This is a genomic window from Streptomyces fumanus (genome assembly GCF_014655295.1).
GTDB classification, from domain to species: domain Bacteria; phylum Actinomycetota; class Actinomycetes; order Streptomycetales; family Streptomycetaceae; genus Streptomyces; species Streptomyces fumanus.
On record NZ_BNBI01000002.1, the window covers coordinates 55875 to 171217 of the forward strand.

Below are 115343 nucleotides of genomic sequence, written 5' to 3' on the forward strand. Positions count from 1 at the left end.
CGACCTGGACCCCGGCGCCCAGCTCCCCGGCCACGGCCCGGTCGCCGACCTGCTGGACACGGTGACCCGGGACGGCGTCGCCCCCCGCGCCGACCTGGAACTCCGGCTGCCCGAGTAGTCGTTAAGGTCGAACACGACCACCCGCGTCGCCCGGCCACGTGCGGGGAACCGAAGGGACACCGTGAAAGAGCTGCGCATCAGGACGCTGGCCGGCGTGTTCGCCGTCGCCGCGGTCCTGTCCTGGGCGGGCGCCCGCCTGTGGAACTCGGTCGGGACGCTGCCCAGCGTCCCCCTCGCCGCCCCCCTGGTCCTGGCGGCGATCGCCGCGATCCTGCTGGCCATCGCCCTGTCCCTGCGCGCCCGGCTGCGCGCCCAGCGCGACCGGGTGCCCGGCGCCAAGGGCGTCGACCCGCTGATGGCCGCCCGCGCCGTCGTCTTCGGACAGGCCAGCGCCCTGGTCGCCGCCCTGGTCGCCGGGATGTACGGCGGCACGGCCGTCTTCCTGCTGGAGTCCCTGGAGATCCCCGCCCGCCGCGACCAGGCGATCTACGCCGGCAGCTCGGTCGTGGCCGGCATCGCCGTCATAGCGGCGGCCATGTTCCTGGAGCGGGTCTGCCGGCTCCCCGAGGACGACGACGACACCCCGGGCGCGGCCCCGGCGGCGTAGCGCCGCGCGGGTGCCCGCCCCGTCGGGTGTCAGCGGGCCATGATGAGGCTCATCGCCTCCGCGCGCGTCGCCGCGTCCCGCAACTGGCCGCGCACCGCCGAGGTGAGGGTCTTCGCACCGGGCTTGCGGATGCCGCGCATCGACATGCACATGTGCTCGCACTCCACCACGACGATCACGCCGCGCGGCTCCAGGATCTCCATCAGGGAGTCCGCTATCTGCGTGGTGAGCCGCTCCTGCACCTGCGGACGCCGGGCGTAGACATCCACGAGACGGGCCAGCTTGGACAGCCCGGTGATCTTGCCGCTGGTGGACGGGATGTAGCCGACGTGCGCGACCCCGCGGAACGGCACCAGGTGGTGCTCGCACGTCGAGTACACCTCGATGTCCTTGACCAGCACCATCTCGTCATGGCCGAGGTCGAACGTCGTGGTCAGCACGTCCTCGGGCTCCTGCCACAGCCCGGCGAAGATCTCCTTGTACGCCCGTGCCACCCGGGCCGGCGTCTCCCGCAGACCCTCGCGGTCCGGGTCCTCGCCGACCGCGATCAGCAGTTCGCGGATCGCGCTCTCCGCGCGCTTCTCGTCGAACTCGCCGATCCGGCCCTGGCCGTCCAGCGTCACGGGGTCGGTCATCTCTGCCTCGTTCCTGTCTGTCGTGCACGGCCCGGAAATGGCCGAATGCCGCGTCCCCCAGGCTAGAACCTGGGGGACGCGGCCATCATTCCGGGCCGGTACGGGCCCGCCGGCGAGCCGTGCTCAGCTCTCCGGACGGTCCTCCGGAGCCCGCTCGGGAGCCGGGGCGGGCTCCACCGTGGTGCTCTTGGCGGTGATCGACGCCGTGCTGCCGTTCGCCCCGTTCGTCAGGGCCAGCTCCTTGGGGGAGAGCACCGGCGGACGGGTGGACGGCGTACGCCGGGACGAGCCGGTCCACGCCGGGCGCGGCGGACGCTTGACGATCGGCGCGAAGATCTCGGCGATCTCCTCCTTGCCCAGGGTCTCCTTCTCCAGGAGGGCCAGGACCAGGTTGTCGAGGACGTCGCGGTTCTCGACCAGGATTTCCCACGCCTCGTTGTGCGCGGTCTCGATGAGCTTCTTGACCTCTTCGTCGACCAGCGCGGCGACCTCTTCCGAGTAGTCGCGCTGGTGGGCCATCTCCCGCCCGAGGAACGGCTCGGTGTTGTCGCCGCCGAACTTGATGGCGCCGAGCCGCTCGGTCATGCCGTACTGGGTGACCATGGCCCGCGCCAGGCCGGTGGCCTTCTCGATGTCGTTGGCGGCACCGGTGGTCGGGTCGTGGAAGACCAGTTCCTCGGCCGCCCGGCCGCCCAGCATGTAGGCGAGCTGGTCGAGCATCTCGTTGCGGGTGGTCGAGTACTTGTCCTCGTCCGGGAGCACCATCGTGTAGCCCAGGGCCCGGCCCCGGGACAGGATGGTGATCTTGTGGACCGGGTCGGAGTTCGGTGAGGCCGCCGCGACCAAGGCGTGTCCGCCCTCGTGGTACGCGGTGATCTTCTTCTCCTTGTCCGACATGATCCGGGTCCGCTTCTGCGGTCCGGCCACCACGCGGTCGATCGCCTCGTCCAGCATGTGGTTGTCGATCAGCTTGCGGTCGCTGCGGGCCGTCAGCAGGGCGGCCTCGTTCAGCACGTTGGCCAGATCGGCACCGGTCATGCCGGGGGTGCGCCGGGCGACGGCCGCCAGGTCGACGTCCGGGGCGACCGGCTTGCCCTTCTGGTGGACCTTGAGGATCTCCAGCCGGCCCTGCATGTCCGGGCGGTCGACGGCGATCTGCCGGTCGAAGCGGCCGGGGCGCAGCAGCGCCGGGTCGAGGATGTCGGGCCGGTTCGTCGCGGCGATGAGGATCACGCCGCCCTTGACGTCGAAGCCGTCCATCTCCACCAGGAGCTGGTTCAGCGTCTGCTCGCGCTCGTCGTGACCGCCGCCGAGGCCGGCGCCGCGGTGGCGGCCGACCGCGTCGATCTCGTCGACGAAGACGATCGCCGGGGCGTTCGCCTTGGCCTGCTCGAAGAGGTCACGGACCCGGGAGGCACCGACACCGACGAACATCTCGACGAAGTCGGAACCCGAGATCGAGTAGAACGGGACGCCCGCCTCGCCGGCCACGGCCCGCGCGAGCAGCGTCTTGCCGGTGCCGGGGGGCCCGTAGAGCAGTACGCCCTTGGGGATCTTGGCGCCGACGGCCTGGAACTTGGCCGGTTCCTGGAGGAACTCCTTGATCTCGTGCAGCTCCTCGACGGCCTCGTCCGACCCGGCGACGTCCGAGAACGTCGTCTTCGGGGTGTCCTTGGTGATGAGCTTCGCCTTGGACTTGCCGAAGTTCATGACCCGGGAGCCGCCGCCCTGCATCTGATTCATCAGGAACAGGAAGATGATCACGATGAGGACCAGGGGCAGCATGAAGGAGATCAGAATCCCGACGAACGGGTTCTGCTTCGACGGCGAGACCGTGTAGCCGTCCGGGATCTGCTTGTCCTGGTACTTGTTCTGCAGCGTGTTGGCGATGTCCACGCCCTGATCGCCGATGTAGCTCGCCTGGATCTTCGAGCTGCCCTCGACCTTTTCGCCACTCTTGAGCTGGACCTTGATGGTCTGCTCGTCACCGGTGGTCAGTTTGGCCGACTCGACCTTGTTCTGGTTGATCGCCTGGACGACCTGGCCCGTGTCAACCGTCTTGTAGCCGCCGGACGAGCCGACGACCTGCATCAACACGACCACGGCAAGGACGGCCAGCACGATCCACATGACCGGCCCACGGAAGTATCGCTTCACGTCCATCCACACGGAGCGGTGCCGCCCCGTCCCTCCTGCCATAGTGAGTTTGATAAGACAGTTCTTCTGACGGTACCCCAGCCTGGCACCGCGAAGCGGCACGGGAGGGCTGGCGTTCCCCTCTGCACCCTCCAACGGCGCGAAGGCCGCCCGGGTTCCCGGCGCCCGGCGCGATGCCGCCGAAGGGCCGCACTAGCCGCCGTAGACGTGGGGCGCGAGCGTACCGACGAACGGCAGGTTCCGGTACTTCTCGGCGTAGTCCAGGCCGTAGCCGACGACGAACTCGTTGGGGATGTCGAAGCCGACCCACTCCACGTCGATGGCGACCTTGGCGGCGTCGGGCTTGCGCAGCAGCGTGCACACCTTCAGCGAGGCGGGCTCGCGCGAACCGAGGTTGGACAGCAGCCAGGACAGGGTCAGTCCGGAGTCGATGATGTCCTCGACGATCAGGACGTGCCGGCCCTTGATGTCGGTGTCGAGGTCCTTGAGGATCCGCACCACACCGGAGGACTGGGTGCCCGCGCCGTACGAGGACACCGCCATCCAGTCCATGGTGACCGGGGTGGACAGCGCCCGCGCGAGGTCGGCCATGACCATCACCGCGCCCTTGAGGACCCCGACGATGAGCAGGTCCTTGCCCGCGTACTCCGCGTCGATCTTCGCGGCCAGCTCGGCCAGCTTCGCGTCGATCTCTTCCTTGGTGATGAGCACCTGCTGGAGATCGGCGCCCATGTCTTTCGCGTCCACCCGCATCACTTTCGGTCGTCCCACCGGCCCCGGCCGGGCCGCCCGCTCGGCTCCGCCTGGGGCGGCCCGCGCCGGGGTCCGGATTCAGCCTTGCCGGATCACCAGTCTGCCACCCTGCCGCCGGGCGACGACCCGGCCGGGGAGGTTGATGGCTCCCTGGCCGCGCCAGCCCGTGATCAGACGGTCGACTTCCTCGATGTGGCGGGCGAACAGCGAACCGGCCGGACAGCCGGCCTCGATGGCGGCCCGGCGCAGGATCCGGCGGCGTACGGCGGGCGGCAGGGCGTAGAGCTTGCCGCACTCCAGGCGGCCGGCGCCGTCCCGGACCCCGGCCTCGGCCTCGCGGGCCCAGGAGTCCAGGGCGTCGGCGTCGTCCCGGGAGAGCTGGGCCGTCCGGGCGAGGGCCTCGACGACGCCCTTGCCCAGGGCCTTCTCCAGGGCGGGCAGGCCCTCGTGGCGCAGCCGGGAGCGGGTGTAGGCCGGGTCGGTGTTGTGCGGGTCGTCCCAGACGGGCAGGGACTGGACCATGCACGCCTTGCGGGCGGTCTGCCGGTCCAACTGGAGGAAGGGGCGCCGGTAGCGGCCGCCGGCCCCCGAGACCGCGGCCATGCCCGACAGGGAGCGGATGCCGGAGCCGCGGGCGAGGCCCAGCAGGACGGTCTCGGCCTGGTCGTCACGGGTGTGGCCGAGCAGGACGGCGGCAGCGCCGTGCCGCTCGGCGGCGGCGTCCAGGGCGGCGTAGCGCGCGTCGCGGGCGGCGGCCTCGGGGCCGCCGTCGCGGCCGACGGACACGGTGGCGGACTCCACCGGGTCCAGGCCGAGGGCGCGCAGGCGCAGCACGACCTCCTCGGCGCGCAGGTCGGAGCCGGGCTGCAGGCCGTGGTCGATGGTGATGCCGCCGGCCCGGACGCCGAGCCGGGGGGCCTCGAAGGCGAGGGCGGAGGCGAGCGCCATGGAGTCGGCGCCGCCGGAGCACGCCACGAGCACCAGCGGCGCGGGCGGCCGCTCCATCGTCGCCCCGGGCGCCAGGTCCCGCGCGCCCGCCCGCCCCGCCGGGCGGCCCGCCTGCCGGGCGGCCGGGCGGCCCGCCTCGTGCGCGGCCGGGAACTCGCCGGAGCCCGCGCGGGCGAGCCCGCCGGAGCCGGCGGACGGGACCTCCCGCTGGGCCCCCAGCGGGAACTCGCGCGGCCCCGCCGACGGCATCTCGGGGGCGCCCCCGGCCGCGCGGCCGGCACCGGACGCGGCGGGGAACGCGCCGGAGGTGCCGGGCGGGAAGGCGACGGCGGCCCCGGGGTCGCTGTGGTGTTCGGTCAGGATGTCGTGGAGGACGCGGCGGACCGCCAGGCGTATCGCCGCGACCGCAGGATGGGGACCCATGTCCGGTGCCCTTCATGAAGTTTTCGGGGGGGTTGGCGCGCTTCCGTCACGCAGAGTGTGTAGATGGTGACAGAAACGCGTCGTGCCCCGAGCATCGCACGCCTGCCGGTGCCCCACGGTCCCTCGGACGGGTGATTGGAGGGGCGTTCGCCTGCCGTCGGCCGGTTTTTGTTCACTCCCCTTCCGTTTCGCCTCAGGATTCGGTCCTGCGGTGCACCCGTGCGACCCAGTCCGCCGGTTTGGCGATCTCCGCCTTGGTGGGGAGGGTGTTGGGCGAGGTCCACACCCGGTTGAAGCCGTCCATGCCGACCTCGTCGACGACGGCCCGTACGAAGCGCTCGCCGTCCCGGTACTGGCGGAGCTTGGCGTCCAGGCCGAGCAGCTTGCGCAGGGCCAGGTCGAGGCGGGAGGCGCCCTTGGCGCGGCGCTGCTGGAACTTCTCGCGGATCTCGCCGACGGTGGGCACGACCTCGGGGCCGACGCCGTCCATGACGAAGTCGGCGTGACCCTCCAGCAGGGACATCACGGCGGTGAGGCGGCCGAGGATCTCGCGCTGCGCCGGGGTCTGCACCAGCTCGACCAGGGACCGGCCGCCGTCCTCCTCCTCGCCCTCGGGGCGCCCCCCGGCGAGCGTCTGGACGGCCTCGCGGACGCGTTCGAGGACGGTCATCGGGTCGACGTCGGTCTCGTCCAGGAACGACTGGATCTCGCCCCGCAGGTGGTCGCGGAGCCAGGGCACGGCCGTGAACTGGGTGCGGTGGGTCTCCTCGTGCAGGCAGACCCAGAGCCGGAAGTCGTGCGGGTCGACCTCCAGTTCGCGTTCGACGTGGACGATGTTGGGGGCGACCAGGAGCAGCCGGCCGCCGCCGTCGGGCCCGGCGGGCAGGTCGCGGGTGGCGGGGGCGAAGGTCTCGTACTGGCCGAGGACGCGGGAGGACAGGAAGGACAGCAGCATCCCCAGCTCCACGCCGGTGACCTTGCCGCCGACGGCGCCGAGCACCGCGCCGCCCGGGGAGGAGCCGCGGCGCTGCTCCATCTTGTCGAGCAGGGGTTTGAGCAGCTCGCGGAAGCCGGCCACGTTGGCCCGGACCCAGCCGGGCCGGTCGACGACGAGGACGGGGGTGTCGGTGCCCTCCTCGGAGACCATCCGGGTGAAGGCCCGGACGTGTTCCTCCGAGACCTTGGCGTGCCGGCGGAGTTCCGCGACGACCGCGCGGGCCTCGTCGCGGCTCACCTCCGGGCCCGGCCGTACCAGGCGGGTCGCGGTCGCCACCGCGAGGTTCCAGTCGACCATCCCGGAAGATGCAGCACCACCGATGCTCGTCATGCGTCAACCGTACGTGAGGCCCGCCGCCGGGGGCAGGCCGTGCGGGTCCCGGGAAACCGGGGCGGTCAGCGGCAGCCGCAGTCGGCGAGGGCGCTCGCCAGGCGGTCCAGGGCTGCCTGGGCGGCCTGGGGGTCGGTGGTCTCCGAGGCGAGGAAGGCGAAGCCGAGGGTCCGGCCGTCCCGGGTGACGACGGTGCCGGCGAGGGTGTTCACGCCGGTCAGGGTGCCGGTCTTGGCGCGCACCAGCCCGGCGGCGCCGTCGGGGTAGCGGTCGGCGAGGGTGCCGGTGAAGTGGGCGACCGGCAGGCCGGTGAGGGCGGCGCGCAGGCCGGGCCGGTCGGGGTCGGCGGCGGTGGTGAGCAGCCCGGTGAGCAGGCCGGCGGTGAGGCGGTCGGCGCGGTCCAGGCCGCTGCCGTCGTGGAACTCGCTGCCCTTGACCGGCAGGCCGAGGTGCTTCAGCCGGGCGGCGAGGGCCGCGGCGCCGCCCGCGAAGTCGGCGCGCTTGCCGGTGGCCACGGCGGTGTGCCGCAGCAGGGCCTCGGCGAGGTCGTTGTCGCTGTTGGTGAGCATCCGCTCGACCAGCGCGGACAGCGGCGGCGAGGCGACGGTGGCGAGGGTGTCGGCGCGGCCGGTCGCCTTGGACGGGCCCGGCGGCGTCGCCTTCACGCCGTGCGCGCGCAGCAGCCCGGCGAAGGTGCGGGCGGCGTCGGCCGCGGGGTCGCTCACCCGCGGGGCGGGGCCGCTGGTGGAGCCGTCGGTGCGGGCCTCGTCGGCCATCAGGGCGGTGACGGGGGCGAGGTTGTCGTTGACCCCGATCGGGTGCATCTCGGAGCCGGCGTAGAGCGAGGTGTCGTACGACAGCGTCACCCGCCTGACGTCACGTTTCTTCAGGGCGGTGGCGGTCTTGTCGGCGAGGGTGCGCAGGGAGGCGAGGCCCTTGGCCTTCTTCCGGGCGGTGAGGGTGGGGTCGCCGCCGCCGACCAGCACGAGTTCCCCGGTGTCGGCCTCGTAGGCGGTACGGGTGGTCAGGCGGTGGTCGGGGCCCAGGGCGCCGAGGGCGGCGACGGCGGTGGCGATCTTGGTGGTGGAGGCGGGGGTGAGCGGGGTCCCGACGGCGGTGCCGTACAGGCGCTTTCCGGTGGCGAGGTCGACGACGGAGGCGGCGTGCCGGGCGCCGAGCGCCGGGTCCTCCAGCAGCGGGCCGAGTACGCCGGCCAGGGCTTCGCCGCGCGGGGCCGCGGGGGCCGGAGCGGAGGTGCCGCCGAGGCCGGCCAGCACGGCGCCGGCGCTGGGCGCGGGCCGGGGCGGTCCCGCCGTACCGGGGCCGCGGCCGTGATCTGCGCCACCCGTGTGGTCCAGGGCGACGGCCCGGTCCCGCTCGGCCGTACGCTGACCCGTGGAGTCCCAGGGGCCCGCGGCGGTCACCACCCCGGCGGCCAGGGCCAGTCCGGCGGTGGCGGCACCCGCGGTGTACTGCCAGGTCTTCGGCCCGGTGAGCCGCGGTGCCGTAGCCCGTGCGAACCGCGCGACCCGCGGTCCGAGGGCGCGCGCCGCGCGCGTGAGACGCGGACGTACGGCGCCCGCGGCCCGCGCCAGTCGCGGTCTCGCGGCCCGCCACGGCCTCAGCTCCGGCACGACCACCAGCCCCTTTCGCGATCACACACGTGCGTGAGGGACACTTAACCACCAGAACTATGTGCTGATCATGGAGGAGCGTCCGGTGGAGTTCGACGTCACGATCGAGATCCCGAAGGGTTCGCGGAACAAGTACGAGGTGGACCACGAGACCGGTCGTATCCGCCTGGACCGCCGCCTGTTCACCTCGACCGCCTACCCGACCGACTACGGCTTCGTCGAGAACACCCTCGGCGAGGACGGCGACCCGCTGGACGCGCTGGTCATCCTCGACGAGCCGACGTTCCCGGGCTGCCTGATCCGCTGCCGCGCGATCGGCATGTTCCGGATGACGGACGAGGCCGGCGGCGACGACAAGCTGCTGTGCGTCCCGGCGACCGACCCGCGCGTGGAGCACCTGCGCGACATCCACCACGTGTCGGAGTTCGACCGCCTGGAGATCCAGCACTTCTTCGAGGTCTACAAGGACCTGGAGCCCGGCAAGTCGGTCGAGGGCGCCAACTGGGTGGGCCGTACGGACGCCGAGGCCGAGATCGAGCGTTCCTACAAGCGCTTCAAGGAGCAGGGCGGCCACTGAGCCCTCCGCCACCCCTGTCGCCGACGGGCCGCACGCCTTCGCGTGCGGCCCGTTCGCGTTTGGGTGCGCATACTGAGGGTTACTGGATCTTGTGGTCGTAGGGAGCAAGGAGCACGTGACGGACGCGGAGGACCGCAAGCCGCGGTCGGACGAGGCCAGAAGCGGCTACCGCCAGCCCGGCGGGGTCGCGGCCCCGGCCGACGGCGAGTCGTCGACGACGTCCGAGTTCGCGCTGCCGCAGGGGCTGGCGGTCCCCCGGTCGGGCGCGAGCGAGTCCGAGACGACATCGGAGTTCGCCCTGCCCGAGGGGCTGGACGTGTCCCATCCGGGCGCGGAGCCCGAGGGCTCGGCGTTCAGCACCCCGGCCGCCTACAGCCCGCAGCACGCCCCCTCCGCCGTCACCCCGCCGGCCGGCACACCCGCGGTGAACCTCGCCAAGGACGTGCCCTGGCAGGACCGGATGCGCACGATGCTGCGGATGCCGGTGACCGAGCGGCCCGCCCCGGAGACCCCGCAGCGCCACGACGACGACACCGGACCCGCCGTGCCGAGGGTGCTCGACCTCACGCTGCGTATCGGCGAGCTGCTGCTCGCGGGCGGCGAGGGGGCCGAGGACGTGGAGGCCGCGATGTTCGCGGTCTGCCGCTCGTACGGTCTGGACCGCTGCGAGCCGACCGTCACCTTCACGCTGCTGTCCGTCTCCCACCAGCCGTCGCTGGTGGAGGACCCGGTGACGGCCTCGCGGACGGTACGCCGCCGGGGCACCGACTACACCCGGCTCGCGGCCGTCTTCCGGCTGGTGGACGACCTCAGCGACCCGGACACGCACATCTCGCTGGAGGAGGCGTACCGGCGGCTGGCGGAGATCCGCCGCAACCGGCACCCGTACCCGACCTGGGTGCTGACCTCGGCCAGCGGTCTGCTGGCGGGCGCGGCCTCGCTGCTGGTCGGCGGTGACGCGATCGTGTTCGTGGCGGCGCTGCTCGGCGCGATGCTGGGCGACCGGCTGGCGTGGCTGTGCGCGGGGCGCGGGCTGCCGGAGTTCTACCAGTTCGCGGTGGCCGCGATGCCGCCGGCCGCGATCGGGATCGCGCTGACGCTGACGCACGTGGAGGTGAAGGCGTCGGCGGTGATCACCGGTGGGCTGTTCGCGCTGCTGCCGGGGCGGGCGCTGGTCGCGGGGGTGCAGGACGGTCTGACCGGCTTCTACATCACCGCCTCCGCGCGGCTGCTGGAGGTGCTGTACTTCTTCGTCAGCATCGTCGCCGGGGTGCTGCTGGTGCTGTACTTCGGCGTCCAGCTCGGCGCCAAGCTCAACCCGGACGCGGCGCTGGGCACCGGCGACCAGCCGGTCGTGCAGATCATCGCCTCGATGCTGCTGTCGCTGGCCTTCGCCGTGCTGCTCCAGCAGGAGCGGTCCACCGTGCTGGCGGTGACCCTCAACGGGGGCGTGGCGTGGTGCGTGTACGGCGCGATGCACTACGCGGGCGATATCTCGCCGGTGGCGTCCACGGCCGCGGCGGCGGGGCTGGTGGGGCTGTTCGGCCAGCTCATGTCGCGGTACCGGTTCGCCTCCGCGCTGCCCTACACGACGGCGGCGATCGGGCCGCTGCTGCCGGGGTCGGCGACGTACTTCGGGCTGCTGGCGATCGCGCAGAGCGAGGTGGACCGGGGGCTGGTGTCGCTGACGAAGGCGGTGGCGCTGGCGATGGCGATCGCCATCGGGGTGAACCTCGGGTCGGAGATCTCGCGGCTGTTTTTGAAGGTGCCGGGGAGTGCGAGTGCGGAGGGGCGGCGGGCGGCCAAGCGGACGCGGGGGTTTTAGCCGGGCGCGTCCCTGGCGGGGGGCGCCTTAGGGGCGGGGGGCGGTGTGCGTCGGCGGGTGCGGGTGCATCGTGGCTTGTCGCGCAGTTCCCCGCGCCCCTTTGGGGGCGCTGGTCAGTAGCCCTGGTTGTTGTACGGGTACTGGTCGTTGTTCTGGTGGTAGGGCTGCTGGGGGTACTGCTGGGCGTAGGGCTGCTGCTGGGGGTGCTGGTAGGGGTCGATGCGGCGGAGCTGGGTGGTGGCCTGGTCCGTCATCGGGTACGGGGGCTGCGGGGCCGCCGGGGGCGGGGTCGCGGCGGCGCGCTTCTTCTTGGCGCGCTCGCGGAGGTACTCGATGGCGATCGGGACGACCGAGACCAGGACGATCAGGACGAGGATCGCCTCGACGTTGGTCCGGATCAACTCGATCTGGCCGAGCCAGTAGCCCGCGAGGGTCACGCCCGTGCCCCAGGCGACACCGCCGATCACGTTGAACGTGAGGAAGGTGCGGTACTTCATGCGGCCGGCGCCCGCCACGATGGGGGCGAAGGTGCGCACGATCGGCACGAAGCGGGCCAGCACGATCGCCTTGGGACCGTACTTCTCCATGAACTCGTGGGCCTTCTCCAGGTTCTCCTGCTTGAAGAGTCTGGAGTTGGGGCGGCTGAAGAGCCTGGGACCGAAGAACTTGCCGATCATGTAGCCCACTTGGTCACCGAGGACGGCGGCCAGCACGATCAGGGCGCACACCAGCCACAGCGGCTGGCTGATGTACTGGCCCTGGGCCACGAACAGGCCCGCGGTGAACAGCAGCGAGTCGCCGGGCAGGAACGCGAAGAGTCCGGACTCGGCGAAGACGATCAGCAGGATGCCGGCGAGGCTGAAGGTCTCGATCAGGTAGTCCGGGCTCAGCCACTCGGGGCCGAGCGCAAGCGTGGTCACGGGTTTGTGGCTCCTGCACTGGGGGGTGGGCGGGGGCTGGCTGCCCAAACGTACAACGCAGCCGTAGGGGCCCAGGTTCCATGGGGGTACCCAGCATGCCCTGTGTGGTGCCCGTGGGAAACCTGGGGACCGCGCCCGGCCCCCCGCCACGCCCCCGGTGTCAGGCCGCCGCCAGGGCCTCGGCGGCCGGTCCGGGCCGCTGCTCGTTCCGGGCGAAGACGTAGAGCAGCGCCGGGTGGGTGGCGCCGAAGGCCAGTACGAAGCGGTTGAGCCCCATGAACTGGCCGATCCCGAGGTGGAACAGGGTCATCGAGCCGAGGTAGGCCCGGGCCGCGGGCTTGGGCAGTACGAAGACCAGCGGGAAGGACACCTCCGCGGCGATCGTGCCCCAGGTCACCAGCCTGCCCAGCAGCGGGTACCGGTGGACCAGACGGTAGACGCGCTGGTCGCCGTAGTTGTGGGTGCGGATGACCCCGGTGAACGCCTCGCCGCTGAGCCAGACCGGGGAGACCAGCTTGACCACGCCGGAGGCCACGTAGGAGATGGTCGTCTCCAGGGCCAGCGCGCGCATGGCCACATCACGGGCCTGCTCGCCGTCCTTGAAGGTGCCGGTCGCCGCGAGGACGACGTTGATCACCTGCTGGAGCTGGTCGGCGCCGTCGCCGCCGAAGGGGGAGCGGACCCGTCCGGCCGCGCCCGTCACCGCCAGGACGGCGCTGCCCGCCGTGCGGACCGCGCGCTTGTGGCCCCAGATCAGCGTGGCGGCGGAAGCACCCGCCTGGATGCCGTAGAGGGCGACGGCCGCCTTCTTGGACTCCAGGGCGCGGGTCAGCCGGGGAAAGCGTCTGGCGAACTTGGGGCGGGTGTTCGCCACCTGGCCGCTCAGCATTTCGCCGTCTTCGAACTTGCGCGACTGGCTCAGCATTTCCAGTGCGGAGACCAGCGTACCCAGCGAGGCCACTCGGCGTGCCGTGACCTCGGGCGGAGCGCTGAGGAACATGGATGGGTGCTCCCGTTGGTGTGAGGCGAGTACGGTGGACCGGAAGAAACGGCGGCACGGTATGCGTATCGGGCGTACCGTGCCGCCGTCTTCTACCTAGGGGTCAGGCGGGGCCGGCGAGATGGGGCCGGCCGCCCGGTCAGCCCGCGAGGTCGTTCGTGATCTCGTTCAGCGCGTACGCGGTCGCGCAGGTCACGGCGACGCCCTCGGGGGTGGCGAGGGTGGCCAGCGGGGTGAGCATGGTGGGGGTCGCGTCGTTGCCGATACGGCCCGGCTGCACGTCCGCCAGCTCGGTGTTGGCGAAGTCGGCCACAAGAGACATTGCTTCCTCTTTCTCTGGTTTCTCTGGTTTCTCTGGTTCTTCTGGTTTCTCTGGGTTTTTCTTTTCGGGTCTCCAGCCGTTCGGCGGGAGGGCGCGGACTCACGCGGCAGCGGAGTGCCGGGTGAGCGCGCGGCTTCCGGTCGAGGGGGCTGGTCGACGGGTCAGGCGGCGGCCCGGTAGGGGGCGCCGGCCGGGGTGACGTCCCCGTCCAGCGGGAATTCCAGGGAGACGAAGACGGGCTCGATCTGCCGGTCCTCGGGGCTGGTGGGGTAGGAGTGCAGCAGCATGAACTGGCTGTGCGAGGCGCCCTCGGCGTGCGGCAGGTGCATCTGGATGTAGCGGGCCAGCAGCCGGTACCCGGAGGCGGTGGTCACCGGGAGCACCGCCGAGCCGAAGGCGACCGCCTGGGCCAGGGTGTGCTGGGTGGCGTCGAACAGGGCCTTGGGGCTGCGGTTGCGCGCGTTCCAGGCCAGCGCGTACCAGGGGCGGTCCTGCACGATCGGGACCTCGGTCCACTCGCCGGGCCGGCCGTCGGTGAGGTCGCGGTAGAGCAGGTGGTTGTCCTTGATGCCGGGGTTGGGGCCGAAGAAGCGCCAGTTCGGCGTCGGGATGCGGAACTTGCCGCGGCGCAGCAGGCCGTCGAAGCGCTGCTCGGGGACCTGAGCCACGGCGGTCGCGACCAGCCACGCGGCGATCGACGTGGTGACGGCGGCGGTCTTCACGTACTCGGTCGAGATTTTCATGAACGCGTCAACTCTTCCTTCCGTGCCGCGCCGTCCCCGGCGCCCCGCTCCGCCTTGGTGGACGGCCGCCAGGACCGGCCGAGCGGGGTCGCGGGCGGTGCGCCGGCGATCAGCTCGGCCACCTCCTCGGCGTGCCGCCGCACGGCGAGCAGCGACTCGTGGTCGGAGCCGTCGACGAAGTGGTGCCGGGCCCGCTCGGAGATCACCGCGAGCCTGGCCTGGATGCCGGCGTGCAGGGCGTTGTCGCCGATGTTGTTCTCCGCCGTGACGACGGTCAGCGGGCAGTCCAGCTCCCGCAGTTCCGGGTAGGTCATGGCGTCCCGGTACTCCCGGTGGGCCGTGGCCCAGGTGCGGGGGGTGGCCAGGAACGCCCGGTAGCTGCGGTTGACCTCCGGGCGGTACTGCTGGTTGACGTTCATCGCGGGGCGGAACACCGACAGGCCGGTGGCCGCCCACACCTGCTCCATGATCATCCGCTGGTGGGACCAGCGGTCGACGTCGGTGCGGCGGGCGTGGCGCAGGCTGACCACCTCGGTGGCGTCGATCATGACCACGTGGGTGACGCCCCGCACCGCGTCCGGGTGCAGCGACGCGTAGGCCGCGACCAGGTAGCCGCCCAGGGAGTGGCCCGCCAGGACGGCCGGGAGGCCGGCCAGGTAGGTGTCGCGCAGCTCCTGGAGCAGCTCGAAGTGCGGCTCCAGGCCGTACCGGGTGTCCTGGGTGCTGAGCCCGTAGCCGGGGCGGTTGAAGCGGACGTACCCCATGTCCTCGGGGAGCGCGCCGCAGATCCAGTCCCAGTACTCCTGGGGCGCGCCCATGCCGTTGTCGAGCAGGACGGCGCGTTCGGCCCCGGCGGGGACGTGGACGTCGACCTCGACGAGGCCCCCGTCCGGGCGCTCGTGCAGCATGCAGCGGCGCGCACGCTCCCGTGCGCCGGTGAATCGGGTGACCGCACCGGTCAGAAGGCTCGCGCCGGCCAGTCCCGCGAGACCGGCGGCGAACTGGCGTTCCAAAGACGCCACATTCCCTCCCCCGTGATGTGAAGTGACTGTCTGCGAAAAAACGCTAACACGCTATTCCCGGATCAATTAACGAGTTAATTGACCAGGCGTCCCGGGCGGGTTTTCCCCCGGGGCTGCGGCGGGCGTACGGCGGCGCTTCTGCCATACTTCCGCAGTTCCATGTAGAGTTCTGCGATCATTGTTTTCAGCATGGCGTTTTCTTGAGTGAGCTCGGCCACCCGGGATGCTTCCCCGGTGTCTTTTCCGCTCTCTCCGGCGAGGCCGTTCCGGCCTCCCTCGATGAACTGCCGGCGCCAGTTGGACACCGACTGCTCGGACACTCCCGCTTCCCGTGCGGCTTCCGCCGCCGACAGTTCGCCGCTCATCACCCTGACCACCAGGCCGAGTTTCTTGTCTACCGGAAGTACTGGCGGACGCCCCACGTGCAACCCCCTCATGCCGACCGCGTCTGTGTGTGGTGCGCTCAGGCTCTGACGTAGCTGCACATGAACAGGGGTGCCCCTTCGCTGTAGGGGGTGCCGTCCCAGCGCGACATGCGGGACTCGGGCTCCAGGCCGGCCGCGCGGGCGTAGCCGTCGATGTCGTCCGGGGTGGTCAGCCGGGTGAGTTCGGTGCCGACCCGGGTGGTGCCGTCGCTCTGGTAGAGGATGTGCGAGCACTGCCACAGGTCCCCGTCGAGCAGGGTCGAGTGGGTCTGCACGCCGGTCCCCGGCTCCGGGTACGGCACGAAGTACGTGGTGCGGGCGCGACCCTCGTGAAGTGCGAGGATGGCCGGTTTGTTGTGGGTCTCCAGCACCAGCCGGCCGCCGGGTGCGAGCAGGTCGGCCGCGCGCCGCACGGCCCGCCGCTGGTCCTCGGGGGTGGTCAGGCAGGAGAGGGTCGCGCAGACCGCGTAGACCAGTGCGTAGCGCGACTTCGAGGTGTAGGTGCGCATGTCCCCGTGCACCGGGGTGACGTCCCCGCCGTCCGGCAGCTTGGCGCGCAGCGCGGCCAGCATCTCCGGGGAGGAGTCCACGCCGGTCACCGGGCCCACGCTCCGGGAGAGCGGAAGGGCGATCCGCCCGGTCCCGACGCCGAATTCGAGTGTTCCCGCCCCGGGTGCGGGATGGCGGTCCCGCAGGCCCCGCACGGCCTCGGCGGTGACCCTGTCGTCCGGGATCAGGCGGTCGTACCAGCCTTCGAACTGCCTGCCGTACCCTATATCTTCAACTCCGGTTTCCACAGCTATTCCCCTCGCGCTGTCCCCACTGCCGTACCGATGGGAGCGTCATGAAGCCGAGGAGGTGGAACCGGTCAATTACGGGATACCGGCCGCACCGGTCGCGGAATACTGCGCGACCGTCCGCGCGGTTAGTCAGACAGCACGCGGTAACGCCTCAACGGAGCCTGTGGGGGACTTCGTTGTCTTCACCGTACCAAACGTTATTTGGCCCCACCATGGATATTCCGTGGGGATTTTTCCGTACCGAATGCAAGTCGTGTCGAACCGGACGCCAGGTCCGGTACGGCACATGTCCCGAAACAATGCCGCAGGGTGGAGAGCGCGGCCAGGTATCCCGACATTCCGTGCACGCTGGGGCCCGGCGGGGTGGCCGCCGAGCACAGGAAGACGCCGGGCAGCGGGGTCCGGTAGGGGTCGAGGCGCGGGACCGGCCGGGCGAGGCTCTGGTACAGCGTCATCGCGCCCGCGCCGATGTCCCCGCCGACGTAGTTGGGGTTGTACGCCTCGTACGCGGCGGCGGGCACGGAGCGGTGGGCGAGGACGGTGTCCGAGAAGCCGGGGGCGTACTGCTCGATGCGGGCGCGGACCAGTTCGTAGGGGTCGGTGGGGTCGCCGTTCGGCACGTGCGCGTACGCCCACACGGGGCGCTTGCCGGGCAGGGCGCGGCCGGGGTCGGCCACCGCCGGGTCGACCAGCAGGACGAACGGCCTGCCGGTGCGGACGCCCCGGGCGTTGGCCGTCTCCTGGCGCACCGTCTCGGCGTGGCTGCCGCCCAGGTGCACGGTCCCGGCGCGGCCCACCGCCGGGTCGGCCCACGGGATGGGCTCGGAGACCAGGAAGTCGACCTTGGCGGCGCCCGGCCCGTAGCGGAACCGCTCCAGGGCGCGGGCGTAGCCGCGGGGCAGCCTGTCGCCGGCGAGGGCGAGGAAGCCCTTGGGGCCGGTGTCCAGCAGCACCGCGCGGGCGCCGCCGAGTTCGGCCAGGTCCCGCACGTGGTGCCCGGTGTGGAAGACGCCGCCGTGCGCGGTGATGTCCTCGGCCAGCGCCTGGGCGATCCGCCCGCTGCCCCCGCGCGGCAGCGGCCATCCCGTCCCGTGCGCCAGGTGGCCCAGCAGCATCGCCACCGCCGCGGACGCCAGGCTCGGCAGCCTGCCCACGGCGTGCGCGGCGACCCCGGTGAGCAGGGCGGGCGCCGCCTCGCCCCGGAAGCGGGCGGCGCCGAACCGGCTGCCGTGCAGCGCCACCCGGCGGGCCAGCAGCAGGGCCGCCGCCGGGTCCCGGGGCAGGGCGCGCTGTCCGGACAGCACCAGGTCGACGACGGCCTCGCTGCGCTCCAGCAGCGGTTCCATCAGGCGCCGCCAGGCGGGGCCGTCGGCGCCCAGGTCCGCGCAGGTCCGGTCCAGCGAGCGGTGGGCCAGGGCGGCCCGGCCGCCGTCCAGCGGATGGGCGTAACTGATCTCGGGGCACAGGAGTTCGACCCCGCGGGCCGCCAGGTCGAAGGCGCGGAAGAACGGGGAGGCGGCGGCCATGGGGTGGACGGCGGAGCAGAGGTCGTGCACGACACCGGAGTCGAACAGCGGGGCGGTGCGCAGTCCCCCGCCGATGGTGTCGGCCGCCTCGTGCAGTTCCACGCGCAGTCCGGCGCGGGCCAGGACCACGCCGGCCGCGAGGCCGTTGGGTCCGGTGCCCACGATGGCGACATCGGTGCTGGTCACTACCGCTCCTCACGGTCGACGGGCCGGAGCCGGGACGGTGGCGATGGGATCGGGGCGCGGTCGGGAGCCGGGACGGCGGCACCCGGTCCGGGTCGCAGTTGGGAACCGGCCAGGCGCCGGTACAGCTCGTCGCGGGCCATCAGGTCCTGGTGGACGCCGGTGGCCCGGACCCGGCCGCCGTCCAGCACCACGATCCGGTCGGCGTCGATCACCGTGGAGATCCGGTGCGCGACGGCGATCACCGCGCACCGCCGGGAGATCCGGCGCAGTACGTCCCGGACCTCCCGCTCGGTGTCGGCGTCCAGGTGGGAGGTGGCCTCGTCCAGCAGCATGACCGCCGGGCGCTGGAGCAGGGTGCGGGCGATGCACAGGCGCTGGCGCTGGCCGCCGGAGAGGCCGCTGCCCTGGTCGCCGAGTTCGGTGTCGAGGCCGTCCGGGAGGCGGGCGATCACCGGGGCCAGCCCGGCCATCTCCACCGCCTCCCGGACCGCGTCCTCGTCGGCGTCGGGGCGGGCGTAGGTGAGGTTCTCCCGGATGGTGCCGCGCAGCGCGGCGCTGTCCTGCTGGACGTAGCCGACCAGGCCGCGGACGGTGTCGAGGGGCAGGGTCGCGATGTCCCGCCCGCCGAGCAGGACCCGGCCGCCGTCGACCGGGTAGAACCGCTCGATGAGCTGGAACAGGGTGGTCTTCCCGGCGCCCGAGGGCCCGACCACCGCCGTCAGTCCCCGCGCCGGGACGCTGAACGAGGCGCCGTCCAGGACCGGGGTGGTCCGGGGCGCCTGCCGGCCTCGGCGGTAGGTGAAGCGGACGTTGTGGAACTCGACCGCCGGGTGGTGCGGGGAGAGCGGGGCGTACGGGGCGGTCGGGGCGAGCTGCGTGGGCTCGGCCGGGGTGTCCGTCTCCTGGGGCAGCCGGGCCAGCTCGTCCACCCGTTCGACGGCGGCCCGGCCCTGTACGAACTGGCCCACCGCCATGACCGACGTCACCAGCGGCGACACCAGTTGGAACAGGTACATGATGAACGTGGTCAGGTCGGCCATGTCCATCCTGCCCCGGGCCACCCAGGACATCCCGACGCCCACCACGACGGCCAGCGCGCCCTGCGTGCCGACGTTCATGGCCGGTGTCAGCAGGGCGTTGCAGGCGTTGACCCGCAGGCCCGACTCGCGTGCCGTGGCGGCGAGCCGGCCGATGCGGCCGGCCTCGCGGGACTCGGCGCGGGACGCCTTCACGGTGGGCAGCGCGGTCAGCACCCGCTGGAGACCGGCGGCGAACGCGCCGGTGTCGGCCCGGTTGCGCAGCGCGGCCCGGCGCAGCTTGCGGGCCAGCGCCACGGACAGGGCGCCGGCGGCGCCCAGGCAGCTCAGGGTGATGACCATCAGCCAGGTGTCGATGAGGAACATCAGCACCACCCCGCCGACGACGGTGGCGCCGCTGACGATCACCTGGGCGAGGCTCTGCGACAGGGCGATCCGCAGCAGCGAGGTGTCGGTGACCGCGCGGGTGAGGATGTCGCCCTGGGACTGCCTCGCGTACGCGGTGAGGTCCGCCCGCAGCAGCCGCCCGACCAGGGTCCGGCGGACGTCGAGGACGATGTTCTCGCCGGCCCGCCCGATGGCGTACGCCTGGAGCGCGGAGCAGAGGGCCCCGGCGCAGAAGAGGCCGGCGAGCCGGGCGACGGGGCCGGTCATCGGGGCGTCCCGGGCCGCCGCCGCGATCAACTCGCCGATGGCCCAGGGCTGGGCGAGCGAGGCGGCGACGCCCAGCAGGCCGAGCAGCACCCCGGTGAGCAGCGGCCCGGTGTGCCGCCGGGCCACGCTCGCGACCGATCCGGTGCCGGGCGCCGCCACGGCCGCCGGGCCCGCGCCCACCAGGTGACTCGCCACGAACGCTCCCCCCGCTGTGCGGTCAAGGCGATCGAAGCTAACACGGGGGGTGATCTTAAAGTTATGGGTAAATTGACCGGCGGACGGCTGCGGAACGCAGGTGAAGCAGGCCGTCCGCCGGCACCCGAAAATTAGTCACCTTCCGGTACGGCTCACCCCCGGCGGCGGTCCGCGTTGGCGTGCACGGCCTCGCGCAGGTGCTCCGCGAGGCCGGGGCGCAGGGAGTCGTAGTACGCCTTGAAGCGCTCGTCGGCGACGTACATGTCGGCGAGGTTCTTGTGCATCTCGTACGAGCATTCGTAGAACCAGGCGCCGATGTGCCGCCGGTGCTCCTCGGCCAGGGCCATGGCGCGCTCGCCGGTCGCGGGCTCCCCCTCGGCCATCAGCGCGCCGTAGCGCTCGCTCCAGTCGGCCACCTCGGCCTGCATGCGCTGCCAGTCCTCCTTGGTGTAGGAGGCGGCCCGGCGCTGCGACTCGGCGTACGCCTCGGTGCCGCCCCAGCGTGCCTCCGCCTCCTCGGCGTACTGCTCGGGGTCCTTCTCCCCGAACACCTCGAACCGTTCCTCGGGGGTGAGATCGATGCCCATCCTGCGTGCCTCCATGGCCTGTTCCACGGCCGCCGCCATCTTGCGCAGCCTCTCGATCCGGGCGGTCAGCAGCTCGTGCTGGCGGCGCAGGTGCGCGCGCGGGTCCGCGTCCGGGTCGTCGAGCAGCACGGCGACCTCGTCGAGGGGGAAGCCCAGCTCCCGGTAGAACAGGATCTGCTGGAGCCGGTCGAGGTCGGCGTCGCGGTAGCGCCGGTGCCCCGCGCGGCTGCGCTCGCCCGGCACGAGCAGGCCGATCTCGTCGTAGTGGTGCAGGGTGCGCACCGTCACCCCGGCGAACCCGGCGACCTGTCCCACGGAGTAGCTCACTTCCGCCCCTTTCTCCTGACGCCCACCACGCTGCCGCCTCACGCGACGTGAGGTGCAAGCCCTTATCGGTCGAGGCGGGCGAAGCGCCGTACCGCCAGCGGGAAGAACACCGCCAGCAGGGCCAGCGGCCAGGCGACGGCGGCCCAGACGTGGCCGGGCTCCCCGCCGGGGCCGCCGAACAGGTCGCGTACGGCCGTGGCGGTCTGGGACATCGGGTTCCACTGGACCACGGTGCCCAGCCAGTCGGGCATGGTGCCGGGCGCGGCGAAGGCGTTGGACAGGAAGCCGACCGGCCAGACCAGGATCTGCACCGCCTGCACCAGCTCGGGCCTCCCGGCGACCAGGGCCAGGTGGATGCCGATCCACAGCATGGCGAACCGGAACAGCAGCAGCAGTCCCACGGCGGCCAGGAACGGACCGGGGCCGCGTTCGGCCCGCCAGCCCAGCGCGGACGCCACCGCGATCATCACCGCGAGGCCGAGCGCCGACTGGAGCATGTCGGCGGCCGCGCGGCCGACCAGCACCGCGCCGTCGGCCATGGGCATCGCGCGGAACCGGTCGACGACGCCCTTGTCCAGGTCCTGGGTGACCGCGACCATCGTGCCCTCCAGGCCGAAGGCCATGGTGAGGGCGAGCATCCCGGGGACGAGGTAGTCGAGGTAGTCGCCGGCCACGCCCCGGCCGCCGCCGACCAGGTAGCCGAACATCAGCAGCATCATGACCGGGAAGACCAGGTTGACCACGACCGCCACCGGCCGCCGGGCCCAGCGGGCCAGCTCCCGGCGGGTCATGGTCCAGGAGTCGGTCAGCGCGTACGCGGTCATACGGGCTCCTTCGTGCCGTCGGCGAGGTGGCCGGAGGCGGAGTGGCCGGAGGCGGGCTGGTGGTCCGGGGAGGGGCCGCCGGTGAGGTGCAGGAACGCCTCGTCCAGGGTCGGGCGGCGCAGCGCGATGTCCGCCGCCTCGATACCGGCCTCCTGGAGGGTGCGCACCACCCGGGAGAGCGTCGCCATCCGGTCGGTGGCCGGGGCGCTGAGCAACCGCCGGTCGGCGTCCACGCGGACGCCGGGCAGCGCCAGCAGGGCGGCGGCGGTGCCGAGCTGCCCGGCGTCGCGCAGCACCACGTCGACGCGGTCGCCCCCGGTGGCCGCCTTCAGCTCGTCGGGGGTGCCGTCGGCGACCACCCGGCCGGCGTCGACGACCGAGACGCGGTCGGCGAGCTGGTCGGCCTCCTCCAGGTACTGGGTGGTCAGCAGGACCGTCGTACCGCCGCCGACCAGGGAGCGGACGGAGTCCCAGACCTCGGCGCGGCCCCGGGGGTCGAGGCCGGTGGTGGGTTCGTCCAGGAAGAGCACCTCCGGCTCGGTGAGCAGGGACGCGGCCAGGTCCAGCCGGCGGCGCATCCCGCCGCTGTAGGCGCTGACCGGTTTGCGCCCGGTGTCGGTGAGGGCGAAGCGCTCCAGGAGTTCGCCGGCACGCGCGCGTGCCCGCTTCGCGCCCAGGTGGTGCAGCCGGCCGAACAGCTCCAGGTTCTGCCGGCCGCCCAGCTCCTCGTCGAGGGCCGCGTGCTGGCCGAGCAGCCCGATGCGCATCCGTACGGCGTACGCGTCGGTGACGACGTCGTGCCCGGCGACCTCGACCCGGCCCGCGTCGGGCCGCAACAGGGTGGCCAGGACCCGGACCAGGGTGGTCTTGCCGGCGCCGTTGGGGCCGAGCACCCCGTGCACCGTGCCCCGCGCGACCGTCAGGTCCAGCCCGTCCAGCGCGCGCTTCCCGCCATACCGCTTGTGTGCTCCTTCGACCGTGATCGCCGCGTCGGCCACGGAGAGGCCCCCTCCCTCGATTAGTCAAACTTGACTACAGGGGGACGATATCCCTGCGGACAGCATTGGTCAAACTTGATTAGCCGAGATCTCCCGCGTGCCGCTCCCCCGTCGCGTACGGGTTCTCCTCGCCCTCGCCCAGTACGCCGACGAACGGCTCGCCCTCGCCGGCGAAGGTGTACGCGCCGCCCCGGATGCGCTCGACCAGGCGCAGGGTCCAGTCGGCGCCGGTGTCGGCGGAGTGCACCCAGAACTCCATGATCTCGCCGATGTGCCCGAGCGGGCCGGGGCCCTCCGCCGGCGTGTAGTGCTCGGTGACCGCCGCGCGCCAGGACCGGATGGCCCGCACCCGCTCCTCCAGCAGCGCCAGCACCTCCGCGCGGGGCAGGTCGACCATGAAGCCCAGTCCGGCGGAGAGGACGTCGGGCTTTTGGTCGTAGGCGGTCAGGGACTCGCGCAGCAGGGCGAAGTACTCCTCGGTGCCCCGCTCGGTGATCTCGTACTCGGTGCGCGGCGGGCCGCCCGCGGTGGACGGGGCGGTCTCGTGGGCGCGCAGCAGCCCCTGCTTCGCCATCTGCTTGAGCGCGTGGTAGATGGAGCCGGGCTTGGCGTTGGACCACTCGTGCGCGCCCCAGTACTCCAGGTCGTTGCGCACCTGGTACCCGTGGGCCCGCCCGTGCTGGCGGACCGCGCCGAGCACCAGCAGACGGATCACTGACATGCGGTCCAGCCTAGGCGGGCGCGGCCTGCTCCCTGGCCACCAGGTCCCAGGCCGAGGCGCCGTCGAGGGACTCGCGGATGATGTCGGCGTGGCCCGCGTGGCGGGCCGTCTCGCGGATCAGGTGCAGACAGAGCCAGCGCACCGAGACCCGCTCGTCCGGCGGGAACCAGGGGGCGTCCGGCAGCGGGAAGGTGTCGTCCAGGCTGGACACCGCGCGGACGAACGCCTCCGTCTCGGCGGCCACCTCCGCCCAGTACGCGAGCTGCGAGGCGACCGTCTCGTCCCCGGTCAGGACGAAGCACTCGTGCCAGTTGGACTCGTCCCGGTGGACGGCCGGCGGTTCGCCCTTGGCGCGGGCGATCCAGGTCTGCTCGACCTCGGCGACGTGCTTGAGCAGCCCGCCCAGGGACAGCTCGCTGGCGCTGGGGCGTGCGGCCGCCTGTTCCTCGGTCAGCCCGAGCACCGAGCGGCGGATGCCGCCGCGCTGCTCGGCCAGGAAGGACAGCAGCGCCCCCCGCTCGTCGCCCTGGGCCTCGGCTCGTACGTGGGTGACCATGACCGGCCGCCTTTCGTCGGGATCGGGGGCGCTCGGCCCCGCTGACACCGACGACGCTACGGACCCTCGCGGTCAGGTGCTGTCCGCGAGGGCGGCCGGGATCAGAACGGGAAGCCGCTGCGGCCGTGCTGCACGGAGATCCACTTCAGGGCGGTGAAGGCGTCCAGCATGGCGTCGCCGTTGAGGCGGCCCACGCCGGAGTGCTTCTCGCCGCCGAACGGCACGATCGGCTCGTCGTGCACGGTGCCGTCGTTGACGTGGAACATGCCGGTGTCGATCCGCTTGGCGAAGTTCACGCCGCGCTCCACGTCAGCGGTGTGCACGGCGCCGCTCAGCCCGTACGGGGTGTCGTTGACCAGGCGTACCGCCTCCTCCTCGCCGTCGAACGGCACGAGGAAGGCGACCGGGCCGAAGACCTCCTGCTGGAGCAGGTCCGAGCCCTCGGGCAGGCCGGTCAGGACGGACGGCTCGACCAGGTTGTCGGTGCGGCCGCCGCGCACCAGGGCGGTGGCGCCCTCGGCGAGGGCCTGCTCCACGACGCCGGTGAGGGACTCGGCCTGCTGGGAATTGATCACCGGGCCGATGACGGTCTGAGGGTCCCGGGGATCGCCGGCCTTGAGGGTCTTCACCTTGGCGACGAACTTCTCGGTGAACTCGTCCGCGATCGTCCGGTCGACCAGCACCCGGTTGGCGGCCATGCAGACCTGGCCCTGGTGGACGTACCGGCTGAAGACGGCGGCGTCCACCGCGTAGTCGATGTCGGCGTCGTCCAGGACCACCAGGGCGCTGTTGCCGCCCAGTTCGAGCACCGTGCGCTTGAACTGCGCTGCGCAGACGGTGGCGACGTGCCGGCCGACCTTGTCGGAGCCGGTGAAGGAGATGACCTTCGGGACCGGGTGCTCCAGGAAGGCGTCGCCGATCTCCGCGATGTCGGTGACGACCACGTTGAGCAGGCCGCCGGGCAGACCGGCGTCCTCGAAGATCTTGGCGACCAGGGTGCCGCCGACGATCGGGGTGTTCTGGTGCGGCTTGAGGACGACGCCGTTGCCGAGGGCGAGCGCCGGGGCGACCGACTTCAGGGAGAGCAGGAAGGGGAAGTTGAACGGGCTGATGACGCCCACGACACCGACCGGGACGCGGTAGACCCGGTTTTCCTTGCCGTCGACCGGGGACGGGATGATCCGGCCCTCGGGGCGCAGCGCGAGGTGGACCGCCTCGCGCAGGAACTCCTTGGCGAGGTGCAGTTCGAAGGCGGCCTTGGTACGGGTGCCGCCCAGCTCCGCGATGATCGCCTCGGTGATCTCGCCCTCGCGCTCCTCGACCAGCCGCAGCGCCTTCTCGAACACCGCGCGGCGGGCGTAGGGGTTGGTCGCCCCCCACGCGCGCTGCGCCCGCGCGGCGGCCCGGTAGGCGGCGTCCACCTCGTCGACGGTGGCTATCGTGATCGACGCCAGCTTCTCGTCGTCGTACGGGTTGAAGTCGATGATGTCCCAGGAGCCGGTGCCCGGGCGCCACTCGCCGTCGATGTACTGCTGGGCGAGGTCGGTGAAGTACGACGACATGTGATTCCTCAATCCCCTAGCTGCCGTGACGAGCCGCCTGATGGGGTGTCATCGTATAGATGTTTCAGATGAGTTGGAGCAGCCCCCGCAAGACGTCCCGGCTCTCCCCCGGGCCCGGGCTGTCCTGTTGCAGCTCCTTGAGCGCCTTCTCGTACTGGGCGACGTCCTCCTGCTTGTCCAGGTACAGCGCGCTGGTGAGCTGCTCCAGGTAGACCACGTCCGACAGGTCGGACTCGGGGAAGCTGAGGATCGTGAAGGCGCCGGACTCCCCGGAGTGCCCGCCGAAGCCGAACGGCATCACCTGCAGGCGCACATTGGGCCGCTCCGACATCTCGATCAGGTGCTGGAGCTGTCCGCGCATCACCTCGCGGTCGCCGTAGGGCCGGCGCAGCGCCGCCTCGTCCAGCACGATGTGGAACTCGGGAGCATTCTCGGCCACCAGGTACTTCTGCCGCTCCAGACGCAGCGCCACCCGGCGCTCGACGTCCGCCTCGCTCGCCTCCCGCGCCCCCCGGCGCACCACCGCGCGGGCGTACTCCGGCGTCTGCAGCAGCCCGTGCACGAACTGCACCTCGTAGACGCGGATCAGCGAGGCCGCGCCCTCCAGGCCCACGTAGGTGGGGAACCAGCTCGGCAGCACGTCCGAGTAACTGTGCCACCAGCCCGCGACGTTGGCCTCCTTGGCCAGCGACAGCAGGGAGTCGCGCTCCTGCTCGTCGGTGATGCCGTACAGCGTGAGGAGGTCTTCGACGTCCCTCGTCTTGAAGCTCACCCGGCCCAGCTCCATCCGGCTGATCTTCGACTCCGAGGCGCGGATCGAGTATCCCGCCGCCTCGCGCGTGATGCCCCGTGCCTCACGCAGTCGCCTGAGTTGTGATCCGAGCAGCATGCGCCGCACCACCGATCCGGGCTCTCCCGCGCTCACCTTCGCCAGCCTCCCCAACCGTCTTAAGGGCCGCAGTCTGCCACTAAAACACTCCTAGCTGTACTCGCCCGGTTACGGAAACGGAGTTCGGCCAACGAAAACGCACAGGACCGGGCAACGAACGGGCAAGGGGACGGGCCGTCGAGGAGGTGAAGATGGCGGAAAATTTGACCAACAAGCGGTACGGGCAGGTCCAATTCGGTCACGTGCACGTGCATCCGCTCTTGCATCTGCTCCGCGCGTCCGAAAACATGGACCCGCACCACCGCGCCGCATCGCTACGACCGCGAATTCCGGGAGTGCCTCGCATGGGGACGAATGGATCGACCATGCTCGAGCCGATACGGCAGGGCCTTCCGCCGCTCGACCCCGCGGCCGTGTCCAACGCCGCCTCCTGCGCCCTGCCACCCCGCTACGAAGCGGTGCGCGAGGCCCGCCGGTTCACCCTCGGCACCCTCGACGCCTGGGACATCGGCGACCGCTTCGACGACGTGTGCCTGGTGGTCTCCGAACTCGTCACCAACGCCCTGCGGCACGCGCTGCCGGCCGGCGGCGCCCTGCCGGGGGACCCCTACGGGCCGGTGCGGCTGCACCTGATGCGCTGGACCGAGCGGCTGGTGTGCGCGGTGCGCGACCCGAGCCACGACGGTCCGGTGGCGGGCGGGGCGGACGACTTCGCGGCGGAGTCGGGCCGCGGCCTGTTCCTGGTGGAGTCCTTCAGCGACGGCTGGGGCTGGCACCCGCTGGCCGGCACCCTGCACGGCAAGGTCGTCTGGGCGCTGTTCCGGTTGCCGCGTCCGTCCGGCGAGTGATCGGGCGCGGGGCCTTTCCGGCGGCGGGGCTCTACGCGCGTCGCGGTACGTTCCGGCACGGCCGCCGCTCTCGTCGTGACGGTCCACCGTGAGGTGACCGGTGGCCGTGCCGGCCATCCGGGCCGGGCCGGGGCTCAGCCCACGACGAGGTGGTCGAACTCCCCGTCCTTCACACCCAGCAGCATGGCCTCGATCTCCGCGCGGGTGTAGACGAGCGCGGGGCCGTCCGGAAAGCGGGAGTTGCGCACGGCCACGTCCCCGCCGGGCAGCCGGGCGAACTCCACGCAGGAGCCCTGCGAGTTGCTGTGCCGGCTCTTCTGCCAGGCCACGCCGTGCAGCTCGGTGGCGGCGATGCCGTTGTACACGCCGGACGCGTCGTCAACGTCGTACACGTCGTGGTTCACAGGTCGCTCCCCGGTGTGCACCGGCCTGGTGAGGCCGTTGATGCATGGTCAACTGAACCGGATCATAACTCTGTTCATGTGCAGATGCGCGAGCAGATGCACGTGCACGGGGGGTGGCCCCGTGGTTACAGACTCGACCTCTTGGACGCTGTGTCAGCGACTCCCGTTCCCGCGCCTGCCCTCGATTCCGTTGATCATGCAACAATATCCGCGTCCGTCAGACCTCCAGCAGGGTGTCGAAGGCGGACGGCAGCCGCTTCCAGGACTCCCGCCCGGCGGCGTACTCGGCATCGGTCAGCAGGCAGGACTCCAGGACCCGGAGCAGCCCTTCGCGGTCGAGGCCGGGCGAGGTGAAGACCAGGTGCTGGCAGCGGTCGCCGTGCTCGGGGTGCCAGTCCAGCGCGGCGGCGGCCCGGCGCACCGGCGGGACGAGGTCCCAGGCCGCGTCCGGGAGCGAGGCGAGCCACGGACCCGCGCCCTCCAGGCACAGGGCCCCGCCCGCGGCGTCCCAGTGCAGCAGCGTGTCCGGCCGGTCGGCCAGCCAGAACCGCCCCCGGCTGCGGACGGCGGCACAGGTCAGCTCCTCCAGCGCCTGGTGGAGCCGCTCCGGGTGGAAGGGGCGGCGGCGGTGCCAGACCACGGTGGTGACGCCGTGCGCGTCGGCCTCGGCGGGCAGCAGCGCACAGGCCGGGTGCTGGGCCGCCGCCGCGGCCTCGACGTCGAACCCGGCCAGCGCGGCCCGCGCGAGCGCGGAGTCCCCCGCGCCGGGGTCCGCCGGGCCACCGGGGCCGATCGGGACCCGGCGGGCGGTCGGATGGAGCTGGGCCAGCAGCTCGCGGTCCTCGTCGTCGGCCTCCGGGGAGTCGGCGACGGCCAGCACGGGGGCGTACTCCACCTGCCGGGCGAAGGTGTCGGCGACGGTCCGCCGGTCGGTGGCGGCGGCGGCGAGGCCGCCCTCGGCGAGGTCGTCGCCGTTGCCGAGGTACGGCAGCACCAGCGCCGGGTCGACGGCGGTGAGCACGCCGGTGACGGTGAGGCCGCCGGCCGCGACCACCTCCGCCATGGCCTTGGGCTCGACGGAGTCCCACAGCTCGACGACGGCGAGCGGCACGGTCCCGGCCTCGGCCAGGCGCCGCAGCTCGGGGACGAGGTCCTCGCGCAGGGCACAGCAGGCGCAGTCGTTCACCAGCGGGGCCTCGCCGGCGGCGAGGATGCCGCCGGCGTCCCGGACGGTGCGCACCACCGTGCCCGCGGCGGCCGTCGCGAGGTCGTGGTGGAGGACGACGCTGCCGGGGACATCGGTCAGCAACCGGCGCACGGCCGCCTTGCGGGCGTCGGCGTGCAGTCCGCCGACGATCACGACGGGAAGCATCAGCCCTGCTTCCCGTACCGGCGCTCGAAGCGCTCCACGCGTCCGGCGGTGTCCAGGACGCGGGCGGTGCCGGTGTAGAAGGGGTGGCTGACGTTCGAGATCTCGACGTCGACGACCGGGTAGGTGCGGCCGTCCTCCCACTCGATCGTCTTCTCGCTGGTCATGGTGGAGCGGGTGAGGAAGGCGTAGCCCGCGGCGCGGTCGCGGAAGACGACCGGGCGGTACTCGGGGTGGATTCCCTTGCGCATGACGGTGGTCAGCGCTCCTCTCGGAAGTCGACGTGGCGGCCGGCGACCGGGTCGTACTTGCGCAGGGTCAGCCGGTCGGGGTCGTTGCGGCGGTTCTTGCGGGTGACGTAGGTGAAGCCGGTCCCGGCGGTGGACCGCAGTTTGATCACCGGACGGAGTTCGTTGCGTGCCATGCTGGTACCTTACTGAAAATGATTGCCATTAACGACTCCGACTGAGGAGAGGTGGATCACCTTGTCCGCGCACTGCATGCTGACCGGCGCCGAGCCCCGCTTCGGCAACCGCGTCTCGCACTCCCACCGGCGCACCTCCCGCCGCTTCGACCCCAACATCCAGACCAAGCGCTACTGGCTGCCGAGCGAGAACCGGTACGTACGGCTGCGGCTCAGCGCCCGGGCGATCAAGCTGATCGACACCATCGGCGTCGAGGCGGCCGTGGCCCGGATCCGCGCGCGCGGAGGGCGGGTCTGATGGCGAAGAAGAGCAAGATCGCCAAGAACGAGCAGCGGCAGCGGACCGTCGCCCGCTACGCCGCCCGCCGCGCCGAGCTGAAGGAGATCATCCGCCGGCCGTCCTCGACCGACGCCGAACGTCTCGCCGCGCAGGCCGAGCTGCGCCGCCAGCCCCGCGACGCCAGCGCCACGCGCGTGCGCAACCGCGACCAGGTCGACGGACGCCCGCGCGGCTACTACCGGACCTTCGGGCTGTCCCGCGTCGGCCTGCGGGAGCGGGCGCACGCCGGGCATCTTCCGGGGGTGCGCAAGGCGTCCTGGTAGCTTGCGGCTGTCATGGGGGCGACCTGGACGCCTGCTACGGCTTGGAGCTGGTGGTGACGTGGGTGACGGCGACGGCAGTGACGGCGGTGGCGGTGACGGCGACGGCAGTGACGGCGGTAGCGGTGGCGGTGGCGACGTGGTAGCGGTCGGCGGCGAGGCGTACGCAGCGGGGTCCGTGCCGCGTGCCGGGCACCGGCGGGCCGCCTGCCTCGCCCCGCGCCTGCGGGGTGCGGCGCTGGCCGCGGTCCTGGCGGGCGCGGTGACCCTCACGGCGACGGCGTGCGACGCCGGCGGGGGGTCGGAGGGCACGGCGTCCGGGGCACCGTCCGGGTCCGGGACCGGGGCACCGTCCGGGTCCGGGTCCGGGTCGCCGTCCGGGTCCGGGTCGGGGTCGGGCGGTGTCGGGAACGGTGGCGCGGGCGGTTCTGGTTCGGCTTCCCCGTCCTCCCCGTCCGCCTCGCCCGAGGGGCTGGAGGGCAGTTGGCTCGCCACCACCGACGGCAAGGCGGTCGCCCTGGTGGTCACCGGCGAACGGGCCGGCCTCTTCGCCACGGGCGGCACCGTGTGCGGCGGCACCGCGACCGGCTCCCGTACCATCCGCCTCACCTGCACCGACGGCAACGACGACCGGGCCGCCGGCACGGTGGAGTCGATCGGCTCCTCGACGCTCGTGGTGGACTGGAGGGGCGGCGTCGGCACGGAGACGTACACCCGCGCGGAGGGCGGAAAACTCCCGAGCGGCCTGCCGACGGCGGGTCCGGGCTCCTGAACCCGGCCCGGGACACGTCTCCGCACCTCGATCCCTTCACTCTCTTACATCCCGCAAGCACCGAAGGAACCTCAGAACACATGCGCACCACCCGACCGTTCGGCCTCGTCGCCTGCGCCCTCGCGGCACTCCTCCTGACCGCCTGCTCCGACGAGGGCGGTGACGGGGGCGGCGGCAGCGACGACCGGGGCGCCACGGCCGCCTGCCGGCTCGCCAAGGCCGACGTGGACGTCGCGGCGAGCCCGGCGCCGGCCGCGGGCGACACCGGCACCGTCACCGTGACCCTCACCAACCGGGGTTCGGCCTGCGTCCTCGACGGCTTCCCGGAGGTCACGCTCGTGACGGGCGACGCCACCGAGAAGCTCGGCCCGGACGAGGGCGCCTCCGCCCAGGAACTCCGCCTGGACCGGGACACGCCCGCCGCCTTCACCATCACCTACGTCCGGGGCGCCGCCGGGGACCCCGCCGTGAAGGAGGCCCGCTTCGCCCTGCCGGGTGCCGAGGGGACGCACGACCTGGAGTGGACGTACGGGTCGGTCGAGGGGAAGGCGACGGTGAGCGCGTTCGCCCCGGCGGGCGACTGAGGGGCGCGCCGACCGGGGCCGAGGGGGCCGGCGGGGATCGCCGGGGACCGGTGTGGCCCGGTGGAGGCCGGTCTGCGGCAGTGGAGGCCGGACTACGGCAGTGGGCGCCGCGGCGTGACCTGGGCCCGGTCCGCCGCGCGGGAGCCCTCGGTCCAGCCCGCCGCGTCGGCGGTGCCGCGCAGCCGGGTCGTGGTCGTCGCCGGGAACATCCGTTCCAGGCGGTCGGCGACCGCGACCTCGCGGGAGGCCAGCACCGGCAGCAGGTCGTCGCTCACCGGCGCCTCGGCGGCGGCGCGCAGCCGGGTGCCGACGCGGTGCGCGTAGGCCGCCAGGAACGCCTGCCGGAAGCTCTTGGTCCGCTTCCTGCCGCCCGCCCGCTGGGCCGCCTCCGCCCTGGTCATCGCCGTCTCGGCCTGCACGAGCAGCGAGGTGTAGAGGAGTTCGACCGCCTGGAGGTCGCCCTCGAAACCGACCACCGTGGAGAAGCCGAACGGCTCGTTCCACACCGCCCGGCAGTGGTTGGCGTCGGCCACCGCGTCCAGCAGCACCGCCTTGGCCTGCTCGTACGGCGGTTCGACCCCGATCCGGCAGGCGCCGGGGGCGTCGGGCGCGGGCGCGCGGGCCGCCAGCAGCGCCTCGTCCACGCTGTACCGGGCCATCAGCTCCTGCGCCTTGGCGCTCAGCGCCTCCGCCTCCTCCGGATACCCGGTCGCCTCGGCCTTGGCCAGCAGGGCCCGGATACGGGCGAGCGAACGGGACTCCGCACCGGCCCCCGGCCCGGCCTCCGGGCGGGACCGCGGGCCGCCGGGTGCGTCGAGGGGTTCGAGGTCGGGCAGGCGCAGCAGCAGCCGGTAGAGCTCCAGTACGGCGGTGGCGTGCGCGAACCGGTCGGGGCGCGCGGCCGGACCGGGCGCCGGCAGGGCGTCCACCTGCGCCGTCCAGCGGGGCCCGCGCGGCCGGTCGTGCGCCGCCTGCGCCCGGATCAGCTCGGCGGCCAGCCGCACATGGACGTCGTCCAGTTCCCGCCGCACGACCCGTACGACATCGGCGGGCTGCCAGTGCCGCCGCCAGGCCGCGGCCAGGAACTCCTCGCCCCGCCGGGCCACCTCGGCGTCGGCCGCCGGGTCGGCCGCGAGCAGGGACGCCGCCGTGTCGAGGGCGGCGTCGGTGGTGTCGTACAGGGCGGTCCGGAAGGCGCGGTCGACGGTGCTGGGCGTGCTCACCCCGCGATGGTGCCACGCCCGGCCCGACCGTCTCTCTCCCCTGGGTGTCAACCCGGGGTTGACGCTCCGCCAAGCGCAACCTACGGTTGACACATGTCGACCAACCCGAGCATCACGTCATCCGTACGCCTCGACGACCTGATCGCGGCCATCAAGAAGGTGCACGCCGAGCCGCTCGAACAACTCCAGGACGCCGTCATCGCCGGCGAGCACCTGGGGGAGGTCGCCGACCACCTCATCGGCCACTTCGTGGACCAGGCCCGGCGTTCCGGTGCCTCCTGGACGGAGATCGGCAGGAGGATGGGGGTCACCCGGCAGGCCGCCCAGAAGCGCTTCGTGCCCAAGGAGACCACCGACCTCGACGCCGAGCAGGGCTTCAGCCGCTTCACGCCCCGCGCGCGCAACGTGGTGATGGCCGCGCACAACGAGGCCAAGGCCGCGCACAACGCCGAGGGCACCCCCGAGCACCTCGTCCTCGGACTCCTCCACGAACCCGACAGCCTCGCCTGCAAGGCGATCACCGCGCAGGGCGTCACCCTGGACGCGGTCCGCGAGGCGGCCCTCGCCGCGCTGCCGCCGGCCGCCGAGCAGGTCCCGGAGCTGGTGCCGTACGGCCCCGGCGCCAAGAAGGCCCTGGAACTCACCTTCCGCGAGGCCCTCCGCCTCGGCCACAACTACGTCGGCACGGAACACCTCCTCCTCGCCCTCCTCGAACACGAGAACGGCCAGGGCGTACTCAGCGGCGTCGGCCTCCAGAAGGCCGGGGTGGAGACGTACGTCGTCGAGATGCTGTCGAAGTTCCTGCAGTCCACGAAGGCGGGGACGGAGACGGGGACGCAGGCGGGAACCGAGGAGCACCCGGAGCCGAACTGACAGCGGAACCGACAGCGGAGCTGACCGCGGAACCGATAGCAGAGCTGACCTCGGAACCGACCACGGAAGCGACACCCCGCCGCCTCGCAAGGCCATTGTCAGACCCTGCTGCGACACTCCCGGTATGGCCGACCGGTGGGTGCTCGCCGTGGCCGAGGACGGCGGCGTGGAGGTCGCCCCCCTCGGCCCCGACGGGCTGCCCGCCGGGCCGGTGCGCCGGGAGCCCGGCCCCGCCAAGGCCGTCCGCGCCCGCCCGGAGGTCGCGCGGTGGGTGTGGCGGTCCACCGCCGAGGTCTATCCGCGCCTGCTCGCCGCGGGGGTGCGGGTGGAGCGGTGCTACGACATCGAGGACGCCGAGACCCTCCTGCTCGGCCACGAGGGGCGGTACGGGGAGCCGCGTTCGGCCGCCGCCGCCCTGGCCCGGCTGCGTGGCGGCCCGGTCCCGCCCGACCCGCCGCAGCGCGCCGCCGCACCGGGCGCGCAGTCGTCCCTGTTCGAGCCGGAGGGCGTCCCGCTGCCGCTGGCGGACCTGGTCGCCGTCTACGCCGAGCAGCAGCGCCGGCACGACCGCGCCGAGCACCCCGACCGGATGCGGCTGCTGACGGCGAGCGAGTCGGCGGGGATGCTGATCGCCGCCGAGATGAACCGCGCGGGGCTGCCGTGGCGGGCCGACGTGCACCGCGAGGTCCTGCACGACCTGCTCGGCGAGCGGTACGCGGGCGGTGGCGAGCCGCGCCGGCTGGCCGAGCTGGCCGACGAGATCTCCGCCGCGTTCGGCCGCCGGGTCCGGCCCGATCTGCCGGCGGACGTGGTCAAGGCGTTCGCGGGGGCCGGCATCAGGATCCGCTCCACCCGCCGCTGGGAGATCGAGTCCGTCGACCACCCGGCGGTGAAACCGCTGATCGAGTACAAGAGGCTGTACCGGATCTGGGTCGCCCACGGCTGGTCCTGGCTCCAGGACTGGGTGCGGGACGGCCGGTTCCGCCCCGAGTTCCTGGCCGGCGGCACGGTGAGCGGACGCTGGGTGACCAACGGCGGAGGCGGCCTGCAGATCCCCAAGGTGATCCGCCGGGCCGTGGTCGCCGACCCGGGCTGGAAGCTGGTGGTCGCGGACGCCGACCAGATGGAACCGCGCGTGCTGGCCGCGATCTCCCGCGATCCCGGCCTGATGGAGGTCGCGGGCCGGGAGAGCGACCTCTACCAGTCCGTCTCCGACCGCGCCTTCGCGGGCGACCGCGACCAGGCCAAGCTCGCCGTGCTCGGCGCGGTCTACGGGCAGACCTCCGGCGACGGCCTGAAGAACCTCGCCCTGCTCCGCCGCCGCTTCCCCCGGGCCGTGGCCTACGTCGACGACGCGGCCCGCGCGGGCGAGGAGGGCCGCCTGGTCCGCACCTGGCTCGGCCGCACCTGCCCACCGGCGGCCCGGCCGGGCGACGACCCCGGCGGAGAGGCGGGCCTGCCCCAGGAGGAGGCGCCCGACGGGCCGCAGCAGGACTGGGTGCCGGGTTACGCCTCGACGGACGCCCGCGCCCGGGGCCGTTTCGCCCGCAACTTCGTCGTCCAGGGCAGCGCGGCCGACTGGGCCCTGCTGATGCTGGCCGCCCTGCGCCGCGCCTGTGCGACGACCGCCGCGGAGCTGGTCTTCTTCCAGCACGACGAGGTCATCGTCCACTGCCCCGCGGCGGAAGCCGACGCGGTCGTCACGGCGATACGCGAGGCGGCCTCCCTGGCGGGCCGCCTCACCTTCGGCGACACCCCGGTCCGCTTCCCCTTCACCACAGCGGTGGTCGACTGCTACGCGGACGCCAAGTGAGCCGAGACCGCCACTGAACGGAAAAACCCAGCTCGGACACTGTCCGGGCTGGGTTTGAGAAGAGCCGCCTTCGGGATTCGAACCCGAGACCTACGCATTACGAGTGCGTTGCTCTGGCCATCTGAGCTAAGGCGGCGCGCTGTCCGCACCATGGTGCGATCAGCAACGCGGTAAGTCTACACAGTTTCGAAGGGTGCTCCGTACCGGCCCCCGGCCCCTCGGGGGCGGTACGGGGGCCGGGCCGGTGCCGCGTCCGGCTACGAGCAGCGCTTGCCGTCCGGTGGGACGGTGCCCCGCAGGAGGTAGGCGTTGATCGTGGAGTCGACGCAGGTGCTGCCGCGGCCGTAGGCGGTGTGGCCGTCGCCGTCGTAGGTCAGGAGGCGGCCGGAGGAGAGCTGGCGGGCCAGGGCGCGGGCCCACCGGTACGGGGTGGCGGGGTCGCGGGTGGTGCCGACCACGATGATCGGGGCGGCCCCGGCGGCGACGATGCGGTGCGGCTCACCGGAGGGCTGGACCGGCCAGTACGCGCAGGTCAGGGAGGCCCAGGCGAGGCCCTCGCCGAAGACGGGGGACGCCTTCTCGAAGTCGGGGAGCGCGTCGCGCACCTCGTCCGGGGTGGAGAAGGCGGCGGGGAGGTCGAGGCAGTTCACGGCGGCGTTGGCGGACATGAGGTTGCTGTAGCCGCCGTTGGGGTCGCGTTCGTAGTAGCTGTCGGACAGCGCGAGCAGTCCGGCGCCGTCGTTCTTCTTCGTCGCCGCGCCGAGCGCCTCGCGGAGCTGCTGCCAGGCACCCTCGTCGTACATCGCCGCGATCACGCCGGTGGTGGCCAGGGACTCGGTCAGCTCGCGGCCGGCCGCGTCGCCGGTGGGGAGCGGCCGGGCGTCGAGCTTCTGGAAGAACGCCGAGAGGTTCTCGCCGACCCGGGCGGGCGAGGTGCCCCTGCCGCCCAGCGGGCAGTCGGTCTGCCGGACGCAGTCCTCGGCGAACGACCGGAACGCGGTCTCGAAACCCGCCGTCTGCTCCAGGTTCAGCCGCCGGGCCGGCAGCGAGGGGTCCATCGCGCCGTCCAGCACCAGCCGGCCCGTCCGGTCCGGGAACAGCCCGGCGTACGTCGCCCCGAGGAAGGTGCCGTACGACGCTCCGACGTAGTTCAGCCTCTCGTCGCCGAGGACCGCCCGCAGCAGGTCCATGTCGCGGGCCGCCTCGACGGTCGACACATGGCGCAGCAGCTTCGGCGCCTTCGCACCGCAGCCCTCGGCGAACGTCTTGTACGCGTCGACGAGCCGCTCCGTCTCCCGCTCGTCGTCGGGGGTGATGTCGGTCTGGGTGTACGTGTCCATGGCGGGGCCGGTGAGGCATTCCACGGGCTCGCTGCGGGCCACGCCGCGCGGGTCGACGGCCACCATGTCGTAGCGGGCGCGGACCTCCTCCGGGTAGCCGATGCCCGCGTACTGCTGGAGGTAGCCGATCGCCGAGCCGCCCGGACCGCCCGGGTTGACCAGCAGCGACCCGAGCCGCTTCCCCGGTCCGGTGGCCTTCTTGCGGGCCACCGCGAGCCGTACGTCACCGCCGGCCGGCTCGGCGTAGTCCAGCGGTGCCTTCATCGTGGCGCACTGGAAGCCGGGGACGCCGCACTCCCGCCAGCTCAGCTTCTGCCCGTAGTACGGCGACAGCGCCGGCGGAGTGGCCCGCGGCAGGGCCGCCAGTGACGCTCCCGACGCCGAACTCGCGGAGGTCGAGGCGCCGTGCGCGGAGCAGGCGGTGGCCAGCAGCGCGGCGGCGACGAGGGCGAGACCGGTACGGGTTCTGCGATGAGTGCGCCTTGAGTACATCCCGCGAGCGTAACGCTCGGCGACGGCACGAACGCTCTGCGTGTTCCATGTGCCTCGTACGAGTTACCTCCCGCTTGCTTTCCCGCGCCTTCTTTCCCGTGCCGGTCCGGTCAGCCCGCTCTGAGGGCCATCGTCATCGCCTCCACCGCCAGCAGCGGCGCCACATTGCGGTCGAGGGCCTCGCGGCAGGCGTTGATCGCCTCGATGCGGCGCAGGGTGGACTCCGGGGTGCCGGCGCGGGCCAGTCGCTCCAGGGCGTCCTCCGCCTCGGCGTTGGCGATGGCGACCCGGGAGCCGAGCTGGAGGGCGAGGACATCGCGGTAGAACGCGGTGAGGTCGGTCAGCGCGACGTCCAGGCTGTCGCGCTGGGTGCGGGTCCGCCGCCGCTTCTGCTTGTCCTCCAGGTCCTTCATCACCCCCGCCGTGCCGCGCGGCATCCGGCCGCCCTGGCCCGCGCCCATCGCCGCCCTCAACTCCTCGGTCTCCTTGCCGTCCCGCTCCTCCGCGAGCCGCTTGGCGTCCTCGGCCGCCGCGTCCACCAGCTCCTGCGCGGCCTTCAGGGCGCCGCCGATCTCCTCGACCCGCAGCGGCAGCTTCAGTACGGCGGCCCGGCGCTCCCGGGCGGCCGGGTCGGTGGCCAGGCGGCGGGCCCGGTCGACATGGCCCTGGGTGGCGCGGGCCGCCGCGGCGGCGACCTCCGGCTCGACGCCCTCACGGCGTACCAGCATGTCGGCGACGGCCTCCACCGAGGGCGTGCGCAGATTCAGGTGGCGGCAGCGGGAGCGGATGGTGGGCAGCACGTCCTCGATGGAGGGGGCGCACAGCAGCCACACCGTGCGGGGGGCCGGCTCCTCGACGGCCTTCAGGACGGCGTTGGCCGACTTCTCGTTCAGCCGCTCGGCGTCCTCGACGAGGATGACCTGCCAGCGGCCGTTCGCCGGGGAGGTGAAGGACTTGCGGACGGTGTCCCGCATGTCGTCGGCGAGGATCTGGGTGCCGATGGCGGCGACCGTGGTGACGTCCGCGTGGGTGCCGATCAGGGCGGTGTGGCAGCCGTCGCAGAAGCCGCAGCCGGGGACGCCGCCGAGCGCCCGGTCGGGGCTGACGCACTGGAGCGCGGCGGCGAAGGCCCGTGCCGTCTGCTCCCGTCCCGCGCCGGGCGGGCCGGTGAACAGCCAGGCGTGGGTCATCTTCGACGCCTCGGGCGGCGGGGCGTCGCTCGCTGCGGCCGTGACGAACGCGTCGGCGTCCCGGGCGGCGGCGGCGAGCTGCTCGCTCACCTTCTCCTGCCCGACCAGGTCGTCCCACACGCTCATGGGTCACCCCGTCCTTCCGTCGGATTGCGTCGCTCCACCCATTGTGCGGGCGGCCACTGACAACGGGCCCCGGCGCCACCGCCGGGGCCCGTCCGGGCGGGTCGACGACCAGGTCAGCGACCTCGCCGGCCCCGGCCGCCCCGGCCGCCCCGGCCGTCTCCGTGGTCCTCGTCGTCCGGGTCGTCCGAACGCGGGCCCAGCAGCTCGTCCGCGAGCGTCGGCAGGTCGTCCAGCGGGGTCTCCTCCGCCCAGTCGGACCGGCGCCGGCGGCTCCGCCCGCGGTCGGCGCCGGGTCCGGCGTCCAGCGCCTCCGGGTCGACCTGGGGCAGTTCCCGCGTACGGTCGTTCCCGCCGCCGGAGCCGTCGGCCCCTCCGTTCCGGTCCTCGTCCCGGGTCTCGTCCCGGAAGAACCCCGGCGGCACCCGGTCCACCGGGTCCTCGCCGCGCACCGGCGGCAGGACGGCGGTCTCGTCGGCCGGGCCGGGCGTCACGGGCGGGAGGACGGCCGTCTCGTCCGCCGCGCCCGGCGCCACGGACGGCAGCTCCGCGGTCTCGTCCGCCGCGCCCGGGTTCACCTGGGGCAGCACCGTCGTCTCGTCGCCGGGACCCGCCGTCCCGGGCGTCACCGGCGGCAGCACCGCCGTCTCGTCCGCCGCACCCGGCGCCACCGGCGCCACCGGCGGCCTCGGCAGTTCGGCCGTCGCCTCGGCCTCGGAGACCGCCGGTGCCCCGGGAGCCGCCGCCGGGGCACCGTCGGCAGCCCCGTCCGTCGTCCCCTCCCGCACCGGACGCAGTACCGCCGTGTCCTCGACCGGACCGCCGGAGGCGTTCGTCGGGGTCACCACCGGTGTCGGCACGGTCGCGTCGTCCGGGGGCGTGTGCCGGGGCGTCCGCGCCGCGGGCGGTACCGCGGGCTTCGGGCCGGTCGCCGCCGCTGCCGCCGCCTGCTCGGCCGCCCGGCGGGCCTCCTCCGCGCGGAGCAGGGCCTCCTCGGCCTTGCGCTGCTTCTCCAGGCGGAGCGCCTCGGCCTCGGCCCGCAGCCGTGCCTCCTCCTCGGCCTGCCGGCGGCGGCGCTCCTCCTCCGCCTTGCGCCGGGCCTCCTCCTCGGCGCGCGCCTTCTCCTCGGCGAGCAGGCGTGCCCGCTCCTCCTCGGCCTTGCGGCGCGCTTCCTCGGCGCGCCGCCGGGCCTCCTCGGCCTGCCGTTCGGCCTCGCGGCGCTGGGCCTCCTCCAGCTCGCGCCGCTTGCGCTCCTCCTCCTCGGCGCGCAGCCTCTCCAACTGCTCCTGGCGCTCACGCTCCAGGCGCTCCTCCTCGGCCTTGCGCGCGGCCTCTTCCTCGGCCTTGCGGCGCGCTTCCTCCTCGGCCTTGCGCCGGGCCTCCTCGCGGGCCTGGATCTCGGCCTCGGAAAGGGGCAGCACCTGGTCGAGCCGGTGGCGCAGGGCGGTGGTGACGGCCTCGGGTTCCTGCCCGGCGTCCACCACGAGGTAGCGGCCGGGGTCGGCCGCGGCCAGCGTGAGGAAACCGGCCCGCACGCGCGCGTGGAACTCGGCGGGCTCCGACTCCAGCCGGTCCGGCGCCTCGGTGAACCGCTCGCGGGCCGTCTCCGGGGAGACGTCCAGCAGCACCGTCAGGTGCGGGACGAGCCCGTTGGTCGCCCAGCGGTTGATGCGGGCGATCTCGGTCGGGGACAGATCGCGGCCGGCGCCCTGGTAGGCCACCGAGGAGTCGATGTACCGGTCGGAGATGACGACCGCGCCGCGCTCCAGCGCGGGCCGGACCACCGTGTCGACGTGCTCCGCGCGGTCGGCGGCGTACAGCAGGGCCTCCGCGCGGTGCGACAGTCCGGCGCTGGAGACGTCCAGCAGGATGGAGCGCAGCCGCTTGCCGACCGGCGTGGCGCCCGGCTCGCGGGTGAGCACCACCTCGTGGCCCTTGCCGCGGATCCACTCGGCGAGCGCCTCGGCCTGGGTGGACTTCCCGGCGCCGTCGCCGCCCTCCAGGGCGATGAAGAAGCCGTTCGCCGCGGGGGCCTGCACCGGGTCGTCGCCGCCGAGCAGCGCGTCGCGCAGGTCGTGCCGGAGCGGGACCCCGGAGCGGTCGTCGACCTTGGCGAGGACCAGCGCGGCCACCGGCAGCAGCAGCGCGCCGACCAGCATCAGGGTGAACGCGGCCCCGCCGTGCGCGAAGACGAACTTGCCGCTCTCCAGGCGGTGCGGTCCGATGCCCGCGGCGACCAGGGGAGCGATCACCACGGCGAGCGCCACGCAGACCCGCACGCACGCGTGCAGATGCTCGGTGGTGCGCGTGCGGCGGTGCTCGTCGGTCTCCTGGTCCAGGAGGGCGTGCCCGATGTTGGCGGCGATGCCCGCGCCGGCCCCGGCCAGCACGGCGAGCAGCAGCACGGTGGTGTTGTCCGGGACGAGCCCGGCGGCCAGCAGGGCGACGCCCTCGAAGGCGATGGCCAGGGACAGCAGCCGCCTCCGGGACAGCGAGGGCAGCAGAGCGGGCGCGGTACGGATGCCGACGACGACGCCACCGGTCAGCGCGCCGGCCAGCAGTCCGAACAGCACCGGGCCGCCGCCCAGGTCCTTGGCGTGCAGCACGGCCACGGCGACGGCGGCGGCGATCGCGCCGGCCACCGCGGTGCAGGCGAGCACCAGCAGGGGCAGCGCGCCCGTGCGGCCCTTCTCCGGGCCGGCCGCCGTCCTGGGGCGGCGCAGCCCCTCCAGCGGCGACCGCGCGCGCGGGGTGCGGGTGCCGGGCAGCTCCAGGAAGAGCAGCAGGGCCAGGGACCCGGCGAACAGTCCGGCCGCCACGTACGCGGCGAGCGCCGCCTGGTGCTGGGCGAACCAGTCGGCGCCGGCCCCGAGCAGGTTGTTGACCAGCCCGGCGACGACCAGGGCGAGCGCCGCGAGCGGTACGGCGACGAAGCTCGTCCGCAGCGACAGGCGGCGCAGCGCGTCCATGTGGTCGGGCAGCGGGCGTACGGAGGCGCCCTCGGGGGGCGGGGCGGGCAGCAGCGCCGGGGCGGCGCTCTCCCGGCACACCGTCCAGAAGCGCTCGGCGACGCCGACGACGAAGGCGGTGGCCAGCAGGGCGGCGAGCGCGTCGTCCGGCGTCCAGTCGATCCACAGGGGCGCGATGATCAGCAGCACCGCCCGCAGGCCGTCCGCGCCCACCATGGTCAGCCGGCGGTCCAGCGGGCCGTCCGGGGAGGTGAGCGAGGTCAGCGGCCCGAGCAGGACGGCGCCGAACAGCAGCGTCGCCAGGATGCGCACCGCGAAAACGGTCGCCACTGCGAACGCCACGCCCCGGTAGCCGCCGCCGAACGAACCGGCCGCGATCGCCGCCTGCACGGCGAGCAGGACCAGCACCAGCAGGGCGAGGGTGTCACCGACCCCGCTCACCAGGTGCGCGCTCCACAACCGCCGCGACTGCGGCCGGCGCAGCAGGGCGCGGACGGCACGCTCGCGGGAGTCCGCGACCAGGGTGTCGTCTGGGGCCGGGTGGGAGGCCGTTGGCTGCTCGGCTCGCGTCATGCGTTCAGCCTATCGGCAGCCACGGACAGCCCCGCGCGGATGCCCGAACGTACGACCGCCCCGACACCGAATCGATGCCGGGGCGTTCGTTTCGCGAGCAAGGTGCGAACAACGTGCGAGCCCGGTGCGGGCCGCGTGCGCACAAGGGCGGACGAGACGCGAAGAAGGCGCGAAGGAGGCGCGCAGGACGAGGTGCCCGGGAAATCGCCGGGAGACGACACCCGGGCGTGGCGTCCGTTGGCTCAGTCCTCCGACGCCTTGGCCGCGGCGGTCTTCTTCGCCGTCGTGGTCTTCTTCGCGGTGGTCGTCTTCTTCGCGGCGGCCGTCTTCTTCGCCGCCGTCTTCTTGGCCGGGGCCTTCTTCGCGGCGGTCTTCTTGGCGGCCGTCTTCTTCGCCGTCTTCTTGGCGGGCCCCTTGGCCCGCTTCTCGGCGAGCAGTTCGAAGCCGCGCTCCGGGGTGATCGTCTCGACGCTGTCGCCGGAGCGCAGGGTCGCGTTGGTCTCCCCGTCGGTGACGTACGGGCCGAAGCGGCCGTCCTTGACCACGACCGGCTTCTCGCTGACCGGGTCGGTGCCCAGCTCCTTCAGCGGCGGCTTGGCCGCGGCCCGGCCGCGCTGCTTGGGCTGGGCGTAGATCGCCTGCGCCTCTTCCAGCGTGATGGTGAAGAGCTGCTCCTCGGACTGCAGGGACCGCGAGTCCGTGCCCTTCTTCAGGTACGGGCCGTACCGGCCGTTCTGCGCGGTGATTTCGGTGCCGTCCGTGTCGGTGCCGACGACGCGCGGCAGCGACATCAGCTTCAGGGCGTCGTCCAGGGTCACCGTGTCCAGCGACATCGACTTGAACAGCGAGGCCGTCCGCGGCTTCACCGCGTTCTTCCCGGTCTTCGGGGTGCCCTCGGGGAGCACCTCGGTGACGTACGGGCCGTAGCGGCCGTCCTTGGCGACGATGGTGTGCCCGGTGGCCGGGTCGGTGCCCAGCTCGAAGTCGCCGCTGGGCTTGGCGAGCAGTTCCTCCGCCAGCTCCACGGACAGCTCGTCGGGCGCGAGGTCCTCGGGGACGTCGGCGCGCTGGTGGTTCTCGGCGTCCTTCTCGCCGCGCTCGACGTACGGGCCGTAGCGGCCGACGCGCAGCACGATGCCGTTGCCGACCGGGAACGAGGACACCTCGCGGGCGTCGATCGCGCCGAGGTCGGTGACGAGTTCCTTGAGGCCGCCGAGGTGGTCGCCGTCGCCGTTGCCCGCGTCGGCCGCGACACCGGCGCCGGAGCCCTCGCCGAAGTAGAAGCGGCGCAGCCACGGCACGGCCTGGGCCTCGCCGCGGGCGATGCGGTCGAGGTCGTCCTCCATCTTGGCGGTGAAGTCGTAGTCGACGAGCCGCCCGAAGTGCTTCTCCAGCAGGTTGACCACGGCGAACGACAGGAAGGACGGGACGAGCGCGGTGCCCTTCTTGAAGACGTAGCCGCGGTCCAGGATCGTGCCGATGATCGACGCGTACGTCGACGGGCGGCCGATCTCGCGCTCCTCCAGCTCCTTGACCAGCGACGCCTCGGTGTAGCGGGCCGGGGGCTTGGTGGCGTGCCCGTCGACCGTGATCTCCTCGGCGGTCAGCGCGTCGCCCTCGGCGACCTGCGGCAGCCGGCGCTCGCGGTCGTCCAGCTCGGCGTTGGGGTCGTCGGCGCCCTCGACGTACGCCTTCAGGAAGCCGTGGAAGGTGATCGTCTTGCCGGAGGCGGTGAACTCGACGTCCCGGCCGTCGGCCGCCGTGCCGCCGATCTTGACGGTGACGCTGTTGCCGGTGGCGTCCTTCATCTGGGAGGCGACGGTCCGCTTCCAGATCAGCTCGTACAGCTTGAACTGGTCGCCGGTCAGGCCCGTCTCGGCGGGCGTGCGGAAGCGGTCGCCGGAGGGGCGGATCGCCTCGTGCGCCTCCTGCGCGTTCTTGACCTTCCCGGCGTACGTGCGCGGCTGCGCCGGCAGGTAGTCGGCGCCGTACAACTGCGTCACCTGGGCGCGGGCGGCGGCGACCGCCGTGTCGCTCAGGGTCGTGGAGTCCGTACGCATGTACGTGATGTAGCCGTTCTCGTACAGCTTCTGGGCGACCTGCATGGTCGCCTTCGCCCCGAAGCCGAGCTTGCGGGACGCCTCCTGCTGGAGCGTGGTGGTGCGGAACGGGGCGTAGGGCGAGCGGCGGTACGGCTTGGACTCGACGGAGCGGACCGCGAACCGCGTGTCCTCCAGGGCGGCGGCCAGCGCGCGGGCGTTCGCCTCGTCGAGGTGGAGGGTGCTCGGGCTCTTGAGCTGTCCCAGGGAGTCGAAGTCGCGGCCCTGCGCGACCCGCCGGCCGTCCACGCTCTGCAGCCGGGCGACGAGGGACGACGGGTCGGAGGCGTCCCCCGCTCGGCCGGTGGCAAAGGTGCCCGTCAGGTCCCAGTACTCGGCGGAGCGGAAGGCGATGCGCTCGCGTTCCCGCTCGACGACGAGCCGGGTGGCGACGGACTGGACGCGGCCCGCGGACAGCCGCGGCATGACCTTCTTCCACAGGACCGGCGAGACCTCGTAGCCGTAGAGGCGGTCGAGGATGCGGCGGGTCTCCTGGGCGTCGACCAGCTTCTGGTTGAGCTGGCGCGGGTTGGCCACGGCGGCCCGGATGGCGTCCTTGGTGATCTCGTGGAACACCATGCGCTTGACCGGGATCTTCGGCTTGAGGACTTCCTGGAGGTGCCAGGCGATGGCCTCGCCCTCGCGGTCCTCATCGGTGGCGAGGAAGAGCTCGTCGGAGTCCTTCAGCAGGTCCTTGAGCTTCTTGACCTGCGCCTTCTTGTCGGCGTTGACCACATAGACCGGCTGGAAGTCATGGTCGACGTCCACACCGAGCCGGCGGACCTCGCCGGTGTACTTCTCCGGCACCTCGGCGGCGCCGTTGGGAAGGTCGCGGATGTGCCCGACGCTCGCTTCGACGACGTACCCGGGACCGAGGTAGCCCTTGATCGTCTTCGCCTTGGCAGGCGACTCGACGATGACGAGTCGGCGGCCGCCCTTTGCGGTCTCGCTGGTCGGGGACAACTTCGCTCTTCTCTCCGGTCGGCGCTGGGGACGCCCCCGGCGTGGGTCCCGGGGGTCGGGTCCTGTTCCTTGTTCGCTCGTGACGCTGCGGAGTGTGACGGTACCTCCCGCCCCCGTGTCAAACGGGAAAAGCCCGCAACGGCCACTCGAACGGTAACCCGACTAACCCTGTTCCTGCCGCCCGGAGTCCCCACGTGGTTCCGGAGGCGTATCCGGAGCGCGACCTTTCGATTACCGGGTCCGCGGTGCGCCGGGCGTCCGGAAGCCGCCGTTCAGACGCGGGTCAGGCACCATGCGCCGAGGGCCAGCGCGAGCACGGCGGCGACGCTCGCGGCGGTCGCCGATGCGACGGGGCTCACACCCTGGGCGACGGGCCGGCGGTGCCTGACCCGGGTCACGGTCCACACCAGCAGACCGGCGCCGAACAGGACGAACACCGTTCCCGCGAAGATCGCCGGTCCACTTTCCATGGCTTCCCGTGCCCCTTTTCTCCGTCCGCGCGTGACCAGCCCCGGCGAGGCTGACACGCGCGGGCGGCGCCCAGGCGAACCCGAGGTGAACGGGGATCCGACGGGCCCTGTCCCGACACGTTCCGGACACCGTCGTACGGGCGCGGCGGCCTCCGCGCGCGCCCTCCCCGGCCTCCGCGTACGCCGTCCCCGGCGTCCGGAAACCGGCGGGCGCGGTCCGCGGCGCCCCGGGCACGCCATCGCGCCCCGTGCCGGGTCCGTGGGCGCCCGGGGCACGCCATCGCGCCGGGCACGTCACCTCGCCGGATCCGCGGACGACCCGGGCGCGTCACCGTGCCGGTCTGCGAACGCCCGGCCGCGTCACCGCGCCGGTTCGAGGAAGCCCTGCTCCACCAGGAGGCGGATCTGGGCCGGGGTGCGGTCGCGCAGCAGGACCGGGTCCTCGCCCATGAGCTGGGCGATGGCGTCCAGGATGCGGCCCGCGCTCATCGTGCCGTCGCAGACGCCCGCGAAGCCCGCGCCGACGGTGTCGACCCGGGTCGCCCGGCGCATGCCGCGGTGCTGGCGCAGCACGACGTGCTCGGGGTCCTCGGCGCCGGGCAGCCCGACCTGTTCCTGGACGATCTCGCCGGCCAGGGTGAAGCACGCTTCGAGCAGGGCGGCGTCGTCGTGGTCGCGGAGGTAGTCGACGCGGTCGAAGTGGGCCCGGACGGTCTCACCGAGCGGCTGTTCGACCGGATGCGGCCATTCCTCGATGACGATCGACGGCTCGGCGGAGTCGCTGCGGCGCAGGGTGATCCAGCCGAAGCCGACCGCCCTGACCTTGCGCGCCTCGAACTCGTCCAGCCACGCGTCGTACCGCTCCTGGTACGCGGCGAGGTCACGGCGGTGGTCCCCGGCGTCCCTGAGCCACAGCTCGGCGTACTGCGTGATGTCCTGGACCTCGCGCTGCACGATCCAGGCGTCGCAGCCCCGCGGCACCCAGGAGCGCACCCGGTCCGTCCATTCCTCCCCCTCCACGTGCTGCCAGTTGGCGAGGAACTGCGCGAACCCGCCCTCGGTCAGCCGTCCCCCCGCTTCCTGAACGAGCGTGCGGCACAGATCGTCCCCGCCCATTCCGCCGTCGCGGTAGGTGAGCCGCGCGCCCGGCGAGATCACGAACGGCGGGTTGGAGACGATCAGGTCGAACCGGTCGTCCGCGCCGACCGGTGCGAACAGGGAGCCCTCGCGCAGGTCGGCCACCGGGGCGCCGGAGAGCGCCAGGGTGAGCGCGGTGATGTGCAGCGCACGCGGGTTGACGTCGGTCGCCGTCACGCGCGTGGCGTGCCGGGAGGCGTGCAGCGCCTGGATGCCGGAACCGGTGCCGAGGTCCAGGGCGGCGGCGACCGGGGTGCGCACGGTGAGCCCGGCCAGCGTGGTGGAGGCGCCGCCGACGCCCAGGACGACGCCCTCGGCGTGGCTGCCGACGCCGCCCGCGCCGCCGACCGCGCAGCCCAGGTCGGAGACGATGAACCAGTCCTCGCCGTCGGGCCCGCCGTAGGGCCGCACGTCCACGGTGGCCGCCACCTCGTCCCCGCCTGTCCGCACCAGCCAGTTGCTCTCCAGGCAGGCGTCGGCGGGCAGGACGGCCGCCACGCGCGCGTGCGGCACGGGCTGCTGGAGCAGGAACAGCCGGACGAGCATCTCCAGTGGCGTGTCGCCGCGCGTGGCGCGCAGCGCGGGCACGGTCTCGCCGCGGGACAGGGCCGCGTACGCGGGCGCGCCGAGCAGTTCCAGCAGGCCGTCGGCGGTGAAGGCGGCCCCGAGCAGGGCCTCCCGGAGCCGGGCGGCGACGTCGGGACGGTCGGCGGAGGGCAGGGGGGAGAGGTCGGCGTTGCTCACGTCCCCATTGTGACCCGCGCCCCGCGCGGGGCCACCGCGGCGGAGGTCAGCTCGTCGTCGCGGACGCCGACGCGGAGGCCGACTTGCAGCTCGGCTGCTTGGCCATGGCCTGGCCGACCTCGCCCTCCTCCAGGGCCTTCAGGGCGTCGTTGCCGCTGCGGGAGAGCTTGTCCAGCTCGGTGGCGATGTCCTTGAGGCCGTCGGCGAACTTCGCCTGGTCCTTGGTCTCCAGGTCCTCCACCTGCTTCTTCAGGGAGGCGTAGGACGAGGACAGCGCGTTCAGTTCCTTGACGGCGTCCTGCTGCTTCTTCTCGCCGTCCTCGACGTCCGGCGCGCCGGCCTTGCGGACCGCGCTGCCCATCGCCTTGTAGGCGTCGGACATGTCCTGGAAGGCCCGCGCGTCGGTCTTGCGGACGTCCTCCGGGCTGCTGTTGTCCGAGGTCTGCTGCTGGATCGCGGCGTTGGCGGCCTCGATCTTCTTCGCCTGCGGCTGGACGCCGTCGCAGACCTGCTGGGCCCAGGAGTTCAGCTTGTCGTCGCCGTCGTCGCTGCTGCCGCATCCCGTCAGCGCCAGTACCAGTACCGCACCGCCGGACAGTGCGGCCGCGAGCTTCTTGTTCACCGGATTGGTCCCTTCCATGGCTTCCGGCCCCGGAACATACACGCCATCCGGGCGACAACCGCGTGACCAACATCCGATACGACCGTAATTGAAGCCATTTGCACCAAGCGAGAGAAGGCTCACGGCATACCTCCCCGGCAGCCCGACGCGGGCGTACGGAGTGTCAATCCACGCCGTACGCCCGCGCCTTGAGCCGTGCCGCGCGCCCCGGGGGGCGAACGGAACCTAGGAGACCACCGCCGTGTCCGCCGACTCGGGCTTCCGCCCGGTGTCGTTCCCGTCGCCCATGGCGATGCCGCGCCGCTTGGAGACGTACACCGAGCCGACGACGACCGCGAGGGCGAGCAGCGCGATCAGCACCCGTACGCCGACGCTCTTGTCCGGACCGTACGAGAACTTGATCACCGCGGGGGCGATGAGCAGCGAGACCAGGTTCATCACCTTCAGCAGGGGGTTGATGGCCGGTCCCGCGGTGTCCTTGAAGGGGTCGCCGACCGTGTCGCCGATGACGGTGGCGGCGTGCGCGTCGCTGCCCTTGCCGCCGTGGTGGCCGTCCTCGACGAGCTTCTTGGCGTTGTCCCAGGCGCCGCCGGAGTTGGCGAGGAAGACCGCCATCAGCGTGCCCGCGCCGATCGCGCCCGCCAGGTACGCCCCGAGAGCGCCCACGCCGAGCGTGAACCCGACGAAGATCGGGGCCAGCACGGCGAGCAGCCCGGGCGTGGCGAGTTCCCGCAGGGCGTCCTTCGTACAGATGTCGACGACCTTCCCGTACTCCGGTTTCTGGCTGTAGTCCATGATCCCGGGCTTCTCCCGGAACTGCCGGCGCACCTCGAAGACGACCGCGCCCGCCGACCGCGACACCGCGTTGATCGCCAGCCCGGAGAAGAGGAAGACGACCGCCGCGCCCGCGATCAGCCCGACCAGGTTGTTCGGCTGGGAGATGTCCATCATCAGGCTCATCGGCGCCCCCGGCCCGCTGAGTTGCTCGCCGACGTCCCGGGCGCCGGTGGTGATGGCGTCGCGGTACGACCCGAACAGCGCCGACGCGGCGAGCACCGCGGTGGCGATGGCGATGCCCTTGGTGATGGCCTTGGTGGTGTTGCCGACCGCGTCCAGGTCGGTGAGGACCTGCGCGCCCTCGCCCGTGACGTCGCCGGACATCTCGGCGATGCCCTGGGCGTTGTCGGAGACCGGCCCGAAGGTGTCCATGGCGACGATCACGCCGACCGTGGTGAGCAGGCCGGTGCCGGCCAGCGCCACCGCGAACAGCGCCAGCATGATCGACGTACCGCCGAGCAGGAAGGCCCCGTAGACGCCGAGGCCGATCAGCAGGGCGGTGTAGACGGCCGACTCCAGGCCGATGGAGATGCCGGCCAGGACGACGGTGGCCGGTCCGGTGAGGGAGGTCTTGCCGATGTCCCGGACGGGGCGCCGGGTGGTCTCGGTGAAGTAGCCGGTGAGCTGCTGGATCAGGGCGGCGAGCACGATGCCGATGGCCACGGCGACCAGCGCGAGGATCCGCGGGTCGCCGTCCTTGCCCGCGATCGCCGTGTCGGTGACGCCGTCGAGGTCCCCGTAGGTGCCCGGCAGGTAGACGAAGACGGCCACCGCCACCAGTACCAGCGAGATCACCGCGGAGATGAAGAAGCCGCGGTTGATCGCGCTCATCCCGGCGCGGTCGCTGCGGCGCGGCGCCACCGCGAAGATCCCGATCATCGCGGTGATCACCCCAATGGCCGGTACGAGCAGCGGGAACGCCAGTCCCGAGTCGCCGAAGGCCACCTTGCCGAGGATCAGCGCGGCGACCAGCGTCACGGCGTACGACTCGAAGAGGTCGGCCGCCATGCCCGCGCAGTCGCCGACGTTGTCGCCCACGTTGTCGGCGATGGTCGCGGCGTTGCGCGGGTCGTCCTCCGGGATGCCCTGCTCGACCTTGCCGACCAGGTCGGCGCCGACGTCGGCGGCCTTGGTGAAGATGCCGCCGCCGACCCTCATGAACATCGCGATCAGGGCGGCCCCGAGGCCGAAGCCCTCCAGGACCTTCGGCGCGTCGGCCGCGTACACCAGCACCACGCAGGAGGCGCCGAGCAGGCCGAGCCCCACCGTGAACATGCCGACGACGCCGCCCGTGCGAAATGCGATCTTCATCGCTCTGTGCGAGACGAGGGTGAGATCCTTTTTCGGTTCGCCCTCGGCCGGTGTCGCTTCCCGCGCCGCCGCGGCGACGCGCACATTGCTGCGGACGGCGAGCCACATGCCGATATATCCGGTGGCCGCCGAGAACGCCGCTCCGATCAGAAAGAAGATCGATCGTCCGGCACGCTGATTCCAGTCGTCCGCGGGCAGCAGCATGAGCAGGAAGAACACCACGACGGCGAATACGCCGAGGGTGCGCAACTGCCTGGCCAGATAGGCGTTGGCGCCTTCCTGGACCGCCGCCGCGATCTTCTTCATGCTGTCCGTGCCCTCGCCCGCCGCGAGCACCTGGCGCACCAGGACGCCCGCGACCACGAGCGCCGCCAGCGCCACGACGGCGATGACGGCGACGAGGACACGGTTGCCATCGGTGAGCACGGCGGCCGCGAGGCTGGTGTGGTGGCCCGAGCCATAGGAAAGAGAAAGCTCCGCCATTCGTCCTCCTTGACGCTTGGGCTGAGCTCAAGATGTGGACGGATTGTAGGTACCGGAACCTGATCAAAACAGAGCCTGACAAATGTATTCGGCCCGTCAAGCGAAAAGCCGTAACGCCTTTGAGGCATTCAGACAGGAGCTTATTGATCGTGAATTGCTTCACTTAACGTCCGCACAGATCCACTGTATGCGGGAGGATCGTCTTCCGCACATGACGCTATGGCGCGACGTGATGCACCTGGCGCGCATGGCGCACATGGGGCACATGACAAAGGGCCCTACGCGGTAGGGCCCTGCGGGTGGCGGAGACGAACGTCAGTTCAGCGGGAGTGCGGCGGGCGGGGTCGTCGGCCAGGTCATGCGGATCAGTCCGCCCTCCTCGCCGGCGCTGACCTCCACGTCGTCGACGAGCCCGCTGATGACCGCGAGGCCCATCTCGTCCTCCTCGGCCTCCGCGTCGTCACCGAGGGCGCCGGGAGCGCCGCCGGGGGCCGGGTGCGGCACCTGGTCGCCGACCTCGATGGAGAACTGCTTCTCCTCCTCGATCAGCGCCACCTTCACCGGCGCCGTGATGCCGCCGTTCCGGTGCAGCCCGACGGCCCGGCTGCATGCCTCGCCGACGGCGAGCCTGACCTCGTCGAGGACGGCCTCGTCCACTCCGGCCCTGCGTGCCACCGCGGCCGCCACCAGCCGGGCGGTCCTGACGTGCTCGGGCAGCGCGCTGAAGCGGAGTTCAACGGTGGCCATGCATCCCCCTCGGTACTACGGGCGTGCTGTCGAGGGACCGGGCCGCCGAAAGCCCGGCCCCCTGATGATGCTCATCGACGTCCCGGGCCCAGGGCCCGGGATCCGGTGATCGTCGTCAGTCGGTGGCCGCCACCGCTTCCTCGACCGAGGTGTGAATGGGGAACACCTTGGTGAGGCCGGTGATACGGAAGATCTTGAGAATGCGCTCCTGGTTGCAGACCAGGCGCAGCGAGCCCTCGTGGGCCCGCACCCGCTTCAGTCCGCCGACCAGCACGCCGAGTCCGGTGGAGTCGAGGAAGTCCACGCCCTCCATGTCGACGACGAGGTGGAAACTCCCGTCGTTCACCAGCTCGACCAACTGCTCGCGCAGCTTGGGCGCGGTGTATACGTCAATTTCGCCACCGACCTCGACGACCGTACGATCGCCGACGGTACGGGTCGACAGGGACAGGTCCACGGATCCTCCAGCACCTTGCTATCGAGCGGTCGCCCCTCGGGACACCTCGGCTTGGAGCCCCCGGGACGGTTCGCCAGCCGCGATGGCATTCAATCACTTACCGGCGGGCGTGCACGACGCCTTGGTCCATTGTCCGTCACGCCAGTGACACACTCGATGCCGATGGCCAAGAATCACCGATCCGATGGATCCCCGACGGACCCCGCCTCCCGGCCCGATCCGGGCACGGTCCTGGGCCGCCTCGCGGCGGGGCCGAACCGGGCTTCGCGCATCACTCATACGGAGCACTTGCCCCCGCGTGCGGGTCGCCATGCCGTCTGGCCGGACCGGATTCGCCCCGAGGTCATCGCGGCGGTGCAGGCCGCGGGCATCGAGCACCCCTGGGCCCACCAGGCCCGCGCGGCCGAGCACGCCCTCGTCGGCGACTCGGTCGTGGTCGCCACCGGCACCGCCTCCGGCAAGTCCCTCGCCTACCTCGTCCCGGTGCTCTCGGCGCTCCTGGACGGCTCCGAGGCCCCGAACGGACGCGGCGCGACCGCCCTCTACCTGGCCCCGACCAAGGCGCTCGCCGCCGATCAGTGCCGGTCGGTGAAGGAACTTTCACAACCTCTCGGCGCGTCCGTGCGCGCCGCGGTCTACGACGGCGACACCGCGTTCGAAGAGCGCGAATGGATCCGCCAGTACGGCACGTACGTCCTGACCAACCCGGACATGCTGCACCGCGGCATCCTGCCCTCCCACCCCCGCTGGTCCTCCTTCCTGAAGGCGCTGAAGTACGTCGTCGTCGACGAGTGCCACACCTATCGCGGCGTCTTCGGCTCGCACGTCGCCCAGGTGCTGCGCAGGCTGCGCAGACTGTGCGCCCGCTACGGCGCGTCGCCGGTGTTCCTGCTGGCCTCCGCCACCGCCGCCGAGCCCGCGGTCGCCGCCCGCCGGCTCACCGGCCTGCCGGTGGTGGAGGTCGCCGACGACGCCTCGCCCCGCGGTGAACTGGTGTTCGCCCTCTGGGAGCCCCCGCTGACCGAACTGGAGGGCGAGAAGGGCGCGCCCGTCCGCCGGACGGCCACCGCCGAGGCCGCCGACCTCCTCACCGACCTCACCGTGCAGGGCATGCGGTCCATCGCCTTCGTCCGCTCCCGGCGCGGCGCCGAACTGATCTCCGTCATCGCCCAGGAACGCCTCGCCGAGGTCGACCGCTCCCTGACCCGGCGTGTCGCGGCGTACCGCGGCGGCTACCTCCCCGAGGAGCGCCGCGCCCTGGAACGCGCCCTGCACTCCGGCGACCTCCTCGGCCTCGCCGCGACCAACGCCCTCGAACTCGGCGTCGACATCTCCGGCCTGGACGCCGTGGTCATCGCCGGCTATCCGGGGACGCGGGCCTCCCTGTGGCAGCAGGCGGGCCGGGCCGGACGGGCCGGGCAGGGCGCGCTGGCGGTGCTGGTCGCCCGCGACGACCCGCTGGACACCTTCCTCGTCCACCACCCCGAGGCCCTGTTCGACCAGCCGGTCGAGTCCACCGTCCTCGACCCCGACAACCCCTACGTCCTCGCCCCGCACCTGTGCGCCGCGGCGGCGGAACTGCCCCTGACCGACGAGGACCTCAAACTCTTCGGCCCCGCGTGCGAGGAGCTGCTCCCCCAGTTGGAGGCGGCCAAGCTGCTGCGCCGCCGGACCCGGGCCTGGCACTGGACGCGCCGCGAACGGGCCGCCGACCTCACCGACATCCGCGGCGAGGGCGGCCGGCCGGTCCAGGTCGTCGAGGCCGGGACGGGCCGGCTGCTGGGCACGGTCGACGCCGGCGCCGCCCACACCACGGTCCACGAGGGCGCGGTCCACCTCCACCAGGGCCGCACCTATCTGGTCCGCTCCCTGGACCTGGACGACTCCGTCGCCCTCGTCGAACAGGCCAGTCCGCCGTACTCGACGGTGGCCCGCGACACCACCGCCATCTCCGTCCTGGAGACCGACGTCGAGATCCCGTGGGGCGACGGCCGCCTCTGCTACGGCTCCGTCGAGGTCACCAACCAGGTGGTCTCCTTCCTGCGCCGCCGCCTGATCACCGGCGAAGTCCTCGGCGAGACCAAGCTCGACCTCCCTCCTCGTACGCTGCGCACCCGCGCCGTGTGGTGGACGGTCACCGAGGACCAGCTCGACGCCGCCCGGATCAACCCGGAGATCCTCGGCGGGGCCCTGCACGCCGCCGAGCACGCCTCCATCGGCATGCTCCCGCTCTTCGCCACCTGCGACCGCTGGGACATCGGCGGCGTCTCCGTCCCCCTGCACCCCGACACCCTCCTGCCGACGGTCTTCGTGTACGACGGCCACCCCGGCGGCGCGGGATTCGCCGAGCGCGCCTTCCACACCGCCCGCGACTGGCTCACCGCCACCCGCGAGGCCATCGCCTCCTGCGAATGCGACGCGGGCTGCCCGTCCTGCATCCAGTCCCCCAAGTGCGGCAACGGCAACGAGCCGTTGCACAAGCGGGGGGCGGTGCGGCTGCTTACGGTGCTGTTGCGGGGAGCGCCGGGGGAGACGGGGGTGGCTGGGGAGTCGAGGGTGCCTGGGGGGCCTGAGGTGTCCGGGGGCCCGGGAGTGCCCGGAGGGCCGGGAGTGCCCGGGGGGCCGGGGGTGCCCGGTGGTTCAGGCGCGGCGGGCGGGTCGGGTGGGTCGGGTGGGTCGGAGGCATCGGGCGGACCGGGGCTGGATGGCGCTGGGCGGTAGGCGGTGGTTTCGGGCTCGGGCTCGGGGCTGGGCTCAGGTCCAGGCGGACCCGGCGGGCCCGGCGGACCCGCTCGGGCCCTGACCTCCGCCGTGAACGGGCCCCGGCCCGACGCCGCCGTCACGTCGGACACCTGGCCGGTGAGGGCGCACCGCACCAGTCGCGCGCCCTGGGCGCGGGCCACCCGGTCCGCCCGCCCGCACGCCGCCGCCTGGCCGCCCGCCCAGTGGTCCGCCGCCGCGAGGGCCGCCAGATCGGCGCTCCCGGCCGCCCGGTGCCGGGCCGCGACCGCCTGCCCGAGGGCCAGGACGACGCCGAACACCACACACAGCACGGCGATCGCCCCGACACTCCACACGGTGGCGGAACCCCGGTCCGAGCAGCGGCGGGGCGCCATTGGAAACGGCGGCGTACGCCCCGCGCCCGTCACGTCCCCACCCCCGCCGTCCACTCCACCGAGGCCACGGCTTCCTCCCGTACCTCGAACGGCAACCCGCTCAGGACGGGCGGCTTCGCGGTGACGACGACCCGGACGTGGTCCGCCTCCCGGCTGACCGTGACATCCGCTCCGTCCGGTGCCGCCTCCCGGGTGATCCGGACGACCGCGTCGGCCGGGTCCTGCCGGGCCGCCGCGCGGGCGCCGGTCCGTGCCGCGTCCACGCACTGGATCTGCGCGGCCACCACCAGCAGCCCCCACACCAGCGCCATCGCGAACATCACCAGCACCGGCAGCACCACGGCCGACTCCGCCGTCACGAACCCGTCGTCGGCCGGGCCGTCCGCCCGCCGCTCACATCGCCGCATCGAGGGCCCGCTTCACGATGCCTTCGAGTTCCGCGCTGACCGTCCCGCTCGTGACCACCTTGTAGAGCACCACGGCGAACGCCACCGCCGCCACGATGCCCATCGCGTACTCGGACGTGACCATGCCCGCGTCCCGTCGCGCGCGTGCCCGGCGCACCAAGGCCCGCAGTCGTGCTCGTACCACCTGATACATCTCGACCCCCGTGAGTGTTCGTTACGTTCGACAGTTCCGGTCGTGCTGATCGCTCACTGCTCCGGGTGGGTCATCCACCGCCACCTCCTCCCAGCACCCCGCCCGCCAGGCCGATCACCACAGGGAGGATCCCCACCGCGATGAAGGCGGGCAGGAAGCACAGCCCGACCGGCGCGCTGACCATGACGGCCGCCCGCCGGGCCCGTGCCGTGGTGGTGCGGGCCCACTCCGCGCGGGCTTGCGCGGCGAGGCGCGCGACCGGTCCGGCGGCGGGCAGCCCGGACACGCCGGCGCGTTCCAGCAGCCGGGCCAAGGGCGAGGCGCCCGGGAGGGCCGCCAGGTGCCGCCAGGCACCCTCCGGTTCGCCGCCGAGGCGGACCTCGGCCGCGCCCCGTGCCAGGGCGTCACCGACGGGTCCGACCAGGGCGTCGCCCACGGCCCGCGCCGCCACCACCGGGCCCGCGCCCGCCGCGATGCAGGCCGCCAGCAGGTCGGCGGCCAGCGGCAGTTGGCGGGCCGCCTCGGCCGCCTCGGCGTCTCCGGCCGCCGTACCGGCGGGCGCCCGCCGTCGCTGCCAGTGCCGGAGCCCGGCCGCCACGGCCAGCCCCGCCAGCAGGCCGGCGACTCCCCCGAGCAGAGCCCAGCCGGCCCCCACGACGGCCGCCAACGGCACCCACGGGCGTGCCCTGGCGAGCACCACGACGCGCCGTGGGGCGGCAGGGGCCCGTTGCGCGACGGTGAGTCCGGCGAGCCGGTGCCGTACCCCGTGGGCACGGCGGGCGGTGACCGCCCAGCGCACCAGCCAGCCGACGGGCAGCAGGGTCCCCAGCATCACCCCCAGCCCGTGGACGACGTCCGTGCTCATGCCGCCGCCTCCGCCCGTCGGACGATCCGCCCCACCCACCACAGGCCGAGCCCCTCCAGCGCACCGCCCGCCAACAGGCAGCCCAGGCCCGCCCCGCTGTGCAGCAGCACGCGCAACGGGTCGGCCCCGAGGGCGACGCCGAGCAGCAGGCCCAGGGCGGGCAGGCCGGCGAGCATCGCGGCGGTGGCGCGGGCGCCCGCCAACTGCGCCCGCAGGTCGGCCCGCTGGTCCCGCTCCGCACACAGCGCCGCCTCCAGTCGGTCGAGCCCGGCCGCGAGGCCGGCGCCCTGGTCGACGGCCACCCGCCAGCACGCGGCCAGTCCCCGCAGCCCGTCGGCGCCCGGCTGCCGGGCCGCCGCCGTGAGCGCGCCCGGCACGTCCCCGCCGAACCGGGCCGCCGCCAGCACCGCCGTACGCCCGTCGCCGAGCCCGAGGGAGCCACGCGCGGCGTGCAGCAGTGCCTCGCCCGGTTGCCGCCCCGCCCGTACCTCCCCCGCGACCGCCGCGCACAGGGCGATCACCGCGTCCTGCCGTCGCTCGCGCATCCGTCGGGCTCGGCCGCCGAGCCGTACCCGCCGCAGCAGCGGCACCCCGGCCGCCCCCGCGAGGACCGGCAGGAACGAGGCGCCCAGCACCGCCAGCACCGCTCCCGCCACCAGCGCCCACCACTCGGGTCGCAGCCGCCCGCGGAGCCGGCGCAGTGCGTCCGTCACCCCGGGGACACCCGGCGGTCCGGTCCCGATCGCCCCGCCGCCCGCGAGCAGCAGCCGGGCCCGCCTGGCCCCGGAGTCCCGGCCTCCGGTGAGCCACACCGCCGCCCCGAGACAGGCCACGGCCGCGCTCATCGGCACCTCGGTCATTCCGGTCATCCGTCTCCCCCTGTGTCCCGTGTTCCGTCCGTTTCCGGGCGTCCCGCGCGCAGCAGCTCCCGCAGTCGCGCCCAGCCCCGCTCGTACGCGAACGCCTCCGCCCCCCACCGCAGTGCGGGGACCGTCCGCACCAGCCCTGAGGGGTCCCGTTCCAGCACCCGCACCTCCGCGATCCGCCGGCGGCCGGTCCGGTCCCGCACCAGGTGCAGGACCACCGACAGTGCCGCGGCCACCTGGCTGTGCAGGGCGGACCGGTCGAGCCCGGCCGCCGTACCGAGCGCTTCCAGCCGGGCGGGGACGTCCGCCGCCGCGTTGGCGTGGACCGTGCCGCAGCCCGCGTGGCCGGTGTTGAGCGCCGCCAGCAGATGGACCACCTCGGGGCCGCGGACCTCGCCGACGACGAGCCGGTCCGGGCGCATCCGCAGGGCCTGCCGCACCAGGTCCTCCAGGGTCACCAGGCCCGCGCCCTCCTGGTTGGCGGGTCTGGCCTCCAGACGTACGACGTGCGGGTGGTCCGGGCGCAGTTCCGTGGAGTCCTCGGCGAGCACGATCCGCTCGTCCGGTCCGACCAGGCCGAGCAGTGCGCTCAGCAGCGTCGTCTTGCCGCTGCCGGTGCCCCCGCTGACCAGGAACGACGCCCGGGCCTCCAGCAGCGCCCGCAGCACCCGGTCCCCGCCCGGCGGCACGGTGCCCGCCGCCGTCAGCTCCTCCAGCGTGAACGCGCGGGGCCGCACCACCCGCAGGGAGAGGCAGGCACAGCCGACGGCGACCGGGGGCAGCACCGCGTGCAGCCGGGTCCCGTCGGGCAACCGGGCGTCCACCCACGGCCGGGCGTCGTCGAGCCGCCGGCCGGCGACCGCCGCGAGGCGCTGCGCGAGCCGCCGTACCGCGCCGGCGTCGGCGAAGCGGACGGTCGTCAGCTCCAGTCCGCCGCCGCGGTCCACCCAGACCCGGTCGGGGGCGGACACCAGCACGTCGGTCACCGAGGCGTCGGCGAGCAGCGGCTCCAGTGGTCCGCTGCCGACCAGTTCCGAGCGCAGGTGCTCGGCGGTGCCGAGGATCTCGGCGTCCCCCAGGACGCGGCCCTGTTCCCGCAGGGCCTGTGCCACCCGCGCGGGCGTCGGTTCCGCCCCGCTCTCGGCGAGCCGACGCCGCACACCGTCGAGCAGCCCCGACGGCAACGCGGGCTCCGCACCCGCAGCGGGCAGCCGTGCCCGCCCCACCGAACCCGCACCCGCACCCGGCAACCGAGCCCGCCCCACGACACCCTCACCCGCACCCGGCAACCGCACCCGCCCCACCGCACCCTCCCCCAAACCCAGGTCACGCTCCGCCGAACCCTCCTCCCGACCGAAGCCCCGCCCCGCCAAACCCCCCGCACCCCCGGCAACCCCCCTCACCCCGCCGCCACCTCCACCAACGCCCGCTCCCAGAACCCCCGGCAGAAGCGGGCCAGTGGTCCTCTCCCGGTCGCGCCCGGCGGTTCCTTGCCCTCGCTCGCGCGGAGCAGCCCCGCCTCCACCGGGACCTCGCCCGCCAGGGGCAGCCCGAGCAGCCGGGCCACCTCGCGGTCGTCGAGCCCGGGTGCGTACGGCCCCCGTACCGCGACGCGCAGGTCGGCCAGGACCATGCCGACGGCGGAGGCGACCCGCGCGGCCGCCGCGACGGCCCGCAGTTCGCCGGGGACGACGAGGAGTCCGAGGTCGAGTTGGGCGAGGATCTCGGCGACCCCGTCGTCGACCCGGCGCGGCAGGTCGACCACGACCGTCCCGCCCCGGCGCCGCGCCGCGGCGAGCACCGCCCGTACGGCCTGGGGCGGCACGGCGACGCAGTCCCCGCGGTCCCAGCTCAGCACCCGCAGGGAGTGCAGTTCGGGCAGCGACTCCTCCAGGGCGCCGCCGCCGAGCCGTCCGCGTGAGGCGGCGAACGCGGGCCAGCGCAGTCCCTCGGTGGTCTCGCCGCCGAGCAGCACGTCGAGGCCGCCGCCCAGTGGGTCGGCGTCCACCAGGAGGGTGCGCAGCCCCTCGCGCGCGGAGGTGACGGCGAGCGCGCAGGCCAGGGTGGAGGCCCCGGCACCGCCCCGGCCGCCGATGACGCCGACGGTGAGGGCGGGCCGGCCGACGCCCTCGGCGACGTCGGCGATGCGGTCGACCAGCCACTGCTCGCCGTCGGGCAGCATCAGGACGTGGTCGGCGCCGATCTCGACGGCCCGCCGCCAGACCCCGGGGTCGTCCTGGTCGCGGCCGACCAGCACCACCGCGGGCCGGCGGGCGGCGCCCCGCACGCCCCGCGCGGCGTCGTCGCCGACCAGGACGAGCGGTGCCGCCTCCCAGTGGCCCCGGCGCGCCGGCACCGAGGGGTGGACCTCGGGTGTGGCGCCCGCCGCCGCGCACAGGCGCAACAGGTCGTCCAGGAGGTCGGCGTCCTCGGTGATGATCAGTGGTCCGCCCGGCCGGCCTCCCGCGGCGGGCGGCGGATCGTGTGTGACGGTTCCGGTCATGCTGCGCTTCCCCCTCGGCTGTGCGTTCGCGCGGCTCCTGTCGGACCCGGCGAATCGTGAACGTGTCGAAGAACCGGCGGCCGCCCTCCATATGGGCGGCCGACGAAAACCGGCCATACGCGCCCGGCTAACGGAAGCGACGGCGAACTCTCGCGGCGCCGCCGGGACGCGTTGCAATCACGGTGCAACGAACCGGGAAATCGTGTGGATCTTGGTGGATAACTGTGGACAACCGCACGGCTTGTGAATATCGCCGTCACCCATACCGGTGAGCCCGTCCACTCCGTGTACGACTTCCGCAGAGCAGTCCCACGGCTACACAGCGTCACCGATCAGGAACATGCCAACAGACCGGGCAGCGTCGGCGCCGCACGGCGGACGGGGCCCGGCCAAGACAGGAAAACCCACCCGGACATGCGACGACCCCCGCCGGGGGGGAGAGCGGGGGTCGTCTCCACGGCCGACTCGGGGGGGGAGGAGTCGGACCGGGTTAGCACGGTCGCGAACGATCCGTGACTTCCATGGTGTACCCGAGAGCCCTCTCAGGCAAACCAACGCGCCCCACCTTACGCCGAATGGGCTGCGCCTATGCTCGGGGGCGTGGAAAACCACTCGTTGCCCCGCACAGCGGCCTTCTTTGATCTGGACAAGACGGTCATTGCGAAGTCGAGCACGCTGACGTTCAGCAAGTCGTTCTACCAAGGCGGTCTGATCAACCGACGGGCCGTCTTGCGTACCGCTTACACCCAGTTCGTCTTCCTCGCGGGCGGCGCCGACCACGACCAGATGGAGCGGATGCGCGAGTACCTGTCCGCACTCTGCCGCGGCTGGAACGTACGCCAGGTCAAGGAACTCGTCGCCGAGACGCTGCACGACCTGATCGACCCGATCATCTACGACGAGGCCGCCTCCCTGATCGAGGAGCACCACGCCGCCGGCCGCGACGTGGTGATCGTCTCCACGTCCGGGGCCGAGGTGGTCGAACCGATCGGCGAACTGCTCGGCGCCGACCGCGTGGTGGCCACCCGCATGGTCGTGGGCGACGACGGCTGCTTCACCGGCGAGGTGGAGTACTACGCGTACGGCCCCACCAAGGCGGAGGCCATCAAGGAACTGGCCGCCTCCGAGGGGTACGACCTCGCCCGCTGCTACGCCTACAGCGACTCGGTGACCGACCTGCCGATGCTGGAGTCGGTCGGGCATCCGCACGCCGTCAACCCGGACCGCGCGCTGCGCCGCGAGGCCCTCGCGCGGGAGTGGCCGATCCTCGACTTCCACCGGCCGGTACGGCTCAAGCGGCGCATCCGCGGCCTGTCGGTGCCGCCGCGCCCGGCACTGGTCGCCGCCGCCGCGATAGGCGCCGCGGCGGCCACCGCGGGGCTCGTCTGGTACGCCAGCAGGCGCCGGGCGGCCCCGGCCTGATCTCGCGGAAGGTCGCTTACGTCCCGTTTGAACCTAAAAGTAAAGAAGTGCGGGCAGGACTTCCGGTTGTTCCCCTCCTGGAGTACAAAGGACTCAACGGCCCGCGAGACCGAGGAACATCCGAAAGGACCACCTTAAGAACGCACATGGCCCCACGGACCGAGCATGTGCACCGGGCACCCACGCGACGTCGACCCGTCGATTACGGGCCAGCCGCACCAGGTACGGGCAAAGTCCCCGACCTGATGGGCAACACATCGAGGACGCTTGGTAACCCGGCGGACATGCCAGCGGCGGTACGGTAACGCGTACCGCCGCATCTCTGTGCGCCGTCTCTCTGTGCGCCCGCCCGGAAAGCCTCCGCCTCGCAGCCGCCCCCCTCCCCCGGACCGCCGCCGGCCCTGCGCTCCGCGTCGCGTTACGCCGCCCCGCGCTGCAGCGCCTCGCACACGGCCGTCGACTCGCGGGCGCCCAGCTCGACCGCGCGTCCGCAGTGCGCGATCCAGGCGGCCATCCCCTCGGGCGTCCCGGAGACATAGCCGTCGAGCGCCGCCAGATAGGCCGCCCGGCCCAGCTCGGCGTGCCCGACCTCGGCCGGGCAGACGGACTTGGGGTCCAGGCCGCTGCCCACCAGGACGACGCGTTCGGCCGCGCGCGCGACCAGGCCGTTGTGGGACGTGAAGGGACGCAGCGCGAGCAGTTCGCCGTGCACGACGGCGGCCGTCACCAGCGCCGGCGCGGAACCGCCCGCGATGATCAGCTCCGCGAGCCCCTCCAGGCGGCCGTGCGCCTCCTGGGCGCTCGGCAGCGGCAGCTCGACCAGCGGCTCGTCGACCGGCTCGCCCGCCTGCCGGGGACGGCCCACGTGGTCGGCCTGGTCCGCCGCCGCCACCAGGTGCAGCCGGGCCAGTACCCGCAGCGGCGACTGGCGCCAGACGGACAGCAACTGGCCCGCCTCGGCGGTCAGCCGCAGCGCCGCGCCGATGGCGCGCGCCTCGCCGTCGCCGCTGAAGTCGGAGCGCCGGCGCACCTCCTCCAGGGCCCAGTCCGCGCCGGACAGCGCGCCCGAGCCGCGGGCGCCGCGCAGCGCCGCCTCGGAGGTGATCTCGTTGCTGCGGCGCCGCATGATCCGGTGGCCGTAGACCCGGTCCACGGCCTTGCGCACGGACTCCACCGACTCGGCCACGCCGGGCAGCGTGCCCAGGGCCGCCAGGGGGTCACCCTTGCTCGAGCTCGTTCGCGAGCTTGGCGTACTCATGAGTACGACCCTACGCACCCGGACACCGCACCCCTCGAAGGAGTGGTCTTCCTCACGCGCGCGTGCTCCTCGCCGTCACCGCGCGGCTACTGTTAGTGAACATGAGAATTGCTTTCGTCGGGAAGGGCGGCAGCGGCAAGACGACCCTGTCCGCGCTGCTCATCCGCCATCTCGCCGCCACCGGCGCGCCCGTCGTCGCGATCGACGCCGACATCAACCAGCACCTGGGGGCCGCGCTCGGCCTGGACGAGGCGGTGGCGGCCCGGCTGCCCGCGATGGGCGAGCACCTCCCGCTGATCAAGGAGTACCTGCGCGGCACCAACCCCCGGATCGCCTCCGCCGAGACGATGATCAAGACGACCCCGCCCGGCGAGGGCTCGGCCCTGCTGCGGGTGCGCGAGGACAACCCGGTGTACGACGCCTGCGCCCGGCCGGTGGAACTCGACGGGGACCCGGTCCGTTTGATGGTCACCGGGCCCTTCACCGACGCCGACCTGGGGGTCGCCTGCTACCACGCCAAGACGGGCGCGGTGGAGCTGTACCTCAACCACCTGGTCGACGGCCGTGACGAGTACGTCGTCGTCGACATGACGGCGGGTTCGGACTCGTTCGCCTCCGGCCTGTTCACCCGCTTCGACATCACGTTCCTCGTCGCCGAGCCGACCCGGAAGGGGGTCTCCGTCTACCGCCAGTACAAGGAGTACGCCCGCGACTACGGCGTCACGCTCAAGGTCGTCGGCAACAAGGTGCAGGGTAAGGACGACCTCGACTTCCTCCGCGACGAGGTCGGGGACGACCTGCTCGTCACCGTGGGGCACTCGGACTGGGTGCGGGCCATGGAGAAGGGCCGGCCGCCCCGGTTCGCCCTGCTGGAGGACGCCAACCGCCGCGCCCTGCGCCTGCTGCACACGGCCGTCGACGTGACGTACGGGCTGCGGGACGCGGAGCGCTACACGCGTCAGATGGTGCACTTCCATCTGAAGAACGCCCACGCCTGGGGCAATGAGCGCACCGGAGCCGACCTGGCCGCGCAGGTCGACCCCGGTTTCGTCCTCGGCGGCCTCGGCGAGGAGGCCGCCGCCGCCCCGGCGTGACCGCCCGGTGGGACATGCGCCGCGTGGGGGGACGTAAGGCGTCCGCTGGGACGCGCGCCCCCGGTGGGACGTGCGCCGCCGGGAGTCACGGCTTGGCGGCCGGCGCTCCCGGCACGCCCTTGGGCGCCGGGGCGGGGTCGGCCGACAGGTAGGACGCCCAGCCCTTCTTCGGGGCCTGGCCGACCTTCAGGGCCCGCAGCTTGCGCAGGGTCTCGGGGTCCTGGGCGTCCAGCCAGTCGACGAGCTGGCGGAAGGAGACGCAGCGCACGTCGTCCTTGACGCACACCGCCTCGACCACCTCCTGGACGGCGCGCATGTACGTGCCGCCGTTCCAGGACTCGAAGTGGTTGCCGATGATCAGGGGCGCGCGGTTGCCGTCGTACGCCCGCTGGAAGCCCTGGAGGAGGCCGTCGCGCATCTGGTCGCCCCAGTACTCGTACATGTCGGGGTCGCCCTGGGTGCTGGTGCCCGACTGGTTGACCATGAAGTTGTAGTCCATGGTGAGCTGCTCGTAGGAGTGCCCGGGGAACGGCACGAGCTGCATGGACAGGTCCCACAGCCCGCGCTTCTTCTTCGGCCAGACCTGGTTGTCGACGCCGCTGCTGTCGTAGCGGAAGCCCAGTTCGGCGGCGGCCCGGGTGAAGTTCTTCCGGCCCTCCAGGCACGGGGTGCGGGCGCCGATCAACTCCTTGTCGTAGTCGAAGGGCAAGGGTGCCGCCGTCCGCGACCCGGTGTTGGTCCGCCAGGTCTTCACGAACTGCTTGGCCTGGGCGATCTCGTCCTTCCACTCCTCCACCGACCACTCGTCGACGCCGCCCGCGCCGCAGAAGTGACCGTTGAAGTGGGTGCCGATCTCGTGGCCCTCCTGCCAGGCCAGGCGCAACTGCTCGACGGTGTCGGCGATGCCCTGCGCGTCGTTGAAGCCGATGTCGGAGCGGCCCGGGGAGTGCTGCGGCGGCCGGTACAGGTCCCGTTTCTCCTCCGGGAGCAGGTATACGCCGCTCAGGAAGAACGTCATCGTGGCGTTGTTCTCCTTGGCCACCTCGCGGAAGTGGGAGAACAGCTTCTGGCTGTCCTCCCCCGCGCCGTCCCAGGAGAACACCACGAACTGCGGGGGTTTGCGGCCGGGCCGCAGCCGCTCGGGTCTGGGCAGGTTCGGCTGGGCTCCGGTGTACGCGGTGGAGCCGTCGCCGATCAGCCGGACGGCGTTCTTGGGCGCCTGGGCCTGTCCGCCCTTCTGCGGGCCGTGGGCGGCGTCTCCGGAATCCTCGCTGCCGGTTCCGCAGCCTGCGAGCGTCGCGGCGCAGAGCGCGGCGATCGCGGTGCCCGCGGCGATCTTCTGGGTGGCGGCCATGTCCGCCCACCTTCTTCCTTCTCTCGGGCTTCTTCGGGCTTCTCTCGGGCCAATCGCTGATGAGCGCGGCCAAGGTCGCACGGGATCGAGAAGGAATTAATACGACAAGCCGATCAAATGCGTGGATCACCATGATGAGTGATCCATTACTCCATTTGCGCGATAAATTTATTCTCGCCCTTTACTTTGCATTACGATCCATTTACCCGACGCGACCGTTCGCGCGGGTCATCCCGCCGCTGTACGCCGTGACCCACGGCCGCGACCACCCCCGCCCCGCGCGGGGACCCCCCAGACCGCGACCGCGCAGCCCCGGAGGAGACGGGAAACACCATGTCAGCCTGCGTTCCCACCCGTACCGACTCGGCCCCGGCCGAGCACGTCCACCCGCCCCACAGCCCGCCGCACGGCCGGCGCCCCCGGTTCCGTATCGCGGGCGCCGATGCCTCGGCCGCCGTCGCGGTCTTCCTGATCGCGCTCCCGCTGTCCCTGGGCATCGCCCTGGCCACCGGCGCCCCGCTCCAGGCCGGCCTCGTCGCCGCCGCCGTGGGCGGGATCGTCGTCGGGCGGCTCGGCGGCTGCCCGCTCCAGGTCAGCGGACCCGCCGCCGGCCTCACGGTGGTCACCGCCGACCTCATCCAGCAGTACGGCTGGCGCGCCACCTGCGCCATCACCGTCTTCGCCGGCCTCGCCCAACTCGCCCTGGGCTGCCTGCGGGTGGCGCGCACCGCGCTCGCCGTCAGCCCCGCCATCGTGCACGGCATGCTGGCCGGCATCGGCGTCACCATCGCCGTCGCCCAGTTGCACATCGTCCTCGGCGGCACCCCGCAGAGCGCCGTCCCCGACAACCTGCGGGCGCTGCCCGCCCAGTTGGCGGGCCTGCATGTGGCCGATGTGTCGGTCAGCGCGCTGACCCTGACCCTGCTGTTCCTCTGGCCGAAGCTGCCCGGCCGGGCCGGCGGCGTGCTGCGCAAGGTCCCGGCCGCGCTCGTCGCCGTCGCCGGGGCCACCGCCGTCGCGGCCCTCGCCGGACTCCGCCTGCCCAAGGTCGACCTGCCGTCCTGGCGCAGCCACGCCCTGGCCGCGCTGCCCGACGGACCGGTGCTCGGCCTGATCGCCGCCGTCCTCACCATCACGCTCGTCTGCAGCGTGCAGTCGCTGCTCGGCGCGGTCGCCGTGGACAAGCTGGTCGCCGCCCGCCCGGACCTCTCCGGCCGCGTCCAGCGCTCCCACCTCGACCGCGAACTCCTCGGTCAGGGAGCCGGCAACATCGTCTCCGGCGCCCTCGGCGGCCTGCCCCTCGCGGGCGTCGCCGTGCGCAGCACCGCGAATGTCACAGCGGGTGCCGTCAGCCGGAACTCCACGATGCTGCACGGCGTTCTCGTAGTGATCGCCACACTGCTGATGGTCCCGGTCCTGGAGCTGATCCCGCTCGCCTCGCTCGCGGCCCTGGTCATGTCGGTCGGCCTTCGGATGGTGTCCCTGCACCACATCCGCACGGTGACCCGCCACCGTGAGGTGCTGGTGTACGCGGTCACCACCTGCGGGGTGGTGGCGTTCGGGGTGCTGGAGGGCGTCGCGCTGGGCATCGCCTTCGCCGTCGGTGTCGCCCTGCACCGCCTGACCCGCACCCGTATCACCCACGTCGAGACGGAAGGAGTCCACCACGTACGAGTACGAGGCCAGTTGACGTTCCTCGCGGTCCCGCGGCTCAGCCGGGCCCTGCATCTCGTGCCCCATGGGGTCGACGCCGTCGTGGAGTTGGACGGCTCGTTCATGGACCACGCGGCGTACGAGACGCTCCAGGACTGGCAGAAGACGCACACCGCGCAGGGCGGCTCCGTCGAGATCACCGGCCGCCGCCCCGGCACACACCTGTCCGAGCCCGCCGACTCGGGCAACTGCCGCTGCCGCCCCTGGACGGCCTGGCGCAACCACCAGTGCGACCGCCCGCGGTCCACGCCCCCGCCCGGACAGCCCGAGCGGCCCGGCAGGCACAGCGGACGGGACCTGGCCCGCGGCATCAGCACCTTCCAACGCAACACCGCGCCCCTGGTGCGCGGCGAGCTGGCCCGGCTGGCCCGCGAGGGTCAGCAACCCTCCCAACTGTTCCTGACCTGCGCCGACTCCCGGCTGGTCACCTCGATGATCACCTCCAGTGGTCCCGGCGACCTCTTCGTGGTGCGCAATGTGGGCAACCTCGTCCCGCTGCCCGGCGCGGAGAGCGGCGACGACTCGGTGGCGGCCGCCATCGAGTACGCCGTGGAGGTGCTCGAGGTGCGGTCCATCACGGTGTGCGGGCACTCCGGGTGCGGCGCGATGCAGGCGCTGCTCAGTTGCGAACCCGGGGGCGCGCAGACGCCGCTGAAGCGGTGGCTGCGGCACGGGCAGCCGAGCGTGGCGCGGATGACCGAGGACGACGGTTCCTGGGCGCCGCTGGCCGGGCGCCGGCCCGCCGACGCGGCCGAGCGGCTCTGCCTGACCAACGTGGTCCAGCAGTTGGCGCACCTGCGGGCCCACGAGGCGGTCGACCGCGCCCTGCGGGAGGGCCGGCTGGAGCTGCACGGCATGTACTTCCACGTGGGCGAGGCCCAGTCGTACCTGCTCACCGAGGCGGCGGGCACGCAGGTCTTCGACCCCGTACGGGGGGCGGAGCAGCCCGTGTGACCGGTGGGTCGGGGCCGGTGGGGCCCGACCCACCGGGCCCGGCCTGGGGGGGGCTCGGGCCAGGCAGGCCCGGGCTGAACTATGACGGTCCGGTGTCCGTGGGTACCGATGAGCCCGGCGGCACCGCGCCGCCGGACCGGGAGCGGCACCGGGCCACCGGACCAGGGCCGGGACCGGGCCGGGACCGGACTACCGGACCAGGACCGGACCAGGACCGGACCAGACCGGACCAGGACCGACCCCCGCCGCCCCGCTCCACCCGCCCGGCCACAGCGAAAGGTCTACACCAATGTGCCGTCGACCCTTGTCATCGCACCGTGCGGTCTGATGAGCTGTGGCCTGGGACACAACGGACAACCCTGGGAAAGGGAGATGTCGTGAGCAATGACTCCTTGGCCAACCTGCTGACCGAGAACCGCAGGTTCGCGCCGCCCGCCGACCTGGCCGCCCACGCCAACGTCACGGCAGAGGCGTACGAACAGGCCAAGGCTGACAGGCTCGGCTTCTGGGCCGAGCAGGCCCGCCGGCTGACCTGGGCGACGGAACCGACCGAGACGCTGGACTGGTCGAACCCGCCGTTCGCCAAGTGGTTCCAGGACGGCACGCTCAACGTCGCGTACAACTGCGTCGACCGGCATGTCGAGGCCGGGCACGGCGACCGGGTCGCCATCCACTTCGAGGGCGAGCCCGGCGACAGCCGTGCCATCACCTACGCCCAGCTCAAGGACGAGGTCTCCAAGGCCGCCAACGCCCTGCTGGAGCTGGGCGTACGCAAGGGCGACCGGGTAGCCGTCTACATGCCGATGATCCCCGAGACGGCGATCGCGATGCTGGCCTGCGCCCGGATCGGCGCCGCGCACTCCGTGGTCTTCGGCGGCTTCTCGGCGGACGCCCTCGCCACCCGCATCCAGGACGCCGACGCGCGGGTGGTCATCACCTCCGACGGCGGTTACCGCCGCGGCAAGTCCTCCGCGCTCAAGCCGGCCGTCGACGAGGCGGTCGAGCGCGCCGGGAACGTGGAGCACGTACTCGTCGTCCGCCGCACCGGCCAGGACATCGCCTGGAACGACACGCGCGACAAGTGGTGGCACGAGGTGGTCGACGGCCAGTCCGCCGAGCACACGCCGGAGGCGTTCGACGCGGAGCACCCGCTGTTCATCCTCTACACGTCCGGGACGACGGGTAAGCCGAAGGGCATCCTGCACACCTCCGGCGGCTATCTGACGCAGACGGCGTACACCCACTGGGCGGTGTTCGACCTCAAGCCGGAGACCGACGTGTACTGGTGCACCGCCGACGTCGGCTGGGTCACCGGGCACTCGTACATCGTCTACGGCCCGCTGGCCAACGGCGCGACGCAGGTCATGTACGAGGGCACGCCGGACACCCCGCACCAGGGCCGGTTCTGGGAGATCGTGCAGAAGTACGGCGTGACGATCCTCTACACCGCGCCGACCGCGATCCGGACGTTCATGAAGTGGGGCGACGACATCCCCGCCAAGTTCGACCTGTCCTCCCTGCGCGTACTCGGCTCGGTCGGCGAGCCGATCAACCCCGAAGCCTGGGTCTGGTACCGCAAGAACATCGGCGCGGACCGCACCCCGGTCGTCGACACCTGGTGGCAGACCGAGACCGGCGCGATGATGATCTCGCCGCTGCCCGGTGTCACCGAGGCCAAGCCCGGCTCCGCGCAGCGCCCGCTGCCCGGCATCTCCGCCACCGTCGTCGACGACGAGGCGAACGAGGTGCCGAACGGCGGGGGCGGCTACCTGGTCCTCACCGAGCCGTGGCCGTCGATGCTGCGCACCATCTGGGGCGACGACCAGCGGTTCATCGACACGTACTGGTCCCGGTTCGAGGGCCGGTACTTCGCCGGGGACGGCGCCAAGAAGGACGACGACGGCGACATCTGGCTGCTCGGCCGGGTCGACGACGTGATGCTGGTCTCCGGGCACAACATCTCCACCACCGAGGTCGAGTCCGCCCTGGTCTCCCACCCGTCGGTCGCCGAGGCGGCCGTGGTCGGCGCCGCGGACGAGACCACCGGGCAGGCCATCGTGGCCTTCGTGATCCTGCGCGGTTCGGCGGCGGAGACCGACACCCTGGTCGCCGAGCTGCGCGACCACGTCGGCGCCACGCTCGGCCCGATCGCCAAGCCCAAGCGGATCCTGCCGGTGGCCGAGCTGCCCAAGACCCGCTCCGGCAAGATCATGCGCCGGCTGCTGCGGGACGTGGCGGAGAACCGCGCCCTGGGTGATGTGACCACGCTGACCGACAGCAGCGTCATGCGGCTCATCCAGGACAAGCTCCCGGCGGCCCCCAGCGAGGACTGAGCAACCCGAGAACCGAGCAGCCCGAGAACCGAACACAGCGCGAGGACCCAGCACAGCGCGAGGACCGAGCGACGCCCGCACCCAGGGGCACCCGGCGCGCACCACGCCGCGTGCCCCCGTGCGGGTGCGCCCTCGCCGACGAGCCTGGTCGCGGCAGGTTGGGTAGGGTAATGAGAGCGTAAGTACGACAACGCGAATGGTGTGCCGGGAAGTCTGGTCGGCAAGTGATCCGTGCTGCCCACCCCCGGAGGCCCTTCCGTGCCCGCGCCCCGCACCACCGGCAAGCTGTTCGGCCGTCTCTCGCTGCCCGAGCGGACCTATGTCGCCGACGCCCTGCGCACCGAGACCGTCGGCGGTGTCCTGCTGCTCGTCGCCGCGATCACCGCGCTGGCCTGGGCGAACATCCCGGGGCTGCGGGACGGCTACGAGAGCGTCAGCCACTTCCACCTGGGCCCCGCGGCGCTCGGCCTGGACCTCTCGGTCGCGCACTGGGCCGCCGACGGACTCCTCGCGATCTTCTTCTTCGTCGCCGGTATCGAACTCAAACGCGAACTGGTCGCCGGCGACCTCAAGGACCCCAGGGCCGCCGCGCTGCCGGTGGCCGCTGCGCTGTGCGGCATGGCCGTCCCCGCCCTCGTCTCCACCCTGACCAGCGGACTCGGCGGTGGTTCCCTGGCCGGCTGGGCGGTGCCCACCGCCACCGACATCGCCTTCGCGCTGGCCGTGCTCGCCGTGATCGGCACCTCCCTGCCCAGCGCCCTGCGCGCCTTCCTGCTCACCCTCGCCGTCGTCGACGACCTCTTCGCCATCCTGATCATCGCGGTCTTCTTCACCGAGTCGCTGAACTTCGCCGCGCTCGGCGGCGCGGTCGCCGGCCTCGCCGTCTTCTGGCTGCTGCTGCGCACGGGCGTCCGCGGCTGGTACGTGTACGTGCCGCTCGGCCTCGTCGTCTGGGCGCTGATGTACAACAGCGGCGTCCACGCCACCATCGCCGGCGTCGCCATGGGCCTGATGCTGCGCTGCCACCGCCACGAGGACGAGGAACACTCCCCCGGCGAGCGCATCGAGCACCTCGTGCGCCCCCTGTCGGCGGGACTGGCCGTGCCGCTGTTCGCCCTGTTCAGCGCCGGTGTCCCGCTCTCGGGCGGGGCGCTGGCCGATGTGTTCGGCAAACCGGAGACGCTCGGCGTGCTCCTCGGGCTGGTCGTCGGCAAGACGCTCGGCGTCTTCGGCGGCACCTGGCTGACGGCCCGTTTCACCCGGGCCTCGCTCAGCGAGGACCTCTCCTGGCCGGACGTGTTCGCGGTGGCGACCCTGGCCGGCATCGGCTTCACCGTGTCGCTGCTCATCGGCGAGCTGGCCTTCGAGGGCGACGCGACGATGACCGAGGAGGTCAAGGCCGCCGTCCTCACCGGCTCCCTCATCGCGGCCCTGCTGGCCACGGTGCTGCTGAAGATCCGCAACGCCAAGTACCGCGCCCTGTGCGAGGCCGAGGAGCGCGACGACGACCACAGCGGCGTACCCGATGTGTACGAGGAGGACGACCCGGCGTACCACCTGCGGATGGCGGCGATCTACGAGGAGAAGGCCGCCGAGCACCGCCGGATCGCGCGGGAGAAGGAGCGGGCGCGGCTTGCCGAAGTGTCGGGCGGGGCAGGCGAGGAGGGCGGCCGTCCGGCATGATCTGACGAGACGGTACAAAAGACGGGACCGTACAGCAGGAGACGTAGCAGAACCCCGTAATACAAGACGTAGCAGAACACCGCGCACGACAGGCCCCAGCACCCCGTACCCGACACGCCGCAGAACCCCGTACACCACACGCAGCAGCAGAACCCCGTACCAGAACACGCAGCACAGCCCGCAGACGATCACGCAGACGAGTCCCGAGCAGCGCCTGAGTCAGCACCCGAGCAGTCCGAGTCTGAGTCAGCGCCCGCCGCAGGGCTCGCGGAAGAGGGAGACCGCGATGAGCGCACCCGACGGCAGCCCGGTCGGCACCGAACGCAGCATCGGCCAGCTTTTCGCCTCGGCGACCAGCGACTTGTCGGCGCTCGTGCACGACGAGATCGCGCTGGCGAAGGCGCAGCTCAAGAACGACGTCAAGCGCGGGGCGACCAGTGGGGGCGCGTTCTCGCTAGCGGGCGCCGTGCTGGTGTTCTCGCTCCCGATGCTGAACTTCGCGCTGGCGTACGGCATCCGGACCTGGAGCCACTGGAACCTCGCCGTCTGCTTCCTGCTGTCCTTCGCCGCCAATGTGCTCGTCGCCGGCCTCCTCGCGCTGATCGGCGTGGTCTTCGCCAAGAAGGCGAAGAAGGGCCGCGGTCCGCAGAAGGTCGCCGCCTCCGTGAAGCAGTCGGCGGGCGTGCTCCAGAAGGCCAAGCCGCACCCGCGTCCGGAACTGCCCGAGAACCGGGGCCCCGCCGCCATCGAGGCTGTGGCACGCTCGTCCTCATGACGGATCCCGCCACCCCATCGGCGCAACCCTTCTCGGTCGTACGCCTCGCCGTCCCCGGTGACCGCGAGGTGATCCACCGGGACGTCGCCGCCAACGGTGCCCGGTTCCACATCGCCGAGCTGGGCGACGGGCCGCTGGTCCTGCTGCTGCACGGCTTCCCGCAGTTCTGGTGGACCTGGCGGCACCAGCTCGTCGCGCTCGCCGACGCCGGTTTCCGCGCGGTCGCCATGGACCTGCGCGGCGTCGGCGGCAGCGACCGCACCCCCCGCGGCTACGACCCCGCGGGACTCGCCCTGGACATCACCGGCGTCATCCGCTCGCTCGGCGAGCCGGACGCCGCGCTGGTCGGCCACGACCTGGGCGGCTATCTGGCGTGGACGGCCGCCGCGATGCGGCCCAAGCTGGTCCGGCGGCTCGCGGTGACCTCGATGCCGCATCCGCGCCGCTGGCGCTCGGCCATGCTCAGGGACGCCCGGCAGACCCGCGCCGGCTCCTACGTCTGGGGGTTCCAGCGGCCCTGGATCCCGGAGCGGCAGCTCACCGCCGACGGCGGCGCCCTGGTGGGGAAGCTGATCCGCGAGTGGTCCGGGCCCCGGCTCCCCGAGGACGACGCGGTCGAGGTCTACCGCCGCGCCATGTGCATCCCCTCCACGGCGCACTGCTCGATCGAGCCGTACCGCTGGATGGTGCGCTCCCTGGCCCGGCCCGACGGCATCCAGTTCAACCGGCGCATGAAGCGGCCGGTGCGGGTGCCGACGCTGCACCTGCACGGCTCGCTGGACCCCGTACTGCGGACCCGGAGCGCGGCGGGCAGCGGGGAGTACGTCGAAGCGCCGTACCGCTGGCGGCTGTTCGACGGGCTCGGCCACTTCCCGCACGAAGAGGACCCGGTGGCCTTCTCCACGGAACTCATCAACTGGCTGCGGGACCCCGAGCCCGACCGGTGAACGGACGGGGGCGCCCGGTGAACGGACGGGTGCGCCCGGTATCCGGACCGGTCAGCCTGTCCGACCAACGGCCAAATGCCCGGCGCATAGGCCAATTGGGAGCCTTCCCGGCGGTTATGGACCTTGGGGCGGGGGCACACGTCGGGGTATGGGCTGGACGCACGACTACAGTGACGCAGCACGCACCCGTCGCTCCCCGAACGGTGTGAGCCCCCACCAGCGGGGCGCTGCCCCGCAACTCGCGGGCACGGACCTCCGGGTGGGCATTCCGCACATCCTGCGCCGCCGCGCCCGCTGGGTCACCGTACGCCTGCGTCATACCCGCGGCTGAGCCCGGCCGCTACAGCGCGCAGGTGTCGCTGTCCACCTGCTGGTTGGCGGTCCGCCCCCGGTCGATGTCCTCGCGGATCTCGTCGGCGGTGAGCGCGTAACCGGTCTCCGCGTCGTCGAGGGACTTGGCGAACACCACGCCGTACACCTCGCCGTCGGGGGTGAGCAGCGGTCCGCCGGAGTTGCCCTGGCGGACGGTCGCGTACAGCGAGTACACGTCACGGCGGACGGTGCCCCGGTGGTAGATGTCCGGGCCGCTGGCCGTGATGCGCCCGCGCACCCGCGCCGGGCGCACGTCGTACGACCCGTTCTCCGGGAAGCCCGCGACGATCGCGCCGTCCCCGCTGGAGGCGTCCTCGCCGGCGAACCGCAGCACGGGCGCCCGCAGCTCCGGTACGTCGAGCACGGCGATGTCGCGCTCCCAGTCGTAGAGGACGACCGTCGCGTCGTACGCGCGGCCCTCGCCGCCTATCTGGACGGTGGGCTCGTCGACGCCGCCCACCACATGGGCGTTGGTCATGACCCGGCGGTGGTCGAAGACGAAGCCGGTGCCCTCCAGGACCTTGCCGCAGCCGGTGGCGGTGCCGGTCACCTTGACGATGGAGCGCTGCGCCTGGACCGCGACCCTGCTCCGGGCGAGCGCCGGGTCGGGCGGCCGGACCTCGGTGATCGGCTCGTCCGAGAAGGGGCTGAAGACCTGCGGGAAGCCGTTCTGCGCGAGGATGGTGGAGAAGTCCGCGAACCAGGTGTCGGCCTGCTCGGGCAGCGCCCGCGCGACACCGAGCAGCACCCGGGAGCCGCGGACCTCCTTGCCGAGCGTGGGCAGCGTGGTCCCCGCGATGGCCGAGCCGATCAGCCAGGCGACCAGCAGCATCGCCACCACGTTGACCAGGGCGCCACCGGTGGCGTCCAGGGCGCGCGCCGGCGACCAGGTGATGTACCGGCGCAGCTTGTTGCCCAGATGGGTGGTCAGGGCCTGGCCGACCGAGGCGCAGACGATGACGACGACGACCGCGACCACGGCGGCGGTCGTGCTCACCTCCGCGTTGTCCGTCAGGGCGTCCCAGATGACGGGCAGTAGGTAGACGGCGACCAGGCCGCCGCCGAGGAAACCGATCACCGAGAGGATGCCGACGACGAAGCCCTGGCGGTAGCCGACGACCGCGAACCAGACGGCGGCGACCAGCAACAGGATGTCCAGCACGTTCACCGCTTGTAGCCTCGCCTCGTCATTCCGCTCGCTTCCGCCCGGCCGGGAGCCCGGCCGCCGTCCCCCGGACGGCACGGCCCGGCGCCCACCTTGTCATGCGTGCCAGTCCAGCGGGACCTGGCGGTCGCGGTCCCAGGGCCGCTCCCAGCCCGCGAAGTGCAGCAGACGGTCGATGAGACCGGCGGTGAACCCCCACACCAGGGCCGATTCGACCAGGAATGCCGGGCCCGTGTGGCCTCTGGGGTGGACGGCGGTGGCCCGGTTGGCCGGGTCCGTGAGATCCGCCACGGGCACGGTGAACACCCGCGCCGTCTCGCCCGGGTCCACCACGCCGACCGGGCTGGGCTCGCGCCACCAGGCCAGTACGGGGGTGACGACGAACTCGCTGACGGGGATGTAGAGCTTGGGCAGCACCCCGAAGAGCTGCACCCCGGCCGGGTCGAGGCCGGTCTCCTCCTCGGCCTCGCGCAGCGCGGCGCGCAGCGGGCCGTCGCCCGCCGGATCGCCGTCCTCCGGGTCCAGGGCACCGCCCGGGAAGGCGACCTGCCCGGCGTGCGAGCGCAGCGAACCGGCCCGCTCCATCAGCAGCAGCTCGGGCCCGCGCTCGCCCTCACCGAACAGGATCAGCACGGCCGACTGCCGGCCGCCGCCGTCCTCGGGCGGCAGGAAACGGCTGAGCTGAGTGGGCCGCACCGCCGCCACGGCCCGCACCACCGGGTCCAGCCAGCCCGGCAGGCCCGTACGGTCCAGCACCACGTCCCCGACACCGCTCGCTCGCGTCATCGCCACCCCCGCTCCGCCTTGTCCAACGCCCGGGGTCCCCGGGATCGTTCCGTCATCCGGCACCCAGCGGCGGGGCCGGCCTGCCGCCCGCCTCCAGATACGCCCGCGGCGGGTTCAGCCGCTGGCCGGGGAAGCCGCCCTTCTCGTACTTGAGCAGCTTCTTCGCCTTCTCGGGGTCCGTCTCGCCCTCGCCGTACGCCGGGCAGAGCGGGGCGATGGGACAGGCCCCGCAGGCGGGCTTGCGGGCGTGGCAGATGCGGCGGCCGTGCCAGATCACGTGGTGCGAAAGGTCGGTCCAGTCGCTCTTGGGGAACAGCGCGCCGACGGCGGCCTCGATCTTGTCTGGGTCGGTCTCCTCGGTCCACCGCCAGCGGCGCACCAGGCGCTGGAAGTGGGTGTCGACGGTGATGCCGGGGCGGCCGTAGGCGTTGCCCAGGACGACGAAGGCGGTCTTGCGGCCGACGCCGGGCAGCTTGACGAGGTCCTCCAGACGGCTGGGGACCTCACCGCCGAACTGCTCCGCCAGCGCCTTGGACAGCCCTATCACCGACCTGGTCTTGGCCCGGAAGAAACCGGTGGGGCGGAGGATCTCCTCGACCTCCTCCGGATTGGCGGCGGCCAGGTCCTCCGGGGTGGGGTACTTGGCGAAGAGGGCGGGGGTCGTCTGGTTGACGCGCAGGTCGGTGGTCTGGGCGGACAGGACGGTGGCCACCAGGAGCTGGAACGGGTTCTCGAAGTCCAGCTCGGGGTGGGCGTACGGGTACACCTCGGCCAGCTCGCGGTTGATCCGCCGGGCACGGCGGACGAGGGCGGTACGGGATTCCTCGCGGGGCGGCTTGGCGGAGGCCGCCGTTTTCGCGGGGGCTGCCTTCGCGGTGGGCGTGGCCTTCTTGGCGGGGGTCGCCTTCTTGGCGGCGGGCGTCGGCTTCTTGGCGGCGGCGGAGGTCTTTCTGGCAGCGGAGGTCTTCCTCCCGGCCGCTGCCGTCTTCCCGGCTGCCGTCGTCGCCTTCTTGCCGGCCGTCTCCGGCTGCTCCCCGGGCTCGCTCACCGCCGCCGTCCTCGTCCTCGTCGTCGTACTCGTCTTGCTCGTCGTACTCGTCGTACTCGTCTTGCTCGTCTTGCTCGTCTTGCCGGTCTTGCTCGTCACACTCGACGCATGTGCCGCGTGCGTCGAGTCCGTCGCGTTCGCCGTTTCCCTACCGCCATCAGGGCCCTGTTCGCCCACAGCGGAATCGCGCCGTGCACCCACCCGTCCAGCCCCCTCGGCCTGCGCTCCCACCGGCGATTTGGACACCCGGCCAGCCTACGGCCCGGCACCGACATCCGCCCCGGACCCCGAAGATCGGCGCCCAATTGGACCCCTGCCGCGTACCCCGGGACAGGTGTACGGCATCCTTGTGACAGATCACACTGTTTGGACCGTCCGGCAAAATGGGCACCACGGACCCCTGGTACACCGGGGGAAGAAGATCCCCTGAGCAGGTCGAATAGGAGAGAACTCGTGGACGACGTTCTGCGGCGCAACCCGCTCTTCGCGGCGCTCGACGACGAGCAGGCCGCGGAGCTCCGCGCCTCCATGAGTGAGGTGACCCTCGCCCGTGGTGACTCGCTCTTCCACGAGGGGGACCCCGGAGACCGCCTCTACGTGGTCACGGAGGGCAAGGTCAAGCTGCACCGCACGTCCCCCGACGGCCGCGAGAACATGCTGGCCGTCATCGGCCCCGGCGAGCTGATCGGCGAGCTGGCGCTGTTCGACCCGGGCCCGCGCACCGCGACGGCCACCGCGCTCACCGAGGCCAAGCTGCTCGGCCTCGGCCACGGCGACCTCCAGCCCTGGCTGAACGCCCGCCCGGAGGTGGCCTCCGCCCTGCTGCGCGCGGTCGCCCGCCGGCTGCGCAAGACCAACGACGCCATGTCGGACCTGGTGTTCTCGGACGTCCCCGGCCGGGTCGCCCGTGCCCTGCTGGACCTCTCCCGGCGCTTCGGCGTGCAGTCGGAGGAGGGCATCCACGTGGTGCACGACCTCACGCAGGAGGAGCTGGCCCAGTTGGTCGGCGCCTCCCGGGAGACGGTCAACAAGGCCCTCGCCGACTTCGCCCAGCGCGGCTGGCTCCGCCTGGAGGCCCGCGCGGTGATCCTCCTGGACGTCGAGCGCCTGGCGAAGCGCTCGCGCTGACGGCCCCCGCGCGGGGAGCACGGGTCGCGGATCAGATGAGCCCGTGCTCCTCCAGGTACTCCAACTGCGCCCGTACCGACAGCTCCGCCGCCGGCCACAGCGAGCGGTCCACGTCCGCGTAGACGTGGGCCACGACCTGCTCCGGGGTCCGGTAGCCGTCCTCCACCGCCGTCTCCACCTGGGCGAGCCGGGTGGCGCGGTGGGCGAGGTAGTACTCGACCGCCCCCTGGGCGTCGTCCAGGACCGGCCCGTGCCCCGGCAGCACCGTGTGCACGCCGTCGTCGACCGTGAGGGACCTGAGCCGCCGCAGCGAGTCCAGGTAGTCGCCGAGCCGCCCGTCGGGGTGGGCCACGACGGTCGTACCGCGCCCGAGCACCGTGTCGCCGGTCAGCACCGCCCGGTCGGCGGGCAGATGGAAGCTGAGCGAGTCCGCGGTGTGCCCCGGCGTCGGCACCACCCGCAGCTCCAGGCCGCCGACCGTGACCACGTCCCCCGGGCCCAGCCCCTCGTCGCCCAGCCGCAGCGCCGGGTCGAGCGCGCGCACCCTGGTACGGGTCAGCTCGGCGAAGCGGGCGGCGCCCTCGGCGTGGTCCGGGTGGCCGTGGGTCAGCAGGGTCAGGGCGATCCGCCGGCCCGCCCGTTCGGCGGTGTCCACGACGGTGCGCAGATGCCCCTCGTCCAGCGGACCGGGGTCGACGACCACGGCCAGGTCGGAGCCGGGTTCGGCGAGGATCCAGGTGTTGGTGCCGTCCAGGGTCATCGCCGACGCGTTGGGCGCGAGGACGTTGACGGCCCGTTCGGTGGCGGGGCCGGAGCGGACGTCGCCGCGCGGCTGTCCGGGCAGGGCGGTGGCGTCCGTCATGCGGGGGCTCCCCCGGTCTCGGTGGTGATGCGAAGGGCTTCCCCGGTCGCGGTCCCGGTGCTGGTCGCGGTCCCGGTGCTGGTCGCGGTCCCGGTCCCGGTCCCGGTTGCCGGGATGTGCTTGGTGAACTCCTCGTGGCCCGGCCAGGACAGCACGATCTCGCCGTCCTCCAGTTGGGCCCGCGCCAGTACGGGCGTCAGGTCCCGCCCGCCCGCCGCCGCCAGCGCCCCGGCCGCCGTGTCGTACGCCGTCAGCGCGCGCAGTGTCGCGATGGTCGGCGGCATCATCAGCAGCTCGCCCCGGTCGTACCCGGCGGCCCCCTCGGCCGGCGTGATCCAGACCGTGCGGTCGGCCTCCGTGGAGGCGTTGCGGATGCGCTGCCCCTCGGGGAGGGCGGCGACGAAGAACCAGGTGTCGTAGCGCCGGGCCTCGAACTCCGGGGTGATCCAGCGGGCCCAGGCGCCCAGCAGGTCGGAGCGGAGCACCAGGCCCCTGCGCTCCAGGAACTCGGCGAAGGACAGGTCCCGGGCGACCAGCGCGGCCCGGTCCGCCTCCCAGTCGGCGCCCGTGGTGTCCCCGACGACGCAGTCGCCGGCCGGCCCGGCGAGCAGCACGCCCGACTCCTCGTAGGTCTCCCGTACGGCCGCGCAGACGATCGCCTGGGCGCCCGCCTCGTCGACGCCGAGCCGGTCCGCCCACCACGCGCGCGTGGGGCCCGCCCAGCCGATGTCGCGGTCGTCGTCGCGCGGGTCGACGCCGCCGCCCGGATAGGCGTACGCGCCCCCGGCGAACGCCATGGAGGCGCGGCGGCGCAGCATGTGCACGGCGGGGCCGGGGTCCCGCAGGAGCATCACCGTGGCCGCGCGTCTCGGGGTGACCGGGGTGAGGCGGCCGTCCGCGAGCGCGCGGATGCGGTCGGGCCACTCCGGGGGGTACCACTGACCGTTCGCCATGGCCGGAGGCTATCCGGTGACGGGCGGATGTTCGAGTGGCTGCTGTGCCGGTCGCCGGGCGCTGTGGCGGTCACCGTGCCGTCCGCTGTGCGGCTCGCCGCGCGCTCGCCGTGCCGGTCGCCGTGCCGCTTTCGGGGGCGGCCGCCGCGCCGGTCAGGCGGGCAGCGCGGCCAGCCAGTCGGTCAGCAGCCGGTTGGTCTCCTCGGGGCGCTCCTGCTGGAGCCAGTGCCCGCAGCGGTCCAGGAGGTGGCAGGCGGTCAGGCCAGGCAGGGTCACCGGGTAGGCGTCGATGGCGTCGGACAGCCAGGTGGTGGAGGCGTCCAGGGTGCCGCCGAGGAACAGGGACGGCTGCTCGACGGGGGCGCCGCGGTGACCGGCGAGGTCGGCCCAGTCCCGGTCCATGTTCCGGTAGCGGTTGAGGGCGCCGGTCAGACCGGTCCGCTCGAACTCGCCCGCGTACACGTCGAGGTCCGCCTCGGTGAGCCAGGCCGGCCGCCTTCCGGCCGGGAACCGGTCGCGCAGGGTGCCGCCGCGGCCGACGAAGTGCGGGTCGGGGGCGCCGGGCGCGGGCATGGTGTCGGCGGACAGAGCGGCGTAGAAACCGGCCAGCCAGCCCCGTACGTCGGGCTCGATCTCCGCCTCCGCGCGGCCGGGCCGCTGGAAGTACGAGATGTAGAACTCCTGTTCGGCGTCGGGTCCGCCCAGGCCCGCGAAGACCTCGCTCGGCCGGGGCCCGCCCGGCGGGGTGTACGGCACGCTGAGCAGGCCCACCGCGCGGAAAACGTCGGGCCGCAGCAGGGCGGAGGCGGAGGCGATGTTCGAGCCCCAGTCATGGCCGACGATCACCGCCTCGCGCTCGCCGAGCGCCTCCACCACGGCGACGCTGTCCGCCACCAGGTCCAGCATCCGGTACGCGGACACCTCGGCGGGCCGGGAGGAGCGGCCGTAGCCCCGCACGTCGATCGCGACGGCGCGGAAGCCCGCGGCGGCCAGCGCCGGCAACTGGTGGCGCCAGGAGTACCAGGACTCCGGGAAGCCGTGCACCAGCAGGACCAGCGGTCCGCTGCCCTGCTCCACCAGGTGGACACGGCCGGCCGGCGCGGGCACCAGGCGGTGGACGGGACGGTCGGTGACGGACGGCTGCGGCATGGATCCTCCCGGGCACGTGGAGATCGTTCAGGCACTCGACGGGTTCCACCCGGGCACCTGTGGCGACTTTGCGGCAGCCGGGGCGTCCGCCACGAGGTTTGTTGCCGAACCGGCAAAACACGCCACCGCGCGGGCAGGGCCGAACCGGCGAAACACGCCACCGCGCGGGAACGGTCGAGCCGGCGAAACACGCCACTGCGGGAACGGCCGAGCCGACAGCACGCCCGCGCGGGACGCGCCCGACAAAAGCGCTCCCGCACGGGACGTGCCACGTACCGCGTGCCACGTACGACGTGCCACGCAGAAACGCTCCCGCACAGGACGCGCCCGGCAAACACCCCCCGCGCGGGACTACTCCCCGCTCAGCTCCACCTGCACCTCGACCTCCACCGGCGCGTCCAGCGGCAGTACCGCCACGCCGACCGCGCTGCGCGCGTGGACGCCCTTGTCGCCCAGGACCTCGCCCAGCAGCTCGCTGGCGCCGTTGATCACGCCGGGCTGCCCGGTGAAGTCGGGCGCGGAGGCCACGAAGCCGACGACCTTCACCACGCGCGCGACGCGGTCGAGGTCACCGGCGACGGACTTCACGGCGGCCAGGGCGTTCAGCGCGCAGATCCGGGCCAGTCCCTTGGCCTCCTCCGCCGTGACCTCGCCGCCCACCTTGCCGGTGACCGGGAGCTTGCCCTCGACCATCGGGAGCTGGCCCGAGGTGTAGACGTACGCCCCGGACCGCACGGCCGGCTGGTACGCGGCCAGCGGCGGGACGACCTCCGGCAGGGTCAGGCCGAGTTCGGCGAGCCTCGCCTCGACGGCGCTCATCCCTGCTTCTCCCGCTTCAGGTAGGCGACGAGCTGCTCCGGGTTGGGACCGGGCACGACCTGCACCAGCTCCCAGCCGTCCTCGCCCCAGGTGTCCAGAATCTGCTTCGTGGCATGGACGAGCAGCGGTACGGTTGCGTATTCCCACTTGGTCATGCGGCCGACTGTATCCGCTGTTATCCACACCCTCCCGCGTAGCCCGCCGCCGACTGGTTACGCTCGAATACGTGAGCAGGCTCCAGGTCGTCAGCGGCAAGGGCGGAACCGGCAAGACGACGGTGGCCGCCGCCCTAGCGCTGGCCCTGGCCACGGAGGGGAAGCGGACGCTCCTCGTCGAGGTCGAGGGCCGGCAGGGCATCGCGCAGCTCTTCGAAACCGAAGCGCTGCCCTATGAGGAGCGGAAGATCGCCGTCGCTCCCGGGGGCGGGGAGGTGTACGCCCTCGCCATCGACCCCGAACTGGCGCTGCTGGACTACCTCCAGATGTTCTACAAACTCGGCGGCGCCGGCCGCGCCCTGAAGAAGCTCGGCGCGATCGACTTCGCGACCACCATCGCGCCCGGGGTCCGGGACGTCCTGCTGACCGGCAAGGCGTGCGAGGCGGTGCGCCGCAAGGACCGCCGCGGCCGGTACGCCTACGACTACGTGATCATGGACGCGCCCCCCACCGGCCGCGTCACCCGCTTCCTGAACGTCAACGACGAGGTGGCCGGCCTCGCCAGGATCGGCCCGATACACAACCAGGCGCAGGCGGTCATGCGGGTGCTGAAGTCCCGCGAGACGGCCGTGCACCTGGTGACGCTGCTGGAGGAGATGCCCGTCCAGGAGACCGCCGACGGCATCGCCGAACTGCGCTCGGCGAAGCTCCCGGTGGGCCGGGTCATCGTCAACATGGTCCGCCCGGAGATCCTGGACGCCGCCGACCTGGACCTCGTACGGGAGCTGCCGCGGTCCGCGCTCGCGCGGTCGCTGTCGGCCGCCGGGCTGGGCGGGGCGCGGCGCGGCGGGCACGCCGAGAAGCTGGTGGACCCGCTCCTGGAGCAGGCCGGGGAGTACGCCGCGCGGTACGCGCTGGAGCAGGAGCAGCGCTCCGTCCTCGGCCACCTGGACCTGCCGCTGCACGAACTGCCGCTGCTCGCCGAGGGCATGGACCTGGCGGGCCTGTACGAACTCGCCACCGAGCTGCGGAAGCAGGGGATCGCATGAGCCCGGAGCCGGCCCACGCCCAGGACAGCGGGCGCCGCCTGTCCCCCGCGCGGGTGCTCGCCGTCGACCCGCTCCTGGACGACCCGCGCACCCGCATCGTGGTGTGCTGCGGCTCGGGCGGGGTCGGCAAGACGACCACGGCGGCGGCGCTGGGCCTCAGGGCGGCCGAGCGGGGCCGCAAGGTGGTCGTGCTGACCATCGACCCGGCCCGCCGGCTCGCCCAGTCCATGGGCATCGACTCCCTGGACAACACCCCGCGCCGGGTGAAGGGCATCGACGACTCGGCGGGCGGCGAGCTGCACGCGATGATGCTCGACATGAAGCGCACCTTCGACGAGATCGTCGAGGCGCACGCGGACCCCGAGCGGGCCGCCGCGATCCTGGGCAACCCCTTCTACCAGTCGCTCTCGGCGGGCTTCGCGGGCACGCAGGAGTACATGGCGATGGAGAAGCTGGGGCAGTTGCGCTCCCGCGACGAGTGGGACCTGATCGTCGTCGACACCCCGCCGTCCCGTTCGGCCCTGGACTTCCTGGACGCCCCCAAGCGGCTGGGCTCGTTCCTGGACGGCAAGCTGATCCGCGTCCTGCTGGCCCCGGCGAAGGTCGGCGGCCGGGCGGGGATGAAGTTCCTCAACGTCGGCATGTCGATGATGACGGGCGTCCTGGGGAAGGTGCTCGGCGGGCAGTTCCTGAAGGACGTGCAGACCTTCGTCGCCGCGATGGACTCGATGTTCGGCGGCTTCCGCACCCGCGCGGACGCCACGTACAAGCTGCTCCAGGCGCCCGGCACGGCCTTCCTGGTGGTCGCGGCTCCGGAGCGGGACGCGCTGCGTGAGGCCGCGTACTTCGTGGAGCGGCTGGCGGCGGAGGACATGCCGCTGGCGGGCCTGGTGCTCAACCGGGTGCACGGCAGCGGCGCCGCCCATCTGTCGGCGGAGCGGGCGCTGGCCGCGGCGGAAAATCTTGAAGATCCCGGCATTGTGGATCAGGACGACGGGAAAGCTGGTCTTCGTAACTCTCCCGACACGTACGGTAGTTCAGCCTCTCCCGACGACCCCGCCGCCCCCGGCCGCCCCCACGGCCCGAAGGGCACCGAGACCCCTTCCGCGGACCAGGACCCCTCCGCGGACCAGGACCCCTCCACGGCACCGGACCCCTCCGCGAACACCCCCGAGGACACCCCCGCGGACCCGGACCGCTCCGTCGACCGGCTCACCGCGCATCTGCTGAGGCTGCACGCCGACCGCATGCACCTGCTCGCCCGCGAGCAGCGCACCCGCGACCGTTTCACCGCGCTGCACCCCGAGGTGGCCGTGACGGAGGTGGCCGCACTCCCCGGCGACGTGCACGACCTGGCGGGGCTACGGGACATCGGCGACCGTCTCGCAACGCCCCGGCAGGAGCTGCCCGACCCGGCCGAGTGAGCGGGGCGGTGTCCGCGGGGTGCCCGAGAGCGGCGTCCCGTGTACGCCTGAGCGATGTGGTGATGTGGTGATGCGAGGTGCTGAGGTGATGTGAGGGGCGTGGGACGAGGCGAGGATTCAGCCCACGGCCGCGTAGTCCTCGTACACCTCGTCGTCGAGGGGTACGAGACCGGCCCCCCGCTCGTACTCCGTGCGCGCCGTCTCCAGGAGCCGGCGCCAGGAGGTGACGGTGGGCCGCCGGCGCAGTAGTGCGCGGCGCTCCCGCTCCGTCATGCCTCCCCACACGCCGAACTCGACGCGGTTGTCCAGCGCGTCGGCCAGGCATTCGGTCCGCACCGGGCATCCGGTGCACACCGCCTTGGCCCTGTTCTGCGCTGCTCCCTGAACGAACAGTTCATCCGGATCGGTAGTGCGGCAGGCGGCCTGCGCACTCCAGTCGGTTACCCAGCCCATACCGGCGCCGTCCTCTCCCGAATCGAGGCTCCCCCACGGCGGCAGCGGCATATTCACCGCCGCCAGTTGAGGACGTTACGGAAGGTGGGCACAGCGCAACACCCCCTTCGGGCCCAATCTTGAATGGCCCGAACGGACTATGGGGAAGCGGCAGATCACCCGGGGGAGTGAGCTGGCGACATGCGTGACGAACCCGGCATCGGCCTCGTTTCCGGTGCGCCACAACGGACACCGCACGACACTCAAGGCGGATTCGGACACGTGCTTCACACGCTCCGGTAAGCGCCCCCGTGCTCCAACACGCCCCTCCGGACACCCGGCCGAAAAAACTTCGAACGGACCGGAACGATTCGATGCCGCGGGACGTATTGATACATGGCCGTACTGCTGTGACAGTCGAGAGCAGCTTAGGCCAAGGCATATACGTGTGTCCGGCGAATGAGAACGTAGGCTGCCCCCATGGCAAAGAACCGCTCGGGCGGTGGTCTGTCACCCACGCAGCAGGCCGCCAAGTTCCTCGGTGTCAGTGTGCTCGCGGGAGCCGTCCTGGCGGGCATCGCGCTGCCCGCGGTCGGCGCGCTGGGCCTGGCCGCGAAGGGTTCGGTGGAGAGTTTCGACGAGCTGCCGGCCAATCTGAAGACACCGCCGCTGAGTCAGCGCACCACCATCCTCAACGCCAAGGGCGGCACCATCGCCACGGTGTACTCGCGCGACCGCACGGTGGTCGCGCTGAAGGACATCTCGCCGTACCTGCAGAAGGCGATCGTCGCGATCGAGGACTCGCGCTTCTACCAGCACGGGGCCATCGACCTGAAGGGCGTACTGCGCGCGCTGAACAAGAACGCGCAAAGCGGCGGCGTCGCCGAGGGCGCGTCCACCCTCACCCAGCAGTACGTGAAGAACGTCTTCGTGGAGGAGGCCGGCGACGACCCGACGAAGGTCGCCCAGGCCACCCAGCAGACCCTCGGCCGCAAGATCCGCGAGCTGAAGTACGCGATCCAGGTCGAGGAGGAGCTGGGCAAGAAGAAGATCCTCGAGAACTACCTGAACATCACCTTCTTCGGCCAGCAGGCGTACGGCGTCGAGGCCGCCGCCCAGCGGTACTTCTCCAAGCACGCCAAAGACCTCACCCTCCCCGAGTCCGCCCTCCTGGCCGGCATCGTCCAGTCGCCGAGCCGCTACGACCCGGTGAACGACGAGGCGGAGGCCGTCAAGCGCCGCAACACCGTCCTCCAGCGCATGGCCGAGGTCGGCGACATCTCCCAGGCGGAGGCCGCCGAGGCGCAGAAGGCACCGCTCGCCCTGAAGATCAGCCGCCCGAAGAACGGCTGCATCACGGCCGTCGACGGCGCCGGCTTCTTCTGCGACTACGTCCGCGCGGTGTTCCTGAGCGACCCGGTCTTCGGCAAGACCAAGGAGGACCGGGCCAAGATCTGGAACCAGGGCGGCCTGACCATCCGTACCACCCTGGACCCGCAGGCCCAGGAGTCCGCCCAGGCGTCGATCAAGCAGCACGTCAACCAGGCCGACGACGTGGCCACCGCCGCCACCATCGTGGAGCCCGGCACCGGCAAGATCCTCGCCATGGGCCAGTCCCGCCCGTACGGCTTCGGCAAGAACGAGACGCAGATCAACCTTTCGGTCGACGCCTCCATGGGCGGCGGCGCCGGCTACCAGCCTGGTTCGACGTTCAAGCCGATCGTCGCCGCCGCCGCGATCGAGGGCGGCACCCCGGCGACGAAGACGTACTCCTCGCCGTACGAGATGGAGTACCCGAGCCCGATCCGGGCCTGCGACGGCAAGAACTGGGTGAACTCCGAGGGCGCCAAGCTCACCAACGAGAACGAGTCGGAGCGCGGCCCGTACGGCATGAAGGAGGCGACCGCGAAGTCGGTCAACACCTACTTCGTGCAGTTGATCGCCGACATCGGCATCTGCCCGGTGACCGAGATGGCGAAGAAGATGGGCGTCGAGCGCGCCGACGGCCGCACCATGGACCAGGCGCCGTCCATCGCCCTGGGCACCCAGGAGATGTCGCCGCTGACCATGGCCGGCGCGTACGCGGCCTTCGCCTCGCGCGGCATGTACTGCACGCCGATCGCCATCGAGTCGATCAGCCAGCGCGTCGGCCAGCAGAGCAAGTCGCTGGAGGTCCCGAAGTCGACCTGCTCGCGGGCGATGTCCGAGAACACCGCCGACACGATCAACACCCTCCTCAAGGGCGTGGTCGAGGACGGCACCGGCACCCAGGCCGGCCTGGACAGCCGCCCCAGCGCGGGCAAGACGGGTACCACCGACTACCGGTACGCCGCCTGGTTCGTCGGCTACACGCCGAACATGGCCGGCGCGGTCTGGGTCGGCGACCCCGCGCACAAGCGCCAGATGGTCGACATCAGCATCGGCGGCACCTGGCACGCCAAGGTGTACGGCGGTGAGGTCCCCGGCCCGATCTGGCGCGACATGATGAGCGGCGCGCTGGAGGGCAAGGACGCCCCCGACTTCAACCAGGTCGACATCCCCGACGGCACCGCCGACCGCAACCCGGGCGGCGGCGGCAACGACGACGGGGGCAATGGGGACGACGGCAATGGCAACGGCAACGGCAACGGGGGGACCGCCAACGGGGGTGCCACCGGCGGCATCGGCGGCGGGGACACCGGCGGCGGGGACGGTGGCGCTACCGGCGGTGGAGACGGCGGTGACGGTGGCGGAGACGGTGGCTTCGACTGGGGGGACCTGTTCCAGGGGATGACCAACGGCGGGAACGGACCCGGAGGCGGCCCCGGAGCCGGCCCCGGGGGACGGGGCTGAGCCACCCCGGCCTCCGACGACCGCGAACCAAAGGGGGCGGTCCCTCACTCCCGAGGCGGGGAGTGAGGGGCCGCCCTTATTGACGGCTGTGCGGCTTTGACGGCTGTGCGACGCTCAGCCGGGTTGATGGCTGTGCGGTGGCTCAGCCGGATCGATGGCCGTACGACTCTCAGCCGAATCGATGGCTGGGCGGCGGCTCAGCCGGACGATGCCTGCGCGGCGGCACAGCCGGACCGATGCCTGCGCGGTGGCTCAGCCGGCGAGCAGCTTCTTCACCGCCGCGGCGACCCGGCCGCCCTCCGCCTGCCCGGCCACCTTCGGGCTCACGATCTTCATGACGGCGCCCATGGCCCGGGGCCCCTCCGCCCCGGCGGCCTTCGCCTCCTCGACGGCCTGCGCGACGATCGCGTTCAGCTCGTCGTCGGACAACTGCTTGGGCAGGTACGCGGCCAGCACCTCGCCCTCGGCCTTCTCCCGCTCGGCCTGCTCGGCCCGACCACCCTGCGCGAACGCCTCGGCGGCCTCCCGCCGCTTCTTCGCCTCCCGGGTGATCACCTTCTGCACCTCGTCGTCGGAGAGCTCGCGCTTGGTCTTGCCCGCGACCTCCTCCTTGGTGATCGCGGCGAGCGTCAGCCGGAGCGTCGAGGAGCGCAGCTCGTCGCGCTCCTTGATCGCGGCGTTGAGGTCATCCTGCAGCTTCGACTTGAGCGTGGTCATGCGATCGATTGTCGCAGGTACGGGTGGCCGGCCGCCCTTCTTATTCACCGCACGCCGGCCGGGTGCCGAAACCACGCGCGCCGACCGGGACTTAAGCCCCCCGCGGCGGCTCCCGGCCCGCCGCCATCTGACACGATGGCGGTATGCGCGCGCGATACGGAGTGCCCCTGTCCATCGCGGCGGCTGGAGCCGCCGGTCTGGTCTACGCCGCGGGCTTCGAGGCCCGTTCCTTCCGCCTCCGGCGGGTGACGGTCCCCGTCCTGCCCTCCGGGGTGCGTCCCCTGCGCGTGCTCCAGGTCTCCGACATCCACATGGTCGGCGGCCAGCGCAAGAAGCAGCGCTGGCTGCACTCCCTGGCCGGCCTGCGCCCCGACTTCGTGATCAACACCGGCGACAACCTCTCCGACCCCGAGGGCGTCCCGGAGGTCCTGGACGCGCTGGGCCCGCTGATGGAGTTCCCGGGCGCGTACGTCTTCGGCTCCAACGACTACTACGGCCCCCGGCTCCGCAACCCCGCCCGGTACCTGGTCGAGAAGCTCCAGGGCAAGCACGGCCTGAACGGCAACCCGCCCGCCAAGGACGTCGTCCACAACCCGTGGGAGGACCTGCGGGACAGCTTCGACGCCGCGGGCTGGCTGAACCTCACCAACACCCGGGGCACCCTGAAGATCGACGGCGTCTCGGTGGAGCTGACCGGCCTGGACGACCCGCACATCAAGCGGGACCGGTACGCGGAGGTGGCCGGCGGCCCGTCCCCCTCGGCCGACTTCTCGATGGGCGTGGTGCACGCCCCGTACCTGCGCGTCCTCGACTCGTACGCGGCGGACGGCTACCCCCTGATCCTCGCCGGCCACACCCACGGCGGCCAGCTCTGCGTCCCCTTCTACGGCGCCCTGGTCACCAACTGCGACCTGGACACGGACCGCGTGAAGGGCCTGTCCACGCACACCGCGGAGGGCCGTACGTCCTACCTCCACGTCTCGGCGGGCTGCGGCACCAACCGCTACACGCCGGTACGGTTCGCCTGCCCACCGGAGGCGACGTTGCTGACGCTGGTGGGCCGGGAGCAGTAGGCGGACGGTCCGGAGGGCGGACGACCGCCGCCCTCCCCCTCCCTCCCCCCCATCCAGCTCACCCCGATCGCCCCTTTTACCCCCTTTTCCTACCGTGGGGGCATGACCGCACCGATACCCAGGGACATCCCGGACCTGCCCGCGGTCCCGGGCCCGCCCGCGCTCCTGCCCGCCCCGGTCCCGGCAACGGCCGTACTCCCCCGGGTACGCCGCCCGGCCACAGCAGTCTTCCGCCTCCTGACCGCCCTGCTGGCCATCACCGGCATCGCCCTGGAACTGGCCATGGGCAGCGCCCCCCGGGCCCTGAGCTACTTCACCCTCCAGAGCACGATCATCCTGGCCGCCGTGCTGACCCTGTCGGCCCGCAGCGCCTGGACCGCCCGCCGCCCCCTGCCGCCCGCGGTAACGGGCGCGGCCCTCCTCTACACGGTGACCGCGGCCCTGGCACACCACGCCCTGCTGACCAACCCCGCGAGCCCCTTCGCCGTCACGAGCACCCCGACGGGCTGGCACGCGCTCGCCGGCCACCTCCTCCACACGGCGGTCCCCCTGGCCGTCGTAGCCGACTGGCTCCTCCTCACGCCACCGGGCCGCCTACGCCTCCGCCACACGGCAGCCTGGCTGGCCTACCCCCTGGCCTACCTGGCGTTCTCCCTCACCCGAGGCGAACTCCTCCACCCCGGCACACCGGCCCGCTACCCCTACCCCTTCCTCGACGTCGACGCCCACGGCTACCGCAGCGTCCTCGGCAACGCCCTCCTCCTCGGCCTCGCCGTCTACGCCGTCGCCGCCCTCCTCGTCGCCGCGGACCGCGTCCGCCCGAACCCCCTCCGCCGCCTCCTCTGAATCGGATTTCGTCTCCGGCGCGCGGTGGGCTAAAGTAAACGACGTCGCCGCGACAGCGACGACACTCGGGGTGTGGCGCAGCTTGGCAGCGCGCTTCGTTCGGGACGAAGAGGTCGTGGGTTCAAATCCCGCCACCCCGACGCTGTAGTACCAGGTCAGGGGCCTGATCCACTTAGTGGGTCAGGCCCCTGAGTGGTTTCCGGAGACCTCTTGGGAGAAATCTGGGAGAAGATCTTGGTCGGCTTCTCCCCGATGGATTCGACACCTGCCGCGACCCGCACGTCGGACGGGGCGGCTCAGAGCTGCACGTTCGCGAATCCGATCTACGACACCGCGGCTTTCGGTCCGTCCGCCGCATACGGGTGGACGTATCTGCCCATGCCGCTGCTTCGCCCGCCACGTGAACCCCCGCATCGGACGCGACGACAGCACCGGAACGTGAGCCATGTCGCGGACCGGCCAGCAGACTTCACCGGCACTCACCAGCCACATCGAACTCCACCGACAAATCCAGCCATCCGCGAGATCGAGTTCATCCATGGCGTCAAGGTCCGATCTTCGGAACTGATCACAACTGTGACTTAGCGCTGTGATTTGGCCGCCTGTGGCGGCCCGAACGCTCAGCGGCGGTACCGAGGGCTCGGCCTTCGGGAGTCAGTTGCCGGCCAGGCCCCATGCATCGAGCCCGCCATAGATATGGGCCCTCAGGCAGTGGGGAGCGCTGAAGCCTGAGGCTTCGCCGCGGTAGATGGCGATGAGCGAGTTCTTGCCCCGCCACCAGGTGTCAGCGAGTCCCTGTACTTCGGGTACCGGCTCGAATCCGTCGAGGTTCAGGTCCTCGACAGCGCTGCCTTTGATCTTCGTGATGGTCTTGGCCCAGTAGCCCGCGTGGCTGGCCAGCGCCAGGGCTTCCACCCATCCCTCTGTGCTGGCGTGCAGCGGCGTCCAGTGGTCAGCGTCGATCCCGAACTCACCTCCTGGCCCGATCATGAACCCGTGGGCCATGGAGACGCGACAGCCACCGGCCGAGAACCGCCATCCGTTCGCGGCCGAGCCCTCCGGGGCATCGGCTTCCAGAACGCGCGGGCCGCCTTCGTATTCAGGGGCCGGGGGCAGGGCGAGACCGCCCCAGCGCTCCTGGAAGGCGACAGCCCGGTCGATCTCGGCATCTGGAATCCCTTGCTTGAGCCATGCCTCCCGGAAAGGCTTGAGGTCGCGGCTTGGAACACGCAGCCCGTGTCCCTCGACGAAGTAACGAGCTCGCCGGCTCAAGCCTTCAGGCGCCTGAGGGATCAGCGGCACTCGGGGGTCTGCCGTCACAGTTGCTGCCTCTCGTACGGAGAGGTTGGTGCGGCCGGATGCGGCGGTGCCGACGGCTGCGGAGCGCTGGACCAACGGACGGGGTCGGCGCCGGGGCCGCCGGTTAGCCAGGAACCGTCGCCCAGAGGCACCAGCTCGTACGGGTTGCTCGCCTCGACGGTGAACTCGCCGCTGAGGGTGCCCGTGCGTACGTCGACCAGGTGGTGACGGAACCACTCCTCCTCGTCCTGACTCTCACCGCCCAGGGCGACGATGGCCGTGTCCTCGGTCAGGTAGCCGCCGCTCCATTCCACGAAGGACTCCTCCGGGTCGTACCCGAAGGCTTCGACGGGAAGGGTGAAGAGCACGTCCCCGTTGGGGTGGTCGTGGAAGGCGACGTCCGCCTGCTCGTGGTCCACGGTCATGAACTGGCGCCCAGACGGAGCCAGGTCGATCAGGCAGCGATCCTGCCACGGGTACGTCACGAACTCCGGCTCGCTGTCCGCCCCGACCGTGCCCCGGAGAATGACAGAGCCGTCCTGGCCCTCACCGATGTCGAGGTAGATGCTGCCGTCGACGGGATGCACGTGGTGGAAGGCGCCGTGCCCGACCGTCTCCAGCTCTCGGCGGGCGAGAACCACACCGCTGTCGGCATCGTGCACGACCCACTGGTCCCCGCTCCTGCGGCCCGCCATCGCGTCCGGCCGGTAGACCCACACCGTCCGGCCATCCAAAGACAGCGCACAGCCAGGCCGGTGGCCATGGCGTACGTCAGAGTGCGGTTCGAAGTCCAAGGCCCACATAAGGTCGCCGGCACGCGTGAGGCAGACCACCCCGTTCAGCGTCGTGTACACGACCCGCTCCAGATCCTGCCGGACCACCGACGCTACGACCTCCTCGCCGTCCCGCGGCTGGAAAACCGCTGCGGCCTCCAGCGTCCCGTAGACGCCGGTGCCCACGACGTAGGCGTGGATCCGCCCGTCGCGGAGACGCGTGATGACCTTCGGTGGCGGCTCAGGAATCATCCGCTGAGGCTAACGCCCAGCTCAGGAACCTCAAGAGCTGGGACGGTGTGGGCCCGAGTTGGGAAATGTGACCGAGCACCGCAGTTGGCCCCACTGAGCAACTCCGATGCACAACCACACACCGGTTGCTCAGAACAAGGAGTCCCAGAAGACCTCTTCCGGGTCCGGTTCTTCTGGGTGGAGCATGCAGCGTCTGCAGCGCAGGAGTCCTGGTTCGTTGGTGCCCGAGGCGGCACTCATCCACGGCAGGGCCTCCATGGCGTGTGCGCGCTCGACATCGGCGAGGGTGTCGACGGTCCGGCGGAGCTCCTCCGGTGCGGATTGGTCGGTGAGGCAGAGCCAGCCGACCGCCGCCGACAGACGGGCTTCGGGGGCCTCCGCCCGGTCGTGCCATCGTTCGCGCAGCCAGGTGACAGTCGGCGGGTGCGGGTGGGCCCGAGTGATCTCGGCGGTGGCCAGGAGCAGGGCGGCGCGGACCATGACGTCGCCTTCGGTGGTGAATCCGTTGGCCAAGGCAGTCCGGATGGTGTGGGCGGGATCGGCGGCGGTCGCCAGGACGTAGGCGGCGTCGACGCGGACGGTGGGGTCGGAGTCTCGAAGAAGGGGCAGGAGCGTGGTGGTGGCGGTGGTGATCGCGGCTCGGGCGGCGGCCACCGACCAGCCGGCCGGGTAGCCGGTCACCTCGTAGCCGTAGTCGTCGTGGGTATCGGGGGCGTGGCGCCGGGGATCGTTGCGGTGGAGGAGGAATTCCTCGCGAGAGGCGACGCCGTGGTGCCTTGCACGGGCGGGGCCGGAGAGGACGGCGAGGGCGGCGGTGCGGTGTGGGTGGTGGGCGTTGATGGCGAGGGGAATGAGGAACGGCACAGCGAGGGCAGCGGCGGCCCGGCTGTCGTCGGCGCATAGGCCCCACAGCACACCCGCCGCGTCCGCGACCGGTTCGCCGCCAGCGCGCAGGAGGGAAACCGCCTTTCGGACGTCGTGCCCATGAGGGAAATTACCCCACGGGACGGCATCGAGGTCCAAGCCCTGTGGGGGCTCGGGCAGGATGCTGGCCACCGCCGCCCGCACGTCGAACGGGCCCCCCGAGAACAAGGCCAGGTCCGCCCCGCCCATCACTTCCCGGCACATCTCGAACGTCGGATCGGTCCGCCAGTCCTTCACGTCACACCCCAACCGTCGAATCCCCGGACCTTGATCACGGCTGGCTCGGCAGCCCACCAGAAGCCCCTCGGCGGTGATCCGGCGGCTCGTACGGGGCCACCCATCATTTGCAGGGGCCAACCGGAGGGCTCAACCTACCGAGTTCAGTCACAGGTAGGCACAGGCTAGCTGCAACGCTCAAGGGCCAACGACAGCGCCAAGTCTCAACAACGCAGCGTTAGCGAAGCAAGATCCGCCAAGTACTGCTCTCGTCCGCCAAGTAAAGATCTCGGTCGCAGCGCTGAAGCGGGTCCAACTCCGGGGCTCCCCCCGGGATGCGGGGCATCTACCGGCACTGCATATTTCACGCCTCAGAGCCTGGCAGTCCGCGCCTCCCCGTGGGGCGGGTTCCTCCTGATTGCCCACCCCTCCATCCAGCCGTGGATGTCCGGACGCAGAGAAGGCTTAGCTGCAGTAGCAGCGGGCGAGAACACGGGGCGACGAACAGCCCCCAGCGTCCGAAGTGCACGCATACCTAGCTCCAACAAAGTGCTTGTGCAAGAAGAGCTACATCAACTAAAGTGCATGACAGAGCTGGATGGTCCGATGTGAAGTCCGACCGAAGGAGTCGCCCGGATGAGTGCCCATCTTTCGCCCTGGGCGACCGAGTTGTTCGGCGAGCAGGCCGCAGAAGTACGGAAGAGACTGGGTCAAGCCTTGCGAAACATGCAGGCCAACGCACAGGCAGCGCAGGAGCAGGCCAGCTCGCGAACCAACCACACCTACGGTTCCGCCCGGTGGCAGGGGCAGTACGAGCGGGTACAGGAGGAACTGGAGGACCTGCCGGGGGCAACTCCCGTCAAGCCCTTCCAGTTCCCGTTTGAGCTGATGCTTGTCGGACGCGGCCTGATCTACCCGTTCTCCTACTCGAAGAAGAAGGTGGATGTCCGAACCGCGCGCATCCCTAACGAGTCCCGGCTGGTGAAGGAACTGTTCACCTTCGCGCCGGAGCCACCCGAGGTACAGGGCAGCTTCGACTTCGAGGGCTTTGACGAAGCTGCTCCTGACATTGAGCTGCGCGGCGGTCTCGCCTCGCTACCGCCGGACACTCGTCTCGTCCTCGTGCCCTTTGCATGCAACGCCTCAGGCTTGCTGGAGGCGTACTGGGGCATCGCCGCACTGGGTGAGGGCGGGCGTCTGCAGTGGGAGACGAACCCCGAGCCCCTCTCTCTCCCCAAGGCCGTCACAACGCACGGACAGCACCTGACTGTCATTCCGTTGCAGCCGGCACCGCCTGACCTGGAGCTGACCAGCTTCGACCGCGGCGCGGAGCCCACCCTTACGCTGTCGTCGCGACCGAACGTCGACCGGCAGCGAGACGTTCCGCCGCTGACCGAAGCAGAGCCAGCCGACGACCAGATCAGCGAAGACGATGCGACCCATTGAGCAAGACCTCATCCCGGGCCTGGAAGAGCGGGGCACCACCCCCCGCGCTATCTCCGACGGCTTCGATCCAGCCCGGCTGACCCAAGCCCGGCGACTGGCCGAAATGACGAAAAAGGACGTCGCGGTCGCCCTCGGTGTGACTCCAGCCGCTGTGGGTCAGTACGAGACGGGAGTGTCCCATCCCCGGCCCGACCTCATTCCCCGCCTCGCTGAAACCCTCGGGGTGCCCGCAACCTTCTTCTTGGCCGGTCGCCCGGCAAATCGGCTGGACGCCTCGATGGCCCACTTCCGTAGCCTGCGCAGCACGCCTAAGTCGAAGCGAGAACGCGCCCTTGCCTTCGCTGAGCAGGTATGGGAACTCACCTACGCGCTGGAACTGCGAGTGCAACTGCCACCGGTGGACCTGCCGGGTTTCGCCGGCGGTGAGGTCCACCCGGGCGCAGAACTTTCCACCGACCCAGCCGAGGCCGCACGTGAGCTGCGCCGTCGTTGGGGCCTCGGCGACGGGCCTGTCACCCATCTTGTGCGGCGCATGGAGTCCCACGGAGTCGTTGTCGTGATGCCACCGGCCTCCGACCCATCGGCCGCGACCGTGGATGCCTTCTCCACCCGCGCGGCGCGGCCTCTCGTGATCCTCACTGCCAACCGGGCCGACGATGTCTATCGCCACCGATTCACGGCCGCTCATGAACTGGGGCATCTCGTACTGCACGGTGACGCAACCGGTGACAGTCGCCAGGAGAAAGAAGCTGACGCCTTCGCTGCCGAGTTCCTCACTCCGCGGGCCAGCATCCTGCCGCTGCTGCCCAAGCGTATGGATCTCGCCCGGCTCGCCGAGCTGCGGCGCGTTTGGGGTGTCTCTATCCACTCACTCATCTACCGATGCCGCGAGCTGGGACTGATCTCCGATGCCACCACAAGCCGCGCGTATCAGCGTCTTCGTGCTCTCGAAGGACAACCCGGCTTCGGACCCGAGTCTGTATCCAACTATCCCGGCGAACAGCCTTCGTTGCTGCGTCAAGCCTTTGACCTGGCCGCTGAAGAAGCGGACCTGTCCGTGCCGGCATTGGCACACGAACTGGCCTGGGCACCACAGCGCGTACGCGAACTCATCGGCGTTCAGGAACAGCGGCCGGTGCTACGCCTCGTACGGTGATGTCCAACCTGCGAGGCGCAAGGGCATGAGCACCGGGTCTTGAAGGCCGGCAGGGCCCAACCACCACCCGACGAGCAGCCAAGGGAGCGGCCCTCTAACGGGAGGAACCACGGCCCCGCCTCCCCATCATGAGGCAGTCACGGCATCGCGCGCTCGCAGGAACCGGTCCAAGACAGCGACCGGTGACCTCGGATGCATCCTCCGGCGGGCGTCGAGCGACGCCTCCCACTGCTGGGTCAGGCCGGCCATGAGGCGGCGGCGCATGCCGGGGGTGACGTGGGCGTACCGCGCGGACACTGAGCCGTCGATGTGACCCATGCGCTCGTCCATGAGGACCTTCTCCGTTCCGAGGTCCTCCATGTGGGTGCGGTGGGAGTGGCGCAGGCCGTGGGGGGTGAGACCCCTGGCGATCGGGGCCCAGCAGGAGTCGGCACGGTCCTGAGCGTTGCGGCCGCGGACCGGCACACCTGGCCACGGGGCACCGAGCAGCGGCACGGGACGGGCCTCCTGGGGCGCCTTCTTCGGGTACCAGCCGGAGGTCGCCGGTGTGAACAGCCAGGTGGCGAAGCCGTTGCGACGCCAGTGCGCGGCGTTCTCCGTCGGTGCGCCTCCGCGCACGAAGTTCAGCTCCGCGATGGCCAGTTCCACTCGTGCACGGGTTTCTTCCCGGACGCGCTCCGGGTGGTTCAGGACGTTGGAGACCGTGCCGGTGGAGACTCCTGAGCGGCGGGCGACATCGACGAGTTTGGCACCCTGATGCCCTCCGGTGCGGGCGGTGCCCTGCCCTCGGAAGACGTACCGCTTGCCGTGGCACGGACACGGGGCAGGCTTCGTACGCGCGATGTGGTCGGCGACCAGGGCCGACAGCCAGTCCATCGCGTCGATGGTGCGGTAGCTGTCGTCCTTGGGCGGGCAACGGACCACCTCGCCCGAGTCCAGCTCGTACAACTGGTGCTCCACGCGTATGGCTCCAGGCCGGGCGTACCGGGTCTCCAGTCCGACGATCTCGCCCCACCGCATCCCCGTGTAGCCCTTGAGGACGACGGCGACGAACTCGTCGTCACGGCCGGACAGCAGCGCCGCCCGCTCTGCGATGAGCAGCAAGCCCAGCGGATCGGTGATGACCTTTTCGGGGCCACGGTCGCGGGAGCGGCCGGCGCGTTTGCCACGCCCGCGCCGCTTTGCGGCGGGGTTGGAGGCGATGAGGCCCTCGTCCACGGCGTCTTCCAGGATGAGGTGGAGCGTCGAGCGCCATGTCTTGACGCTGGACGCGGCGTAGGCGGCCTTCTCGCGCTTCTCCCAGGTGTCCACGTCCGAGCGGAGGATGCCGGCGAGGGCCGTGTCGGCGAACACGGGGAGCAGGTGCTCCTCGATGTGACGCCGGTAGTTCTGCATGGTCGAAGCGGCCAGGTCCTGGGCCTCGTACCAGCGGTTGGCGTACTCGCCGAACGTCTCTAGGCCGGCCGACGGGTCGCGCCAGGTGCCACGTCGAATCTTGGCCTCTTCCTCGTCCGCAGCCTGCTTGGCTTCCCGCTTGGTCGCGAACTTGATCACCGTGCCCGTCGGGTCGGCAACCGTGCCGTACTCACCCTTGCTGATCTTGTATCTGCCGCGCCAGTAGCTGCCGCGCTTCTCGGCGTAGCCCACGCCTCGGGTTATCTCCTGTCTGCGGTGTACCGGGTGTTGTCAGACGGCAGTGCCGTACTGGGACCTGCGGGGCGGTCGGGCCCGAAGACGTGGGGCGGGCGAGGTGGTGAGCCCTGCCCGTGAGGTGGCAGGCGCCGGCCTATCGACCGGGCTGGACGGAGGGGTCTGCGTTGATGGCGAGTCGGGTCGCAGGGGGGTTGGCTGCTCGTGCATTCGGATGATCTCGGCAAGGTGTTCGGCGGTGAAGCGGTAGGCGCGGCCGACTCGTGTGTGCGGTATCAAGCGCCGACGCGCCCGGTCCTTGACCCACCAAGCCGAGCAGCCGAGCGTCTCGGCGATTTCCTCGGGGCGGTAGAGGCGGGGCGGAGGGACGTCAGACGGCCTGTGGGGCACGGGCGCGGGCGTGGATTGGTGCAAGGGGGCGGCTCCTGGTCGGGAGGGCGGGGAGGGGCTGCGTGAGCGGCTCAGGCGGCGCCCGGCTCCTGGAGGAGGGCGGCGGGTGACACCTGCAGGGCTGCGGCGATGGCGACGAGGTCGTCGATATCGCATCGCCGTTTGGCGAGTTCGATGCGGGACAGCATCGTGTTGGACATCGGCCGGCCGAGAGCGGTGACACGAGCGGCAAGCTCCCGTTGCGGGAGGTCGCGCTCGATGCGGAAAATTCCCATGGTGCGGGCCACCGTCAATCCTGCGGGTCCTATTCCCAGAGGTCGTGCTGCCATGGCTCCAGTTGTAGCGCGCATTCGGCGGTTTGGTTAACCGGCGATCGTCGGCTATGTTGCGCCGCGCTCAATCGATGAGCGAGGCGGTCGGGGTGCTGCGCAAGGCCGGATCCCGAACGGGCCCCGACACCAGAGAGCCGCTCTAACGTGGGATGTTGTGTTGTAGCTTCGCCGCCCGCAGACGTCAACGGTTTGCCGATGTGATCCTTCTGGCTCGGGTTTCCGGGCAACTATTTGGTCAGCGGCCGATCGTGCCCTACCGTTTTCCCACCGCCCTCTCCGACCTGTTTCCGACCGCCTTTCTGCCGTCAGAGATCTGGCCGTTTGGGGCTGGACTTGTCCGCACTGGGTGTGGCTATGTTGACGACAGTTCCGGAAAAGCCGCAACCGGCTCAGCGAGCCGAGCGGCAGCCGGTCGGCAACTCCCCCACACCTGACGCCACCACCGCCCCCGTCGACGGTGAGCCATGGGTGCCCGCCCCTGGCCACCGAGTGAGGACCGCCCCGCTCTTGGCACGAATCCGCACCATCAAGCCCGAAGCCTTCGTCTCCGAGTCCCTGGCCGCCGTCACCCTGACCGCCGAGCGCACCTTCTTCGGCTTGCTCACCCAGGCCGACGACCAGGGCCGCCACCGCGACCACGCCGCGATCATCGCCGGACAGCTCTGGGTCCTGCGCCCCGAACACACCCCCGCTGACGTCGAGAAGGACCTCGCCCAGCTCGCCGACGCCGGCCTCATCTGCCGCTACACCGGCCCGGACGACAAGCGTTACCTGCACGTCGTCACCTGGCACCAGCACCAGAAGATCAACCGGCCCAGCAAGAGCCGGCTCCCCGCATGCCCTCACCACGACACCGTCGGCGGCGCCGCACGAGTTGGCCTCACCGAGGCCGCACCGCTGCCTCACGGAACCCTCCGTGAGGGCTCCCGCCACCAGCAAGAGACAGCCGTGAATCGCGGAGAGGAGAGTGAAAGTGCAGGTCAGAGCGGTTTCACGGAGCCTTTCGTGAAGGCGCACGACAGGCTCACGGAGCAGTCAGTGAGTCCTCAGGGTCCGGATCTAGGACCTAGGATCATGGATCTAGGAAGTACCCCTTCGGGGGGCGCAAGCGCCCCCGCGCCCGACACCGTCTCGGCCAAGCAACTCATCGCCGAATACGCCGCCGCTTGCGCACACCGCCCGCCCCAGGACGTCCTGGGCCATCTCGGTCGCGAGGTGCGCAAGCTGCTCGACGAGGGCATCGACCCCGCACACATCCGGGCCGGCCTCACGCTGCATCGCGCCAAGGGCCTGCACCCCCGCATCCTGCCGAGCCTTGTGCACGAGGCCATGAACGCCACCCCCGCCAGGCAGGCTGTCCACAGGTCGTGGACAAACCCCGCCGATGTCGCCGCCGCCTATGGAGACCAGCTCTGACCGCCACCCTCACCCGCGAACCACAGCAGGTCGGCCCCATCGCCGCCCGCCTCAACGACATCCTGGCCAGGCGGGGCATCGACCCCGCCGCAGCGGCCGCCGGGGAGCCCCCGGCCGCGTCGGTCACCGCCCTGGAGCTCGCCGACACCCGCATCCCCGCCCGCTACCGCCGCGCCCTGGCCGACCACCCGCAGATCACCGCCTGGGCCGACGAGATCGCCCGCGCCGGACGCCCCGGCCCCGGCGGACCCGGCATCGCCGAAGGCCCGTCGCTGCTGATCGCCGGCCCCACCGGCACCGGCAAGACCCACCAGGCGTACGGCGCCATCCGCACCCTCCTCGCCTGCGGAGTCCGCCTGCGCTGGGAAGCCATCACCACCGCCGACCTCCACGCCCGCCTGCGCCCCCGCGCCGGCCACGACACCGAACGCGACCTGCAGACCCTGGCACGCAGCCCGCTGCTGCTGCTGGACGACCTCGGCGCGGCCAGGACCAGCGAGTGGACCGAGGAGCTGACCTACCGGCTCGTCAACCACCGGTACGAGCACATGCTCCCCACCCTCATCACCACCAACCTCCCCACCGCCGAACTCCGCTCCGCCCTCGGCGACCGCGTCGCCTCCCGCCTCGCCGAGATGACCGAACGCGTCATCCTCGACGGCCCCGACCGACGCCGCCACCGGTCCACCTGAACCGGCAGCAGTCCGCCGACCACTGGGTCCGGATTTTCGAGAGGCTCTCATCCTGGGACCGGAGTGGTGCCAGGACCGAATGCGGGTCGACTTAGGGGACCGGGGACCGAGTGCGGGGACCGGGGACCGAGCGCGGGGACCGGTCCCCAACGTGCGGGGACCATCCGGGGACCGACGCAGCGACAACCCGTCGGGGACCGAGGCCCGACTCGGGGACCACACCTGGGGACCGGGGGCCGAAATTGGGAGCGGGGACCGGGATTCGATCGGGGACTGAAGACCGGTCCCCGGCACACCCATCGGTCCCGGGGACCGGTCCCGGCGAAGCAGCAGGTCACGCGGCCCACGGCTGCGTGGAAAGTGGAGTGCGACGGGACCGACGTCCCATGGACGGGGACCGGCGTCAGCGTCGGGATGGAGACCGGGGACCGACTCCGGGGGGCCGGGGACGGGGAGTGGGGGCCGGGGACGAACCCGGGGACCGGTCCCCAACGGGCTCATCGGATGTGGGGACCTAGATCACCAGTCCCCTCACTTTCGGGACGGCATCCACCCGTGACCCATCTCCGGTCCCCGCACGCCAGCGGCCAGAAGAAGTGGGGACCAGTCCCCCATCGGCTCGGGTCCCGGAACAGCACACCTCCCTGGCCCGTCCCTCCGCACCCTCCCCCGGGAGCCACACAACACCACACGCCAGGCCATGCTCAGACGGCCGAAAGAGACTTCCGTGCACCAGGCAAACCACGAATCACCCCCCAGCCCCCACCGGGACACCACCACCCCGGCCCCAGGCGGAGCAAGTTATCGGCCAAGACACTCTTCCCCGCCGGGGAAGGCGTCCCGGCCAGAGCCCGCCCCGGGGATGGCGGGAGCGGACCGGCACCAGGAGGTGCCGGCCCACCAGACAGCGACCGAGGGCGGATCGCAGCCGGAGGAGAAGCCGTCACCGCGCAAGCGCCGCACCACGAAGAAGACCTCGCGCAAGCGCTCGCCGAAACCGACCGCACACAAGCGTGACTACGTATGCAGCGTCCGCCTGAACGACGACGAGAAGACCCAGCTCGCCACCGCCGCTCGCGCGACCCGTACAAGCCTGCCCGCCTTTCTCGCCCGCAGCGGCCTCGCCGCCGCCCAGGACCTAGACAACACCGCCGCCGCCATAGCCGGCCACCGTGAGCTGGTCGCCGAACTGTTCGCCGCGCGCCGGCACCTCGGGCAGGTCGGCAACAACCTCAACCAAATCGCCCGCGCCCTCAACACCGGTGCTCCCTCTGCCGAAATCGACGCGGTCATCACAGCGGTCCAGCGTGCCGTGAGCCGCGTACAGGCAGCTACCGACCGACTGCTGGAACAGCACTGACCCGACTTCCGGACGACGCCCCGCCTCCACCAGCCCCAGCAGGCCGACGTGAGGGAGGTGGAGAAGTCCCAGGTCAGGCCCGCAGGCATAGACGGACTGCTAGGGGATAGGGGCCGAACTCGGGCTCGGCAGGTACCAGTTGCCCCCAAACGCATATCGAAGCGGCAGGCTTGTCGGCGATTCACCCGTCTGTGCGCGGTAGCTTTTTGTAAGGACAAGGGAGAGGAAGCAACCAGCATGCCGCAACCCATGGGTGCCACGGATCAGCCAGCCAAGCAGGGACTCATCCTCGACTTCGCCGGGGTGTTGACCGCCGATCCGCGGTCCGTGCACCGAGCCTGGTGCGAGTCCGAAGGGCTTCGCCCGGAAGCGTGGCGTGCCACGCTCAACGATGACCCGGAGGGCCGGCGGTTGTACGCGGCGCTGGAGGTCGGCGAGATCAACCAGGAGGAGTGGAACAAGCGCACTGCGGCCCTTCTCGGTGCCCATGTCGTACCGGAGAACCTGATGGGTCGGGCCTGGTCCGCGGTGCCCGCGGCCCGCCGTATGGCCGCGCTCGCGCGTGCCGCCAAGGACGGGGGATACCGTCTCGCTCTCTTGTCGAACAGCTTCGGCATGGACCCCTTCAACCCGTACATGAACGCCAACGTTTGGGACCTCTTCGACGTGCACGTCATCTCCGAGCAGGTCGGCATGGCGAAGCCCGACCCCGCCATCTACGAGCTGACGCTGGAACGCCTCGGGCTTCCCGGACAGGCGTGCGTGTTCGTCGACGACCACCCTCGGAACCTCCCGCCGGCCCAGGCCCTGGGCATCACCACCGTCCTCGCGACGGACGAAGCGTCCACGGTGGCGGAACTGGAAAGACTGCTCGGTGTGAGCGCCGCGCTTTCCGTCTAGCGGCGACTTCCAGCCAACTGGGCTCTGCTCTCGTGCCTACGCCTGTCGCTGCTCGTAAGGCAGTGGGTACGGTCCGTGCCTGGCCGATCGGGGAGGAGCTGCTGGCATGCAATGGTCCGAGTACAGCACCGCTGAACGGCTCAGGTCGCTGCGCGGTGGCATGACGCAGGAGCAGTTGGCGGAAGCCGCCGACGTCTCCGTGGGCGTCGTACGGAAACTGGAACGCGGTGGCACCGCTTCCCTTCCGTCGCTTCTGTCCATCGCCTCCGCCCTCGGCACCGACATCGCCGTGCTCCTCGGCCAACAGGCGCCCCGTCGCTCCATGGACCGCGACGAGCGTGCGGCATTGCGGGCGCTGTCCGCTGCCACGCACGATGCCGCCATCGGCATCCCCACCGACACCGAGCCAGGCACCGTTCAGGAGCTCCGCGATGTCGTCCGGCGCGCTGACGCCGCCTACTGGGCAGGGCGCTACACCGAACTCGGTGCGCTGCTCGGAGCCTTGCTTCCGGAAGCTCGCGCCCGGTACGACTTGGCGGACGCCGACGAGCGGGAGGCCGCGGCCGGCGTCCTGGCCGACGTCTTCCAGACCGCCGGGATGGCCGCGAACGTGTGGGGTTCACGGGACCTGGCCTACGCGGCGCTCACCTACGGCCGGCAGATCGCCGTTCAGGCCGGTGACGACCTGCGGGATGCCCATCTGGCCGCGACCACGGCGTGGGTGAATCTCCGCGACGGGCGGACCGCGCAGGGTTTCGCCCTCGCCGCGGCTCAGGCCGACCGGATCGAACCCAAGATGTCCGAGCACGATCCGGACCGGTTGTCTGTGTACGGGCAGCTCGTCACGAACGCTGCTGTGGCCGCATCCCGGGGTGGCTCCTCGCCGGACACCGCACGGGAGTATCTCTCCCAGGCCCACGCGGTCGGCGCCCGCCTCGGAATGGAACACGCCCGTGGCCGGCATGCCCAGCCCTTCGGGCCTCTGTACGCCGGTACGCAGGCCATGAGCGTCGCCGTCGCCCTCGGCGACACCGGCGGTGCGCTGCGGCTCATGGACACGGTCCGGCTGGACGACACGGTGCCCCTCGCCACTCGGGCCCGATACGGCCTCGACGTCGCCTTGACGCACGTGGAGTGCCGCCGATGGGACCAGGCTGCCGACACCCTGGAAAGCGTCTGCGGCATGGCATCGGCGTGGGCGCGGCACCAGATGCTGCCCGGAGTGATCATCTCCCGTCTCGCCGGTGTGTCCGTCGCGCGGCTCCGCGGGCTCGCCCGTGCGGCCGGTGTGCCCCTCGCCGTCCGCTGACCGGCACCGCCACGTGCCGTAGCAGCTCCCACGGCCGCCACCGTTCCGACTGTCACGTCCCGTTGCAGTCCTGCTGGAGGACGAGACCACGGAAGCACGGATCGTGTCAGGCCGTCGCGTCACGAGTTTCTGGCACTGCCACAGGCCGTGCCTGTCCCGCGGACAGGGCGGGCAGCACGCTGATCGCATGTCCACATCCCCACCCGGCGGCATCGGACACGTGCCGGTCGCCATCTATTCCTGCGCGTTCGAGTCGACCGCTGTCCGTGAGGCCGAACGCCGCGCACGCCGCTACGCCGACGCCCGGCACTGGCACGTGGCCGGCGCCTGGTCCGATGACGACCCGTGTGTGCCGTTGGACGTCCGCCCGGCGTGGACGGCTGTCACGACCACGCTGTCCTCCGGTCTGGTCCGCGGCATCATCGTCGCCGGAATCTCCCACCTCGCGGACGACGCCGCGCAGTTCGCCGCACTCGGTGTCCTCATCCGTGACCGAGGCGGCTTCCTCGCCGAGGCGACGTCCCCGCCACCCCGCCAGACCTCCGGACGACAGGAACGCTTGCGCGTTCTGCTCGAAGCCTCCGCGGGCTGGTGGCTGTGGAAAGACCTCGCTCCGGGAGCCGCCTCGTGCCCCGGGCACGGGCAGGAGTCGGTGATCTGATCGAGGACGCCGACGGGCGCCACGCCATCGTCACCGACATCAAGCAAGGCGCTGTGTGGGTCCTGCGTCCGGTGTCGGGCGGCACGACGAACCAATGGGAGACGGACGAGCCCGACAGCCTCCACGTCATCGAGACGCGCGAGGAACGCGTGAAACGACAGGCACCGCTTGATGCCCCGCCGCCACGCGGCTCATGACGGAGTCGGCGCCACCGGCCCAGCCGGAGAGCAAGCGCGCCCACGACTCACCACTCATCGCCAGATCGCTCCCCACACCACGCCCGGAAGGTGGACCCGCCGTGTACGCATTCGGCATCTGCATCGACCGGCACTACCTCACCCCCGGCCTCGCCACGATCGCCTCGCTGGCTGACAGCCTCAGTCCTCGCGCCCGCAAGGCCGCGGCGCTGCGCTTACTCAGCTTCGACCTCGGACCGCCCCAGGCGCTGCTGCTGGCCCACCTCGCCAAACGAGTTGGCTTCGGCTCGTTCGCCCTGGCCCGTCGTTCCCCGCTGCGCTCCGCGCGGATGGCGGACACCTCGTACATCACCGTCACCACGTATCTGCGGTTCGAGTTCACGCCCCGCTTCGTCCGCCGGCCATACCTGGTCTACGTGGACGCCGACGTCCTGGTCCGTGGCGACCTGACCACCCCGCTCCATGCTCTTCGTCCGGGTGAGGTAGGTGCCGTACGCGACGAGTTCAACCCGTCCGTCGGTGGATGCCCTGCCCTGCCGGGCGTTGTGGACCGCTGGCCATATCTGAGAGACCGCCCTTACTACAACGCCGGGCTCCTGTGGGCTCACGCCGCCGATCTGCCGCGTATCCGCCACGGCGTCGCGCAGGCCCTGGCCAGACACCGCCGACACATCCTCCACAACGACCAGGACGCTCTGAACCTGTGGTTCCTCCGCACCGGCCGAGTGCGGCCGGTCGGCGCCGCGTACAACCGGTTCGAGGTGGGTCGGTATCTCGAACGCGGCGATTGGGTACGTCGCGTCGTCAGCCGCCATCTGCGGCCCGACCCGGCCGCCCGTCTCCTCCACTTCGTGGGCCCGGAGAAGCCATGGCAGGCAGACTGCCCGGCTACGGCCGACGTACTGGAGTACCGCGCTCTGCTGAAGCGGACCCTTCGGCATGTCCGCGCGCTGGGCGCCGCCCATCCCGAGCCTGTGGGGCTTCGATGACCAGGCCACCCGCCTTGGTCTCGTATGCGTGCAGCGCACTCCTCGGGGCGTCCGTCCGGACCGGGGAACGCCTGTCGTCGGGCTCCCGGACGGCGGTGTTCCGGGCGGGCCTCCGTGACGATCGCAGCGTGATCGTGAAGCTGTACGACCACACCGCCCGCCGCAACGCGCTGACCGAGGCCGCCGCCATCCGCGCGGCCGGCGCCGCTGTACCGGTCCCGCGGGTGCTCGGCAGTGGCGTGATCTCCGAAGAGGGGGCCACCGCGCTCATCACCCGTGATCTCGGTGGGCGGACGCTGGGGGCCTTCGTACGGTCCGGCCACATTCCTCATGCCCAGGCTGTCCAGGACCTCGGCCATCTTCTCCGGCGTCTGCACGGGGCGCCGGTCGAGCACGTGGTGCCGCGCCGCCCGTTCTTCGACTCGGTCTCCTCTCTGGTGAGCCATTGCCCACCCGACCTGCTGAGCCGGATCGGCCCCGCCCTCGCCATCATCTCCGGCACACCGAACCGGGCCCCCAGCGTGTGGTGCCACGGCGACATCCACTTCGACAACGTCGTCCTCTCCGACCCGCACGGCACGCGTTACCTGGTCGACTTCACGGATGCCGCACCGGGCCGACGGGAGGCGGACGTCGCTCACGCCCTCGTCATGACCGCGGCGCACACACCGTGGGACCGGCGCACGCTGATCGACGCCTACCGGCATCCCCTGGACGAATCACGGCTGTCGGCCTGGGTGGTCCTCCACACCGTCCGCTGCTGGATGCACGCCACGCCCGGTGCGAGCCGCTCCCTGTGGTCGGACCGCCTGGACGACCTGGCCCGCCAGACACCGCACCTCTTCCGCACGCCCCGAAGGGAAAGGACTCCCCGATGACCAGTCCTGGATTGACGGTGGTCATTCCAGCCCACAACGAAGCGGCATACCTGCCCCGTTACCTCCCCACGGTCCTCGCCTCCCTCGAACGGTGGCAGGAGACGAGCGGCGAGCGCGGAGAGGTGATCGTGGTGGACAACGCCTCCACCGACGCCACCGCCGACATGGCCGCTTCCTACGGCGCCCAAGTGATCAGCGAGACCGTCCGCAACATCGGCCGGGTCCGCAACACCGGAGCGGCTGCCGCCCGTGGCCGCAGGCTGTTCTTCACGGACGCCGACGTCGCCCTGCCCATGGAGGCGATCACCGCCGCGGCCACCGCCATGGACGGCGGCACTGTCGGCGGCGCCATCCCGCCCCTGTACACCCCCAAGCGGCTCGGCGCACGGCTGCTCTGCGCGTACTGGGACCACTACCGGGACACGCGCGGCGGCGCCCAAGGCGTGGCCCAGTTCGCCACCGCGGTCGCCTTCCAGGAGATCGGCGGATACCGCGACGACCTGTTCATGAGCGAGGACGTGGAGTTCTTCCACCGGCTGGCGGCCCACGGCCGCAGCGTGAACGCCCCGGTCGTGATCCTCGACGAGCTGCGCGTACGCCCCTCCACCCGCCGCTACGACCAGTGGTCCAGCCTCCGGATGCTGTGGTGGCAGAACCCCGTCACCGCACGGTTGCGGCTCAGCTCCCCTCGCATGTGGCGCCACTGGTACCAGAGCACCGTCCGATGACCCCGGAGCCCACAATGACCATGACGCTGCCCGTGCCGGACGCGGAAGGGATCTACACCTTCCCCGATGACCTCATGCACGCCCACCAGCGGTGGACCGAGCACCTGGCCGAGCGCCACCGGGCTCACGACCACCGGGTGATCGCAGTCAGGGCCCCACACAGCGGAGATCGCTACTTCATCGAGAAACGGCGCCCGACCGGCCGCCCGGTGCTCGTCATCGAACCCCATCACGACGACTTCGCCCTGTCCGCCTCCGGCACCTTCCTGGCCCATCCCCGGCCGCTCACGGTGGCCACGGTGTTCACCCGCTCCACCAGCGTCCACCCGGCCCTGGAGGACACCTACGTCACCGAAGCCGCCGTATCCGCCCTGCGCAGCCGGGAAGGCGCCGCCGCGCTGGCCCCTTTCGCCGCCCATCGGATCGCCCTCGGCCACCAGGACGCAGCACCCCCGTACCGTCCCTTCGATCCACACCACCTGGACCGGATCACGGACGAGCTCCGAGAGATCGCCGAGGCCCGCCCAGACGCCGAACTCCTCGCCCCGGCCGCCGTCACCCGCCTCCCCGACCACCTCCTCGTACACGCGGCAGCAGTACGACTCGGGTGCCGCTGGTTCTGGGAAGACCTCGCCTTCTGGCCCACCTACGCCCTGGCCGGCTGCGACCAACACCTCTTCCGAGCACGCACCGGTCACGCCCTGGTAGCCGAGCCGGCCGACATCACCGACGTCGTGCTCGACAAGGTCACGGTGCTGCACATGCACGGCTCGCAGATGCACCCGGTCCGCAAGATGTACCGGCCGATCCGGTACGCGTGGACGACCGCGGCCGGCCTCCCGAGCCGCACGGGAGCCTTTGCCGAGCGCTTCTACCGGACGGAGCCGTCGTGAAGATTATCGCGCTCGAAGGGCCCTCGTACGCCGGAAAGTCCACCGCGATTCACCACCTGCGCACGCGCGGCATCGAGAAGCGGGCCTTCGTCTCGGACTGCTACGTCCAGCACATCGCCCGTCGCACCGACATCCCGCCCGTCCGGACCGCGTCCGCCGCCGAACAGCTCGCCGCGTTCGAGATGTTCATGGGCATCGAAGGCACTCGTGTGCGCCGGGCACTCGTCAGCGCGAAGCCCATCGTTCTCCTGGACCGCTCGGTGGACACCCTCCTGGCCCACGCCCACGCGCTCGACGCTCTGTTCGGTTACGACGTCCACCACCGCCTGCGCGACCGCCTCCAGGAGCTGCCGTTCCTGCGCCCCCACCACACCCTCTACCTGGACGTGTCGGCCGAGGAGCTGGCTCTGCGCCGCAAGGCGGCCGGGCACACGGCGGCCGAGTCCGAGTACTTCCTCCACGAGCCGACGTTCCTGGCACACGCGCGGGACTATTTCGTCTCCGCAGCGCAGCCACCCGTGTCACGGGAGGTGACCGTCATCCCTGCCGACACCGGCCCGGACGCGGTCGCACACGCGGTGGAGGCCCTCGTCACGTACTGGACCAGGTGACCGGCCGATGCCCACAGCCCTCTTCGCCTGGCGGCGTACCCCGCCTCCGTTCCTCATCGGCGGAGCGGAGGTCACCCAGCAACTCCTCGCCGAGGAACTCGCGGCAGCCGGGTGGCGCATCATCTATCTCGGCTCCCACCAAGCACCCTGGGACCAGTCCCCACAGGTCATCCAGATGCGGACCTACCTCGACGCGAACGACACCGAGTACGAGGAGACCGAGGAGGATCTGCACTACAGGTGGAACGGAGTGGACGGCATCGCCGTACCGCAGCAGCGGATCACGACAGCCCTGCGGAGCCTGCTGTCCCAGGTGCGGCCGGACGTGGTGTTCACCTCCCAGGAAGGTGCGGCCGACATTGCCGCCCGAGCCCGGCCCACGGCTCTCGTCGCAGGCATCCTGCACTCAGTGTCCAGGACGGGGCTGGGCGTCCTCGACGGCCGTCCGCACCATGGGCTGGCCGTGTCCGAGTTCGTCCTCCGACGAGCGCCCCGGACCGATGACATCCGGCTGTCCGTGCTGTACCCGCCCTTCACCCCACCGAAGTCGGAGCCACACCGGAGGCAGCGGACGAGGGCCGTGCTCATGGTCAACCCCATCCCGGCGAAAGGCGCCGAGCTACTGCACCAGCTCATCCGCCACATGCCTGAACAGCGCTTCACCCTGGTGGAAGGCTGGTGGAACACCGCGGAGGAGTTCGCCGACTACCCCAACGTCACCTGGGTGCCGCGGGTCTACGACATGAGCCCTCTCTACCGCACCCACCCCCTCCTGCTCGTGCCGTCCATGGTGGAGGACGCCTTCCCCCGCGTGATCATCGAAGCCGCGCTGCACGGGACCCCGAGCATCGGCACCGGCCGGGGCGGCATCCCCGAAGCCATAGGCAACGCGGGCATCGTGCTTCCCGCCGAGGCCGGCGCGGAAGGGTGGGCGGAGGCCATCCGCACCGCCGACCACGACACCCTGGGCGCACAGGCCCGGCAACGTGCGACCGCCTTCACCCGCCCCCGGCTGCCGGACCTCGAACGCCTCGGCATCTAGCCCGCGGCGAAGGCGTCCTCGACCTGATCCAGCCGGTCCGTCCACCAGTGCAGCAGCGCCTCGTCGGCGGTGAACAGCTCATCGAAGGAGAGGTCCCCGCGGTCGTAGTGGAACTCGAGCTGCCAGAAGTCCGTCATCCGCTTCCACCACAGTCGCCGGGCACCGTCCACCAGCGCAGACGGCTCCAGCGGCACCACCGACCGATACCCCTCGACGAACGCCGAGACCCGCGTGAGGTCGAACACCCCGCCCACTCCGAACTGCACCTGCGCCGTCCGCACGACCTCTTCCGCGTACGGACGCACCGCGAGCCGGTCCCAGTCGAGGATGGCGGCAAGTTCCCCGCCTTCCCAGAGCAGATTGCGGTACTGCACGTCGCCATGCGTCCACCCGTGATCACCCTCAGGCGTCACGGATCGTGGACGGTGATCGGCATGCTTGAAGACGAGGGCCCGTCGGCGCTCCAAGGCGACAGCGGCTTCCTTGTCGAAGTCGCTGTCCGTGCCCTTGTCGCGTACGGCTGCGGACAACCGCTCGGCCTTCTCCACCGCTCGATCCGGCGACGTGACGTCCGCGGTGATCGTCTCCGGCACCCCAGGCAGCAGCCCTCGACCGCAAGCCCTGCCCAGGTTCAGGTGCAGGCGCCCGAGCTCCGCGCCCAGTGCGCCCACCTGAGGCAGGGCGAGATCAACACCCCGGACATGGGACCCGGCCACCCACGGAAACAGACACCAGGCACCACCGCCGACCTGGGCCACCAGCGACCCCGAGACCGTGGGAACGGGAGCACTCACCGGGAGGCCGTCGTCGCCCAGGGCGGCCAGCACGGCCAGATTGCGCTGCAACCGCTCCAGCGAGACATCCGTGACCTGCTTCAAAGCGAACTGCCCGGCCGGGGTGTCCAGCCTCCAGTTCGCATTCATCAGCCCGTCAGCGAGATAGCGGCGCTCCTGCACCTCGCCGAGACCGAAGGCATCGATCAATTCGCCGAGCACGCTCTCGGCGATATCGCTGCGGGCCGCCGCGGTGGTATCAATCACCCCACGGACGATACGCGAGCCCACCCCACACGAGCACAACGATCAAACAAATGCCTGCAGCTCTTCCTGGCCCTTCCGTCCCCTTCGGCCACAGCGCTGCCCCATGCCACTCCTTTCGGCGATCGCAGTGCTGGTCATCTCCGTCGGGGTCGACCACATTTCGCGTCCGGCCAGTTAGCGAACAAGTTCCCTAGTGGAATCGCACTTGGGTCGCCGGCGCAATAACGCTCAGAAGCACGAACGAGTGGTTCGCGACCAGCCGCGCCAGCCGCTCGTCGGCCCCGCGCTCATCGCGGAAGAAGCGGGCCCCGTCGAGTGGATGGAAGCCGGTCGCTGCGAGCGCGGGCGCATACCCGACATCGTGCAGCGGGGCGGCGACGACGAGGAGTCCGGCGTTCTTGCCGAGGACCTGCCGAATCTCGGTCGCGCGTTTCGCCACTCCCTATGTATGCGCCCACCGACGCGGGAGCGCGGTGCTGAGTTCTGTTGCCGCCAGCTTCGTTGCCTACTTTTCGATCAGATCATCCATTCCGCGCCCTTTGCCCGGGGTATGCCCCGCGTAAGCGTGCCGGGTGTACCAATGCGCCACGAGGCAGGCAATCCTGCTATCGAATGACTACGCTCTGTGGACAGGAGTCGGGCTTCGGGAAGGTTCGACGGTACTGTCCTAGCGTGGCAACTATCGCGCTGTTCAGCACCGAAGACCTCTCCCTTCCCGAGTCTCTACAGGAGGCCGTGGAGCACGGTGAGGTCTTCACGCGTGCCTGGGTGGTGGAACTCATCCTGGACCTTCTCGGGTACACGGCAGACAAGGACCTCTGCGATCTGAGGCTTGTGGAGCCGGCCTGCGGCGGCGGCGCGTTCTTGACCGTAATCGCATCCCGAATCAGTGCGTCATGCAAGATGCACCAGCGGCCCATCGTGGATGCGGTCGACGCGGTCCGCGCCTTCGACCTGCTGGGCCGTAACGTGGAGCAGAGCCGGACTCTGGTCACGGAAACGCTGCAAGAAGCAGGCTGGGACCCGAGGGACGCAAGGGAGGTTGCCGCGACGTGGGTGAAGCGGGGCGACTACCTCCTGCAGTCGGACGCCGATCATCGTGCCGACTACGTCGTCGGTAACCCTCCGTATATCCGGCTTGAAGACGTTCCCGACGACAGGATGGCTGCTTACCGCCGCGCTTGCTCCACGATGGGGGGCCGAGCCGACATCTACATCGGCTTCTACGAGGTGGCCTTGCGCAGCCTCAACCGAGGCGGCCAACTGGGCTTCATCTGTGCCGACCGTTGGATGCGGAACCAGTACGGTCGGCGGCTGAGGGAGCTGGTGACCAAGCACTTCAGCATGGACCTCGCCCTCGTGATGCACGACGTCGACGCCTTCGACGATCAGGTTTCGGCCTATCCCGCGATCACCGTCATCTCGAACAAGCCCCAGGGGGCAGCGGTCGCCGCGGACACGAACCGGTCCTTCGGAGCGGAGCAGGCGCGGGCCTTCGTCGGCTGGTATCTGGAGGGCGAGCCGCCGACGGTTGCCGCGGCCTCCTTCCAAGCTGCTCGCATGCCGCATTGGTTCCCGGAGGAGGACTCGTGGCCGACCGCTTCGCCGGCCAGGCTTGCGGTCCTTGAGGATCTCACCGAGCGGTTCCGGCTACTGGAGGACACCGAGACGGGAACGAAGGTCGGGATCGGCATCGCCACCGGCGCCGACAAAGTCTTCCTCACTAAGGACAAGGGCCTGGTCGAAGACGACCGGTTGCTTCCCATGGCCATGGTCCGCGACACCACAAGCGGCATCATCGACTGGAACGGCACGCACCTGGTCAATCCCTGGACGGCCAGCGGTGACCTCGTCGACCTCGACGCATATCCGCTCCTCGCCGCCTACTTCGACAAGCACGCCGAGACCCTGCGTAAGCGCTACGTCGCCGTCAAGCAGCCTCAGCGCTGGTACAAGACAATCGACAAGGTCGACCACCAGCTCACCCGTCGTCAGAAGCTGCTGTTTCCGGACATGAAGCTAAGGATCCACCCGGTCCTCGATGAAGGCGGCCTGTACCCTCACCACAACCTGTACTTCATCGTCTCGGACGTCTGGGACATGCGCGTACTCGGTGGCCTACTCCTGTCCAAGGTCGCGGAGGCATTCGTGGAGGCGTACGCGGTCAAGATGCGCGGGGGAACCCTCCGCTTCCAAGCCCAGTACCTCCGGAAGATCCGCGTCCCGGATCCGGCGATGATCAGCGAAGGCGACCAGGCAGCTCTCGCCGAAGCCTTCGACAAGCGTGACAGGGAGGCCGCCACCGAGGCCGCTTTGCGTGTCTACGGGCTTGCCGAGCTGCCTGACTAGAAGGAGCGGATCTTGACGGTCACCCGCCAAGACTTCGAAGACGCCATCGCGGCCTACTGGGGTGCCAAGCAACTACAGAACGAGCAGTCCGCTATCCGGGACGCGGTAGGGGCTGGCACAGCTGGCTCCGTCCGAGGCGGCAAGCACTTCGACGTCATCGCGACACTCTTGGCGAAGTTCTTTCTGGACGCTGGTTACCCAGCTTCCAGCATCCGCGTCACCAAGTCGCAGGGCCTTGAACTGCCCGGTTACTACCGGCCGCAAAAGCAGTGGGATCTCGTAGTCGTCCACAACAAGGTCCTCGTGGCAGCGTTCGAGCTGAAGGCACTGGGGGGACCGTCGTACGGCAACAACTACAACAACAGGGTCGAAGAGGCGCTGGGCAGCGCAGTCGACCTGCGTCGAGCTGCCCTCGCCAATCTGTACCCGGAGGAGAAGCCTTGGCTCGGCTACTTCTTCATCATGCAGGACGGCGAGGGATCCCGGAGGCCGGTCAAGACGGCCAAGGGCGCTCTCCCCGTCGATGAAGTCTGGCATGGAACCTCGTACCAGGACCGGTTCGGTATCTTCTGCGAAAGGCTCATGGACGAGCAGCTCTACGATGCCGCGTGCTATGTCACGTCCTCGGCCGAAAACCCGAAGCCGATCGAACTGGTCAAGAGTCTCGACTGGCGCCACTTCTCCGCAGCGATAAACGCTCGCCTCACGTACCTGAAGGACCTTGGCATCCCTGGGTAAGTGCGGAGCCCGCGACGTTGACGACGCGCGGCCGTTGGGTACGGATGTGAGGCACGGCGGTAGATGACGACAGACGAGCACCAAACGCCTCGCCGGCGCGTCCGGGCGAGTTCCATGGAGCGAGATACTGCAGCGGGGCAGCGGTGGGAGGCTCGGGCGGCGTCCCGGCGAGCTGAACGTTCTTCAACTGGACTCGCCCTAGCAGGACACATCTCACCCGAACGCATGGGCTGGTGCCAACGAACGGCCGCTCATCAACACGAGTTTGCGTTCGCCGCCGACTACCTGATTTGTCCTCGCTGTCGCCTCGGCTCGGTCGAGCAGCCGTCTACCGCGCCGCGGTACCAGCGGTGTGGACTGGGCATCGCTAGCCTGGCCACACTGCGTGCCAAGCACCCCGGTCTGGCCTGGCAAACTTGCTACCGCAAGGCGGCCCACGAATGCAGCGCACCGATGGGCCACCGTCCCAGCAGCAAGCGCTGGGAGAAATTCGGGAGATGACCTTCTCCTGGAAACCAACTGAGACCCCGCCACGCCAACCCAGACCAAGCTTTTGACCTGCACGTTTACCAGAGACGCAAATAGTGATCTTGTCCGGACCTCATTCGGGACGAAGAGGTCGTGGGTTCAAATCCCGCCACCCCGACAGTGAAGTACCAGGTCAGGGGCCTGATCCGCAATGCGGGTCGGGCCCCTGAGTAGTCCCTGGCCGTTGTGGCCTCAGCGGGCTACGCCGGTTCGCGCTGCAGGCCCAGCGTCTAGCACGGGGCCGGTTGATCCCGCCGGTCGATCCGCCGCTGGCGAGAGGGCACTCAGCAGCGTCACGAGAGTCTCGTTCAGGGACGCGTTCTCCGCGACCCGCTGCTGCGCCACCTGGTGCAGCGGCCGAGCCACGCGGTCGAACTCTCGCCGCACGTCGTCCGCGGGCCAGGCAACGTCGAGCCGCGAGAAGGCTCGCTTCGTGATCTCACGCGCCTGCCTGCCCTGAGCGGCCCTGGACAGTTGCCGACTCCTGAGCCGGAGCTCATGCAGGAGCCACCAGCGGTTCTCGGGGTCGCCGGGATGTACCGCCAGTACGCCGCGTCCGGCGACGACAGGCCGC

At 71.8% G+C, this 115343-nt stretch carries 106 protein-coding genes, 2 tRNA genes and 2 pseudogenes (2 of these 110 cut by a window edge); 43 read left to right on the plus strand and 67 right to left on the minus strand.

Going from position 1 to position 115343, the window contains the following annotated elements; translation table 11 throughout:
* On the plus strand, positions 1–118 hold the final stretch of the coding sequence (folK, locus tag IE316_RS04480) for a 2-amino-4-hydroxy-6-hydroxymethyldihydropteridine diphosphokinase (RefSeq protein WP_190202805.1). The gene continues 494 nt to the left of window position 1, outside the view; only the last 118 of its 612 coding nucleotides appear in the window; its start codon lies beyond the left edge, outside the window; it ends in the stop codon at positions 116–118.
* A 63-nt stretch (positions 119–181) separates the two neighbouring features.
* Positions 182–667: a DUF3180 domain-containing protein gene (locus tag IE316_RS04485; protein WP_190202806.1), complete on the plus strand. Its 486-nt coding sequence runs from the start codon at positions 182–184 to the stop codon at positions 665–667.
* 29 nt (positions 668–696) lie between these two features.
* Here the strand turns inward: IE316_RS04485 and folE are convergent, their stop codons facing one another.
* From folE to dacB, 6 genes are all read right to left on the minus strand, one after another.
* On the minus strand, positions 697–1302 hold the full coding sequence (folE, locus tag IE316_RS04490) for a GTP cyclohydrolase I FolE (protein ID WP_190202807.1): 606 nt from the start codon (positions 1300–1302) through the stop codon (positions 697–699).
* A 123-nt stretch (positions 1303–1425) separates the two neighbouring features.
* The gene (gene ftsH / locus IE316_RS04495; protein WP_190202808.1) at positions 1426–3465 is read right to left on the minus strand and encodes an ATP-dependent zinc metalloprotease FtsH; all 2040 of its coding nucleotides are present in this window, start codon (positions 3463–3465) and stop codon (positions 1426–1428) included.
* 186 nt (positions 3466–3651) lie between these two features.
* Complete coding sequence (hpt, locus tag IE316_RS04500; RefSeq protein WP_190203269.1) at positions 3652–4212, minus strand: hypoxanthine phosphoribosyltransferase; 561 nt, start codon at positions 4210–4212, stop codon at positions 3652–3654.
* A 78-nt stretch (positions 4213–4290) separates the two neighbouring features.
* Positions 4291–5583, minus strand: a complete 1293-nt coding sequence (gene tilS / locus IE316_RS04505; RefSeq protein ID WP_190202809.1) for a tRNA lysidine(34) synthetase TilS — start codon at positions 5581–5583, stop codon at positions 4291–4293.
* Positions 5584–5776: 193 nt separating this feature from the next.
* On the minus strand, positions 5777–6910 hold the full coding sequence (locus IE316_RS04510) for an Rv3626c family coenzyme F420 biosynthesis-associated protein (RefSeq protein WP_190202810.1): 1134 nt from the start codon (positions 6908–6910) through the stop codon (positions 5777–5779).
* Positions 6911–6975: 65 nt separating this feature from the next.
* A complete protein-coding gene (gene dacB, locus IE316_RS04515; RefSeq protein ID WP_190202811.1) occupies positions 6976–8550 on the minus strand; it encodes a D-alanyl-D-alanine carboxypeptidase/D-alanyl-D-alanine endopeptidase in 1575 nt (524 codons plus the stop codon).
* Between the two features lie 79 nt (positions 8551–8629).
* Here dacB and IE316_RS04520 point away from each other — a divergent pair, with 79 nt between their 5' ends.
* Together IE316_RS04520 and IE316_RS04525 are read left to right on the plus strand one after the other, a co-directional pair.
* Positions 8630–9121, plus strand: coding sequence for an inorganic diphosphatase (locus IE316_RS04520; protein WP_029381130.1), 492 nt, complete (start codon positions 8630–8632; stop codon positions 9119–9121).
* A 115-nt stretch (positions 9122–9236) separates the two neighbouring features.
* Positions 9237–10946 (plus strand): threonine/serine exporter family protein, encoded by a 1710-nt coding sequence (locus IE316_RS04525; protein ID WP_190202812.1) that lies wholly within the window; start codon positions 9237–9239, stop codon positions 10944–10946.
* Positions 10947–11059: 113 nt separating this feature from the next.
* On the opposite strand, the gene IE316_RS04530 is transcribed toward IE316_RS04525, so the two are convergent.
* The 16 genes from IE316_RS04530 to IE316_RS04605 form a co-directional block, all read right to left on the minus strand.
* Positions 11060–11866 (minus strand): DedA family protein, encoded by an 807-nt coding sequence (locus tag IE316_RS04530; protein WP_190202813.1) that lies wholly within the window; start codon positions 11864–11866, stop codon positions 11060–11062.
* Between the two features lie 160 nt (positions 11867–12026).
* A complete protein-coding gene (locus IE316_RS04535; RefSeq protein WP_190202814.1) occupies positions 12027–12866 on the minus strand; it encodes an HTTM domain-containing protein in 840 nt (279 codons plus the stop codon).
* Between the two features lie 139 nt (positions 12867–13005).
* Positions 13006–13188, minus strand: a complete 183-nt coding sequence (locus IE316_RS04540; RefSeq protein WP_190202815.1) for a linaridin family RiPP — start codon at positions 13186–13188, stop codon at positions 13006–13008.
* Between the two features lie 161 nt (positions 13189–13349).
* Positions 13350–13931: a hypothetical protein gene (locus IE316_RS04545; protein ID WP_229910191.1), complete on the minus strand. Its 582-nt coding sequence runs from the start codon at positions 13929–13931 to the stop codon at positions 13350–13352.
* Positions 13928–14953: an alpha/beta fold hydrolase gene (locus IE316_RS04550; RefSeq protein ID WP_190202816.1), complete on the minus strand. Its 1026-nt coding sequence runs from the start codon at positions 14951–14953 to the stop codon at positions 13928–13930. The genes IE316_RS04545 and IE316_RS04550 overlap by 4 nt, the downstream gene beginning before the upstream one ends.
* A gap of 74 nt (positions 14954–15027) precedes the next feature.
* Positions 15028–15390 (minus strand): helix-turn-helix domain-containing protein, encoded by a 363-nt coding sequence (locus tag IE316_RS04555; RefSeq protein ID WP_268257626.1) that lies wholly within the window; start codon positions 15388–15390, stop codon positions 15028–15030.
* 26 nt (positions 15391–15416) lie between these two features.
* Positions 15417–16175 (minus strand): class I SAM-dependent methyltransferase, encoded by a 759-nt coding sequence (locus IE316_RS04560; protein WP_190202818.1) that lies wholly within the window; start codon positions 16173–16175, stop codon positions 15417–15419.
* A gap of 200 nt (positions 16176–16375) precedes the next feature.
* Positions 16376–17890, minus strand: a complete 1515-nt coding sequence (locus IE316_RS04565) for a phytoene desaturase family protein (protein ID WP_190202819.1) — start codon at positions 17888–17890, stop codon at positions 16376–16378.
* Positions 17890–19776 (minus strand): ABC transporter ATP-binding protein, encoded by a 1887-nt coding sequence (locus IE316_RS04570; RefSeq protein WP_229910193.1) that lies wholly within the window; start codon positions 19774–19776, stop codon positions 17890–17892. The genes IE316_RS04565 and IE316_RS04570 overlap by 1 nt, the downstream gene beginning before the upstream one ends.
* Positions 19777–19928: 152 nt before the next feature.
* Positions 19929–20690 (minus strand): MerR family transcriptional regulator, encoded by a 762-nt coding sequence (locus tag IE316_RS04575; RefSeq protein ID WP_190202820.1) that lies wholly within the window; start codon positions 20688–20690, stop codon positions 19929–19931.
* A 62-nt stretch (positions 20691–20752) separates the two neighbouring features.
* Positions 20753–21514, minus strand: coding sequence for an ABC transporter permease (locus IE316_RS04580; RefSeq protein WP_190202821.1), 762 nt, complete (start codon positions 21512–21514; stop codon positions 20753–20755).
* Positions 21511–22512 carry an ATP-binding cassette domain-containing protein gene (locus tag IE316_RS04585; RefSeq protein ID WP_190202822.1) on the minus strand — a complete coding sequence of 334 codons (1002 nt, stop codon included), beginning with the start codon at positions 22510–22512 and terminating at the stop codon, positions 21511–21513. Before IE316_RS04585 ends, IE316_RS04580 begins: the two co-directional genes overlap by 4 nt.
* A gap of 79 nt (positions 22513–22591) precedes the next feature.
* Complete coding sequence (locus IE316_RS04590; RefSeq protein ID WP_190202823.1) at positions 22592–23233, minus strand: PadR family transcriptional regulator; 642 nt, start codon at positions 23231–23233, stop codon at positions 22592–22594.
* Positions 23234–23243: 10 nt separating this feature from the next.
* On the minus strand, positions 23244–23789 hold the full coding sequence (locus tag IE316_RS04595; RefSeq protein WP_190202824.1) for a DinB family protein: 546 nt from the start codon (positions 23787–23789) through the stop codon (positions 23244–23246).
* Between the two features lie 101 nt (positions 23790–23890).
* On the minus strand, positions 23891–25351 hold the full coding sequence (locus tag IE316_RS04600) for an aldehyde dehydrogenase family protein (protein ID WP_190202825.1): 1461 nt from the start codon (positions 25349–25351) through the stop codon (positions 23891–23893).
* A 64-nt stretch (positions 25352–25415) separates the two neighbouring features.
* Entirely contained in the window at positions 25416–26252 is an 837-nt protein-coding gene (locus IE316_RS04605; protein WP_491591179.1) for a Sco1979 family transcriptional regulator, read from the minus strand.
* Positions 26253–26584: 332 nt separating this feature from the next.
* On the opposite strand from IE316_RS04605, the gene IE316_RS04610 reads away from it, so the two are divergent.
* Positions 26585–27088, plus strand: coding sequence for an ATP-binding protein (locus tag IE316_RS04610; protein ID WP_190202826.1), 504 nt, complete (start codon positions 26585–26587; stop codon positions 27086–27088).
* Between the two features lie 134 nt (positions 27089–27222).
* On the opposite strand, the gene IE316_RS04615 is transcribed toward IE316_RS04610, so the two are convergent.
* The 4 genes from IE316_RS04615 to rpmG all read right to left on the minus strand — a co-directional run bounded on the left by IE316_RS04615 (position 27223) and on the right by rpmG (position 29285).
* Positions 27223–27492, minus strand: a complete 270-nt coding sequence (locus IE316_RS04615; RefSeq protein WP_190202827.1) for a DUF397 domain-containing protein — start codon at positions 27490–27492, stop codon at positions 27223–27225.
* A 217-nt stretch (positions 27493–27709) separates the two neighbouring features.
* On the minus strand, positions 27710–28864 hold the full coding sequence (locus IE316_RS04620) for a CobW family GTP-binding protein (protein WP_190202828.1): 1155 nt from the start codon (positions 28862–28864) through the stop codon (positions 27710–27712).
* On the minus strand, positions 28864–29112 hold the full coding sequence (locus IE316_RS04625) for a type B 50S ribosomal protein L31 (RefSeq protein WP_190202829.1): 249 nt from the start codon (positions 29110–29112) through the stop codon (positions 28864–28866). The genes IE316_RS04620 and IE316_RS04625 overlap by 1 nt, the downstream gene beginning before the upstream one ends.
* Positions 29113–29120: 8 nt before the next feature.
* The gene (rpmG, locus tag IE316_RS04630; RefSeq protein ID WP_044382365.1) at positions 29121–29285 is read right to left on the minus strand and encodes a 50S ribosomal protein L33; all 165 of its coding nucleotides are present in this window, start codon (positions 29283–29285) and stop codon (positions 29121–29123) included.
* 61 nt (positions 29286–29346) lie between these two features.
* Here rpmG and rpmB point away from each other — a divergent pair, with 61 nt between their 5' ends.
* Positions 29347–29583, plus strand: a complete 237-nt coding sequence (rpmB, locus tag IE316_RS04635) for a 50S ribosomal protein L28 (RefSeq protein ID WP_190202830.1) — start codon at positions 29347–29349, stop codon at positions 29581–29583.
* Positions 29583–29888, plus strand: a complete 306-nt coding sequence (gene rpsN / locus IE316_RS04640) for a 30S ribosomal protein S14 (protein ID WP_190202831.1) — start codon at positions 29583–29585, stop codon at positions 29886–29888. The genes rpmB and rpsN overlap by 1 nt, the downstream gene beginning before the upstream one ends.
* 34 nt (positions 29889–29922) lie before the next feature.
* Here the strand turns inward: rpsN and IE316_RS04645 are convergent, their stop codons facing one another.
* Positions 29923–30081 carry a hypothetical protein gene (locus IE316_RS04645; RefSeq protein ID WP_190202832.1) on the minus strand — a complete coding sequence of 53 codons (159 nt, stop codon included), beginning with the start codon at positions 30079–30081 and terminating at the stop codon, positions 29923–29925.
* On the opposite strand from IE316_RS04645, the gene IE316_RS04650 reads away from it, so the two are divergent.
* Together IE316_RS04650 and IE316_RS04655 are read left to right on the plus strand one after the other, a co-directional pair.
* Positions 30064–30657 (plus strand): hypothetical protein, encoded by a 594-nt coding sequence (locus tag IE316_RS04650; protein WP_229910194.1) that lies wholly within the window; start codon positions 30064–30066, stop codon positions 30655–30657. The genes IE316_RS04645 and IE316_RS04650 overlap by 18 nt on opposite strands.
* A gap of 80 nt (positions 30658–30737) precedes the next feature.
* On the plus strand, positions 30738–31241 hold the full coding sequence (locus IE316_RS04655; RefSeq protein ID WP_190202833.1) for a DUF4232 domain-containing protein: 504 nt from the start codon (positions 30738–30740) through the stop codon (positions 31239–31241).
* Positions 31242–31333: 92 nt separating this feature from the next.
* Here the strand turns inward: IE316_RS04655 and IE316_RS04660 are convergent, their stop codons facing one another.
* The gene (locus IE316_RS04660; RefSeq protein WP_190202834.1) at positions 31334–32464 is read right to left on the minus strand and encodes a DUF2786 domain-containing protein; all 1131 of its coding nucleotides are present in this window, start codon (positions 32462–32464) and stop codon (positions 31334–31336) included.
* Positions 32465–32557: 93 nt separating this feature from the next.
* Here IE316_RS04660 and IE316_RS04665 point away from each other — a divergent pair, with 93 nt between their 5' ends.
* Together IE316_RS04665 and IE316_RS04670 are read left to right on the plus strand one after the other, a co-directional pair.
* On the plus strand, positions 32558–33337 hold the full coding sequence (locus IE316_RS04665) for a Clp protease N-terminal domain-containing protein (protein ID WP_190202835.1): 780 nt from the start codon (positions 32558–32560) through the stop codon (positions 33335–33337).
* A gap of 124 nt (positions 33338–33461) precedes the next feature.
* On the plus strand, positions 33462–35150 hold the full coding sequence (locus IE316_RS04670; protein WP_190202836.1) for a bifunctional 3'-5' exonuclease/DNA polymerase: 1689 nt from the start codon (positions 33462–33464) through the stop codon (positions 35148–35150).
* Positions 35151–35212: 62 nt separating this feature from the next.
* Here the strand turns inward: IE316_RS04670 and IE316_RS04675 are convergent.
* The 11 genes from IE316_RS04675 to bldG all read right to left on the minus strand — a co-directional run bounded on the left by IE316_RS04675 (position 35213) and on the right by bldG (position 51707).
* Positions 35213–35286, minus strand: a tRNA-Thr gene (locus IE316_RS04675).
* 121 nt (positions 35287–35407) lie between these two features.
* The gene (locus IE316_RS04680; RefSeq protein WP_190202837.1) at positions 35408–36982 is read right to left on the minus strand and encodes an alpha/beta hydrolase; all 1575 of its coding nucleotides are present in this window, start codon (positions 36980–36982) and stop codon (positions 35408–35410) included.
* Positions 36983–37092: 110 nt separating this feature from the next.
* A complete protein-coding gene (locus IE316_RS04685; protein WP_190202838.1) occupies positions 37093–38298 on the minus strand; it encodes a DNA polymerase III subunit delta' in 1206 nt (401 codons plus the stop codon).
* A gap of 113 nt (positions 38299–38411) precedes the next feature.
* A complete protein-coding gene (gene tmk / locus IE316_RS04690) occupies positions 38412–41837 on the minus strand; it encodes a dTMP kinase (RefSeq protein WP_190202839.1) in 3426 nt (1141 codons plus the stop codon).
* 242 nt (positions 41838–42079) lie between these two features.
* Positions 42080–44899, minus strand: coding sequence for a type I DNA topoisomerase (gene topA, locus IE316_RS04695; protein ID WP_190202840.1), 2820 nt, complete (start codon positions 44897–44899; stop codon positions 42080–42082).
* A 272-nt stretch (positions 44900–45171) separates the two neighbouring features.
* A complete protein-coding gene (locus tag IE316_RS04700; protein WP_190202841.1) occupies positions 45172–45369 on the minus strand; it encodes a hypothetical protein in 198 nt (65 codons plus the stop codon).
* 360 nt (positions 45370–45729) lie between these two features.
* Positions 45730–47250, minus strand: coding sequence for a DUF7059 domain-containing protein (locus IE316_RS04705; RefSeq protein WP_190202842.1), 1521 nt, complete (start codon positions 47248–47250; stop codon positions 45730–45732).
* 46 nt (positions 47251–47296) lie between these two features.
* Complete coding sequence (locus IE316_RS04710; protein WP_190202843.1) at positions 47297–47890, minus strand: small secreted protein; 594 nt, start codon at positions 47888–47890, stop codon at positions 47297–47299.
* A 207-nt stretch (positions 47891–48097) separates the two neighbouring features.
* The gene (locus IE316_RS04715; RefSeq protein ID WP_190202844.1) at positions 48098–50503 is read right to left on the minus strand and encodes a sodium-translocating pyrophosphatase; all 2406 of its coding nucleotides are present in this window, start codon (positions 50501–50503) and stop codon (positions 48098–48100) included.
* 315 nt (positions 50504–50818) lie between these two features.
* Positions 50819–51250, minus strand: coding sequence for an ATP-binding protein (locus tag IE316_RS04720; RefSeq protein WP_190202845.1), 432 nt, complete (start codon positions 51248–51250; stop codon positions 50819–50821).
* A 115-nt stretch (positions 51251–51365) separates the two neighbouring features.
* Positions 51366–51707, minus strand: coding sequence for an anti-sigma factor antagonist BldG (gene bldG, locus IE316_RS04725; RefSeq protein ID WP_003975386.1), 342 nt, complete (start codon positions 51705–51707; stop codon positions 51366–51368).
* Positions 51708–51869: 162 nt separating this feature from the next.
* On the opposite strand from bldG, the gene sftH reads away from it, so the two are divergent.
* A complete protein-coding gene (gene sftH / locus IE316_RS04730; RefSeq protein ID WP_190202846.1) occupies positions 51870–54428 on the plus strand; it encodes a DEAD/DEAH box helicase in 2559 nt (852 codons plus the stop codon).
* 29 nt (positions 54429–54457) lie between these two features.
* Here sftH and IE316_RS04735 read toward each other — a convergent pair.
* The 7 genes and pseudogenes from IE316_RS04735 to ssd all read right to left on the minus strand — a co-directional run.
* Positions 54458–54823, minus strand: a pseudogene (locus IE316_RS04735) (Rv3654c family TadE-like protein); the annotation flags it as partial.
* Between the two features lie 29 nt (positions 54824–54852).
* Entirely contained in the window at positions 54853–55230 is a 378-nt protein-coding gene (locus IE316_RS04740) for a TadE family type IV pilus minor pilin (RefSeq protein ID WP_190202847.1), read from the minus strand.
* Positions 55217–55423, minus strand: coding sequence for a DUF4244 domain-containing protein (locus IE316_RS04745; protein WP_190202848.1), 207 nt, complete (start codon positions 55421–55423; stop codon positions 55217–55219). The genes IE316_RS04740 and IE316_RS04745 overlap by 14 nt, the downstream gene beginning before the upstream one ends.
* A gap of 70 nt (positions 55424–55493) precedes the next feature.
* Positions 55494–56288: a type II secretion system F family protein gene (locus tag IE316_RS04750; protein ID WP_190202849.1), complete on the minus strand. Its 795-nt coding sequence runs from the start codon at positions 56286–56288 to the stop codon at positions 55494–55496.
* Positions 56285–57157, minus strand: a complete 873-nt coding sequence (locus IE316_RS04755; protein WP_190202850.1) for a type II secretion system F family protein — start codon at positions 57155–57157, stop codon at positions 56285–56287. Before IE316_RS04755 ends, IE316_RS04750 begins: the two co-directional genes overlap by 4 nt.
* Positions 57154–58380 (minus strand): TadA family conjugal transfer-associated ATPase, encoded by a 1227-nt coding sequence (locus tag IE316_RS04760; RefSeq protein WP_373311070.1) that lies wholly within the window; start codon positions 58378–58380, stop codon positions 57154–57156. Before IE316_RS04760 ends, IE316_RS04755 begins: the two co-directional genes overlap by 4 nt.
* A 173-nt stretch (positions 58381–58553) precedes the next feature.
* Positions 58554–59657: a septum site-determining protein Ssd gene (ssd, locus tag IE316_RS04765; RefSeq protein WP_190202851.1), complete on the minus strand. Its 1104-nt coding sequence runs from the start codon at positions 59655–59657 to the stop codon at positions 58554–58556.
* Positions 59658–60245: 588 nt separating this feature from the next.
* Here ssd and IE316_RS04770 point away from each other — a divergent pair.
* Positions 60246–61079: an HAD family hydrolase gene (locus tag IE316_RS04770; protein ID WP_190202852.1), complete on the plus strand. Its 834-nt coding sequence runs from the start codon at positions 60246–60248 to the stop codon at positions 61077–61079.
* A 418-nt stretch (positions 61080–61497) separates the two neighbouring features.
* Here the strand turns inward: IE316_RS04770 and IE316_RS04775 are convergent, their stop codons facing one another.
* The gene (locus IE316_RS04775) at positions 61498–62337 is read right to left on the minus strand and encodes a Fic family protein (protein ID WP_190202853.1); all 840 of its coding nucleotides are present in this window, start codon (positions 62335–62337) and stop codon (positions 61498–61500) included.
* A 101-nt stretch (positions 62338–62438) separates the two neighbouring features.
* On the opposite strand from IE316_RS04775, the gene IE316_RS04780 reads away from it, so the two are divergent.
* The gene (locus IE316_RS04780) at positions 62439–63431 is read left to right on the plus strand and encodes an ATP-binding protein (RefSeq protein ID WP_190202854.1); all 993 of its coding nucleotides are present in this window, start codon (positions 62439–62441) and stop codon (positions 63429–63431) included.
* 85 nt (positions 63432–63516) lie between these two features.
* Here the strand turns inward: IE316_RS04780 and IE316_RS04785 are convergent, their stop codons facing one another.
* Complete coding sequence (locus tag IE316_RS04785; protein ID WP_190202855.1) at positions 63517–64785, minus strand: polysaccharide deacetylase family protein; 1269 nt, start codon at positions 64783–64785, stop codon at positions 63517–63519.
* 333 nt (positions 64786–65118) lie between these two features.
* Here IE316_RS04785 and IE316_RS04790 point away from each other — a divergent pair, with 333 nt between their 5' ends.
* The 6 genes from IE316_RS04790 (at position 65119) to IE316_RS35295 (ending at position 73521) form a co-directional block, all read left to right on the plus strand.
* Positions 65119–67452, plus strand: coding sequence for a bifunctional SulP family inorganic anion transporter/carbonic anhydrase (locus IE316_RS04790; protein WP_190202856.1), 2334 nt, complete (start codon positions 65119–65121; stop codon positions 67450–67452).
* Between the two features lie 377 nt (positions 67453–67829).
* On the plus strand, positions 67830–69785 hold the full coding sequence (gene acs, locus IE316_RS04795; RefSeq protein ID WP_190202857.1) for an acetate--CoA ligase: 1956 nt from the start codon (positions 67830–67832) through the stop codon (positions 69783–69785).
* A 258-nt stretch (positions 69786–70043) separates the two neighbouring features.
* Positions 70044–71468 (plus strand): Na+/H+ antiporter NhaA, encoded by a 1425-nt coding sequence (gene nhaA, locus IE316_RS04800; RefSeq protein WP_190202858.1) that lies wholly within the window; start codon positions 70044–70046, stop codon positions 71466–71468.
* A gap of 286 nt (positions 71469–71754) precedes the next feature.
* The gene (locus tag IE316_RS04805) at positions 71755–72243 is read left to right on the plus strand and encodes a phage holin family protein (RefSeq protein ID WP_190202859.1); all 489 of its coding nucleotides are present in this window, start codon (positions 71755–71757) and stop codon (positions 72241–72243) included.
* Positions 72240–73190 (plus strand): alpha/beta fold hydrolase, encoded by a 951-nt coding sequence (locus IE316_RS04810; RefSeq protein WP_190202860.1) that lies wholly within the window; start codon positions 72240–72242, stop codon positions 73188–73190. The genes IE316_RS04805 and IE316_RS04810 overlap by 4 nt, the downstream gene beginning before the upstream one ends.
* A gap of 148 nt (positions 73191–73338) precedes the next feature.
* Positions 73339–73521 (plus strand): hypothetical protein, encoded by a 183-nt coding sequence (locus tag IE316_RS35295; RefSeq protein WP_229910196.1) that lies wholly within the window; start codon positions 73339–73341, stop codon positions 73519–73521.
* Positions 73522–73530: 9 nt separating this feature from the next.
* On the opposite strand, the gene IE316_RS04815 is transcribed toward IE316_RS35295, so the two are convergent.
* The 3 genes from IE316_RS04815 to nth form a co-directional block, all read right to left on the minus strand.
* A complete protein-coding gene (locus IE316_RS04815) occupies positions 73531–74730 on the minus strand; it encodes a MarP family serine protease (RefSeq protein ID WP_190202861.1) in 1200 nt (399 codons plus the stop codon).
* A 93-nt stretch (positions 74731–74823) separates the two neighbouring features.
* Positions 74824–75513 carry an NUDIX hydrolase gene (locus tag IE316_RS04820; protein WP_190202862.1) on the minus strand — a complete coding sequence of 230 codons (690 nt, stop codon included), beginning with the start codon at positions 75511–75513 and terminating at the stop codon, positions 74824–74826.
* Positions 75514–75565: 52 nt separating this feature from the next.
* Complete coding sequence (gene nth / locus IE316_RS04825; protein ID WP_190203275.1) at positions 75566–76561, minus strand: endonuclease III; 996 nt, start codon at positions 76559–76561, stop codon at positions 75566–75568.
* 453 nt (positions 76562–77014) lie between these two features.
* Here nth and IE316_RS04830 point away from each other — a divergent pair, with 453 nt between their 5' ends.
* Positions 77015–77689, plus strand: a complete 675-nt coding sequence (locus tag IE316_RS04830; protein WP_190202863.1) for a Crp/Fnr family transcriptional regulator — start codon at positions 77015–77017, stop codon at positions 77687–77689.
* Positions 77690–77720: 31 nt separating this feature from the next.
* On the opposite strand, the gene IE316_RS04835 is transcribed toward IE316_RS04830, so the two are convergent.
* From IE316_RS04835 to sp36, 5 genes are all read right to left on the minus strand, one after another.
* Positions 77721–78551, minus strand: a complete 831-nt coding sequence (locus IE316_RS04835; protein ID WP_190202864.1) for an MBL fold metallo-hydrolase — start codon at positions 78549–78551, stop codon at positions 77721–77723.
* Positions 78548–79504 (minus strand): NUDIX hydrolase, encoded by a 957-nt coding sequence (locus IE316_RS04840; protein WP_229910197.1) that lies wholly within the window; start codon positions 79502–79504, stop codon positions 78548–78550. Before IE316_RS04840 ends, IE316_RS04835 begins: the two co-directional genes overlap by 4 nt.
* 153 nt (positions 79505–79657) lie before the next feature.
* A complete protein-coding gene (locus tag IE316_RS04845) occupies positions 79658–80653 on the minus strand; it encodes an alpha/beta fold hydrolase (RefSeq protein ID WP_190202865.1) in 996 nt (331 codons plus the stop codon).
* A gap of 351 nt (positions 80654–81004) precedes the next feature.
* Complete coding sequence (locus tag IE316_RS04850) at positions 81005–81472, minus strand: RidA family protein (protein ID WP_190202866.1); 468 nt, start codon at positions 81470–81472, stop codon at positions 81005–81007.
* Positions 81469–81627, minus strand: coding sequence for a Sp36 family protein (gene sp36, locus IE316_RS04855; protein ID WP_073947089.1), 159 nt, complete (start codon positions 81625–81627; stop codon positions 81469–81471). The genes IE316_RS04850 and sp36 overlap by 4 nt, the downstream gene beginning before the upstream one ends.
* Before the next feature lie 71 nt (positions 81628–81698).
* Between sp36 and bagA the strand changes: the two genes are divergently transcribed.
* Together bagA and bagB are read left to right on the plus strand one after the other, a co-directional pair.
* On the plus strand, positions 81699–82676 hold the full coding sequence (bagA, locus tag IE316_RS04860; RefSeq protein WP_190202867.1) for an ATPase BagA: 978 nt from the start codon (positions 81699–81701) through the stop codon (positions 82674–82676).
* On the plus strand, positions 82673–84100 hold the full coding sequence (gene bagB, locus IE316_RS04865; RefSeq protein WP_190202868.1) for an ATPase BagB: 1428 nt from the start codon (positions 82673–82675) through the stop codon (positions 84098–84100). Before bagA ends, bagB begins: the two co-directional genes overlap by 4 nt.
* A gap of 117 nt (positions 84101–84217) precedes the next feature.
* Here bagB and wblA read toward each other — a convergent pair whose 3' ends face one another.
* Entirely contained in the window at positions 84218–84553 is a 336-nt protein-coding gene (wblA, locus tag IE316_RS04870) for a transcriptional regulator WblA (protein ID WP_190202869.1), read from the minus strand.
* A 459-nt stretch (positions 84554–85012) separates the two neighbouring features.
* On the opposite strand from wblA, the gene IE316_RS04875 reads away from it, so the two are divergent.
* A complete protein-coding gene (locus IE316_RS04875; protein ID WP_190202870.1) occupies positions 85013–87364 on the plus strand; it encodes a transglycosylase domain-containing protein in 2352 nt (783 codons plus the stop codon).
* A gap of 252 nt (positions 87365–87616) precedes the next feature.
* Here the strand turns inward: IE316_RS04875 and IE316_RS04880 are convergent, their stop codons facing one another.
* Entirely contained in the window at positions 87617–88081 is a 465-nt protein-coding gene (locus IE316_RS04880; RefSeq protein ID WP_190202871.1) for a GatB/YqeY domain-containing protein, read from the minus strand.
* Positions 88082–88224: 143 nt separating this feature from the next.
* Here IE316_RS04880 and IE316_RS04885 point away from each other — a divergent pair, with 143 nt between their 5' ends.
* From IE316_RS04885 to IE316_RS04895, 3 genes are all read left to right on the plus strand, one after another.
* Positions 88225–89154 carry a metallophosphoesterase gene (locus IE316_RS04885; protein ID WP_190202872.1) on the plus strand — a complete coding sequence of 310 codons (930 nt, stop codon included), beginning with the start codon at positions 88225–88227 and terminating at the stop codon, positions 89152–89154.
* 102 nt (positions 89155–89256) lie between these two features.
* On the plus strand, positions 89257–90000 hold the full coding sequence (locus IE316_RS04890) for a Pr6Pr family membrane protein (protein WP_190202873.1): 744 nt from the start codon (positions 89257–89259) through the stop codon (positions 89998–90000).
* A 66-nt stretch (positions 90001–90066) separates the two neighbouring features.
* Positions 90067–90140, plus strand: a tRNA-Pro gene (locus IE316_RS04895).
* A gap of 514 nt (positions 90141–90654) precedes the next feature.
* Here IE316_RS04895 and IE316_RS04900 read toward each other — a convergent pair.
* The 3 genes from IE316_RS04900 to IE316_RS35885 form a co-directional block, all read right to left on the minus strand.
* Positions 90655–91320, minus strand: coding sequence for a hypothetical protein (locus tag IE316_RS04900; RefSeq protein WP_229910198.1), 666 nt, complete (start codon positions 91318–91320; stop codon positions 90655–90657).
* Positions 91317–92324: a hypothetical protein gene (locus IE316_RS04905; protein WP_190202874.1), complete on the minus strand. Its 1008-nt coding sequence runs from the start codon at positions 92322–92324 to the stop codon at positions 91317–91319. Before IE316_RS04905 ends, IE316_RS04900 begins: the two co-directional genes overlap by 4 nt.
* Before the next feature lie 129 nt (positions 92325–92453).
* Positions 92454–93485 carry a hypothetical protein gene (locus tag IE316_RS35885; protein WP_268257627.1) on the minus strand — a complete coding sequence of 344 codons (1032 nt, stop codon included), beginning with the start codon at positions 93483–93485 and terminating at the stop codon, positions 92454–92456.
* 615 nt (positions 93486–94100) lie between these two features.
* On the opposite strand from IE316_RS35885, the gene IE316_RS04915 reads away from it, so the two are divergent.
* Both IE316_RS04915 and IE316_RS04920 read left to right on the plus strand, forming a co-directional pair.
* On the plus strand, positions 94101–94910 hold the full coding sequence (locus tag IE316_RS04915) for a hypothetical protein (RefSeq protein ID WP_190202875.1): 810 nt from the start codon (positions 94101–94103) through the stop codon (positions 94908–94910).
* A complete protein-coding gene (locus tag IE316_RS04920) occupies positions 94897–96066 on the plus strand; it encodes a helix-turn-helix domain-containing protein (RefSeq protein WP_190202876.1) in 1170 nt (389 codons plus the stop codon). Before IE316_RS04915 ends, IE316_RS04920 begins: the two co-directional genes overlap by 14 nt.
* A gap of 126 nt (positions 96067–96192) precedes the next feature.
* Here the strand turns inward: IE316_RS04920 and IE316_RS04925 are convergent, their stop codons facing one another.
* From IE316_RS04925 to IE316_RS04930, 3 genes are all read right to left on the minus strand, one after another.
* Positions 96193–97713 carry a LacI family DNA-binding transcriptional regulator gene (locus IE316_RS04925; protein ID WP_190202877.1) on the minus strand — a complete coding sequence of 507 codons (1521 nt, stop codon included), beginning with the start codon at positions 97711–97713 and terminating at the stop codon, positions 96193–96195.
* Between the two features lie 39 nt (positions 97714–97752).
* Entirely contained in the window at positions 97753–98106 is a 354-nt protein-coding gene (locus IE316_RS35305) for a helix-turn-helix domain-containing protein (protein ID WP_373311093.1), read from the minus strand.
* A gap of 71 nt (positions 98107–98177) precedes the next feature.
* On the minus strand, positions 98178–98435 hold the full coding sequence (locus IE316_RS04930) for a helix-turn-helix domain-containing protein (protein WP_190202878.1): 258 nt from the start codon (positions 98433–98435) through the stop codon (positions 98178–98180).
* 510 nt (positions 98436–98945) lie between these two features.
* On the opposite strand from IE316_RS04930, the gene IE316_RS04935 reads away from it, so the two are divergent.
* The 12 genes from IE316_RS04935 (at position 98946) to IE316_RS04990 (ending at position 110114) form a co-directional block, all read left to right on the plus strand.
* A complete protein-coding gene (locus IE316_RS04935; RefSeq protein WP_190202879.1) occupies positions 98946–99854 on the plus strand; it encodes a hypothetical protein in 909 nt (302 codons plus the stop codon).
* Entirely contained in the window at positions 99851–100546 is a 696-nt protein-coding gene (locus IE316_RS04940; RefSeq protein WP_190203278.1) for an ATP-binding protein, read from the plus strand. Before IE316_RS04935 ends, IE316_RS04940 begins: the two co-directional genes overlap by 4 nt.
* Positions 100547–101435: 889 nt before the next feature.
* Positions 101436–101906: a plasmid mobilization protein gene (locus tag IE316_RS04945; RefSeq protein WP_229910200.1), complete on the plus strand. Its 471-nt coding sequence runs from the start codon at positions 101436–101438 to the stop codon at positions 101904–101906.
* 237 nt (positions 101907–102143) lie between these two features.
* Complete coding sequence (locus IE316_RS04950) at positions 102144–102806, plus strand: HAD-IA family hydrolase (RefSeq protein WP_229910201.1); 663 nt, start codon at positions 102144–102146, stop codon at positions 102804–102806.
* 106 nt (positions 102807–102912) lie between these two features.
* Positions 102913–104115 (plus strand): helix-turn-helix domain-containing protein, encoded by a 1203-nt coding sequence (locus IE316_RS04955; RefSeq protein ID WP_190202881.1) that lies wholly within the window; start codon positions 102913–102915, stop codon positions 104113–104115.
* A gap of 187 nt (positions 104116–104302) precedes the next feature.
* Entirely contained in the window at positions 104303–104776 is a 474-nt protein-coding gene (locus IE316_RS04960; protein WP_190202882.1) for a hypothetical protein, read from the plus strand.
* Between the two features lie 298 nt (positions 104777–105074).
* Positions 105075–105962, plus strand: coding sequence for a glycosyltransferase family 8 protein (locus tag IE316_RS04965; protein WP_190202883.1), 888 nt, complete (start codon positions 105075–105077; stop codon positions 105960–105962).
* On the plus strand, positions 105959–106840 hold the full coding sequence (locus IE316_RS04970; protein ID WP_190202884.1) for a phosphotransferase family protein: 882 nt from the start codon (positions 105959–105961) through the stop codon (positions 106838–106840). Before IE316_RS04965 ends, IE316_RS04970 begins: the two co-directional genes overlap by 4 nt.
* Positions 106837–107568: a glycosyltransferase gene (locus IE316_RS04975; RefSeq protein WP_190202885.1), complete on the plus strand. Its 732-nt coding sequence runs from the start codon at positions 106837–106839 to the stop codon at positions 107566–107568. The genes IE316_RS04970 and IE316_RS04975 overlap by 4 nt, the downstream gene beginning before the upstream one ends.
* A 14-nt stretch (positions 107569–107582) precedes the next feature.
* Complete coding sequence (locus IE316_RS04980; RefSeq protein WP_190202886.1) at positions 107583–108461, plus strand: PIG-L deacetylase family protein; 879 nt, start codon at positions 107583–107585, stop codon at positions 108459–108461.
* On the plus strand, positions 108458–109072 hold the full coding sequence (locus IE316_RS04985) for a hypothetical protein (RefSeq protein WP_190202887.1): 615 nt from the start codon (positions 108458–108460) through the stop codon (positions 109070–109072). Before IE316_RS04980 ends, IE316_RS04985 begins: the two co-directional genes overlap by 4 nt.
* A gap of 7 nt (positions 109073–109079) precedes the next feature.
* Entirely contained in the window at positions 109080–110114 is a 1035-nt protein-coding gene (locus IE316_RS04990) for a glycosyltransferase (protein ID WP_190202888.1), read from the plus strand.
* Here the strand turns inward: IE316_RS04990 and IE316_RS04995 are convergent.
* Both IE316_RS04995 and IE316_RS05000 read right to left on the minus strand, forming a co-directional pair.
* On the minus strand, positions 110111–111154 hold the full coding sequence (locus IE316_RS04995) for a phosphotransferase (RefSeq protein WP_229910202.1): 1044 nt from the start codon (positions 111152–111154) through the stop codon (positions 110111–110113). The two genes, IE316_RS04990 and IE316_RS04995, sit on opposite strands and share 4 nt — an antisense overlap.
* Positions 111155–111383: 229 nt before the next feature.
* Positions 111384–111650 (minus strand): annotated as a pseudogene (locus tag IE316_RS05000) (HD domain-containing protein); the annotation flags it as partial.
* A 176-nt stretch (positions 111651–111826) separates the two neighbouring features.
* Between IE316_RS05000 and IE316_RS05005 the strand changes: the two are divergent.
* Both IE316_RS05005 and IE316_RS05010 read left to right on the plus strand, forming a co-directional pair.
* On the plus strand, positions 111827–113503 hold the full coding sequence (locus IE316_RS05005; RefSeq protein WP_229910203.1) for an Eco57I restriction-modification methylase domain-containing protein: 1677 nt from the start codon (positions 111827–111829) through the stop codon (positions 113501–113503).
* Between the two features lie 12 nt (positions 113504–113515).
* Positions 113516–114241: a PaeR7I family type II restriction endonuclease gene (locus tag IE316_RS05010; protein ID WP_190202892.1), complete on the plus strand. Its 726-nt coding sequence runs from the start codon at positions 113516–113518 to the stop codon at positions 114239–114241.
* A 720-nt stretch (positions 114242–114961) separates the two neighbouring features.
* Here IE316_RS05010 and IE316_RS05015 read toward each other — a convergent pair.
* Positions 114962–115343, minus strand: the end of a protein-coding gene (locus IE316_RS05015) for a restriction endonuclease subunit S domain-containing protein (protein WP_190202893.1). Its footprint extends 866 nt past the window's final position; only the last 382 of its 1248 coding nucleotides appear in the window; its start codon lies off the right edge, out of view — the gene reads right to left on this strand; its stop codon occupies positions 114962–114964.

Coding starts and splice junctions, on each gene's coding strand:
- folE (WP_190202807.1), bottom strand. CDS start 1,302: ATGACCGACCCCGTGACGCTGGACGGCCAGGGCCGGATCGGCGAGTTC.
- ftsH (WP_190202808.1), bottom strand. CDS start 3,465: ATGGACGTGAAGCGATACTTCCGTGGGCCGGTCATGTGGATCGTGCTG.
- hpt (WP_190203269.1), bottom strand. CDS start 4,212: ATGCGGGTGGACGCGAAAGACATGGGCGCCGATCTCCAGCAGGTGCTC.
- tilS (WP_190202809.1), bottom strand. CDS start 5,583: ATGGGTCCCCATCCTGCGGTCGCGGCGATACGCCTGGCGGTCCGCCGC.
- IE316_RS04510 (WP_190202810.1), bottom strand. CDS start 6,910: ATGACGAGCATCGGTGGTGCTGCATCTTCCGGGATGGTCGACTGGAAC.
- IE316_RS04535 (WP_190202814.1), bottom strand. CDS start 12,866: ATGTTCCTCAGCGCTCCGCCCGAGGTCACGGCACGCCGAGTGGCCTCG.
- IE316_RS04540 (WP_190202815.1), bottom strand. CDS start 13,188: ATGTCTCTTGTGGCCGACTTCGCCAACACCGAGCTGGCGGACGTGCAG.
- IE316_RS04545 (WP_229910191.1), bottom strand. CDS start 13,931: ATGAAAATCTCGACCGAGTACGTGAAGACCGCCGCCGTCACCACGTCG.
- IE316_RS04555 (WP_268257626.1), bottom strand. CDS start 15,390: ATGAGGGGGTTGCACGTGGGGCGTCCGCCAGTACTTCCGGTAGACAAG.
- IE316_RS04580 (WP_190202821.1), bottom strand. CDS start 21,514: ATGACCGCGTACGCGCTGACCGACTCCTGGACCATGACCCGCCGGGAG.
- IE316_RS04590 (WP_190202823.1), bottom strand. CDS start 23,233: ATGTCAGTGATCCGTCTGCTGGTGCTCGGCGCGGTCCGCCAGCACGGG.
- IE316_RS04595 (WP_190202824.1), bottom strand. CDS start 23,789: ATGGTCACCCACGTACGAGCCGAGGCCCAGGGCGACGAGCGGGGGGCG.
- IE316_RS04600 (WP_190202825.1), bottom strand. CDS start 25,351: ATGTCGTCGTACTTCACCGACCTCGCCCAGCAGTACATCGACGGCGAG.
- IE316_RS04610 (WP_190202826.1), top strand. CDS start 26,585: ATGGGGACGAATGGATCGACCATGCTCGAGCCGATACGGCAGGGCCTT.
- IE316_RS04620 (WP_190202828.1), bottom strand. CDS start 28,864: ATGCTTCCCGTCGTGATCGTCGGCGGACTGCACGCCGACGCCCGCAAG.
- IE316_RS04625 (WP_190202829.1), bottom strand. CDS start 29,112: ATGCGCAAGGGAATCCACCCCGAGTACCGCCCGGTCGTCTTCCGCGAC.
- rpmG (WP_044382365.1), bottom strand. CDS start 29,285: ATGGCACGCAACGAACTCCGTCCGGTGATCAAACTGCGGTCCACCGCC.
- rpsN (WP_190202831.1), top strand. CDS start 29,583: ATGGCGAAGAAGAGCAAGATCGCCAAGAACGAGCAGCGGCAGCGGACC.
- IE316_RS04655 (WP_190202833.1), top strand. CDS start 30,738: ATGCGCACCACCCGACCGTTCGGCCTCGTCGCCTGCGCCCTCGCGGCA.
- IE316_RS04665 (WP_190202835.1), top strand. CDS start 32,558: ATGTCGACCAACCCGAGCATCACGTCATCCGTACGCCTCGACGACCTG.
- IE316_RS04670 (WP_190202836.1), top strand. CDS start 33,462: ATGGCCGACCGGTGGGTGCTCGCCGTGGCCGAGGACGGCGGCGTGGAG.
- IE316_RS04680 (WP_190202837.1), bottom strand. CDS start 36,982: ATGTACTCAAGGCGCACTCATCGCAGAACCCGTACCGGTCTCGCCCTC.
- IE316_RS04685 (WP_190202838.1), bottom strand. CDS start 38,298: ATGAGCGTGTGGGACGACCTGGTCGGGCAGGAGAAGGTGAGCGAGCAG.
- tmk (WP_190202839.1), bottom strand. CDS start 41,837: ATGACGCGAGCCGAGCAGCCAACGGCCTCCCACCCGGCCCCAGACGAC.
- IE316_RS04700 (WP_190202841.1), bottom strand. CDS start 45,369: ATGGAAAGTGGACCGGCGATCTTCGCGGGAACGGTGTTCGTCCTGTTC.
- IE316_RS04710 (WP_190202843.1), bottom strand. CDS start 47,890: ATGGAAGGGACCAATCCGGTGAACAAGAAGCTCGCGGCCGCACTGTCC.
- IE316_RS04715 (WP_190202844.1), bottom strand. CDS start 50,503: ATGGCGGAGCTTTCTCTTTCCTATGGCTCGGGCCACCACACCAGCCTC.
- IE316_RS04720 (WP_190202845.1), bottom strand. CDS start 51,250: ATGGCCACCGTTGAACTCCGCTTCAGCGCGCTGCCCGAGCACGTCAGG.
- sftH (WP_190202846.1), top strand. CDS start 51,870: ATGGCCAAGAATCACCGATCCGATGGATCCCCGACGGACCCCGCCTCC.
- IE316_RS04740 (WP_190202847.1), bottom strand. CDS start 55,230: ATGCGGCGATGTGAGCGGCGGGCGGACGGCCCGGCCGACGACGGGTTC.
- IE316_RS04745 (WP_190202848.1), bottom strand. CDS start 55,423: ATGTATCAGGTGGTACGAGCACGACTGCGGGCCTTGGTGCGCCGGGCA.
- IE316_RS04750 (WP_190202849.1), bottom strand. CDS start 56,288: ATGAGCACGGACGTCGTCCACGGGCTGGGGGTGATGCTGGGGACCCTG.
- IE316_RS04755 (WP_190202850.1), bottom strand. CDS start 57,157: ATGACCGGAATGACCGAGGTGCCGATGAGCGCGGCCGTGGCCTGTCTC.
- ssd (WP_190202851.1), bottom strand. CDS start 59,657: ATGACCGGAACCGTCACACACGATCCGCCGCCCGCCGCGGGAGGCCGG.
- IE316_RS04770 (WP_190202852.1), top strand. CDS start 60,246: ATGCTCGGGGGCGTGGAAAACCACTCGTTGCCCCGCACAGCGGCCTTC.
- IE316_RS04775 (WP_190202853.1), bottom strand. CDS start 62,337: ATGAGTACGCCAAGCTCGCGAACGAGCTCGAGCAAGGGTGACCCCCTG.
- IE316_RS04780 (WP_190202854.1), top strand. CDS start 62,439: ATGAGAATTGCTTTCGTCGGGAAGGGCGGCAGCGGCAAGACGACCCTG.
- IE316_RS04785 (WP_190202855.1), bottom strand. CDS start 64,785: ATGGCCGCCACCCAGAAGATCGCCGCGGGCACCGCGATCGCCGCGCTC.
- IE316_RS04790 (WP_190202856.1), top strand. CDS start 65,119: ATGTCAGCCTGCGTTCCCACCCGTACCGACTCGGCCCCGGCCGAGCAC.
- IE316_RS04805 (WP_190202859.1), top strand. CDS start 71,755: ATGAGCGCACCCGACGGCAGCCCGGTCGGCACCGAACGCAGCATCGGC.
- IE316_RS04810 (WP_190202860.1), top strand. CDS start 72,240: ATGACGGATCCCGCCACCCCATCGGCGCAACCCTTCTCGGTCGTACGC.
- IE316_RS35295 (WP_229910196.1), top strand. CDS start 73,339: ATGGGCTGGACGCACGACTACAGTGACGCAGCACGCACCCGTCGCTCC.
- IE316_RS04820 (WP_190202862.1), bottom strand. CDS start 75,513: ATGACGCGAGCGAGCGGTGTCGGGGACGTGGTGCTGGACCGTACGGGC.
- IE316_RS04835 (WP_190202864.1), bottom strand. CDS start 78,551: ATGACGGACGCCACCGCCCTGCCCGGACAGCCGCGCGGCGACGTCCGC.
- IE316_RS04840 (WP_229910197.1), bottom strand. CDS start 79,504: ATGGCGAACGGTCAGTGGTACCCCCCGGAGTGGCCCGACCGCATCCGC.
- IE316_RS04845 (WP_190202865.1), bottom strand. CDS start 80,653: ATGCCGCAGCCGTCCGTCACCGACCGTCCCGTCCACCGCCTGGTGCCC.
- IE316_RS04850 (WP_190202866.1), bottom strand. CDS start 81,472: ATGAGCGCCGTCGAGGCGAGGCTCGCCGAACTCGGCCTGACCCTGCCG.
- sp36 (WP_073947089.1), bottom strand. CDS start 81,627: ATGACCAAGTGGGAATACGCAACCGTACCGCTGCTCGTCCATGCCACG.
- bagB (WP_190202868.1), top strand. CDS start 82,673: ATGAGCCCGGAGCCGGCCCACGCCCAGGACAGCGGGCGCCGCCTGTCC.
- wblA (WP_190202869.1), bottom strand. CDS start 84,553: ATGGGCTGGGTAACCGACTGGAGTGCGCAGGCCGCCTGCCGCACTACC.
- IE316_RS04875 (WP_190202870.1), top strand. CDS start 85,013: ATGGCAAAGAACCGCTCGGGCGGTGGTCTGTCACCCACGCAGCAGGCC.
- IE316_RS04880 (WP_190202871.1), bottom strand. CDS start 88,081: ATGACCACGCTCAAGTCGAAGCTGCAGGATGACCTCAACGCCGCGATC.
- IE316_RS04885 (WP_190202872.1), top strand. CDS start 88,225: ATGCGCGCGCGATACGGAGTGCCCCTGTCCATCGCGGCGGCTGGAGCC.
- IE316_RS04890 (WP_190202873.1), top strand. CDS start 89,257: ATGACCGCACCGATACCCAGGGACATCCCGGACCTGCCCGCGGTCCCG.
- IE316_RS04905 (WP_190202874.1), bottom strand. CDS start 92,324: ATGATTCCTGAGCCGCCACCGAAGGTCATCACGCGTCTCCGCGACGGG.
- IE316_RS04915 (WP_190202875.1), top strand. CDS start 94,101: ATGAGTGCCCATCTTTCGCCCTGGGCGACCGAGTTGTTCGGCGAGCAG.
- IE316_RS04920 (WP_190202876.1), top strand. CDS start 94,897: ATGCGACCCATTGAGCAAGACCTCATCCCGGGCCTGGAAGAGCGGGGC.
- IE316_RS04930 (WP_190202878.1), bottom strand. CDS start 98,435: ATGGCAGCACGACCTCTGGGAATAGGACCCGCAGGATTGACGGTGGCC.
- IE316_RS04950 (WP_229910201.1), top strand. CDS start 102,144: ATGCCGCAACCCATGGGTGCCACGGATCAGCCAGCCAAGCAGGGACTC.
- IE316_RS04955 (WP_190202881.1), top strand. CDS start 102,913: ATGCAATGGTCCGAGTACAGCACCGCTGAACGGCTCAGGTCGCTGCGC.
- IE316_RS04960 (WP_190202882.1), top strand. CDS start 104,303: ATGTCCACATCCCCACCCGGCGGCATCGGACACGTGCCGGTCGCCATC.
- IE316_RS04970 (WP_190202884.1), top strand. CDS start 105,959: ATGACCAGGCCACCCGCCTTGGTCTCGTATGCGTGCAGCGCACTCCTC.
- IE316_RS04975 (WP_190202885.1), top strand. CDS start 106,837: ATGACCAGTCCTGGATTGACGGTGGTCATTCCAGCCCACAACGAAGCG.
- IE316_RS04980 (WP_190202886.1), top strand. CDS start 107,583: ATGACCATGACGCTGCCCGTGCCGGACGCGGAAGGGATCTACACCTTC.
- IE316_RS04990 (WP_190202888.1), top strand. CDS start 109,080: ATGCCCACAGCCCTCTTCGCCTGGCGGCGTACCCCGCCTCCGTTCCTC.